Source organism: Streptomyces sp. NPDC032091 (assembly GCF_055580265.1).
Map to the genome: position 1 here is coordinate 54,458 of NZ_JBVILR010000010.1, position 114,387 is coordinate 168,844.

Consider the following 114,387-nt stretch of genomic DNA (forward strand, 5'->3'; position numbering starts at 1 on the left):
GGCCGGAGGGAGGCCGAGTGCGCGCAGGAGGCGGTCGCGGACGGCGGGGTGGTCCGGGTTGTCTTCGAGGTAGTCGGCGTTGAGGGCGGGGGGACGGAACCCGGCCAGGGCGTCGTGCCAGGACGGCAGGACGATGGCCAGGGTCAGCGCCTCCGCGACGGACTCGGCGAGGAGCGAGGCCCGGCCCTCCGAGTCGGTGTAGAGGACGGGGCGGGCGCCGTCGGGGGTGGCCGGGCCGCAGAGGTAGTGGGTGCCGCCCGTGTCGCTGCCGGCCACGGGCTCCACGGGCAGACCGTTGGGCAGGGCTATCGACTCACACGGGTCGATGCGGTCGAGGTCGAACGAGCCGTCGCAGACGAGGTGGTCGGCGACCTCGGGTTCGGCGGCGATCCTGCGGAGCAGGGCCTCGTCGGAGAGGGCGGCCGGATTGAGGGACCGGGCGGTCTCCGGGGTGAGGGGGTGGCCGGCGAGGACGTGGCGGATGGTGTCGAGGGGCAGCGGGCGCTCGTAGTAGTCCTCGAAGTGGTCCCGCACGGTCTCGGGGGAGCGGTCGGTGAGGAGGGCGAAGAGGCGGCGGGAGCCGTCCGGGTCCTCCTGACCGGCGGGGAAGTCGATGGCCGAGCCGGTGTGCCAGGCCGTGTCGCCGGTCTCCCGCCACAGGCAGGCGGTGACCCGCGGGGCGCCGATGCCCTCGTCGTGGAAGGCCGGCTCGTCCAGGAGCGGGCGCAGCGCGGCCGGCACCTCGTCGACGACACCGGGCCAGACCTGCTCGTCGTCCGAGGCGTACGGGCTCATCGGCGACTCGTGGTCGAAGCCGCGGACGAGCACGCCGGCCGGGGTGAACAGGACCGAGAAATCGTCCCCCGAGCCGTTGTCCATCAGGGCCGCCTCCTGCCCGCGGCCCCAGGCGGCGTCGAAGGAGTAGCGGCGGAACCGCGGGTCACCGCCGATCGCCGCGTCGAGCACGGCGAGCGCCCGCAGGTGGGTGCGGAGCACGGCCGGGTCGGGGAGGAGGGCGGCGGTGGTGTGCACGGTGTCCTTGGCTTCCTTGGCTTCCTTGGCTTCCATGGCGTCATGAAAGCAGGGGGCAGTGACACCGCCCGGCTACAGGCCCCTCACCGAGGCGACCGTGAAGGTGGTCGGGGTGCCCGTCGACGGGGTCATCGGGCCGTCCTTGTCGAACTGGGAGCGGACCACCAGGGTGCGGGTCGGGGTGTGGGCCAGGGTGGTGGGGATCTGGAGGGACGGGTCCGTGAGGGTGTGGAGCAGGCGGGCGTGGGTGCCGTCCGGGGTGAGCTGCCAGCGGCTGAGGGTGTTGCTGATGTTGTGGGCCGCCCGGAGCGTGCCGCCGGGGGAGAGGTCGAGGCCGTCGGCGGCCTTGAGGTCGCCGCCGGTGAGGGTGACCCGGCTGAGGGCGCCCGTGGCGAGGTCGACGCGGTGGAGCTCCCCGGCGGTCATGTCGACCGCGAGGAGGTAGCGGCCCGCTGCGTCGGAGGTGATGCCGTTGAGGGTGAACGTGCCGGGCGGGGGCGGGGTGACCTGCCCGCTCAGGTCGTAGGCCGCCGTCAGGGTGCCCGAGCCGGCCCGCAGCTCGGCGGGGGTCACGCGGTAGATCACCGCGCGGACGCTGTCCGTCAGGTAGGCGCTGCCGTCCGGGGTGATGGTCAGGTCGTTGATGAAGTGCGGGGTGGCGGGGTCCACCTCGAAGTGGGCCAGGCGGGTGCCGGTCGCGGTGTCGTAGACGGCGACGCCGACCGTGGAGTCGATGACCCACAGGCGGCCCCGGGCGTCGACGCGCAGGCCGTTGGCGGTGTGCCGGCCGTCGGTGCCGGAGGGCAGGAACACCTCGGCGGCGCGGGCTCCGGGACGGGCGCGGTAGACGGTGCCGTTCGCGTACGAGCCCACGTACACCGTGCCGGTACGGGCGTCGGCGGCTATCCCCTCGGGGTAGACCTTCGCGCCGGGCAGTGTGAACGCCGTGGACACGCGGGCCTGGCCCGGGGCGGCGGCGCCGGTGGTCAGGGCGGTGGTCAGGGCCAGGAGGGCGGCGGTGGGCAGGGCGTATGACAGCATGCGCATGAGTGTGTCCTTCCGAGTGAGTGGGTTCGTAGAGTAATTAGGGTTCTAATGCTTGGCAAGGGTCATAGGATGGCGCCCATGACCTCCATGCCCGCCCGGGAGCGCATCGGTGCGCACATCAAGCGCGCCGAGCAGGCCCTCCTCGCGGCGAAGACCACCGCCTGCAAGCCGGCCGCAGTAACGGTTCCGCAGTACGCGGCCCTGCTCTGGCTCGCCGAGAAGCCGGGCATCTCGGCCGCGGCCCTCGCCCGGCTCTGCGGGGTCACGCCGCCGACGATGAACACCGTGCTGAAGAACCTCCACGAGCGCGGGCTCGTGGAGCGGACGCCGCACGAGTGGCACCGCAACGTGCTGGAGACCCGGCTCACCGAGGAGGGGCGCGCCGCGCTGGAACGCGCGGACGAGGGCGCCGTCCGCGTCGAGAGGGCACTCGCCGACGCCCTCACCGCCGGGGAGCGCGACCAGCTCATCGCCCTGCTGGGGCGGTGCGCGGAGGTGCTCGACGCGCTGAAGTGAGCGCGTCGCCATCCGAAGTTCCCGCCACGTTTTTGCCGGGATTTGGAACGATCCGCAGAATTCGCTCATCAGGACTAACCAAGGGGATGTCCGCCGCGCTGCCCGTGCCCCGGCAGCCGAGACCGTTCGGAGCGAAGTTCGTGCACCAGTACCCTCAGCAGCCGTCCGACCCCGAGCCCGAGCAAGCCGGGGGCCGCGGGACGTCACGGCGCGCGTGGTGGATCGGCGCGGGCGTCGCCGGCGCGCTGCTCCTCGGAGGCGTGGGCTTCGCCGCGTACGAGAACGAGTGGTTCGACGGCAACGGCCAGGCCGTCAGCTTCGGGAAGAACCACACTCCCGCCGCCACCGGTACGGACGGCGGCCCCGCGAAGAAGGGCGCGAGCCCCTCCGCCTCGCCCACGCCCACCGGCGACCCGGACGTGCAGCTGCCCGCCGGCCCGCGGTCGGAGTTCAAGCAGACGACCAGGCTCGACGACGGCACGATCATCGCCAAGACCCGCCTCGCCGGCCCGAAGTCCGGCTTCGAGGGGGACGTGTGGGTCTGGGCCCCCAAGGAGTACGACGACCCGAAGTACGCCAAGAGCGCCTTCCCGGTCCTCATCGCCCTCCCGGGCGGCAACGGCTTCCCGGCCAACTACTGGTCCGACCGGAGCCTCGGCCTCCAGAAGGCCATCAGCGAGGGCGTCCAGGCCGGCACCAGCCTGCCCTTCGTCGTGATCATGCCGGTGCTCAACCCGGACAACAAGTACTACTACGACGGCTCCGACATACCCGGCCAGCCCAAGATGGGCACCTGGATCGCCGAGGACGTCCCGGACTTCGCCCGCGCCAACTTCCGCACCTACAAGTCCCGCGACGGCTGGGCCTTCATGGGCTCCTCCTCCGGCGCCTTCGTCGGCATGAAGACGCTCCTGCAGTACCCGGACCGCTTCAAGGCCGTGATAGCCAGCGGCGGCGAGATCGTCCCGGACTCCCCGCTGTGGAAGGGCCACCAGGCGGAGATGGACGCGAACAACCCCGAGAAGCTCGCCGACCGGCTGATCACGGCGGGCGGCCCGGACGTCTACATCAACTTCCAGATCGGGACCAAGGAGTCCGGCAAGGACCGGATGGCGAAGTTCGTCCAGCAGTACGGCAAGGGCCCCGTGAAGACGACCATCCGGGACATCCAGAACGGCGAGCACAACGGCTGGCACTACGTGCGCGGCATGAAGGAGGGCTCGCTGGAGTGGGTCAGCAAGGTGCTGAAGGGCCCGAAGCCCGAGGCCGGCTGACCGGCCCCGTTCCCGCCCCGGAGCCGCCGCACGAGGCATCCGTACAGGTGTCCGCCACGTGGCCCTCGCCACGTCGCCCCGGTCCCAGGCAACCCCTACGGTCGTTGAAACCTCTGTAGAAGCGATAAGGGGGACCTATCGGTCCGACCCGCGCCAACCGGGGCGCCGGAGAAGGAACGGGAACGAATCCGTGCAGCATGACCAGCAAGGCGACGACGGCGGCCCCACCACCGGGGCCGGCCGCCGCCCCGCCCTCCGCCCGCGGAAGCGCCGGCTCCTGATCGGCGGCGGCCTGGCCCTCGTCCTCGCCGCCGGGGGCGGCGCGGCGTACGAGGCCGGGCTCTTCTCCGACCTGGGGGACCCCGTCTCCTTCGGGAAGATCCAGGAGTCGGCGACCGCCGAGGACATCCGCCCGGGGGTGCTGATGCCCACCGGCCCCAAGTCCGACTTCGTGCGCACCAGCCGCCTCCCGGACGGCACGCAGATCGCGATGACCACCGTGACCGGCAAGAAGTCCGGTTTCACGGGTGACGTGTGGGTGTGGGTCCCCAAGGAGTACGACGAGCCGAGGTACGCCAAGAGCGGCTTCCCGGTCCTGATCTCGCTGCCCGGCGGTCGCGGCTACCCGAAGAACTACTGGGGCACCGGCCCCGGCCTCGGCCTTCAGCAGGCCGTGATCGACGGGGTCAAGAAGGGCACCAGCCTCCCCTTCATCCTGGTCATGCCGGTGATCAACGCCGACACCAAGCACCACTACGACGGCTCGGACATCCCCGGAGAGCCCAAGATGGGCACCTGGATGGCCGATGACATCCCGGATTTCACGAAGGCCAATTTCCGCACCTTCACCTCCCGCGACGGCTGGGCCTTCATGGGCTCCTCCTCGGGCGGGTTCGGCGCCTTCAAGGACGTGCTGAAGTTCCCCGACCGCTTCAAGGCGGTCATCGCCAGCGGCGTCGACTTCGTCCCCGACTCTCCGCTGTGGAGGGGGAACCGGCAGGCCATGGACGAGAACAACCCCGAGAAGCTCGCGGAGAAGCTGATCAGGGAGGGCGGCCCCGACGTGTACGTCAACTTCCAGATCGGCACCAAGGAGAGCGGCCGGGACCTCGCCGAGAAGTTCATGAAGGAGTACGGGAAGGGCCCCGTGCACACCCGGCTCCAGGTGATCCAGGATGGTGAGCACAACGGAAAATCGTACGTACGTGGCATGAGGGAGGGCTCCCTGGAGTGGATCAGCAAGGTGATGCAGGCACCGACCCCCGACCCCGGCGTGCGATGAGCCGGGTGGTGAAGGGGGCGACGGCGGCGGCCGCCGCCGCGGGGATCGTGGCGGCGTGCGCCGTCGTCCTCCTCGGCGCGTCCGGCGAGAAGCCCGTGCACCCCTTCCCCACCGTCGGCGTGCTCATGGCGAACGGCGAGCACTGGTGCACGGCGAGCGTGGTCGACAGCCCGCACGGCAACGTCGTCGCGACCGCCGCGCACTGCGTCGCCCCCGCCGGGGAGGGCGGCCGGCCGGGCGAGGTGGCGCACGACGGGCTCGCCATCGGCGAGCTCTCCTTCGCGCCCGCGTTCTCCGGCGAGGGCTCGGGCACCCAGCCCCTCGGGGTGTGGAAGGTCCGCTCGATCCACGTGGACGAGCGCTGGACGAAATGGGGCGACGAGACCGCCGACTTCGCCTTCCTCACCATCGAGCCGGACGGGGAGGGGCGCAGCCTCCAGCAGCGGGTCGGCCAGGGCGAGGCGCCCAAGCCGGACTGGACCTCGGGGTACGAGCGCGAGGTCACCGTCGTCGGCTACCCGGAATCCGACCACAACCCGCAGAACAAGCCGGTCTCCTGCACCACCCAGACCCGCCACGACACCGACGACCCCGACATGCTGTACATCAGCTGCGCGGGCTTCTGGACGGGCACCAGCGGCAGCCCCTGGATCGCCGACCGCGGCGGCACCGGCCAGCCGGGACGGCTCATCGGGGTGCTCAGCGGCGGGGACACCGACGTGGACTCCACGGCGGCCCTGTACGACGAGAAGGCCAAGGCCCTCTACGAGGCCGCCGCCCGGGGCTGAGCGGCAGCCGGCGGCCGGCCGGGCCCGGGCGCCCGCGGGGGCGGGCCCGCCGCTACTTCCGGCGTTCGGTGCTGACGATCACACCCACCGCCGCCACCACGATCGCGCCGCCGAGCACGATCGGCAGCGTCAGCGGCTCGTCCAGGATCAGCGCGCCCAGCGCGACGGCCACCACCGGATTGACGTACGCGTACGTGGCCACCAGCGACAGCGGGGCCGCCTGGAGCAGCCACGCGTACGCGGTGAACCCGACGACCGAACCGATCAGCACCAGGTAGCCCAGGGCCAGCCAGGAGGCGGTGGAGAAGGACCCGGGGTCCAGCCCGCGCTGCTCCCCGCGCGCCAGCCCGACCAGCACCTGGGCGACGCCGCCCCACAGCATCTGGTACGCGCTGCCCGTGAACGGGTTGCCCGGCAGCGGCAGCCGCCCCGCCGAGAAGGAGCCCAGCGACCAGGCGACCGAACCCGCCACGACGAGCAGGACGCCCGACAGCCGGACCTCCCCGCTGAGCCCCGGGCTGGTCAGCACCGCCAGCCCCGCGAGCCCCACCAGCACCCCGAGCAGGGTGCGCACGGGCGGCCGGTCCCCGCTGAGCGCCCGCAGCACCACCACCCACATCGGCACCGACGCCACCAGCAGCGCCGCCAGCCCGGACGGCACCGAGGTCTCGGCCAGCACCACCAGGCCGTTGCCGCCGAGCACCAGCAGGAGTCCGACCACCAGCGTCGAGCCGAGCTGCGCGCGGGTCACGCGCAGCGCGGCCGGCCCGTACCGCCAGGCGACGATGCCGGCCAGGATCAGTCCGGCGGTGAGGAAGCGGGCCCCCGCGGAGAGGAACGGCGGCATGGTCTGGACGACGATCCGGATGCCGAGGTAGGTCGAACCCCAGACGACGTACACGACACCGAGGGCGGTCCAGACGGCGCCGCCGGTCCCGCGGCGGGCGGTGCCGGCCTCCGCCGCCTTCGGCTCCGCCGGTATCGAGGTGCTCATGGCCGGATCCTACGGTCGGTGCCGCATGCACGCTTCTCGGTATCTCACCCCTTGAGCAGGGCGTTCACCTCGCCGTAGGGGAGGGAGCCGGCGAGGGAGGAGTAGGTGCCGCCGCCGAGGAGCTCCTCGGTCGCGCGGCGGGCGACGGCGTACGCGGCCTCCGCCACCCAGGACCCGAGGCTGACGCGCGCCACGCCGAGGGCGCCGAGCTCGGCGACGGAGGGGGCGTCGGGGCCGACGAGGACGTTGAGTGGGGCGTCGATGCCCTTGGCCAGCTCCGCGATCACGGCGGGGTCGGTGACCCCGGGCACGAAGACGCCGGTGGCGCCGGCGGCGAGGTAGGCGGAGGCGCGGGCGAGGGTCTCGTCGAGGCGGGTGGCGCTCTCGCCGAGGCCGAAGAGGTACGTGTCCACGCGGGCGTTGATGTACAGCGGGACCCCGGCGGCGTCGGCGGCGGCCCGCGCGGCGGCCAGGCGCTCCGCGTGCTCGGCGGGGGCGCGGGTGCCGTCCTCGATGTTGACGCCGACCGCGCCGGCGGCCAGGACGCCGGCGACGGTCTCCCCGACCCCGGCGGCGTCGGCGGCGAAGCCGCCCTCGATGTCGGCGGTGACGGGGACGGACACGGCGGAGGCCACGCGGGCGATCAGGTCCAGCGCCCGGTCCCGCGCGAGGGCGTCACCGTCGGGCGCCCCGAGCGACCAGGCGACGCCGGCACTGGTGGTGGCCACGGCCGGCGCACCGGCGGCCTCCACGATCCGGGCACTGGCGACGTCCCAGGCGTTGGCGAGGGCGAGGGGGGTGGCGGGGGTGTGCAGGGCGGTGAAGGCCGAGGCCTTCTCAAGTGCGTTGGTCATGGGGTCAGTTCAGCAGAACGGGGCGCCGGTGGCTGGCGGTTTTCCGCCGTGGGCGTGGGCGGGGAGGCCGAGCCCCGGGAGGCCCCCGCGCCGGGGGTCGAGCCCCCGGAGGCCCCCGCGCGGGGGACTCACGGGGCCAGGCCGGCCTTGGCGCCGGCTCCGCACAGGGGGATGACCGCCGTGCGGCCGTGCAGGGGGTCGGACGGGGCCCCGGGCCCCACCGCCGCCCAGCACGCCGCGGCGGTCGGTTCGACGAACAGGCCCCGCCGGGCCAGCTCCCGCTGGGCCTCGCGGACCCGTGCGTCCGGGACCGTCAGGATCGTGCCGCCCGACTTCCGGACCGCCGCCAGGATCTGGCGGGCCCGCGGGGGCGCCGGGATCGCGATGCCCTCGGCGACGGTCGGCCGCTGCTCCACCGGCTGCGCCTCCTCCGCCCCCGCCGCGAAGGCCGCCGCCAGCGGCGACACCGCCTCCGCCTGCACCCCGACCAGCACGGGCGCCCGTACCCCCCGACGGCCCAGCTCCGCCACGGCCAGCGCCGCGCCCAGCAGCAGCGTGCCGTTGCCGACGGGGACCACGAGCACCTCCGGGAGCCGGCCGCCGAGGGCCTCCCAGATCTCGTACACGTACGTCTTGGTGCCGTGCAGGAAGTAGGGGTTGAAGACGTGGCTCGCGTAGAAGACGCCCGGCTGGTCCGCGGCCGCCCGGGCGGCTTCCGCCGCGGTCTCGCGGCCGCCCGGCACGACCCGTACGGCCGCCCCGTGCGCCCGCATCTGACCGGTCTTCTTCTCCGAGGTGCCCTCGGGCACGAAAACTTCACAACTCAGCCCGGCCCGCGCGCAGTAGGCCGCCACGGAGGTCCCCGCGTTCCCGCTGCTGTCCGCGACCACCCGGTCCGGGCCGAGGCGCCGGGCCAGTTCCGCGAGCATCACCGCGCCCCGGTCCTTGAAGGACAGCGTCGGCATCAGGTAGTCGAGCTTGGCGTGAACACGATCCCCGAGCGGCAGCATCGGGGTGTGCCCCTCGGACAGGGTGACCGAGAACGCCCCCGGCAGCGGCAGTGCCGGCGCGTACCGCCACAGGGAGTGCGGGCCCGCCGCCGGCTCCAGCGCGATGGCCGGATCGGGCGCGAAGTCCAGGTCCCAGGGGCCGCCGCAGACCGGGCAGCACCAGGGCGCGGTCCGCACGTCCGCGCTCGTGCCGTCCTCGGGACAGAGATAACCGGGAAGTGCGTGCGTCATGTGCGGAGCACCTTTGCTCGTTCATGGCCGTCGTATGGCACGGATGTTACGCGTCCGTGGGGCTCTTGTGGGATGACGCACGGGTGGGCCAACCTTTTTGCGACGACGGCCCGTTGGGCGCGAGGGATTGTCATGCGCATGACGGAAACCCTTGGAATCCATGGCCCCGCACGCCCGCCGCCGCCGGCCCGCACCCCCACGCAGCGCACCGCCTACGAGGAGGACCCCTCACATGTCCGTGATGCGTCACACCCGCCGGAAGACCGCCGGCATCGCGACCGCCGTCGTGGCCCTCGCGCTCGGCGCGGCCGCCGCCCTGCCCGCCTCGGCCGCGTCCGCCGCCGGCGGCGGACCGCAGGGCGTCATCGAGAACGCAGGCGTCGCCGGCGCCGTCCCCGGCAGCTACATCGTCACCCTGAAGGACGCCGCGGCCCGCTCCACCGCCGACAGCGGCAAAGCCGTCGCCAAGCGCTACGGCGCGCGGATCGACCGGACCTACAGCGCCGCCCTCAACGGCTACTCCGTCGAGGTCTCCGAGGCGCAGGCGAAGAAGCTCGCGGCCGACCCGGCCGTCGCGTCGGTCGTGCAGAACCGCACCTTCACCGTCGACGCCACCCAGCCCAGCCCGCCGTCCTGGGGCCTGGACCGCATCGACCAGCGCGCGCTGCCCCTCGACCAGAGCTACACCTACCCGGACAAGGCGGGGGAGGGGGTGACGGCGTACATCATCGACACCGGCGTCCGCATCACCCACCAGGACCTGGGCGGCCGCGCCTCCTACGGCTACGACGCCATCGACAACGACAACACCGCCCAGGACGGTCACGGCCACGGCACCCACGTCGCCGGCACCGTCGCCGGCAACAGCCACGGCGTCGCCAAGAAGGCGAAGATCGTCGGCGTCCGCGTGCTCGACAACAACGGCTCCGGCACGACCGCCCAGGTGGTCGCGGGCATCGACTGGGTGACCCGCAACGCCGTCAAGCCCGCCGTGGCCAACATGTCGCTCGGCGGCGGGGCCGACTCGGCGCTCGACACCGCCGTGCGCAACTCCATCGCGTCCGGCATCACCTACGGCGTCGCGGCCGGCAACGAGTCAACCGACGCCTCCACCAAGTCCCCGGCGCGCGTCGCCGAGGCCATCACCGTCGGCGCGACCACCAACACCGACGCGAAGGCGAGCTACTCCAACTACGGCTCGGTCCTCGACATCTTCGCCCCGGGCTCCTCCATCACCTCCTCGTGGGGGACGGGCGACACCGCGACCAACACCATCTCCGGCACCTCGATGGCCACCCCCCACGTCGTGGGCGCGGCGGCCCTCTACCTCTCGCAGAACCCGTCGGCCACCCCCGCGCAGGTCCGTGACGGCCTGGTCGCGGCGGCCACCCCGAACGTGGTGACGGGCCCGGGCACCGGCTCGCCCAACCGCCTCCTGAACGTCGGCGCCGGCACCACCCCGCCGAGCGGCCCGCGCTTCGAGAACACCGCCGACTACGCGATCAACGACAACGCGACCGTCGAGTCCCCGATCACCGTCAGCGGCGTCTCCGGCAACGCCCCGGCCACGCTGGGCGTCTCCGTGGACATCAAGCACACCTACATCGGTGACCTGAAGGTCGACCTGGTCGCCCCCGACGGCACCCTCTACAACCTGCACAACCGCACCGGCGGCAGCGCGGACGACATCGTCAAGACCGTCACGGTCAACGCCTCCTCCGAGGTGGCCAACGGGGTCTGGAAGCTGCGCGTGAGCGACAACGCGGCCGCCGACACCGGCAAGATCGACTCCTGGGCGCTGCAGTTCTGACCCGTCGGGGCCGAAGGGGCGTGACACCGGGCGGGAACGCCCGGTGAAAGCGGGGGCGACCGATCACCGGGTCGCCCCCGCTGCGTACTATTTCGGGCAGCCGTTCGCGTGAGGTCGTACGCGCGCAGCCGCTTCGAGCCCCTCTGTGATGGAGCACCTCACGCTGTGAGCACCCCGCAACCTCCCCGCCCCGTCGGCCCCGGCCCCTCCTGGCCGCCGCAGCCGGGCTGGGGGCCGCCGCAGGGGCCGGCGGGACCGCCCGCGCTCAACGGGTTCGCCCTGGCCTCCCTGCTGGTGGGGCTGCTCTGCTTCCCGCCGCTCGGGGTGGTCTTCGGCCTGGTCGCGCTGGTGCAGATCCGGCGCAGGCGGGAGCGGGGCAGGGCGCTGGCGGTGGCCGGTCTGGCGGTCTCCGTGATGACGTCGGCGGTGATGCTCTACGGGGTGGCCGGCTACACCCGCCCGTTCCTGGAGCGCCTGGCCTCGCGGCCGGAACCGGAGCGGGTCGACGGCCAGCTGACCGACATGGGCCTGCTGCGGGCGGGCGACTGCTTCAACGTCCCCGGCGGGGACCTGCTCACCGAGACCCCCTTCACCTACCGGACCGACTGCGCGCAGGTGCACGACGCCGAGGTGACCTCCGCGTCGACGCTGGGCCCCGGCGCCTTCCCCGGCGCCTCGAAGCTCAAGGACACGGCCACGGACGCCTGCTGGAAGGCGCAGGACGCCTACGCGATGGACACGTGGGCCCTGCCCGACTACGCGGAGATGTACTACTTCGCCCCCACCCGGGAGGCCTGGCGGGCCGGTGACCGGCGGCTGGTGTGCGTGATCGGCACCTCGGGGCAGGAGCACAAGGGGAGCCTGCGCAAGGACGCGGGGATGCTGACGCCGGACCAGGTCTCCCTGCTGACCGCCCTGAACGCCGCGGACGCGGCGCTGGGCGGCGCCCCGGAGCGGGAGCCGGACGAGGCGCCGGCGGAGTACCGGGCGTGGGCGCGGGAGGTCGACGGGGCGCTGGCCGCGGAGGAGCGGATGCTCGGCGAGGCGGTCGCGGCGCATCCGGAGGCGGGGGCCCGGCTGAAGGAGCTGGCGGTGGCGCGCGGTGCGTGGCAGCGGGCGGCGCGGGCGGTCCGGCCGGCCGACTTCGAGCGGGCGCGGGAGGAGGCGGAGGGCGCGCTGACCACCGGTACGGAGAAGGCGCTGCGGGGTGCGTACGGACTGGCGACCCGGGTTCCGGAGTGGCTGGAGGGGCACTCCCCGGGGCCGGGGCGGGGGCCCTCCTCCGACACGGCCTGAAGGTCCTGGAGGTAACGCGCGGTAAGGGGTTTGAGTGACCAGGCTTCATCACATCGGGTGAAACTCTGGCCCGCACTTGCACAGCTCAACAGTGGGTTGCCAGGGTGTAGCTGTCTGTCAACCTGATGGGAGTGGCCCGTGACTTTCGGTGAGCAGCCGGCCTATCTTCGCGTCGCCGGGGATCTGCGGCGGAAGATCGTCGACGGGTCCCTGCCCCCGCACACCCGGCTCCCTTCGCAGGCCCGGATCCGCGAGGAGTACGGGGTCTCCGACACCGTCGCGCTGGAGGCGCGCAAGGTCCTCATGGCGGAGGGTCTGGTCGAGGGCCGTTCCGGGTCCGGTACGTACGTGCGCGAGCAGCCGGTCCCGCGCCGGGTCGCGCGTTCCGGCTACCGCACGGGCGGGGCGTCCACGCCGTTCCGGCAGGAGCAGGCGGAGTCGGGCGCGCACGGCACGTGGGAGTCCAGCAGCGAGCAGGCGGCGGCGCCGGCGGACATCGCGAAGCGGCTCGGCATCGAGCCGGGGGACCGGGTCATGCGCACCCGGTACGTCTTCCGCGACGCGGGCGAGGCGATGATGCTGTCCACCTCGTGGGAGCCGCTGTCCGTCACCGGCCGGACCCCGGTGATGCTGCCGGAGGAGGGGCCGCTGGGCGGCTCGGGAGTGGTCGACCGGATGGCCGCGATCGACGTGGTCGTGGACAACGTGGTCGAGGAGGTCGGCGCGCGGCCGGGCCTGGCGGAGGAGAACGTGGTGCTCGGCGGGGTGCCGGGGCACGTGGTGCTGGTGGTGACGCGGACGTACTACGCGTCGGGACGGGCCGTGGAGACGGCGGACGTGGTGGTCCCCGCGGACCGCTACCGGCTCTCGTACCACCTGCCGGTGCGCTGACCGGGCGTTCTCAGGCGCCGCCGGGGCTCGCAGAGCGGGCGCCGGCGGCGCTTTCGTACGCCTGGCCGGATGCGTACGCCCCCCAGGTATCTCTTCGTGAAAACCCGTATCCGCTCCGTGAAGGTCGGGCGTAAGCTCGGGCATATGCGCAATGCGGTTTCCTGGGCAGGAACATCGGCGGAGGGTGGAGCGCGATGAACGACAGCGGTGCCCTGCTTCCATGGCTGGTCATACGTCAGGACGACAACGGCAACCGCTACCGGGTGGGCCGGTACGCCACCCGGGCCGAGGCCCAGAAGGTCGTCGACGTCTTCGAGGACCGGGGGCACAAGCAGCTCTACTGGGTGGAGCGGATCGGGCAGGCGGACAGCAGCCCGGCCGCCCCGAGCAGGAACTGAAGGCCCGCTCCGGGCCTGGCATAGGCTCCGTCCATGACTGTACGCGTGGTCGTGGGCGGAGCCCTCTGTCGTGACGGGCGCCTGCTGGCCGCCCGGCGCAGCGCACCCCCGGAGCTCGCCGGCCGCTGGGAGCTCCCCGGCGGCAAGGCCGAACCCGGCGAGACCGTCCCCGAGGCGCTGGTGCGCGAGCTGCGCGAGGAGCTGGGCGTCGAGACCGAGGCGCTGGAGCGGATCCCCGGGGAGTGGCCGCTGAAGCCCGGCCTCGTCCTGCACGTGTGGACCGCCCGGCTGCTCTCCGGTGAGCCCGCCCCGCTGGAGGACCACGACGAGCTGCGCTGGCTCGCGCCGCACGAGCTGGACTCCGTCGACTGGCTCGACCAGGACCGGCCCTTCGTCGCCGAAGCGGGCCGCAGGCTCGGCCGACAGGGAGCGGACGGGGCGCACCGGGGCGCATGAGGCTCCCGTTCCGGGCCCTCCGCGCCACAGTGCGCCGGTGGGTGCAGGATCGGGTGGTACGGCGCCCCAAATATCGGGTATGTCGCTATTAGTCCCTATCTCGTCCCCCATTCGTCCCCGACGAACCTGACTGGGGTCGCTGGTGGCCCGGGAAGTGATCGGCGTGATCGACACAGACGGTGAATGTGCCGAGTGGGCCTTCCCCGCCGAGCCCGGTGCCGTCCGCACCGCCCGCCACGCCGTCCGCGGCACCCTCCGTTCCTGGGGCCTGGACGCCGTCGGCGATGTGACCGTCCTGCTGGTCAGTGAGCTGGTCACCAACTCCCTGCGCTACGCCTCCGGCCCCATCGGGGTCCGCCTGGAGCGGCGCAATCCCGCCGTTCCGGGCCTCGCCGGCGGACCGGCGCTCCTCGTGGAGGTCTCCGATCCGCTTCCGGATCCGCCCCGCGAACGGGTCGCCGACGCCGACGACGAGGGCGGCCGCGGGCTGCACCTCGTCGCCGTCTCCGCGCGCCGCTGGGGGACCCGCCACGGGAAGTCGGGGAAAACCGTGTGGTTCGAGTTGGCTCTTCCTGGTGAGTAACAAGGAGAAGGGCGGCAGGGGGTCTCCCGGAAGCGCCAGGGATGACCGCCGGGCGTGGCCGGAAAACAACGGGACCCTTTTGTGATCGTGAACGCCGTGCCGTACGGGGCCGTGGTGCTGAATACTTCGGTCATGGCCGGTCCGGTTGCGGTGAGCTGGAGGGGACGGTCGCGTGAGCGAGATACCTGCGCAGGCACATCAGACCCGAGTGTCCGGGGAGTCGTGGCACGACTCCTTGTGGCATACCAGTCCGCCTGGCTCGATATATGACTACATAAAGGTCGCGTCGTTCTCGATCGGCCCCGACGGGCTCGTCGACCAGTGGAGCCTGCGCGCCGAGGAGCTGTTCGGGCTCCCCGCGGCCCGCGCCGTGGGCCGCGATCCCGTGGACGCCTTCATGCCGCCCGAACTGCGCGACGGCGGCCACCGCAAGGTCGCCGAGATCCTCGACGGCAAGGAGTGGACCGGCCTGGTCCCCTTCCGCATCCCGGGTGGGGACGGCGCGCACGGCGTGGCCGAGATCTACGTGATGCCGACCCAGACCGGGACCGGGGAGCGGGCCGCGCTCTGCGTCGTCGTCGACGTCCGCGCGCTGCGCCGCATCGAATCCGACCTGGCCGCCTCGCAGGCCATATTCGGCCAATCTCCCTTCGGCTTCCTGCTCTTCGGCACCGACCTCACCGTGCAGCGCGCCAACCGCCGCTTCGCGACCGTGTTCGGCGGCGCCGTGGAGGAACACCGCGGCCGCACCGTCCACGACTACCTGCCCCCGCACGAGGCCGACCGGATGGCCGCCGCCCTGCGCCGGGTCCTGGAGACCGGTGAATCCGTCACCGACCTGAGGATCACCGGCTCCGCCCCCGGCAGCCGCGACAACCGGCACTGGTCCATCAACCTCTACCGCGTCCACGACGGCACCGGCCGCCCCATCGGCATCGCCGGCCTCGGCACCGACGTCACCCGCCGCCACCTCGCCGCCCGCGAGGCCGCCGGCGTCCGCCGCAACCTCGCCCTCCTCAACGAGGCCGGACACCGCATCGGCAGCTCCCTCGACCTGGAGACCACCGCCCGCGAACTCCTCGACGTCACCGTCCCCGGCTTCTGCGACCTGGCCGCCGTCGACCTCTACGAAGGGCTCCTGCTCGGCGACGACGACCGCCCCGCCCGCCCCCAGGGCCCCGGACTGCCCTGCCTGCCCGGGCAGGGAGCCCGGCGCGCCCCCTCCGCCCCCCTGCGGCGCGTGGCCTTCGCCTCCGCCGTGTCGGACACCCCCCTCCCGGGCCCCGGCGGACCGGCCTCCGTCGGCGAGACCCACCGCTACCCGGCCGCCTCCCCCGGCGCCGTCGCCCTGCGCACCGCCCGCACCCGGCTGATCGAGGGCGGCGGATCGGACGACCGCGTCCAGTCCACCCTCATCGTCCCGATGGTCGCCCACGACACGGTCGTCGGCCTCGCCCAGTTCTCCCGTACGAAGGGCAGCGAGCCCTTCGGCGAACGGGACCGGGCCGTCGCCGTCGAACTGGCCGCCCGCGCCGCCGTCTGCATCGACAACGCCCGTCTCTACCGCCGCGAACACGAAAGGGCCCTCATCCTCCAGCGCAGCCTGCTGCCCCCCGGCGACCCGGAGGCGGCCGGCCTGGACATCGCCTGCCGCTACCTGCCCGGCAACGCCGCCACCGAGGTCGGCGGCGACTGGTTCGACGTCATCGAACTGCCCGGACACCGCACCGCCCTGGTCGTCGGCGACGTCATGGGCCGCGGACTGCGCGCCGCCGTCGCCATGGGCGAACTGCGCACCGCCGTCCGCACCCTCGCCCTCCTCGACCTCGAACCGGCCGAGGTGCTCTCCGCCCTCGACGAGGTCGCCCGCGGCCTCGGCGCACCCGGCGGCGCCCAGCAGGCCTCCCGCTCGGCCCTGCACTCCCGCGACGCCGACCGCTCCGAGGTCTACCTCGCCACCTGCGTCTACGCCGTCTACGACCCGGTGACCCGGCGCTGCACCATCGCCAACGCCGGCCACATGCCGCCCGTCCTGGTCGAACCCGCCGAGGACGGCAGCGCGCCGCGGCCCGGACTGCTGCTGGAGATCCCGACCGGCATGCCGCTCGGCGTGGGTGGCGAACCCTTCGAGGAGGTCGAGGTCGAACTCCCCGAAGGAGCCCTGCTCGCCCTCTACACCGACGGACTCGTCGAATCCCGCGACCACCCCCTGGAGGAGGGGCTGCGCGGACTGCGCGGCGCCGTCGCGGACCCCTCCCGCCCCCTGGAGGAGGTCTGCGACCACGTCCTGAACACCCTGCACACCCGCCACGGCGAGGACGACATCGCCCTGCTGATGGCCCGAGTCCAGGGACTGCCCATCGACGCCGTCGGCGACTGGCAGCTGCCCCGCGAAGCCCGCTCGGTGGGCCGGGCCCGCGAACTGGCCCGGACCAAACTGCCCGCCTGGGGGCTGGAAGGCCTGCTCGACACCACCGAACTGCTCGTCAGCGAGCTCGTCACCAACGCCCTGCGCTACGGGGAGGGCGAGATCCGGCTCCGGCTGCTGCTCGACCGGACCCTGGTGTGCGAGGTCTGGGACGCCAACCTCGCCCAGCCCCGCCGGCGCCGCGCCCGGGACACCGACGAGGGAGGCCGGGGCCTCCAGCTGGTCGGCCTGCTCTCGGCCGGCTGGGGCACGCGCCGCACCCACCGGGGCAAGACGGTCTGGTTCGAACTCCCGCTCCCCATGCCCGGCGGCGCCCCGGGCGAGGCGGCCACCGAACTCTCGGCGGAGCAGCTGCTGAGCATGTACGGGTGAGGGGGCGGCGGCCGGGCCGCCCCCGCCCAAGGGGTCATCCCGCCAACCCCACCCCCGTCAGCACGGGTGTTGCCGCTATCAGGGTGTCGCCCGCCAAGGTCACCGCCGGGCCTGCCGCCGACTCGTGTTCCCAGAGGCGGCGGGGGCGGCCCGTGGGGACCTCCAGGCCCGTCACGAACGGCGGCGCCCCGCGTCCCAGGAGGCCCCGGCGGCCTCCGTGCGTGGAGCGGACGTACAGGACGCCCCGTCGGACGCCCAGCAGTTCGAGTACGCAGTCCGTGCCCTCGCGCCGGGTCAGCGGCTGCTGCCACCGGACCGCCCCGCTGCCCCCGTCCAGGGCGGACACCGTGTCCCAGCCCTGTTCCGGCCGGTACGCGGCCACGTACACCACCCCGTCCTCCACCAGCAGCCGGTCCGCCGCCGCGCCCGGCTCGAAGCGCCACAGTTCGTAGCCCCTGCGCCGGTCCAGCGCCCGCACCACGCCCCCGTCCAACACGTGCACGGTGCCCGCCGGCAGGTCGGGGGCCTCCCGTGCGCCGGCGCCGTGGCCGCGCGGCCACGACCACAGCGGGGCCCCGGTCGGCAGGTGCAGGGCGCTCAGCCGGTGGCCGTCGCCGAGGACGAGGCATTCGTCCGACAGCGTCACCGTGCGGGGGCTCGCCTCCGGTACCGGCTGCCGCCACACCCGCTCGCCGGTGTCCTTGCGCAGGGCGCTCAGCTCGCCGTCCCCCGCGAGCAGCAGCACACCCGGCGCGGGCGTCAGCCCGGCCGGCGCCCCCGGCAGGTCCCGCCACCAGCGCACCCGGCCGTCCGCCGGCTCCCGGGCCACCAGGCGCGCGCCCGGACCGCCGTCCGTCTCCACCACCACGCACACGGTGTCCGCGTCGGCCGCGCACCACACCCGTTCCGGCTCGGGGAGCGGACGCGCCGCCACGCCCTCGTCGGCGTACGCCGTCCAGCGCGTGGTCCCCGAGTCGGCCTCCGCGCACCCCACCTCGCAACCGGCCGTCCACACCACCCGCTGCCCGGCCGCGTACAGCGCGTCGGGGCGGGCGTCCTCGGCCCGCCAGCGTTCCGCCCGTGACCCGCCCGGCCCGGCGAGGAGGCCGCCGGCCCTGCCCGGCGCCGAGGTCACGGTGCGCGGCGGACGCGTGCCGGGGTCGGCGGCGGCCGAGTCCAGCCAGGGCGCGCCCGCCGCGCAGTCCCGGGCGATCCAGGCCAGTTCGCGGCCCCGCTCGGCCGGTTCGGCGAGTTCCCGCGCGGCGGCGGCCCGCTCCCGGGCGGTGGCCGGCTCCAGGACGGGGCGGGGGCCCTCGGCGTTCAGGTCCCGGGCGGCCTTCAGGGCGCCGCGGGCCGCCTCCACCTCCTCCGCCCGCTGCCCGGGCACCGCCACCAGCTCGGCCAGGGCCTCCTCGGCGCGGTCGAGGGCGTCGACCGCGCCGGCCCGGTCCCCGACGGCCAGGCGTTCGCCCGCCACCCGGCACAGCGCCCGCACCCGGGACCCGCCGACGGGGATCCGCGCGGCCAGGCGCAGCGCGGCGGGCAGGTCCTGCCGGGCGACGGCGGTGACGGCCTTGGACTCGGCGGCCGCGCGGACGGCCGCGCTCGGGATCCGGGCCAGCCAGTGCTCGGCCCGCGCCAGGTCGGTGGGGGCGCTGGCCAGGGCCGCCCGGGCCAGCACCGCCTCCTCCGCGGCGCTGCCCGGGAAGTGCCGCCGGGCCAGCCGTACTCCGCGCTCGGGGGCCACCGCCGCGAGCTCCTCCGCGACCTTGCGGAGCCGGCTCGCGCGGCGCGGTCCGAACACCGGGAACAGTGCCTGCTGGGCGTCGGTGAGGACCCGTTCGGTGCGCGCGGGGGCGTCCCGTGAGATGCGCCGGGCCAGGCCGGTCAGCAGTCCGGCCACCCGGGCGCCGTCGCCGCCGCCGTCGGCCCACGCCCAGCGTTCGGCGTCCGCGAGGAGGCGTCCCGCGAGCCCGGCGTCGAACCGTGCCGCCGCCTCCGCCGCGAGGGCGAGCCCTTCGACCCGGACGTCCCCGGCCCCGACGGGCAGCCCGCCCAACGCCTCCTCGGCCTCCGCGAGCAGCTCCCGCACGAACGCGACCGTGCCGTCACCGCCGAGCCGGCCCCCACCGTCCGGACCGCCCGGCTCCCGTCCGCCGCCCGGCTCCCCGGCCGGTGCGCGTTCGCCGTCCGGCTCCCCGTCCGGTGCCTGTCCGACGCCCGGATCTCCGCCCGGCCCCCGGCCCCCGCCCGGCCCTCCGCCCGCGGTGGTGTCCGGGCCCGGGTCCTCAGCCGGCGTCCCGGCCCCGGCCCCGGCCTCCAGCCGCCGTAGGGCGCGGGCCACCGCCTCCGCCGACTCCGGCCGGTCCGCCGGGGACTTCGCCAGCAGGGCGCCCAGCAGGGCCTCCAGCTCCGCCGGTACCGTCACCCCCGCCTCCCGCAGCGGTGGCGGCGGATCCTCGATGTGGCGGAGCATCAGGACGTACGGGCCCTCCGTCTGGCCGAACGGCGGCTCTCCGCCGAGCAGGGCGTACAGCACGCACCCCAGCGCGTACAGGTCGCACCGGGCGTCCACGTGTTCGCCCCGCCACTGCTCGGGCGCCATGTACGGCGGGGTGCCGAACATCCGGCCCGTGACCGTCCAGCCCGCCGTCGCGTCCGCGGAGTGCGCGATGCCGAAGTCGCAGATCTTCAGCCGGCCCCCGGGCAGCAGGAAGAGGTTCTGCGGCTTGAGGTCCCGGTGGACCACCGCCCGTTCGTGCGCGGCGGCCAGCGCCTCCGCCGTCTGCGCGGCCAGCTCCACGGCCCGCGCCACCGGGAGGCCGCCCCGCTCACGGGCCAGGACCGCGCCCAGGTCCTCCCCGGGCAGCAGCTCCATCACGATGAACAGCCGCCCCTCGTGCTGTCCCACGTCGTGCACCACGGTGATCCCGGGGTGCTGGAGCCGCGCCCCGATCGTGGCCTCCCGCCGGAAGCGGGCGATCAGCTCCGCGTCGGTCGCCGCCTCCAGCAGCACCTTCACCGCCACCGGCCGGTCCAGGGCCAGGTCGTGCCCCGCCCACACCTCGCCCATGCCGCCCGCACCGAGCCGGCGTTCCAGCCGGTACCGGTCCGCCAGCAGTTCCCCCACCCGCACCGCGAAGCCCCCTGACACCACGTCACCCGACGGTCGACGGTCGTCCAGGGGGCATTCTCCACCGTGAAGTGAACTACCGGGGGTCGGAAGGCGAACGGCGGCGGATCCGGTTGCCCAGCCACACCAGGGGGTCGTACTTGCGGTCCACCGCCCGTTCCTTCAGCGGGATCAGGGCGTTGTCGGTGATCCTGATGCCCTCCGGGCAGACCTCCGTACAGCATTTGGTGATGTTGCAGTAGCCCAGCCCGTGCTCCTCCTGGGCCGTGCGCTTGCGGTCCAGGCCCGCCTCCTCGGCCGCGTCCAGGGGGTGCATGTCCAGCTCGGCGACGCGCATCAGGAAGCGCGGACCGGCGAAGGCGGGCTTGTTCTCCTCGTGGTCGCGCACCACGTGGCAGGTGTCCTGACACAGGAAGCACTCGATGCACTTGCGGAACTCCTGCGAGCGTTCCACGTCCACCTGCCGCATCCGGTACTCGCCCGGCGCCAGCCCGGCCGGCGGCACGAACGCGGGCACCGACCGCGCCTTCTCGTAGTTGAACGACACGTCCGTCACCAGGTCCCGCACCACCGGGAAGGCCCGCAGCGGGGTGATCGTTACCGTCTCCGCCCGGTCGAAGACCGACATGCGGGTCATGCACATCAGCCGCGGCCGTCCGTTGATCTCCGCACTGCACGAGCCGCACTTGCCCGCCTTGCAGTTCCAGCGCACCGCCAGGTCCGGGGCCTGGGTGGCCTGGAGCCGGTGGACGATGTCCAGGACCACCTCGCCGTCGTGCACCTCGACGGTGAAGTCCCGCAGGTCCCCGCCCTCCGCGTCGCCCCGCCAGACCCGGAAGCGGGCGTCGTAGGTGGTCATCCGTAGAGCTCCTCTTCGGCGAGGTACTTGGCCAGCTCGTCCTTCTCGAACAGCGCCAGCAGGTCGGGGCGGATGGGGTCGGTCCGGACGTGTTCGAGGGCGATCCGGTCGGCCGCCGGATCGGCGGGGGCCGGGTCGACCGGGCGGCACAGCAGGTTCACCGGCCGCCACGCCCGCTCCATCGCCGGGCGGTCCTCGCGGGTGTGCCCGCCCCGGCTCTCGGTGCGTTCCAGGGCCGCGCGGGCCACGCACTCGCTGACCAGCAGCATGTTCCGCAGGTCCAGCGCCAGGTGCCAGCCCGGGTTGAACTGCCGGTGCCCCTCGACCCCGGCGCGGGCGGCGCGGACGCGCAGGGCGGCCAGCCGCTCCAGGGCCTCGGCCATCTCGGCCTCGCGGCGGATGATGCCGACCAGGTCGTTCATCGTCGTCTGGAGCTCCTGGTGGAGCGTGTACGGGTTCTCCGCGCCCTCGTCGGCGTGGAAGGGGGCCAGCGCCTCGGCGGCGGCCGCGTCGATCTGCTCCTGGGAGACGGCGGGACGCTCCCCGCCGCCGGCCGCGTGCTCCGCCGCGTGCAGTCCGGCCCGCCGGCCGAAGACCAGCAGGTCGGAGAGGGAGTTGCCGCCGAGCCGGTTCGAGCCGTGCATCCCGCCCGCGACCTCGCCGGCCGCGAACAGCCCCGGCACCCCGACGGTGGCGGCGGTGTCGGAGTCGACCGCGATGCCGCCCATCACGTAGTGGCAGGTCGGCCCGACCTCCATGGGCTCGGCGGTGATGTCCACGTCCGCCAGCTCCTTGAACTGGTGGTACATGGAGGGGAGCCGCCGTTTGATCTTCTCGGCGGGCATCCGCGTGGACACGTCCAGGAACACCCCGCCGTGCGGGGAGCCGCGGCCCGCCTTGACCTCGGCGTTGATGGCCCGGGCGACCTCGTCGCGGGGGAGCAGCTCGGGCGGGCGCCGGTTGTGGTCCGGGTCCTCGTACCAGCGGTCGCCCTCCTCCTCCGTCTCGGCGTACTTCTCCTTGAAGACGTCGGGGACGTAGTCGAACATGAACCGCTTGCCCTCGCTGTTGCGCAGCACCCCGCCGTCGCCGCGCACCGATTCCGTGACGAGGATGCCCTTCACGGACGGCGGCCAGACCATGCCGGTGGGGTGGAACTGCACGAACTCCATGTTGAGCAGGGGCGCTCCGGCGAGCAGGGCCAGCGCGTGGCCGTCGCCGGTGTACTCCCAGGAGTTGGAGGTGGTCTTGAAGGACTTGCCGATGCCGCCCGTGGCCAGTACCACCGCCGGGGCCTCCAGGACGAAGAAGCGGCCGGTCTCCCGCTCGTAGCAGAACGTGCCCGACACCCGGTCCCCGTCCTTGAGGACCCTCGTCACCGTGCACTCCTGGAACACCTTGAGCCGGGCCTCGTGGTCCCCGTGCTCCCGGAAGTCCTCCTGCTGGAGCTGGACGATCTTCTGCTGGAGGGTGCGGATCAGCTCCAGGCCGGTGCGGTCGCCGACGTGGGCGAGGCGCGGGTACTCGTGGCCGCCGAAGTTGCGCTGCGAGATCCTGCCGTCGGGGGTCCGGTCGAAGAGCGCGCCCCAGGTCTCCAGCTCCCACACCCGGTCGGGGGCCTCCTTGGCGTGCAGCTCGGCCATCCGCCACTGGTTGAGGAACTTCCCGCCGCGCATGGTGTCGCGGAAGTGGACCTGCCAGTTGTCGTGGGCGTTGGCGTTGCCCATGGAGGCGGCGATCCCGCCCTCCGCCATGACGGTGTGGGCCTTGCCGAAGAGGGACTTGCAGATCACCGCCGTACGGGCGCCCCGCTCCCGGGCCTCGATCGCGGCGCGCAGTCCGGCGCCGCCCGCACCGACCACGACCACGTCCCATTGCTGCCGGTCGACTTGGGTCATGTCAGAAGATCCTCGGGTCGGTGAAGGTGCCGGTGGCCAGCAGGTACACGTAGAAGTCGCACAGGGCCACACTGATCAGCGACGCCCACGCGAGCTGCATGTGGCGGGTGTTGAGCCGGCCCGTCCAGCTCCACAGGCGGTAGCGCACCGGGTGCCGGGAGAAGTGCTTCAGGCGGCCGCCCATGATGTGCCGGCAGGAGTGGCAGGACAGGGTGTACGCCCAGATCAGCGTGATGTTGACCAGGAACAGCAGGGTTCCGAGGCCCATGTGCCCCCACGCGTAGTGCCCGTCGCGGAAGGTCAGGACGGTGTCGTACGTGAGGATCCCCGCGACGGGGACGGCGGCGTAGAAGAAGTACCGGTGGGCGTTCTGGAGGATCAGCGGGAAACGGGTCTCGCCGGTGTACCCGGCGTGCGGTTCGGCGACCGCGCAGGCGGGCGGTGAGGCCCAGAAGCCGCGGTAGTAGGCCTTGCGGTAGTAGTAGCAGGTCAGCCGGAAGCCGAGGGGGAAGACCAGGATCAGCAGGGCGGGGGACAGGCCCCACCAGCTGCCGAACAGGTCGAGGTTGGGGCCGCCGCGCATCGTCGCGCAGTTCTCCGCCAGGCAGGGGGAGTAGAACGGCGAGACGTACGGGGCCGCGTAGTAGTGGGCGTTCGCGAACGCCCGCCAGGTCGAGTAGACGATGAAGGCGAGCAGCCCGGCCGCGGTGCCGGCGGGGGCGAGCCACCACCGGTCGGTCCGCAGGTGCCGGGCCGTGATGGCGGCCCGGGAGGGGGTGTGGACCCCGCCGGGCCGTTGCCGGGATGGTTCCGTGCCTGTGGCCAAGGAGAACTCCGGGTGGAGTGCGATGAGGGGTGGCCCAGGAGGCCCGGCCGCTCGCGCGGCCGGGCCAGATGGGGGTGTGCCGAGGGTGGCCGGTGCCGGGTCTCAGGGGGCGCGGCGGTCGCGGACGCCGAGGCCCTCGTCGTCGGTGTCCGTCCACTTGGACTGGTCGTACGGGGTGTCCGGGACGGAGACCATCCCGGACGGGCCGGCGGGCCTGGTGGCGGCGGCCGGCGACTGCCGGGCGACGTCCTGCTCCAGCCGTTCCACCGAGCGGACCAGATCGTTCAGGTTGCGACGTACGGCCGTCAGATCGTCTTGCAGGGACATGACGTGACCTCACTTCCGCGGGGGTGCGGTGGCAACGCTCACGGGCGCCTGCGAGTGTCGCGCCTCCCGTCCCCGGTTGTGAAGGGACGTGCAGCGATTCCGGGCGCGCAGGCGCAAACCGTGCGCCCCTCCCTGCCCCCATTTTCATCCCTCGAACGAGGGAACGCCCGTCCGGGCCGCAACCGGGATTGGTCCGCACGGGTGGGGTTCGCGGCGTGGCGCGGGTCCGGTCCGGAGGACCCGGCGGGCTGTCCATTTCAGTGGGTTTCGGCACCAGTGTGATCAGCTCCATATACCGCCGAACGTGATCAAGGCCCCCCTCTTTCACGGCTCCACGCCCCGCCCCGGAGGTACCACCCATGACGCAGAGAACGCGCAGGTCCTTGGCGCTCCTCACCTCGGGAGTCCTTGCACTGCCGCTCCTCGCGGGCTGCGGGGCGGGTGAGGACGACGGCGGGCCGGCCGCCGCCGGACCGGACATCGCGCTGACGGCGCGCGAGCAGGTCGCCGACGGCGGGGTGCTGCGCTGGGCGGTGGACTCCGTGCCGGAGACCCTCAACAGCTTCCAGGCCGACGCGGACGCCACCACCGGCCGGATCGCGGGGGCGGTCCTGCCCCAGCTGTTCACCCTGGACGCCAAGGGGCGGCCGGTGGCCAATCCGGACTACCTGGAGAAGGCCGAGGTCGTCGCGCGCGAGCCCAAGCAGGTCGTGGTGTACCGGCTGAACCAGAAGGCGGTGTGGAGCGACGGGCGGGAGATCGGCGCCCCCGACTTCGTGGCGCAGTGGCGGGCCCTGAACGGCAAGGACTCGGCGTACTGGACGGCCCGCAACGCCGGCTACGAGCGGATCGAGAAGATCGAGCGCGGCAAGAACGACCTGGAGGTCAAGGTCACCTTCGTGCGCCCGTACGCGGACTGGCGCTCCCTGTTCACCCCGCTCTACCCCAAGCAGGTCATGGGCACCCCGGAGGCCTTCAACGAGGGGGCCCGGGGCGCCCTCAAGGTCACGGCCGGCCCCTTCAACCTGGGGGCCGTCGACAAGAAGACCGGCACCGCGGCCCTGACCCGCAACCCCCGCTGGTGGGGCCGTCCCGCCAAGCTGGACAGCCTGGTGCTGACGGCGGTCGCCCGCGCCGCCCGCCCGGCCGCGCTGGCCGAGGGCAAGGTGGACCTGGCGGAGATCGACCGCGCGGGCGCCGACCGCATCGCCCTGGCCCACCGCGACGCCGGCCGCGTCGACGGCAGCCACGGCCCGGGCGCCTCCCTGACGCCGGCGCAGGCCACCCTCTCCTGGGCGCTGGCCCACGGCGCCGACGAGGCCAAGGCCAGGGAGGAGCAGGAGAGCCGGCAGAAGAACGCCGAGGCGGTGAAGAAGTACGCGGACGAGCAGTCGGCCCTGCGCGGTTTCGAGGTCCGCAAGTCGCTGGAGCCCTCGTACACCCAGCTGGCGATGAACGGGGCGTCCGGGCCGCTGGCCGACGAGCGGGTGCGCCGGGCGATCGCCCGGGCGCTGGACCGCAAGGAGCTCGCGGAGATCGTCCTCAAGCCGCTCGGCCTGCCGGCGAAGCCCGTCGGCAGCCACCTGGCCCTGGCCGGGCAGCAGGCGTACGCCGACAACAGCGACGCCCTCGGCGGCCAGGACACCCACGCGGCCCAGGCCCTGCTCGCGGACGCGGGCTGGCGCAGGGGCGGCAAGCTCACGGAGCCGGCCGCGAAGGCGGGCCCGGAGGGCGAGGGCGCGACGGACGACGGCAAGACCCCGGCGGGCGGTGCCGGGGCCCCGGCGGCCGCCAAGCCGGGGCCGGGGGACGGCACCGGCGACGACGGCCTCTACATCGTGGGCCAGGACGACGGCCGCAACGGCGCCGTGCGCAGGGACCGCCCGGACCGCCAGGGCCGGCCGGGAGCCCGCGCGGCCCTCGTCGCGGGCCCGCGGGCGCTCCAGCAGGGCCCGGCCCCCTTCGCGGGGGAGCCCGCCCTGGGCGTCACGGGCGAGCGGCCCTCCCCGGCGCTGGCCCCGGCCTCCCTGGCCGCCCAGCAGGAGGAGGTGCTGCTGGCGCAGGCGGGCGCCATCGAGGACGGCAAGCGCGCGGCGGCGGCCGCGGCGGCCAGGGCGGCGGCGAAGGCGGACGGCGAGGACGGGGGCGAGGACGCCAAGGAGCCCGCCCGGGCCACCCCGGCGCCGGCTCCGGCCCAGCAGACGGCCCCCCGGACCTCCGGCGCCATGCTCGCCAAGGACGGCAAGCAGCTCAACCTGCGCTTCGTCCTGCCGGCCGGCCCCGGCTCGGAGGCGCTGCGCGCGGTCGGGGAGCGGATCTCGCGGACGCTCCAGAAGATCGGCATCAGCACCCAGACGACCAAGGTCCCCGACGAGAGCTTCTTCAAGGACCACATCGCCTCGGGCCAGTACGACCTGGCCCTGTACTCCTGGCCCGCGACGGCCTTCCCGGCGACCGACGCCCGGCCGATCTTCGCCAAGCCGGAGCCGGCCGCCGACGGCTCGCTGCTCGTGGAGCAGAACTACACCCGGGTCGGTACCGACCACATCGACCAGCTCTTCGACCAGGCGGCCGGCGAGCTGGACGAGGCGAAGGCCCGCGACCTGATGCGCAAGGCGGACGCCCGGATCTGGGCCGCGGCCGGCTCCATCCCGCTCTACCAGCGGCCCGAGCTGGTGGCCGCCAAGCCGGGCCTGGCCAACGCGGGCGCCTTCGGCCTCGGGGCGCCCCGGTTCCAGGACATCGGCTGGAAGAAGCCCTCCGCCGCGAAGGGCGCGAAGGACGCGAAGGACGCCGGGAAGAGGTAGCGCGCAGGAGCGGTCCGGGCCGGAGCCGGCCCGGAAGGCGCCGCGGCGAAGAAGTGGTGAAAAAACGGGGCCTGTCGGGTTGACCGGCGGGTAGCAAGCTCAGAAGTGACTCAAGTTCCTTGCCCGCCGGATCCCCGGCGGGCAAGGTCGTGCCTACCCGTTGACCCGCATGAACACAGGCTCCATCCACGGCCGGGACCCCCCACCCACACCCCGGCCGTCCTCAGTCGCACAGCCCCTTGACAGACCCCCCGGCAGGCGGTTCCCCCCGATCGACGTACGATGGGGTAAGGCCGTGGCAGGTTTACCGCCCGGCAGAGGCTCGCGTGCCAGGCCGTACGCGACGCCATCCACGATCCCGGGAGAAGCGCCGAAGTGCCCACGCGCCACGACATCCGTAACGTCGCCATCGTCGCCCACGTCGACCATGGCAAGACGACCATCGTCGATGCCATGCTCAAGCAGGCCGGTGCCTTCGCCGCCCACCAGCAGCTCGACGACCGCATGATGGACTCGAACGACCTGGAGCGTGAGAAGGGCATCACGATCCTCGCCAAGAACACGGCGGTGAAGTACCACCCCAAGGACGGCGGGGCCCCGATCACGATCAACATCATCGACACCCCCGGCCACGCCGACTTCGGTGGCGAGGTCGAGCGCGGTCTGTCGATGGTGGACGCCGTCGTCCTGCTGGTGGACGCCTCCGAGGGTCCGCTGCCCCAGACCCGCTTCGTGCTGCGCAAGGCCCTCCAGCAGCGCAAGCCGGTCATCCTCTGCATCAACAAGACGGACCGCCCGGACTCCCGGATCGACGAGGTCGTCAACGAGACCTACGACCTGTTCCTGGACCTGGACGCCGACGAGGACCAGATCGAGTTCCCGATCGTCTACGCCTGCGGCCGTGACGGCGTCGCCTCGCTGACCAAGCCGGAGGACGGCACCGTCCCGGCGGACAGCGACAACCTGGAGCCGTTCTTCTCCACCATCCTGGAGCACGTCCCGGCCCCGACCTACGACGAAGAGGCCCCCCTCCAGGCCCACGTCACCAACCTCGACGCCGACAACTTCCTGGGCCGCATCGCGCTGCTCCGCGTCGAGCAGGGCGAGCTGCGCAAGGGCCAGACGGTCGCGTGGATCAAGCGTGACGGCACGATCTCCAACGTCCGCATCACCGAGCTGATGATGACCGAGGCGCTCACCCGCAAGCCCGCCGAGGTCGCCGGCCCCGGTGACATCTGCGCCGTCGCCGGTATCCCCGAGATCATGATCGGTGAGACCCTGGCCGACCCGGAGAACCCGATCGCGCTGCCGCTCATCACGGTGGACGAGCCGGCCATCTCCATGGTCATCGGCACCAACACCTCCCCGATGGTCGGCCGCGGCGGCTCCGGCAAGGGCGCGGACGCCAAGACCGCGGTCAAGGACCGCAAGGTCACCGCCCGCCAGGTCAAGGACCGCCTCGACCGCGAGCTGATCGGTAACGTCTCGCTGCGCGTCCTGGACACCGAGCGCCCGGACGCCTGGGAGGTGCAGGGCCGCGGTGAGCTGGCGCTGGCCATCCTGGTCGAGCAGATGCGCCGCGAGGGCTTCGAGCTGACCATCGGCAAGCCGCAGGTCGTCACCAAGGAGGTCGACGGCAAGACCTACGAGCCCGTCGAGCGCATGACGATCGACGTGCCCGAGGAGCACATGGGTGCCGTCACCCAGCTCATGGGCGTCCGCAAGGGCCGCATGGACAACATGTCGAACCACGGCTCCGGCTGGGTCCGCATGGAGTTCGTCGTCCCGTCCCGCGGCCTCATCGGCTTCCGTACGGAGTTCCTGACGCAGACCCGCGGCACCGGCATCGGCCACTCGATCCACGAGGGCCACGAGCCGTGGTTCGGCCAGCTGGTCACCCGTAACAACGGCTCCCTGGTCGCCGACCGCGCCGGTGCGGTCACCGCGTTCGCGATGACCAACCTCCAGGAGCGCGGCGTGCTGTTCACCGACCCCGGCACCGAGGTGTACGAGGGCATGATCGTCGGCGAGAACTCGCGCGCCGACGACATGGACGTGAACATCACCAAGGAGAAGAAGCTCACGAACATGCGCTCCTCCTCCGCCGACTCCTTCGAGGCGATCGTCCCGCCGCGCAAGCTCTCCCTGGAGCAGTCCCTGGAGTTCTGCCGCGACGACGAGTGCGTCGAGGTGACCCCGGAGGCCGTGCGCATCCGCAAGGTCGTCCTGGACCAGAAGGAGCGCTCGCGCACCGCTTCGCGCGCCAAGTCGGCCAAGTAGCAAGCGAGTAGGCTTCTGGCCGAAACGCGTACGTTCGGCGACGGCCCCTCCCCGCACCGGTTCGGTGCGGGGAGGGGCCGTCGCCGTTTGTCAAACGGATTGTGTCGCTCATGTGTCCGCATACCGACCGTGACGCTCCGGAAGATGAACTAACCGTCCGTTTCGCACGTGTCTGTCTCCTATCCGTTTGTCCGGATTTCGGGTTTTCGCCATGCGGTGATGTTGTGAAAACGAGACCACTTAAGTGTGGTTTACGGTCTGGGTGTCCCTGAGGATGGCTCCATTGAGCTCGGGTCAATGGGTCACACGCTGTGGGGAGCGTCGACTCACGAGCACACACGACGGGACCGGATTTCGCTGTCAGGGGTGTCAGCGGAGGACGGCCCATCATCATCGACAGTGACTCCTGAGGAGGCAATTACCCATGCGCGGAGCAACGAGCGCCAAGTGGGTCGTGGGTGCCGTCATCGTGGCGATGGCTGCCACGGCGTGCAGCAGTGGCGACAAGGACACCAAGAGCGACGGCGCCAAGGGCGGCACGTTCCGGATGGGCATCACCGAGCCCACCGCGATCGACCCCTTCAACTCGCAGGAGTCCGAGGGCGCGCTCATCACGCACAACCTCTTCACGGGTCTCTACAGCGCCACGGTCGACGGCAAGCTGAAGCCCGAGCTCGCGGAGTCGGTCCAGACCAGCGACGACGGCAAGACCTGGACCTTCAAGATCAAGCAGGGCACCAAGTTCTCGAACGGCGAGCCCGTCGACGCCGAGGCCTTCGTCCGCGGCTGGACCCGTGTGGTCGCCAAGGACTCCGCCTCCGACGTCGCCTACCCGTTCGCGGGCGTCAACGGCTACAAGGAGCTCAACGGCGGCAGCGCCACCACCTTCGCCGGTGTGACCGCTCCGGACGCCGGCACCCTGAAGGTCGAGCTCTCCGAGGCCGACTTCGAGTTCGACAAGAAGACCGTGCACCAGGCCTTCAGCCCGGTCCCGAAGGCCGCCGGCGCCGCCAGCAACAAGGCGTACAACGACGCGCCGATCGGCAACGGCCCCTTCAAGATGGAGGGTTCGTGGCAGCACAACAAGTCCATCACCCTCGTCCGTAACGACGACTACGGCTTCGAGAAGGCCAAGCTCGCCAAGGTCGAGATCTCGATCCTGAACGCGGCCAACGGCTCCACCCTGGAGTACCAGGGCTTCCAGTCGGGCCAGTTCGACTGGGCCCGTATGCCCACGCCGCAGCAGCCGGTCGCGAAGGCCAAGTACGCGCCGAAGAAGCAGTGGATCGAGGCCGACACCAGCGGTGTCAACTACCTGGTCGCCTTCAACCAGGTCGCCCCGCTGAACAACCCCGACGCGCGCAAGGCGATCTCCTACGCGATCGACCGCGAGGCCATCGCCAAGGGTGTCTTCCAGGGCATGCAGAAGCCCGCCACCTCCGTCCTGCCGCCGTCCTTCGCGGACACCTACCAGGACGGCGTCTGCTCCTCCTGCGTCAAGCAGGACAAGGAGAAGGCCAAGCAGTTCGCCGAGAAGGGCGGCCTGAAGCCGGGCACCGTCCTCGACTTCGGTTACAACACCGGCGCCGGCCACGAAGAGTGGGTCCAGGCCGTCGCGCAGCAGCTGAAGGACGTCCTCGGGCTCGACGTCAAGCTGAACGGCAAGCCGTTCAAGGAGGCCCTGGCGCAGCAGCAGGACAAGGGCACCGGCGGTCTGTGGCGCTCGGCGTGGGGCGCGGACTACCCGACCCCGGACAACTTCCTGTACCCGCTGCTCGACTCCGGTTCGATCAACGAGGACCCGGCGACGGGCAAGGCGGCCGGTGACAACCGCGGCCGTTACAACAACCCGAAGTTCGACGAGCTGATCACCAAGGCCCGTGGCACCAAGGACCCGGCGGCCCGCGCCGCGGTCTACAAGGAGGCCGAGAAGCTCGCGGTCGACGACGAGCAGGGTCTCATCCCGCTGTGGAAGCGCACCCAGTTCCGTCTCGCGGCCACGGACAAGTTCAACAACATCCAGCTGGACTTCTTCGAGGACCCGAACCTCGCTGAGATCTCGGCCAAGTAAGAGCCTCCTCATCAACAGGTAGGCGAAGGTCGTGGGGGCCCGGAGTCACACTTCGGTCCCCACGGCCTTCGCCCAGTCCCGGGCGCACCCCTCAGTCTCGTCGATCCGCGCCCGGATGCGGCCAATCTCCCGATCGGATGATGCCGCCAACCCCCACGCCCGGTATGTGAAGGAGGCATCGTGGGAAGATATGTGATCCGGCGGCTCGGACAGATGGTCGTCGTTCTCTTCGGTGCGACGGTTATTCTCTTCTGCTGTCTTTTCGTGCTCCCCGGCGACCCTGTGGGTTCGCTCGGTGGTGACAAGGCCCGTGACCCGGCCGTCGTCGAAGCGCTCCGCGAGCGCTACGGCCTCAACGACCCGCTGCCCGTGCAGTACGGGCACTTCGTCTCGAACCTCGCGCAGGGTGACCTCGGTGAGGACTACACCCAGCGCCGGCCGGTGACGGAGGTCCTCGGGCCGAAGCTGGCGAACACCGCCGAGCTCGCCCTGGCGGCCATCGTCCTGGACATCCTGATCGGCCTGCTGGCGGGTCTGATCGCCGCGCTGTTCAGATACTCGTTCTGGGACGTGCTGATCACGCTCTTGACCACCATGGCCGTCGGCTTCCCGTCCTTCGTGATCGGCATGGTGCTCCAGAAGGTCTTCGTGGTCCAGCTCGACTGGGTCCCGCTGATCTCCGACGGCACCATGAAGTCGCTGATCCTGCCCGCCTTCACGCTGGCGATCCTCGACGCCGCCCTCGTGGCGCGGCTCATGCGCGGCACCATGCTGGAGGTGCTGCGGGCCGACTACGTCAAGACGGCCGTCGCCAAGGGTCTGCCCCGGCGGACCGTGCTCATCAAGCACGTCATGCGCAACTCGATCATCCCGGTCGTCACGTACCTGGGTATCTCCTTCGGCTCGCTGCTCGGTGGCGCACTGATCACCGAGGCGATCTTCAACTGGGACGGCATCGGGCTCGCCCTGGTCCAGGCGGTCCAGCAGCAGAACAACCCGATCATCATCGGCGTGGTGAGCTTCGGCGTCGCCGTGTTCGTTCTGCTGAACCTCCTCGTCGACCTCTTGTACGCGGTCCTCGACCCGCGCATCCGTCTCGCCTGATTCAGGCAGCCCGTTCTAGGAGTTACCCATGACCGAGCTCACCAAGAGCACATCGGTGGCGGGGGACGCGACCGCACCGGCGCAGGGCGCGAACGCGGAGGCCGAACCGGCCGTCGCCCGCGTGACCCAGTGGGGCGAGATCCGCCACCGCTTCCTCGCCAACAAGCTGGCCGTCGTCGGCCTCGGCCTCGTCCTGCTGCTGTTCCTCACCGCGATCTTCGCTCCGCTGATCGCGCCGCAAGACCCGCTGGCCCAGGACCTGACCAACACCCTTCAGGACCCGGGCAACGGTCACCTGCTGGGCACCGACGCGCTCGGCCGCGACCAGTTCTCCCGCATCATCTACGGCACCCGCATCGCCGTGATCATCGGTCTCGCGTCGATCCTCCTGGCGTGCCTCATCGGCATCGTCATCGGCGCGCTGGCCGGCTACTTCGGCCGCGCCACCGACTCGGTGCTCATGCGCATCGCCGACGTCTTCTTCGCCTTCCCGCTGCTGATCGGCGCCATCGTCATCATCATCGTGATGGGCCGGGGCATCATGCCGGTGATCATCTCGCTGGCGATCTTCTCGTGGCCGACGGTCTCCCGCCTGCTGCGCAGCTCGATCCTGTCGGTCCGCGAGGCCGACTACGTGCTGGCCGCCCGCGCCCTCGGCGCGGACACCCGCCGGATCATCCTGCGGCACATCATCCCCAACTCCATCGCCGCCGTGATGGCCTACGCCGCGTTCAGCGTCGGCGGCGCCATCGTGGCCGAGGCCTCGCTGTCCTTCCTGGGCGTGGGCGTCAGCCCGGAGGTCCCGGAGTGGGGCAACATGCTCGCCGCCGCCAAGGACTTCATGGGGGTCAAGGACTTCCTGTGGACCTACCCCAGCATCGCGATCGTGCTGACGGTCCTTGGCTTCGTATTCGTCGGTGACGGGCTCCGCGACGCCCTCGACCCGAAGCTGCGCTAGAAGGGCGGCACCACCGAAATGACTGCTTCAAGCATCACCGCAGACGCGCCCCGCCAGAAGGGCGGGGACGCCGAGGTGCCCGTTCTCGAAGTGCGCGACCTGCACGTCGAGTTCGCGACCCGCGAAGGCATCGTCAAGGCCGTCAACGGCGTGAACTACAGCGTCTCCTCCGGCGAGACCCTGGCCGTGCTCGGCGAGTCCGGCTCGGGCAAGTCCGTGACCGCGCAGGCGATCATGGGCATCCTCGACTCGCCCCCCGGGCGGGTCGCCAAGGGCGAGATCCTCTTCCGCGGCGAGGACATCCTCAAGCTTCCGGAGAACGAGCGGCGCAAGCTGCGCGGTCCGAAGATGGCGATGATCTTCCAGGACGCGCTGTCCGCGCTGAACCCGGTGTTCTCCGTCGGCAACCAGCTGGGCGAGATGTTCCGCGTCCACCAGGGCATGTCGAAGAAGGACGCCAAGGCCAAGTCCATCGAGCTCATGGACCGGGTGAAGATCCCCGCGGCCAGGAGCCGCGTGGACGACTACCCGCACCAGTTCTCGGGCGGTATGCGCCAGCGCATCATGATCGCGATGGCGCTCGCCCTGGAGCCGGACCTGATCATCGCGGACGAGCCCACCACGGCGCTCGACGTGACGGTCCAGGCCCAGGTCATGGACCTGCTGGCGGACCTGCAGCGCGAGTACAACATGGGTCTGATCCTGATCACGCACGACCTCGGCGTCGTCGCCGACGTCGCGGACAAGATCGCCGTGATGTACGCGGGCCGCATCGTCGAGCAGGCTCCGGTCCACGAGCTGTACTCGCGCCCCGCGCACCCGTACACCCGTGGTCTGCTGGACTCGATCCCGCGCCTGGACCAGAAGGGCCAGGAGCTCTACGCGATCAAGGGTCTGCCGCCCAACCTGCTCAAGGCCCCGTCGGGCTGCGCCTTCAACCCGCGCTGCCCCAAGGCGCAGGACATCTGCCGCACCGACATGCCGGCCCTGCTCCAGGTGACCGAGCAGGACGGCACCGAGCTGGCCGGCCGCGCCAGCGCCTGCCACTTCCGCGAGGAGCAGCTCCATGGCTGAGTTCGACAAGAAGGATGACGCCGTGGACGCCACCCCCGGCATCAGTGAGGTCGAGGTCGTCGAGGCGGCGACCGAGACGGCGGCCGTGGCCGCCATCGAGGCGCCCGTCGAGCGCGGCGAGCCGATCCTGCAGGTGCGCAACCTGGTCAAGCACTTCCCGCTGACCCAGGGCATCCTGTTCAAGAAGCAGATCGGCGCCGTCCGCGCGGTCGACGGGATCTCCTTCGACCTGCACCAGGGCGAGACCCTCGGCATCGTCGGCGAGTCCGGCTGTGGCAAGTCCACCGTCGCCAAGCTGCTGATGCTGCTGGAGACGGCGACGTCCGGCGAGGTCTTCTACAAGGGCCAGGACATCACCAAGCTGTCGGGCAAGGCCCTCAAGGCCGTGCGCCGCAACATCCAGATGGTGTTCCAGGACCCGTACACCTCGCTGAACCCGCGCATGACGGTCGGCGACATCATCGGCGAGCCCTTCGAGATCCACCCCGAGGTGGCCCCGAAGGGTGACCGGCGGCGCAAGGTCCAGGAGCTCCTGGACGTGGTCGGCCTGAACCCGGAGTACATCAACCGCTACCCGCACCAGTTCTCCGGCGGCCAGCGCCAGCGCATCGGCATCGCCCGCGGCCTCGCGCTCCAGCCCGAGATCATCATCTGCGACGAGCCGGTCTCCGCGCTCGACGTGTCGGTGCAGGCGCAGGTCATCAACCTGATGGCGAAGCTGCAGGACGAGTTCAACCTCTCCTACATCTTCATCGCGCACGACCTCTCGATCGTCCGTCACATCTCGGACCGCGTGGGCGTGATGTACCTGGGCAAGATGGCGGAGATCGGCACCGACGCGCAGATCTACGACCACCCGACCCACCCGTACACCCAGGCGCTGCTCTCCGCGGTGCCGGTGCCGGACCCGGCGGCCCGCGAGGGCCGCGAGCGGATCATCCTGACCGGTGACGTCCCGTCGCCGGCCAACCCGCCGTCGGGCTGCCGCTTCCGCACCCGCTGCTGGAAGGCGCAGGACATCTGCTCCACCGAGGTGCCGCTGCTGGCCGTCCCGGAGCGCTTCCAGGGTGAGGACACCCTGGCCGCGCACGAGTCCGCGTGCCACTTCGCCGAGGAGAAGACGGTCCTGCCCGTCTGATCCCCCGCGCGCATCCCACCGGGCACGGCCGTTCGCGGCCGTGCCCGGTCGGCGTTCCCGGGGCCCGGCGGCGTACCCGTACCAGCTCGGTAACGTGACGGCTCAGGTATGTTCTAGGGGTCCGGGCGTCCCCGAGGATGGCCCCATCGAGCTCGCATCTCGGGTCAAGCGCTGTGGGGAGCGTCGGCTCACGAGCACATCGACAGTGACTCCTGAGGAGGCAATTTCCCATGCGTGGAGGAACGCGCGCCCAATGGGCCGTCGGCACCGTCGTGCTGGCGATGGCCATGACGGCCTGCGGCGGCGGGGACGACCCGGCGGCCGGCGGCCGGACGGGCGGCCACATCAGCGTACGGCTGAGCGAACCGCAGCACGGGCTGGTGGGCCAGAACACCGGCGAGTCCGAGGGCGCCGAGGTGCTCCACGCGCTCTTCACCGGCCTGGTCTCGTACGACGACAAGACCAGCGAGCCGAAGCTCGCCGTCGCCGAGTCCGTCGAGACGACGGACTCCAAGACCTGGACGATCAAGCTCAAGGACGGCTTCACCTTCCACAACGGCGAGAAGGTCGACGCGCAGTCGTTCGTCCGCGCCTGGAACTGGGGGGCCAACCAGGAGAACAACGCCGAGGGCATGGGCTTCTTCTCCAAGATCGAGGGCTCCGACGAGCTGGCGCCGGGCAAGGGCAGGACTCCCACGGCCAAGGAACTCAAGGGCCTCAAGATCGTCGACAGCAAGACCTTCGTCGTGACGCTGAAGGCGCCGTTCTCCCAGTTCAAGACCATGCTGGGCTACAACGCCTTCTACCCGCTCCCCAAGGCCTTCGAGGCGGACCCGCAGAAGTTCGGCGAGGCGCCGATCGGCAACGGCCCGTTCCAGATGGACGGCCGGTGGGAGCACAACAAGCAGATCAAGGTCAAGAAGTACGACAAGTACCCCAGCGACGGCCGGGCCAAGCTCGACGGCGTCACGTTCAAGATCTACGACAACCTGGACACCGCCTACGCCGACCTCCAGGCGGGCAAGCTCCAGATAGTCGACAAGCTGCCGGTCACCGCGCTGCCCACCGTCTCCCAGGAGTTCGGCGAACGCTACATCTACAAGCCGGAAGCCTCCATCGGCTACATCGGCCTCCCGCTGGAGGCCAACCCCGAGGCGTTCGGCAAGGCGGACGTCCGCAAGGCGATCTCCATGGCCATCGACCGGGACGCCATCGCCAAGAGCATCTTCAACGGCACCCGCAAGCCGGCCGACGACTTCATCAGCCCCATCGTGCCCGGCTACCGCAAGGGCGCCCTGGGCGAGGCCGGGATCTTCAACCCGGTCAAGGCCAGGGAGCTCTTCCAGCGCGCCGGCGGCATCCCCGGAAACCGGATGGACCTCGGCTACGACGCCGACAGCGACAACAAGGAGTGGATCGAGGCCGTCGCCGCCCAGCTGAAGACGAACCTCGGCATCGACGTCACCCCGAAGCCCTTCCCGAAGATCGGCGACATGCTGAACGAGCTGAAGGCCCAGAAGTTCGAGGGCGCCTTCCGCACGGGCTGGGCCATGGACTACCCGGCCGCCGAGGACTACCTGCGCCCGGTGTTCTCCAAGGAGGCCATCGCCAACGGCTCCAACTTCGGGCACTACAAGAGCGAGGAGTTCGAGGCGGCCCTCGCCGCGGCCGACCGCTCCACCGACCCGGCCGACAGCACGAAGCTCTACCAGAAGGCCGACGACATCGTCATCCGGGACCTCCCGTACATCCCGGTCTTCACGTACATGTCCGCCGCCGCCTACACCAAGGCCGTGACGCACGTCGAGGTCGACGCCCAGGGCCGCATGGACCTCGCCAACGTCCAGCTCACCTGAGGCACCGACCCGCCCCGCCGCCCGCCCCCGACCGCGCCCGCGCGGGCCGGGGGCGGCCCGGTTGCGGGCAAACCGGTTGCGGGCGGCCGCCGCGCCCGCCGAGAGTGGGCCGATGGCCACCGACACGCTGACCGTCCGCCCGGCCGGCCCCGGGGACGCCCGGGACATCTGCGCCCTGCTCAACGCCGTCGACCTCGTCGAGATCGGCCGGCCCGAAACCGACCTCGGCACCGTCGAGGCCGACCTCAACCACCCGGACGTCGACCTCGCCACCGACTCCTGGCTCGCCTTCGAGGGCGGCCGCCTCGTCGCCTACGCCCTCGTCTGGGCCGACTCCGGACCCGGCAGGATCGACGGCGACCACTACGTCCTGCCCGGCCACCACCGGGCCGCGCTGGCACTGCTGCACCGGATGGAGGAGCGGGCCCGCCGGATGGCCTCCGGCACCGGACCGGGCGCCCGCCTGCGCCTCCAGCTCAACGTCCGCCCCACCCTCGACCTCGCCCTCCTCACCGGCCGCGGCTACCGCAGCGTCCGCCGCCACCAGGTGATGACCCGCGCCCTCTCGCCCGCCGCCGACCTGCCGCCCGTCCCGCCCTGCGGGCCGGCCCTGCGCGACTGCGCCGCCGACGAGGCCGACCGGCGCCGTGCCCACGCTCTGGTCGAGGAGACCTTCGCCGCCCACTTCGGGCACGCCCACCGCACGTACGAGGCCTGGCTCGACCACATCGACGGCCGCCGCCTCGACTGGTCCCTGGTGTGGATCGCGAGCCTCCCCGGCCAGGGCGACGCGGCCGTCCTCTTCTCCCGCGACGACCGCACCAGCATGGGCTGGATCAGCCACATCGGCGTACGGAAGGAGGCCCGCGGCCGGGGCATCGGCTCCCACCTCCTGCGCCACGCCTTCGCCGTCTACGCCGCCCGCGGCCGCGACACCCTGGGCCTGGGCGTGGACACCCTCAACGAGACCGGGGCCCTCGCCCTGTACGAGGCGCACGGCATGGCCCTGCACTACGCGGTCGACACCTGGGAGCTCACGTTGCACCCCCAGGGGTGACAGGCGGGGGGCGCGAGGGTGCAAAAGGGCCAACCAGGAGTGAAAGCACCCCTCCATAAGGTGACATTGCCCCTAAGTGAGTCTTGGGACCCCTAGGAGGCAGTCCATGCGCGGAGCCACCCACGCCCAGTGGGCCGCATGTGCGGTGGCCGTCGCCCTCGCGGCGACGGCCTGCGGCGGCGGGAGCGACGGCGGCGGGGGCGGTGGCGGCGCGGCGGGGATCGTCAGCTCCTCCTGGGGTGACCCGCAGAACCCCCTGGAGCCGGCCAACACCAACGAGGTGCAGGGCGGCAAGGTCCTCGACATGCTCTTCCGCGGCCTCAAGCGCTACGACGCCAAGACCGGCGAGGCCCGCAACATGGTCGCCGAGAAGATCGAGACCACCGACAGCCAGAACTTCACCATCACCCTGAAGGACGGCTGGAAGTTCAGCAACGGCGAACCCGTCACCGCCCAGTCCTTCGTCGACGCCTGGAACTACGCGGCGGACGTGCGCAACAAGCAGAACAACGCCACCTTCTTCGCCAGCATCACCGGCTACGAGGACCTGCACCCCGCCTCCGGGGAACCCAAGGCGAAGGCCATGTCCGGACTGGTGGTCAAGGACCCCAAGACCTTCACCGTCGCCCTGAAGTCGAAGTTCTCCACCTGGCCCGAGACCCTCGGCTACCAGGCCTTCTCCCCGCTGCCCAAGGCCTTCTTCACCGACCACTCCGGCTGGCTGAACAAGCCCGTCGGCAACGGCCCGTACACGGTGGACTCCTACACCAAGGGCACCGGCATGAAGCTGCGCAAGTGGGACGACTACCCCGGCGAGGACAAGGCGCTGAACGGCGGCGTGGACCTCAAGGTCTACACCGACAACAACACCGCCTACACCGACCTGATCTCCGGCAACCTCGACCTCGTCGACGACGTCCCCGCCCAGCAGCTCAAGAACGTCAAGAACGACCTCGGCGACCGCTACATCAACCAGCCGGCCCTCATCATCCAGACCCTCACCTTCCCCCTGTACGACCCCCAGTGGGGCAAGGAGGGCATGGACAAGGTCCGCCGCGGCATCTCCATGGCGATCAACCGCGACGAGATCACCCAGCAGATCTTCCGCGAGACCCGCACCCCCGCCAAGGACTGGACCTCGCCCGCCCTCGGCGACAAGGGCGGCTTCGCGTCCACGCTCTGCGGCGACGCCTGCAAGTTCAACCCCGCCGAGGCCAAGAAGCTCATCCAGGAGGCCGGCGGCCTGCCCGGCGGCAAGATGACCCTCACCTCGAACGTGGACACCGGCTCCCACCGCGACTGGATGGACGCCGTCTGCAACAGCATCAACAACGCCCTCGGCGAAGGCCCCGTCTGCACCGTCAACCCCATCGGTACCTTCGCCGACTTCCGCAACCAGCAGAGCGCCTTCAAACTGACCGGCCCCTTCCGCTCCGGCTGGCAGGCCGACTACCCGCTCATCCAGAACTTCCTCCAGCCGCTCTACTACACCGGCGCCTCCTCCAACTACGGGAAGTTCAGCAGCCCGGAGTTCGACAAGGCCATCGACGACGCCAACCAGGAGAGCGACACCGCCAAGGCCATCGGCCGGTTCCAGGACGCCGAGAAGGTCCTCGCCGAACAGATGCCGTCCATCCCCCTCTGGTACCAGAACGGCAGCGCCGGCCACTCCGAGCGGATCTCCGACGTCGCCCTGAACCAGTTCAGCGTCCCCGTCTACAACGAGATCAAGGTCGGCTGACCCCCGCCGCCGCGCCCGACACCCTGGAGCATCCATGGGACGTTATGTGATCCGGCGGCTGCTCCAGATGATCCCCGTGTTCATCGGCAGCACCTTCCTGATCTTCTTCATGGTCTACGCGCTGGGCGACCCGGTGGCGGCCCTCTTCGGGGACAAGGCCCCCGATCCCGCCACCGTCGCCCGCATCCGCAAGGACCTCTACCTCGACCGCCCCCTGTGGGAGCAGTACATCCACTACATGGGGCAGATCTTCAAGGGCGACTTCGGCACGGCCTTCAACGGACAGAAGGTCACCGAGCTGATGGCCACCGCCTTCCCCGTCACCCTCCGCCTGACCTGCGTCGCGATCGCCATCGAGGTCCTCGTCGGCATCACCCTCGGCGTGATCAGCGGACTGCGCCGGGGCAAGGCGATCGACACCGGCCTGCTGGTCGCCACCCTCGTCGTCATCTCCGTGCCCGCCTTCGTCACCGGCTACGTGATCCAGTTCCTCTTCGGAGTGAAGTGGGGCTGGGTCCGGCCCACCGTCTCCTCCGACGCCCCCTTCGGCGAACTGATCCTGCCCGGCATCGTCCTCGCCCTGGTCTCCCTCGCGTACGTCACCCGGCTCTCGCGGACCTCCATCGCCGAGAACGTCAAGGCCGACTACGTCCGCACCGCCGTCGCCAAGGGCCTGCCGCGCCGCCGGGTCATCACCCGCCACCTGCTGCGCAACTCCCTCATCCCGGTCGTCACCTTCATCGGCACCGACATCGGGGCCCTGATGGGCGGCGCCATCATCACCGAGCGGATCTTCAACATCAAGGGCGTCGGCTACCAGCTCTACCAGGGCATCCTGCGCGGCAACTCACCCACCGTCGTGGGCTTCGTGACCATCCTCGTCATCGTCTTCCTCGTGGCGAACCTGCTCGTCGACCTGCTCTACGCGGTCCTGGACCCGAGGATCCGCTATGCCTGAACCCGAGCAGCAGCCGCCCTACGACCCGCTGCAGCCGGGCGCGGGCGAGGCCATCGCCCCGACCGGGCAGGGAGGTGCCATGGACCTCGCGCTGGAGGAGGCCGAAAGCCTGGACAAGCCCCTCGGGCCCGGCCCCGACGGCCCCGGCGAGCGGGTCCGCTCCCTGTGGTCCGATGCCTGGCACCAGCTGCGCCGCAACCCCGTCTTCGTCGTCTCCGCCCTGCTGATCCTCTTCCTGGTCGTCATCTCCCTGTGGCCCCAGCTCATCGCGAGCGGAGACCCGCTCCACTGCGAGCTGTCCAAGTCCCAGCAGGGCCCCGCCCCCGGACACCCCTTCGGCTACGACACCCAGGGCTGCGACGTCTACACCCGCACCGTCTACGGGGCCCGCGCCTCCATCACCGTCGGCATCTGCGCCACCCTGGGCGCCGCCCTCCTCGGATCCGCCCTCGGCGGGCTCGCCGGGTTCTTCGGTGGCTGGGGCGACGCCGTGCTCTCCCGCGTCGCGGACGTCTTCTTCGGGATCCCGGTCGTCCTCGGAGGGCTCGTGTTCCTCTCCGTGGTCACCAGCACCACCGTCTGGCCGGTCGTCGGCTTCATCGTGCTGCTCGGCTGGCCGCAGCTGGCCCGCATCGCCCGCGGCTCGGTGATCACCGCCAAACAGAACGACTACGTCCAGGCCGCCCGGGCCCTCGGCGCCGGCAACGCCCGCATGCTGCTGCGCCACGTCGCGCCCAACGCCGTCGCCCCGGTCATCGTCGTCGCCACCATCGCGCTGGGCACCTACATCTCCCTGGAGGCGACGCTGTCCTTCCTCGGCGTCGGCCTACGCCCGCCCACCGTGTCCTGGGGCATCGACATCTCCAACGCCGCCTCCCAGATCCGCAACGCCCCGCACATGCTGCTCTGGCCCGCGGGCGCGCTGAGCCTGACCGTGCTCGCGTTCATCATGCTCGGCGACGCGGTCCGCGACGCCCTCGACCCCAAGCTGCGCTGAGGAGTGAGCCGCCAGATGCTGCTCGAAGTCCGCGACCTGCACGTGGAGTTCACCACCCGGGACGGGGTCGCGAAGGCCGTCAACGGGGTGAACTACTCGGTGGACGAGGGGGAGACGCTCGCCGTCCTCGGCGAGTCGGGCTCCGGGAAGTCGGTGACGGCCCAGGCCGTGATGGGGATCCTCGACATGCCGCCCGGCCGGATCGCGGGCGGCGAGATCCTCTTCAAGGGCAAGGACCTGCTGAAGATGAAGGAAGAGGAGCGCAGGAGGATCCGCGGCGCCGAAATGGCGATGATCTTCCAGGACGCGCTGTCCTCCCTCAACCCCGTCCTCAGCGTCGGCGCCCAGCTCGGCGAGATGTACGAGGTCCACCGGGGCATGTCCCGCAAGGACTCCCGCGCCAAGGCCGTCGAGCTGATGGACCGGGTGAAGATCCCCGCCGCCCGGCAGCGCGTGGGAGACTACCCGCACCAGTTCTCCGGCGGCATGCGCCAGCGCATCATGATCGCCATGGCGCTGGCGCTGGAGCCCTCGCTGATCATCGCCGACGAACCCACGACCGCCCTCGACGTCACCGTCCAGGCCCAGGTCATGGACCTGCTCGCCGAGCTCCAGCGGGAACTCGACATGGGGCTGATCCTGATCACCCACGACCTCGGCGTCGTCGCCGACGTCGCCGACAAGATCGCCGTCATGTACGCGGGCCGGATCGTCGAGTCCGCCCCCGTCCACGCCGTCTACAAGTCGCCCGCCCACCCCTACACCCGGGGCCTGCTGGAGTCGATCCCGCGCCTGGACCAGAAGGGCCAGGAGCTGTACGCCATCAAGGGCCTGCCCCCGAACCTGCTGGCCATCCCGCCCGGCTGCGCCTTCAACCCGCGCTGCCCGATGGCCCGGCCCGTCTGCCGCACCGAGGTCCCTCCGCTCGCCGAGGTCGCCCCGGACCGGGCCAGCGCCTGCTTCTTCTGGAAGGAGTGCCTCGGTGGCTGAGCCCCTCCTGGAGGTCCGCGACCTCGTCAAGCACTACCCCCTCACCCAGGGCGTCCTCTTCAAGAGGCAGATCGGCGCGGTCAAGGCCGTCGACGGGGTCTCCTTCGCCCTCGCGGCCGGCGAGACCCTCGGCATCGTCGGCGAGTCCGGCTGCGGGAAGTCCACCGTCGCCAAGATGCTGGTCCACCTGGAACGCCCGACCGCCGGGTCGATCTCGTACAAGGGCGAGGACATCACCAAGCTGTCGGGCAAGGCCCTCAAGGCCGTCCGCCGCAACATCCAGATGGTGTTCCAGGACCCGTACACCTCGCTGAACCCGCGCATGACGGTCGGCGACATCATCGGCGAGCCGTACGAGATCCACCCCGAGGCGGCCCCGAAGGGCGACCGGCGGCGCAAGGTCCAGGAGCTCCTGGACGTGGTCGGCCTGAACCCCGAGTACATCAACCGCTACCCGCACCAGTTCTCCGGCGGCCAGCGCCAGCGCATCGGCATCGCCCGCGGCCTTGCGCTGCGGCCGGAGGTGATCGTCGCGGACGAGCCGGTCTCCGCCCTCGACGTCTCCGTCCAGGCCCAGGTGGTCAACCTCCTCGCCCGCCTCCAGGCCGACTTCGGCCTCTCCTACGTCTTCATCGCGCACGACCTCTCGATCGTCCGGCACATCTCCGACCGGGTCGGGGTCATGTACCTCGGCCGGATCGTGGAGACCGGCACGGACACCCAGATCTACGAACACCCCACCCACCCCTACACCCAGGCCCTGCTCTCCGCCGTCCCGGTGCCCGACCCCGACGCCCGCGCCCACCGGGACCGGATCCTGCTCTCCGGTGATGTGCCCTCCCCGGCCAACCCGCCCTCGGGCTGCCGCTTCCGCACCCGCTGCTGGAAGGCCGAATCCCGCTGCGCCACGGAGGTGCCGCCGCTGACCGTCCCACCGGTCTTCCCCTCGGGGCCCGCGGCCCACCCGTCGGCCTGCCACTTCGCCGCGGAACGGCAGGTGGTCCCCGCGCCCGGGGAACTGCCGCCCCCGCCGGCCCCGCTGAGGGGGGAGTAGGGCACGGCCGCAAGGCGCCGGGGGCCCCTCCCGGGACCGATCATTTCCGGCCACCCCGCATAGTCCGCCCACGGGGTGCCCCTCCGGGTCCAACCGACTTGCCGGGCGGGCGACTTGACCGATTCTGCCCCGAGTTCCGGTCCCGGCCGGCCGGGCCGGATACGGCCGTACGGGCCGCGGCGGCCGGATGGGCGGGCGCGCGGGCCGCCCGTCCGGCCTTTCCACGCCCCCCGGCGTGCGCGGGATGCGCCCCTCGTGCTGCCGGAATTCGACCGATCCGCTGGTACGGATAGTTATGATCCGTAGCGCACGGTGGGTATGAATCGCCGAGCACGAGTACGCGTACCGATGTCCGCTCGACGTGGAGGTGAAACGCCGTGGCGCTATCGATCTCGGCCGTGGTGCTGCTGGCGATCGTCGTCTTCCTTCTGGTCCGGAGGTCGGGACTGAAGGCGGGGCACGCGTTCGTCTGCGTCCTGCTCGGGTTCTACCTGGCGAGTTCGACGGTGGCTCCCACCCTCAGCCAGCTCACCTCCAACGTGGCGAACATGATCAGTGGCCTCAAGCTGTAGGTGCGGCTCGTAGGCTGACCCCATGAACGGTCTTCCCGCCCGTCGTCTGCTCCTCGTGCACGCGCACCCCGACGACGAGTCGATCAACAACGGCGTCACCATGGCCAAGTACGCGGCCGAAGGCGCCCACGTCGCGTTGGTGACCTGCACCCTCGGCGAGGAGGGCGAGGTCATCCCGCCCGAGCTGGCCCACCTCGCGCCGGACCGCGACGACACCCTCGGCGCCTTCCGGGTCGGCGAGCTCGCCGCCGCCATGAAGGAACTCGGGGTCGCCGACCACCGCTTCCTCGGCGGCGCCGGCCGCTTCCGGGACTCCGGGATGATGGGCGCCCCGCAGAACACCCGCCCCGGCGCCTTCTGGTCCACGGGTGTGGACGAGGCGGCCGACCACCTCGTCGCCGTCATCCGCGAGCTGCGCCCGCAGGTCCTCGTGACCTACGACCCGGACGGCGGCTACGGCCACCCCGACCACATCCAGGCCCACCGCGTCGCCATGCGCGGTGCCGAGCTGGCCGCGGACCCCGCCCACCGCCCCGAGCTGGGCGCCGCGCACGCCATCGCGAAGGTCTACTGGAACCGCGTCCCCCTCTCCGTCGTCGAGGAGGGCTTCGCGCGGCTGCGGGAGCTGGGCGCCGAACTGCCCTTCCCCGGCCTCGCCACCCCGGCCGACGTCCCCGGCGTCGTCCCCGACGAGCGGATCACCGCCGAGATCGGCGACGCGGAGGGCGAGCGGCGGCTGGCGGAGGCCAAGGCGGCCGCCATGCGGGCGCACGCCACCCAGATCGCCGTCGACGGCCCCTTCTTCGCGCTCTCCAACGACCTGGCCCAGCCGCTGTTCGCCCGCGAGTACTACGAGTTGGCCGTCGGCGCGTCCGGAGCCCCGGCCGGCGAGCGCGAGCGGGACCTCTTCGCGGGGGTGGAGGCGTGAGGACGGCGCCGACCGCCGGGCGGATCGCCGCCCTGCTGGGCCTGCTGGTGGCGGGCACGGCCACCGGCCTGGCCGGCTGGCTCGTGGTGGACCTGTGGTTCCCGGCCGGGCTGCTGCTCGCCGTACTGGCCCTCCTCGGGCTCTTCCTCGGTGCCCGGGTCGCCCTCGGCGGCGGGCTCGGCGTGGGCGTCGCGGCGGCCGGCTGGTTCCTCTCGTACGTCCTCCTCGGGGTCCCGCGCCCCGAAGGGGACTTCCTGCTCGGTTCCTCCGGAATGGGCATGTACGCATACCTTTTGGGGGGAAGTGCGATCGCTGTGATCTGCGCCACGATGCGCGGTCCGGTGGAACCGCCTGTTTCGGCCGTGGAACCGCGCGGCTGACGGGCCGCCGAACTCCCGCGACCTCCGATCGGGGACGGGTTGCGGGGGTTTGACGGGCCCTCGGGGCGAGGGCTCCGGAAAGCTAAGAGGAACCTTTCATTCCCCGGGGACGGTTGCGTGCGCGCGGCGGCCAGTATGGTGGACGGGCCGCCGAGCTGCCCGCGCACGGTTGCGGGCGGCGGAGCCAACCGGGAGAACCTGCCTTGAGTCGTGAAACTGACAGTTCGTCCCCCGGGCCCCAAGGGCACGGTGGAGCCGCCTACCCCTCGGGTACGCCGCCGTATGGAACCGGCCAGTCCGCGCCCACGTCCCTGCCGCCTCGGCCTGGCGCGGCGACCGCCCCGGAGGAGAATCCTGTGACGTCGAACCCGTCCACGCCCGACACCGACGGGCCGAAGACCGAGACCACCCTGACGACCCGGATCCGGATCAACATCCCGGGTTCCCGGCCGATCCCGCCGGTGGTCGTCCGCAAGCCGGTGAAGGACGCCTCGGGCGAGGCCCCCGCCGGTTCCGCCGAGGCCGAGCCGGCACCGCGCGGCCAGGCCCCGGCCGCCGCGCGCGCCGCCCTGCCCTCGCGGCCCGGCGCCCAGCCCTCCGCGCCCGCCCCGGCCCCGCAGGCCCCGGCGGCGCAGTCCGCGCCCGCCGCCGAAGCCCCGTCGGGCGGCGGCTGGTTCGCCCCGCGCAAGGCGGCCGCGCCCCCGCCGTCCGCCCCCGCGGCCCCGGCGCCCGCCGCCAGCTACGGCTCCTCCGCGCCCGGCGCGGGCGGTATGGGCGGCGGCCCCGGCAACGCCCCGGCCCAGGGCTTCGACGCCGGCCCGGGCAACGGCCCGCGCGGCGGCCACGGCAACCGGCCGGGCACCGCCCCGGGCACCGCCGCCCACAACGGCACCGGCCCCGGCACCGGCGCCGGCTTCGCACCCCCGGCCGCCCCCGCCCGCCCGCAGCCCCCCGCGCCCGCCCCCGGCACCGGGGCCGGCTTCGCGCCCGCCCCCGGCCCCGCCTTCGGCGGCCCCGGCGTGGGCTCGGACCAGGGGTACGCCGGATACGACGGCGGCCCGTCCACCGAGGCCTTCCCCGCCTTCACGGAGCCCGCCGGGCCCACCGGCGGGCCCGCGTTCGGCACCGTCCCGGTGGGGGTCGACGAGACCCCGCGCTGGCCCGGTCCCGAGGCCCCGGACACCGCCGCCCCGGGCTCCCGCCCCGGCCCGGCCGCCCCGCCGCCCGGCCCCCGGCCGCCCCTGCCGACGCCCGCGCCCGCCCCCGCCGGCAAGTCCGCCAAGCCGGGCAAGGCGGCCCCCGCCGGCAAGCCCGCCAAGAAGAAGGGCCGCTCCAAGCTGGTCCTGCTCGGCGGCGGCCTCGTCGGCCTCGTCGCCGTGGCCTACGGCGCCGGGCTGCTCATGAACCACTCCGACATCCCCAAGGGCACCCAGGTCCTCGGCGTCGACATCGGCGGCAGCCGCGACGACGCCGTGGCCAAGCTCCAGACGGCCTTCGGCAAGCGTTCCGCCACTCCGCTCCAGCTCACCGTCGGCGGCAAGTCCGTCGAGCTGAAGCCCGAGAAGGCCGGCCTGACCCTCGACAGCCAGACCACCGTCCGCAACGCCACCGGCAGCGACTACAACCCGGTCACCGTCATCGGCTCGCTGTTCGGCGTCGAGCGCACGGCCGCCGCCGTCATGCCGGTCGACGAGGAGAAGCTGAAGGGATCCCTCCAGGAGCTCGCCGGCACCGCCGGCACCGCCACGGAGGGCACCATCACCTTCGACACCGGCAAGCCCGTCGCGGTCCCCGGCAAGGCCGGCACCAGCCTGGACGTGGACAGTTCCGTCGACAAGGTCACCAAGGCCTTCCGCGAGCTCGTCGCCAACGGCAAGGCCGCCCCCGTCGAACTCCCCACCGTCAGCAAGGAACCGACCATCAGCCAGGCGGAACTGAACCGGGCGATGAAGGAGTTCGCGGAGCCGGCCATGTCCGCCCCGGTCACCGTCAAGGCGGGCACAAAGTCCCTGGCCTTCGGCGCCAAGTCCCTGCCGAAGATCCTCAGCATGGTCCCCGTCCAGGGCAAGCTCGTCGAGAAGTACGACCTGGAGGCCCTCAAGGCCACCTACGGCAACGCCTTCGACGGGGTGCTGGTCACCCGGGGCACCGGCGCGAAGACCCCCGTCACCCCGCAGGACGTCTCCGGCGCCCTCGGCAAGGGCCTCCTCGGCAAGACCCCGGCCGAGCGCGTCGTGACGATCGACACGAACGCCAACTGACGCCGCTCTCCCGCCGTCAGGAGCCCCTTCCCGGACCCCGGGAAGGGGCTCCACACGTCCCGGCACCCCGCCCGACCAGGGATGTCACCCCGCTCGCATGACATCTGTCATGCAGCTGTCACGACTGAAGACACTGCCGCGCGGACCCCCGTCCGCGAGAAGCTCGGTGCATGACGACGACGACCGCGACGCAGTCCGGAGCCCCCGGACCCGCACGCGGTGCCGGCAGCGGCACCGTGGTGAGCTTCCAGAACGTGACCAAGAACTACGGCCAGGTCAGGGCCGTCGACGGCCTCAGCCTCGAACTCCACCCGGGCGAGACCGTCGCGCTCCTCGGCCCCAACGGCGCGGGCAAGTCCTCCACCCTCGACCTGCTCCTGGGCCTGCGCCCCGCGGACTCCGGCACCGTCAGCCTCTTCGGCACCACCCCCCGCGAGGCCGTCACGGCCGGCCGGGTCGGCGCCATGCTCCAGAGCGGCGGCCTGATGGAGGAGGTGACCGTGCGCGAGCTCGTCACCCTCGGCTGCGCCCTGCACCCCCGCCCGTACCCGGTCGACGAGGTGCTCTCCCGCGCCGGCATCGAGGAGATCGCCGGACGGATGGTCAACAAGCTCTCCGGCGGCCAGGAGCAGCGCGTGCGCTTCGCCCTCGCCACCGCCGGGCACAACGACCTGATCATCCTGGACGAGCCGACCACCGGCATGGACGTCACCGCCCGCCAGGCCTTCTGGGCCACCATGCGGGAGCAGGCCGCCCAGGGCCGCACGGTCCTGTTCGCCACCCACTACCTGGAAGAGGCGGACGCCATCGCCGACCGGGTGCTGGTCCTCAACAAGGGCCGGCTGCTCGCCGACGGCACCGCCGCCGAGATCAAGGCCAAGGCCGGCGCCCGGAAGATCGCCTTCGACCTCGACGGCGAGATCGACGGGCAGATCCTGCGCGCCCTGCCCGGCCTGACCGCCTTCGAGGTCAACGGCACCACCGTGCGGCTCCAGTCGCGCGACGCCGACGCCACCGTCCACGCGGTGTACGCGCTCGGCCTCTACCCCCGCAACCTGGAGGTCGCGGGCCTGGGTCTGGAACAGGCCTTCATCGCCCTCACCGAGGCCGAGGAGGCCGACGCATCGTGAACACCGGAACGCTCAACCTGGTCAAGCTGGAGATCACCCGCGCGCTGCGGAACAAGAAGTACATCTTCTTCACGCTGCTCTACCCGGCCGCCCTCTTCCTGATGCTCGGCGGCACCCTCGACGGCACCACCAAGGTCATGGGCACCGAACTGACCATGCCCGCCTTCTACATGGTCGCCATGGCCTCCTTCGGCGCCCTCACCGCCGTCCTCGTCGGCAACGCCGAACGCATCGCCAAGGAGCGCGAGGCCGGCTGGGTGCGCCAGCTGCGCCTGACCGCGCTGCCCGGCCACGGCTACGTGCTCGGCAAGACCGCCAGCGCGGGCGTGCTGTCGCTGCCGGCCATCCTGGTGGTCTTCCTCGTCGCCGCCGTCGCCAAGGGCGTCCGCTTCGAGATCTGGCAGTGGCTCGCCCTCACCGGGTCCATCTGGGCCGGCAGCCTCGTCTTCGCCGCGCTGGGCGTGGCCATCGGCTACCTCGCCAGCGCGGACAACGTCCGCCCCCTGAGCATGCTCTTCTACTTCGGCCTGTCGATCCTCGGCGGCCTGTGGATGCCCACCGCCGCGTTCCCGCAGTGGCTCCAGGACATCTGCGAGTGGCTGCCGACCCACGCCTACGCGGGCCTCGGCCAGGCCATCGAGCTGGGCGGCGCCCCGCACGCCAAGGACGTGGCGATCCTCGCCGTGTACTTCGTACTGTTCACGGGTGCGGCCGCCTGGCTGTACCGCAAGGACTCACTGAAGGCGTAGGACCGTGGCGCTGACGCACGAGGACGGGGACGTCCAGCAGGCCGTCCGGGCACCCGAGAGCACCGTCCACAAGGCGGTCAAGAGCCTCTGGATCGCCATCTGGCTCTTCTACCTCGGCGCCCCGGTGATCGACCTGGTGCGCGGCGGGCACAGCGACGGCGCCCGGCTGCTCGGCGGGCTGGGCCTGCTGGGGTTCATCGCCTGGTACCTGGTGCTGGTGTTCCGGCCGGACCGGCAGAAGCCGGTCCGGCCGGTCCTGCTGTCGCTCGCCGTGCTCAGCGCCGAGGCCGCGGCGCTCTCGCTGGCCCTGGGCCGCGAGTGGCTCGTGCTCTTCGTCTACGTCTCCATCGCCTCCGGCGCCGCGCTGCCCGCGAAGGTCTCCCGCTACACGGTGCCCGCCGCGACGGCGCTCCTGACGGCGCTGGCCCTCACGGTCCCGGAGGGCGGCGACTACCTGTGGGGGCTGCTGATCCCGGCCCTGATGGGCGGGTTCGCCATGGTCGGGGTCCGCGCGATGATCCGGACCACCATAGAGCTCCGGCAGGCCCGGGCCACCGTGGCCCAGCTCGCGGCCAACGAGGAACGCCTGCGCATGGCCCGCGACCTGCACGACCTGCTGGGCCACTCGTTGTCGCTGATCACGCTCAAGAGCGAGCTCGCGGGCCGGATGCTGCCCGACCACCCCGACCGGGCCGCCCAGCAGGTGGCGGACATCGAGAAGGTGTCCCGGCAGGCGCTGGTCGACGTACGGGAGGCCGTGAGCGGCTACCGGCGGCCCACCCTGCCCGGCGAACTCGCCGGCGCCCGGACGGCGCTGGCGGCGGCCGGGGTCAAGGCCGACCTGCCCGCGGACTTCACCGACGAGGTCCCGGAGGAGCAGGAGTGCGCCCTGGCCTGGTCGCTGCGCGAGGCGGTGACCAACGTGGTCCGGCACAGCGGGGCCAAGCGCTGCACGGTCACCCTGACGCCCCGGCAGACGCTGGCCGGCCCGGTGCTGGAGCTGTCGGTCACCGACGACGGCGCGGGCGGCTCCGCGACCCCCGGCAACGGCCTGACCGGCCTGACGGAGCGTCTGGAAGCGGTCGGCGGCACGCTGTGGGCCGGCCCGGCGGGGAAGACCGGCTTCCGGCTGCTGGCGCGGGTCCCCCTAGGATCCCGGTCATGACGCACGCCTCCGAAGCCGCCCCGGCCCCCATCCGCATCCTCCTGGCGGAGGACCAGTCCATGGTGCGCGAGGCCCTCGCGGCGCTCCTGGGACTGGAGCCGGACATCGAGGTGCTGGCCCAGGTGGCACGGGGCGACGAGGTCCTCCCGGCGGCCCTGGCGCACGATGTGAACGTGGCGCTGCTGGACATCGAGATGCCGGGGATGACGGGGATCGAGGCGGCCGGGGCGCTGCGCCGCGCCCTCCCCGACCTCAAGATCGTCATCGTGACCACCTTCGGCCGCCCCGGCTACCTCCGCGGCGCGATGGAGGCCGGAGCCTCCGCGTTCCTGGTCAAGGACGCCCCGGCCGCGGAGCTCGCGGAGGCGGTCCGCAGGGTCCTCGCGGGCGAACGCGTCATCGACCCCGGTCTCGCGGCGGCCGCCCTCGCCGAGGGCGCGAACCCGCTCACCGAGCGGGAACGGGAGGTACTGCGCGCGGCGGAACACGGCGCGACCAACGCCGAACTGGCGGCGGCCCTCTCCCTGTCCCAGGGCACGGTCCGCAACTACCTCTCGACCGCCATCCAGAAGCTGGCGGCCCGCAACCGCGCCGAGGCGATCCGCACGGCCCGGGAAAAGGGCTGGCTCTGACCAGGGGATTTTGACCAGACTGCCCCGGTGTTCAGAAAACTGTGGGCGGCGACCGCCGCGTCGAACCTGTCGGACGGCGTGAGCCTGGCCGCGGCGCCCCTGCTGGCGGCCACCCTCACCCGTGATCCCACCCTGATCGCCGGGATCACCGTCGCCCAACGCGCCCCCTGGCTGGTCCTCGCCTTCGTCTCGGGAGCCCTCGCGGACCGCCTGGACCGCCGCAAGGTGGCGCAGAGCGCGAACTGGATCCGCGCGGCGGCCTTCGCCGCGCTCACGGCGGCCGTCCTCGCCGACACCCTGTCCATGCCGCTGCTGTACGTGGTGTTCTTCGCGATCGGCACCGCCGAGACCCTCTACGACAGCGTCTCGGCGGCCTGGGTGCCGATGCTGGTCGGCCCCGGGGAACTCACCCGCGCCAACAGCCGGCTGCAGACCACCTTCGTGGTCTGCAACGAGTTCGCGGGCCCGCCGATCGGCGGCTTCCTCTTCGCGGCCGCGGCCGCGGCGCCGTTCGCCCTGGGCGCGGCCGGCTACCTGGCCGCCGTGGCCCTGCTCGCCCTCATCCCCGCGGCGCGCCGGACGGACGACCCGGACGGCGGACCGCTGACGGTCGCGAACGTGCGCGAGGACATCGCCGTCGGCGCCCGCTGGTACTGGTCCTCACCCGTGCTGCGCGCCCTGAGCCTGGTCGCCGCCGTCGGCAACGCCGCCGCCGCGGCCGGCTACGGCCTGCTGGTCCTGCTCGCCCAGGACGAACTCGGCGTCTCCGACCAGGGGTACGGCGTGATGCTCGCCGCCGGCGCGGTCGGCGCCGTCCTCGGCGGGATGGCGGCGGGCCGGGTCGGCGGCTGGTTCAGGCCCGGCACCCTGCTCCTCGTGACCGGTCTGCTGTCGGCCGCCGCCACGGCGGGACTGGGCCTCGCCCTCAGCCCGGCGGTGACCGTCGCCCTGATGGCCCTGGACGGCTTCGTCGTCCTCGTCGTGTCCGTCCACATGGTGACCCTGCGCCAGCAGATCGTCCCGAACGAGCTCATGGGCCGGGTGACCTCCGTCTACCGGGTCGTCGCCGTGGGCTCCTTCGCCGTCGGCGGCGTCGCGGGCGGCGCGGTGGCCGGGGCCTTCGGGGTCCCGGCCTCCTTCTACGCGGGCGGGGCGGCCATCGCCGTCGTCTCCCTCCTCGTGCTGCCGGTCCTGAGCAACAGCCGGCTGACCGAGGTCAGACGGCAGGCCGAGGCCGCCGCGCGGACGGCCGAGGACGCCCCGGTCAGTTGAGCAGGGCGCGGGCCGAGGCGGCCTCCGCGCGGATGCGGGTCGCCGCCTGCGGGTCCACCGCGTCCATGACCACCGCGTACGCGTCCATCTCCGCCGCCCCCGCCTGGAAGGAACCCCGCTCCACCAGCAGCCGGGCCCGCTCGTAGCGCAGCGCCGCCGGATGCGAGGGCAGCAGCAGCGACAGGTCCAGCGACCACAGGGCGACCGCCGAGTGCTCCGGACGGGCCGACGCCCACACCCGGATGTTGCCCAGGACCCGCAGGACGATGTCCAGGGTGCGCGCCGGCGTCCGGGGCCCCCGGGCCAGCTCCGCCGGGCCCGCGCCCAGCGAGGCGCCGCCCGCGAAGGGGTCCACCACCACGCCCTCCTCCGGGTCCCCGAAGCCCACCGTGAAGTGCCCCGGCAGCCCCAGCCCGTACACCGGCGCCCCCGCCCGCCGGGCCACCTCCAGCCAGACCACCGACAGCAGGATCGGCAGGCCCCGCCGGCGCCGCAGCACCTCGTGCAGGAGCGAGGACTCCAGCCGGTCGTAGTCCTTCGGGGTGCCGTGGAAGCCCATCCGGCCGCCCAGCAGGTCCGTCACGGCCGCCGCCCAGGCCTTCGGCGAGCGCAGCCCGTACGGCAGCAACCCGGCCAGCCGGTCCAGTTCCATCTGCGCCCAGTCCATGGCCCGTTCGTCCAGCTCCGGGTCGGCCTCCGCCGCCAGCAGCAGGCACAGCAGCGCCAGGTCCGGCCGTTCGGAGCGGGCCTCCTGCGCGAACAGCTCCCGGGTGGCCGCGCTCATGCCCCGGCCCCGGCGCGGAAGTGGTGGTAGGCGTGGTGGACGGCGAAGCCCATGCCGTCGTACAGGGCCCGCGCGGCGGCGTTGTCCGTCTCCACCTGGAGCCAGGCCGCCGACGCGCCCTCCTCCAGCGCCCGCCGGGCCAGCGCCGTCATCACCGCCGTCGCCAGCCCCCGCCGGCGGTGCTCCGGATCGACGGTGACCGCGCCGAACCCGGCCCAGCGGCCGTCGACCACGCACCGCCCGACCGACCGGCCGCCGTCCAGCGAGGCGAACCACACCGACGGGCCCGCCACCAGCACCCGCCGGGCCAGGTCCGGGTCGCGAACCTTGCCGTAGCGGCCCAGCCATTCCTCGTCCGGCTCGCGGGTCAGCCGTACCCCGGAGACGTCCGCGTCCTGGTCCGCCACCGGGGCCAGGCCCCCGGTCCGGACCTCCGCCGAGACCTCGTTGACCCAGCCGCGCCGCTCCAGCTCCGCGCAGAGCACCTCCTGGGTGCCGGCCGCGCCCGTCGCGGCCTGCACGTAGGCGGGCAGGTCCCGCCGCGCGTACCAGGCCGTCACCCACGCGAGTGCTTCGTCCAGGGGTATGCCGGGGTCGCCGAGGGCCAGCACCGAGTTGGCCCGCCGGGTGAACCCGCCGGCCGCCCGCAGCGTCCAGCCGCCCAGCGGTTCGCTCTCCAGCGGCTGCCACGCCCGGGCCGTGACCCGCGCCAGCTCCTCGAAGGAGGCCGCCGGACCCCTGCGGCGGGCCGGCGCGGCCGGCACCACCTTGCCCGCGACCAGCGAGGATTCCGCGATGTGGACGGACACGCCGTCTTTGCGTGTGATCGTCAGCACACCCCCGGTCCAGGATGTGAGAACCCCGACCGCGTCGGTGAAGGCGGGGGAGCCGCCGACACCCTCCTGCACCCGTCGTACAGAGACCCGTCTGCCCACGTCAGCCGGGGTAATACGGATCTCCAGCAGCCCACCGGCAGTGATTTCCACAGCTCTGTCCGCCCCTCCTGTTCGGATCGTGCCCGGGAACGGAGATACTAGGTGCGGGCATCGACGACGCCGCGCTCCCGCGCGAATGGACAGCCCTACCGAGGAGGAACGAGAGCGTGACCTACGTCATCGCGGAGCCTTGTGTCGACGTCAAGGACAAGGCCTGTATCGAAGAGTGCCCCGTCGACTGCATCTACGAGGGCCAGCGGTCCTTGTACATCCACCCGGACGAGTGCGTCGACTGCGGTGCGTGTGAGCCGGTCTGCCCGGTCGAGGCCATCTTCTACGAGGATGACACCCCGGAGGAGTGGAAGGACTACTACAAGGCGAACGTCGAGTTCTTCGACGAGCTCGGCTCGCCCGGTGGTGCCTCCAAGCTCGGTCTGATCGAGCGCGACCACCCCTTTGTCGCCGCGCTGCCCGCCGGTATCAACGGCGAGCACTGACCGTTCACGGCAGACGCGCCCCTCGGTCCCGTACGGCACTGCTGCCGCGCGGGACCGAGCCGTTTTCCCGTACCTTTCCCGCCCCTGAGAGAGAGCAGAGCACCGTGGCCGCAGTTTCCGACCGTCTCCCCACGTTCCCCTGGGACAAGCTGGAGCCGTACAAGAAGACGGCGGCGGCGCACGAGGACGGCATCGTCGACCTGTCCGTCGGCACGCCCGTCGACCCGGTGCCGCAGCTGATCCAGGACGCCCTGATCGGCGCCGCCGACTCCCCGGGCTATCCCACCGTGTGGGGCACCCCCGCACTGCGCGACGCGATCACCGGCTGGCTGCGCGGCCGGCTCGGCGCGAGCGCCGCCGGACACCGCAACGTGCTGCCCGTCGTCGGCTCCAAGGAGCTCGTCGCCTGGCTGCCCACCCAGCTGGGCCTGGGCGCCGGGGACAAGGTGGCCTACCCCCGCCTCGCCTACCCCACGTACGAGGTGGGCGCGCGGCTGTGCGGCGCCGAGGCCGTCGTCTACGACGACCCGACGGAACTGGACCCGGCCGGCCTGAAGCTGCTCTGGCTCAACTCCCCGTCCAACCCCACCGGAAAGGTGCTGGGCAAGGAGGAGCTGATCCGGATCGTCGCCTGGGCCCGCGAGCACGGGATCCTGGTCTTCAGCGACGAGTGCTACCTGGAACTCGGCTGGGACGCCGAGCCGGTCTCCGTCCTGCACGAGGATGTCTGCGGCGGCTCCTACGAGGGCCTCGTCGCCGTCCACTCGCTCTCCAAGCGCTCCAACCTGGCCGGCTACCGGGCCGCCTTCATCGCCGGCGACGAGGACGTCCTCGCCGAACTGCTGGAGATCCGCAAGCACGGCGGCATGATGACCCCGGCCCCCGTCCAGGCCGCCGTCGTCGCCGCCCTCGGCGACGACGCGCACGTGGCCGAGCAGCGCGGCCGCTACGCCGCCCGCCGCGAGGCGCTGCGCACCGCCCTGGAGGCGCACGGCTTCCGCGTCGAGCACAGCGAGGCCAGCCTCTACCTCTGGGTGACCCGCGACGAGCCCTGCTGGGACACCGTGGCCCACCTCGCGTCCCTCGGCATCCTGGTGGCGCCGGGCGACTTCTACGGCGAGGCCGGCGCACGCTTCGTCCGCGTCGCCTTCACCGCCACCGACGAGCGGGTCGAGGCCGCCGTCAAGCGCCTCGGCTGACCCCGCCGGACGGCCGGACGGGCGCCGGACGCCCCGAGGGGCCGGGAGCTGCGCGCTCCCGGCCCCTCGGTGTCCGTGCGTGCGGCGGCTCAGCCGCCCAGCGGCAGGGAGCCCAGCGGCAGCGCGCCGACCGGCAGGTCGTGGCCCACCGGCAGCTGCTGCGCCACCGGCAGACCGCCCAGCATCTTGCCCGCGCCGCCCGCCACGTCCGAGGCGGGGGCGGCGGCCGGGACGGCCTTGGTTGCGGTGCCGGCGACCTCGGTGGCCGCGCCGGTGGCCGCCCCGGTGGCGGCGGTGGCGTCGGCGGTGTCCGGGGCGGCGAGCGTGCCCAGCTGCGGCACGGACTCCAGGCCCGCGGCGCTGGCCGCGCCGGCCGCACCGACCACGGGAGCGGTACCGGCTGCGAGGAGAAGCGCGGCGCGGGCGATCCGGCGGGTCAGGGGGAGGGACATGATGCTCCTAAGCGGTAGCGGCTGCGTACGCCGTGTACAACCGCTCCCGGGGGGCGCCGAGTTGCGGACCGGCCGGGTAAAGGATCGGTAACGCATCGTTTAATCGGCTTCCGTGACAAACCCATCGGACCGGCGCCCACCAGGGCTTCTGCCCGTCGACACCGCCGCGCGGGGGAGTACCCGGCCACCCCCTCCCGGGGGACGGGCCGCACGCGCGAACGATCACGTCCCGTCGGCAGGACGGCGCACGTCACAGCCGTGCGCCCCCGCCCGGCGGTCTCAGCCGGCGCCGCGCGCCAGGAAGATCCGGACCTGGTCCGCGACCGCCGCGTACGGGTCGGCGGCCGCGCCGCCCTTCGCACCGCCGGCCCCCTTGCGCCGCCACTCGCCCCGGTTCTCGCCCGCGACCCAGGAGGAACCGTCGTACGAGACCCGGGAGATGCCCAGCTCCTTGGACCGGGCGACCGCCCAGTGCGCCATCGCGCGGCCCCGACGGGCCTCGGCCGCCCCGCCCCCCTCCTTCAGCCACAGGTCCACCTCGGCCTCCGGAGTGGCCGGCGGCTGCGACGGCCCCGCCGCCGCCCCGCCGGAACCGGCCGACGGGAGCGCCCCGGCGCCCGCCGAGGGGCTCGCGCCGGCCTTCGGGGCGGTACCCGCCCCGGCCTTCGGGGTCGCACTCGCCGCCGGGGTCGCCTCGGCGCCCTTCGGACCGGCGTGCAGCACGGGCCGGCCGGCCCCCAGGGCCTCCTTGCCGAACGCCCGCCCCAGCTCCGTGCGCACCTTCTCCGGGTCGCCCTTCAGCGGCGCCGGCCCGACACAGGTCAGCGTGGCCGGAGCCTCGCCCTCGCCGAAGGCGGCCGTCACGACCGTCGCGTCCGGCTCGTGCTTCGCGTAGGCCTGCGGGAACCCGCTCAGCTGCACCCGCTGCGCCGCCACCGTCAGCGGCAGCCGGGTGTAGCCCTTGACCTCCACCAGCCGGTCGTAGAAGATCCCCGCCGAGTACACCGGGTCCATGATCTGCTCCGGGGTGCCCCAGCCCTGCGAGGGCCGCTGCTGGAACAGGCCCAGCGAATCCCGGTCCCCGTGGTCGAGGTTGCGCAGCCCCGACTCCTGCATCGCCGTCGCCAGGGCGATCGTCACCGCCCGGTCCGGCAGGCCCTTCGAGATCCCGACGGCGGCTATCGTCGCGGCGTTCGACGCCTGCTCGGGGCTCATCTCGTACGTCTGCACGGCCCCGTCGGACCCGGCGCCCGAGCCCTTCGCCGTCACCGTGCAGTGCGGGGCGCCGGCCCCGCCGTTGGAATAGTGGTGCACCAGCACGTATCCGATCACCGCGAGCAGGACGGCCAGGCCGACGGCCGCGCGGAGCGGCCCGCGGCGGCGGGGACGGGGGCGATCGGTCTCGGACACGCGGCCCACCGTACTTGAGGCCGATATGGCGTCCACCGACCGGACGCTGCCGGTACCCGCCCATCCCGGGGCGTTAGGGTCGGTTCATGTCCGAATCCGAGCTCGACCTCACCCTCGACGCCGCCGGGCTGACCGCCCGCCTCGTCGACATCCCCTCCGAGAGCGGCGACGAGAAGGTGCTCGCCGACCTCGTGGAAGACGCCCTGCGCCGCCTTCCGCACCTCACCGTCGACCGCCACGGCAACAACGTCGTCGCCCGTACGCACCTCGGCCGCGCCGAGCGGGTCGTACTCGCCGGCCACCTCGACACCGTGCCGATCGCCGGCAACGTCCCGTCCCGCCTGGACGAGAACGACGTCCTGTGGGGCTGCGGCACGACGGACATGAAGTCCGGGATCGCCGTACAGCTGCGGATCGCCGCCACCGTGCCCGAGCCCAACCGCGACCTCACCTTCGTCTTCTACGACCAGGAGGAGGTCGCCGCCGACCTCAACGGCCTCGGCAAGGTCGCCGCCGCCCACCCCGACTGGCTGGCGGGCGACTTCGCCGTCCTGCTGGAGCCCTCCAACGCCGAGGTCGAGGGCGGCTGCCAGGGCACCCTGCGCGTCCTGCTGCACACCCGCGGCGAGCGCGCCCACTCCGCGCGCAGCTGGATGGGCTCCAACGCCATCCACGCCGCGGGCCCGATCCTGGCGAAGCTGGCCGCCTACGAGCCCCGCAAGCCGGTCATCGACGGCCTGGAGTACCACGAGGGCCTCAACGCCGTCCGCATCGAGGGCGGCGTCGCCAACAACGTGATCCCCGACGCCTGCACGGTCACGGTCAACTTCCGTTACGCCCCCGACCGCGGCGAGGCCGACGCGCTCGCCCACGTCAAGGAGGTCTTCGCCGACTGCGGCGTCGACTCCTTCACCGTCGACGACTCCTCGCCCGGCGCCCTCCCCGGCCTCTCCCACCCGGCGGCCGCCGCGTTCATGGAGGCCGTCGGCGGACACGCCATGCCCAAATTCGGCTGGACGGACGTCTCCCGCTTCAGCGCCCTCGGCGTCCCCGCCGTCAACTACGGTCCGGGCGACGCGCTGCTCGCCCACAAGGTCGACGAGCGGGTCGAGACCAAGGCGATCCTGCACTGCGAGGAACGACTCCGTGCCTGGCTGACCTCCTGAATTCCCCCTCCCGTCACTTTTGTGCGCCTAACCTGATCCAACGATCAGCAGGAGGGAGCACATCATGGGCAACTCCGAAGGCAACGGGCCGCGGCGCCCCGAGGAGCAGCAGCTCGGACCGGTGCTGCGCAGGCGGGGTCAGGTCCAGGCGGGCAGCACGACGGACCAGCGGCTGCTGGACTCGGCCGGCCCCTCCGAGTGGGTGCACACCGACCCCTGGCGGGTCCTGCGCATCCAGTCGGAGTTCATCGAGGGCTTCGGCACGCTCGCCGAGCTGCCGCCCGCGATCAGCGTGTTCGGCTCGGCCCGCACCCCGGTGGGTTCCCCGGACTACGAGGCGGGCGTACGGATCGGCAGCGCCCTCGTCGAGGCCGGCTTCGCCGTCATCACCGGCGGCGGACCGGGCGCGATGGAGGCGGCCAACAAGGGCGCCCGCGACGCGAACGGGATCTCGGTCGGCCTCGGCATCGAGCTCCCCTTCGAGCAGGGGCTCAACCAGCACGTCGACCTCGGGCTGAACTTCCGGTACTTCTTCGTCCGCAAGACGATGTTCGTTAAGTACAGCCAGGGCTTCGTGGTGCTGCCCGGCGGGTTCGGCACCCTGGACGAGATGTTCGAGGCGCTGACCCTGGTCCAGACGCAGAAGATCACCCGGTTCCCGATCGTGCTCTTCGGCACCGAGTACTGGGGCGGTCTCGTCGACTGGCTGCGCAACACGGTCATCGCCCAGGGCAAGGCCTCCGAGAGGGACCTCTACCTCTTCCACCTCACGGACGACGTGGACGAGGCGATCGCCCTGGTCACGAAGGAAGTCGGCAAGTAACGGCCGCCCGCGGCGCGGGCCGGCTCAGGCCAGCCCGCGCCGGGCGACCGCCGGCGGCCGGTGCCCCTGGATCGAGCGGACCATGTCGAGGACCTGCCGGGTCTCCGCCACCTCGTGCACCCGGTAGACCTGGGCCCCGAGCCAGGCCGACACCGCCGTGGTCGCCAGGGTGCCCAGCAGCCGCTCCTTGACCGGCCTGTCCAGGGTCTCGCCGACGAAGTCCTTGTTGGACAGCGAGACCAGGACCGGCCAACCGGTTTCGGTCATCTCCGCCAGCCGGCGCGTGGCTTCCAGCGAATGCCGGGTGTTCTTCCCGAAGTCGTGACCCGGATCGATCATGATCGACTCCCGGGGCACGCCCAGGGCCTCGGCCCGCTCCGCGAGCCCGACCGTCACGCGCAGGATGTCCTCCATCACGTCCTCGTACGAGGTCCGGTGCGGCCGGGTGCGCGGCTCCACCCCGCCCGCGTGGGTGCAGACGATGCCCGCCCCGTGGCGCGCCGCCACCTCCGCCAGCTTCGGGTCCACCCCGCCCCAGGCGTCGTTCAGCAGGTCCGCCCCGGCCTCGCAGACGGCCTCGCCGACCTCGTGCCGCCAGGTGTCCACGCTGATCACCACGTCCGGGTGGCGGCGGCGCACCTCCGCCACGAAGCCGACCGTGCGCCGGGCCTCCTCCACCGCGTCCACGTGCTCGCCCGGACCCGCCTTGACCCCGCCGATGTCGATGATCGCCGCGCCCTCGGCCACGGCCTGCTCCACCCGGTCCAGCGCGGGCTGGTCGCGGAAGGTGGCGCCCTGGTCGTAGAACGAGTCGGGGGTCCGGTTCACGATGGCCATGATCACCGGCTCGTGCGTGTCGAACTCGCGCCTGCCCAGTCGCAGCATCCCGCTCTTTCCTCCTTCGGCGACCCTCGCGCCTCGTCTGCGACCTTAACCTGGTGGCCGGAGTCTCTCAGGGGAGTTGATCGTGTTCTGGTTCTTGCTGATCGCGCTGGTCGTGGTCGTGGCCGCGGTCACCCTCGCGGTCATCGGCGGAGGCGCCGAGGCCGTCCTGCCCGAGGCCGAACCCGACCGGGTGGCCGACGCCCTGCCCGAGACCCGTCCGGTGGTACGGGAGGACATCGACGCGCTGCGGCTGCCCCTCGCGCCGCGCGGCTACCGGATGGCCGAGGTGGACGACGTACTGGACCGGCTCGCGGCGGAGCTCGCCGAGCGGGACGCGCGGATCGCGGAGCTGACGGCGGCCCGCACCCCGGCGGCCGCACAGGCTCCGGCGGCGGCTCCGGCCCCCGCCGACCGGCCCGTCGACCTCACCAAGGACGAGCGGTGAGCGGCGCCGGTCCGCTGGCCGGCCCGGACGGCGCCCTGCGCTGCCCCTGGGGCCTGTCCACGGAGGACTACGTCGCCTACCACGACACCGAATGGGGCAAGCCGGTCCACGGCGACGACGCCCTGTACGAGCGGCTCTGCCTGGAGGCCTTCCAGTCGGGGCTGTCCTGGCTGACGATCCTGCGGCGGCGCGAAGGGTTCCGTAAGGCCTTCGGCGACTTCAGGATCGCGACGGTCGCCGGATTCGGCCCGGCCGACGCCGAGCGGCTCCTCGCGGACGAGGGGATCATCCGCAACCGTGCCAAGATCGAGGCCACCCTCGCCAACGCCAAGGTGCTGGCCGGCTGGGAGCCCGGCGAGCTGGACGCGCTGATCTGGTCCCACGCCCCGAAGAAGAAGGGCCGGGCCCCGAGGACCACCGCCGACGTGCCGGCGGTCACCCCCGAGTCCACGGCCCTGGCCAAGGCCCTCAAGAAGGCGGGCATCCGCTTCGTCGGGCCCACCACGGCCTACGCCCTGATGCAGGCGTGCGGCCTGGTCGACGACCACCTGGCGGGCTGCGTCTCCCGCGGGGCGTGAGCCCCCGGTGACCGGTCAGCGGCCGAGGTACCGCGGCGGCTGCTTGGCGAGGAAGGCCTGGACGGCGATGGAGTGGTCCTCGGAGGCGCCCGCACGGGTCTGGAGGACGTCCTCGCGCTCCAGGGCCTCGGAGAGGCTGTGGGAGGCCCCGTACGCGAGGGACTCCTTCAGGGCCGCGTAGGCCACCGTCGGGCCGGCGGCGAGGGCCCGGGCCACCGCCTCGGCCTCCGCGTGCAGCGAGTCCGCCGGGACGAGGCGGTTCACGATGCCCAGCTCGTACGCCTCCTGCGCCTTGATGGAGCGGGGGAACAGCAGCAGGTCGGAGGCCCGGGAGGCGCCGATCAGGCGGGGCAGGGTCCAGGAGACGCCGGAGTCGGCGGTCAGGGCCACACCCGCGAACGAGGTGTTGAAGGAGGCGGTGTCGGCGACCACGCGGAAGTCCGCCGCCAGCGCGAACCCGAAGCCCGCCCCGGCCGCGACGCCGTTGACCCCGGCCACCACGGGCTTGGGCATCTCGGTGAGGGCCCGGACGATCGGGTTGTAGTGCTCGGAGACGGTGCTCATGGTGAGCGTCGAGCCGCTCTCGCGGTCCGCCGCCAGGTTGCCGATGTGCTCCTTGAGGTCCTGGCCCACGCAGAACGCCCGGGTGCCGGAGGCGGTCAGCAGCACGGCCCGCACGGCCGGGTCCGCGGCCGCCGCCTGCACGGCGTCGCGCAGGGCGACCTTGGCCTCCGTGTTCATGGCGTTCATCGCGTCGGGCCGGTTGATCGTGACCTTCGCGAGTCCGTCGGTCACTTCGTAGAGCACGCTGTCGGCCATGGCGGGGGTCCCCCTTCGTCGCGGGTGTGGCTACCGGCCGGTACCGGCCGGTCCAAGGGTCAGCATGGCGGACGCGGCCACCGCCGGGCATGTGATGTGCGTCAAACGAAGCGGAGGCGCTTCCCCGGGGGCAGCGGCGAAGTATCGCAGGCGGATCCCCGAAATGAGTGGTTTTGGCCGAGCGCGTTGCCCAAGCGTTCCCCGCCGATGTTGGTCATCGGGTCCTGACATGCGGGATAATGGCTGGGAAGCAATGTGTTCGATGCCGGGTATTAGGCGCCTGAACGGGGCCGTCGGCTGACGATGAGCTGGTTTCAGGAAGGGGAACGAGCATGGCGGCCATGAAGCCGCGGACGGGCGACGGCCCGCTCGAGGTCACCAAGGAGGGGCGAGGCATCGTCATGCGCGTACCGCTCGAAGGCGGCGGTCGGCTTGTCGTCGAGCTGACGCCGGACGAGGCGGACGCCCTGGGTGACGCCCTGAAGAAGGTCGTCGGCTGACCCTCGACCCTTGAGATCTTCACACCGCCCCGCCGCTCACGCGGCGGGGCGGTGTCGTCTTGTGCGGACCGGCCGCACCGGACTACCGCCGGACGGCGCAGAGGAGTCCGTCGCCGACCGGCAGCAGCGCGGACTCCAGCGCGGGACTCTCCCGCACGGTGCGCAGCAGCTCCCGGACCCGCAGCACCTCCACCGGCTGCGCGGCGGAGTCGACCGTGCGCCCGTCCGCGAAGACCCCCTCGAAGCACACCAGCCCCCCGGGCCGCAGCAGGCGCAACGATTCCGCGAGGTAGTCCAGCGACTCGGTGGGGTCCCCGTCGCAGAACACGAGGTCGTACCCGCCGTCGGCGAGCCGCGGCAGCACGTCCAGGGCCCGCCCCGGAATGAACCGCGCCCGGTTCCCCGCGAAGCCGGCGGCGCGGAACGCCTGCCGGGCGAAGGCCTGCCGGTCCGGTTCCGGATCGACCGTGGTCAGTACCCCGTCCGGACGCATCCCGTGCAGCAGGTGGATGCCGGAGACCCCGGTCCCGGTGCCGATCTCGGCGACCGCCTTGGCGTCCGCCGTGGCGGCGAGCAGGCGCAGCGCGGCCCCGGTGCCGGGGGAGACGGAGCGCAGGCCCGCTTCCCTGGACCGGTCGCGGGCCCATCGCAGAGCGTCGTCCTCGGCGACAAACGCGTCGGCGAACGCCCAGCTCGTCTGCCGGTTGCCGGTAATGACCCTCTCCTGTCCCCATAGTTGGCGCAACGGTGACTGTATCCGCTGACGTCGGGAACCCGCAGATGGGACCGGGCGTTGGGAGGGTGAGAGGCGGGATAGAGGGGACGCCGGCGGGCAGATCGGCGGTGCGGAACCCGAGCCCCGGGCAAAGTTACTGCAAAAAGGCTTATCCAGAGCTGACGGGAGGGGTGGCTATGGTAGGGGCTCCACTGGACACCACCAGAGCCGACAGGGGAGGTGCGGCTGCGCCTGTGGATCGTGGAGGCGTACTGAGACGTCTCTTCTGGTCGGCGGGTGAGCCGAAATCCGTGACCTACACCGCTGACCGTTTCCACACCGCCCACACCGCGACCACCGCGACCTTTGCCGCCGATGCGGGCTCCCAGGCGTGGACCCCTCCCACCTGGGAGGAGATCGTCAGCACGCACAGCGCGCGGGTCTACCGCCTCGCCTACCGCCTGACGGGCAACCAGCACGACGCCGAGGACCTGACGCAGGAGGTCTTCGTCCGCGTCTTCCGCTCGCTGTCCACGTACACGCCCGGCACCTTCGAGGGCTGGCTGCACCGCATCACCACCAACCTGTTCCTGGACATGGTCCGCCGCAAGCAGCGGATCCGCTTCGACGCGCTCGCCGACGACGCCGCCGAGCGGCTGCCGAGCCGCGAGCCCTCCCCGCAGCAGGTGCTCCACGACACCCACTTCGACGCGGACGTGCAGCAGGCGCTGGACACCCTCGCGCCCGAGTTCCGTGCCGCCGTGGTGCTCTGCGACATCGAGGGCCTGTCCTACGAGGAGATCGCCGCCACCCTCGGCGTGAAGCTGGGAACCGTCCGCAGCCGCATCCACCGCGGCCGATCGCACCTGCGCAAGGCGCTCAAGCACCGTTCTCCCCAGGCCCGCGCGGAGCAGCGTGCCCTGGCGGGCGTGGCGGTGGGCGTCCCGGGCGCCGGGGGAGAGGGCGGACCGGAGTGAGCGGAGTCAGTCCGTCCCCCGCCGAACAGCACCTGGGCGACCGTCTCGCCGCGCTGGTGGACGGGGAGCTGGAGCACGACGCCCGCGAGCGGGTGCTGGCGCACCTGGCCACCTGCGCCAAGTGCAAGGCCGAGGCCGACGCGCAGCGCCGGCTGAAGACCCTGTTCGTGGAGAGCGCCCCGCCGCCGCTGTCCGCCGGACTGCTGGCCCGGCTGCAGGGGCTGCCGGGAGGGGGCCCCGAGGGCCCCGCCGGGCCGCCGGGCGGTCCCGGCGCGGGGCGCGCCCCCGCGCCCGGGGCCGACCCTTTCGCCGCCTTCGGTTACGCCGTGCCGCCCGCCCCGCGGGAAGGGTTCCGCATCCATGAGATGGGGCGTCCCAGACGCCGCCTCGCCTTCGTCGCGGCCGGAGCCGTCTCGCTGGCGGCGATCGCGCTGGGTGGTGCGCTTCCGATGGACGCGATCGAGCCCAACGCCCGGGGTGAGGCGCCGGCCTCGCGGCCGGGGCCGACGGTCCCCCTGACCGACGCCGCCGTCCGCGACCGGCTGCCGCTGCGGGACGGGATGCGTGGCCCGAGCCCGTCCGCCCCGCTGCCCTCGGCCGGCTCCCCGCCGCCGGTCACGGCCCAGCCTGTCTCCCTCACCCGCTGACCCCGGGAGCCGCTCCCGGCCGCGCCCCGGGCCAGCGCGGGGGCCCGGCACCTGATTGAATCTGCGGCACACGTGCCGCCCCGCGGCGCGCCAGGCCCGCGGGGGAGCGCAGATGTCCGACAGCCAGCAGAACGGTCCGGCTCCCGCCCGCTGGAGCCGGCCCGCCGCCCCGTCCGGCCACGAGGCTCCCTCGGCGGACGCCCCGGCCGTCCCCGCTCCCCGTGACCCGGGGGAAGAGCCGCAGAACCCCCCGGAGGCCGAGGCCCCCTCGGCGACCACGCCGGCCCCCGCGCCCGCCGCCGCCCCGGAGGGCGAGCCCGGCTCCGGGGCCGCCCCCGAACCCGCGGCCGAGTTCGCGGCGGACGGAGAGACCGGGGCCGGGCCGCGGTACGACCCCTGGGGCGCGCGGCCCCTCCAGGTGGCGGACGGCGAGGGCGCGCCGCGCCGGGGCGGGGTCCCGGGCTGGCAGCTGGCCGTCTTCGGAGTGGTGATCGCCCTCCTCGCCGGCGGCGTCGGCGGCTGGCTGGGCATCATCGCCGAGCGCCGCACGAGCACCCGCCTGGAGCTCCCCCAGGCCGCCGTCGACAACCGGGGCCGGGCTCCCGACAGCGTGGCCGGCATCGCGGCCACCGCCCTGCCCGGCGTCGTCACCCTGCACGTCAGCGGCGGCGAAGGCGGCGGCACGGGCACCGGATTCGTCCTGGACGAGCAGGGCCACATCCTCACCAACAACCACGCGTCGCCGATGCCAAGGACATAACGGTCACCTTCAGCACCGGGGACAGCGTCACCGCCGAGCTGGTCGGCCGCGACAGCGGCTACGACCTGGCCGTCGTGAAGGTCACCGGCGTCCGCGGCCTGCGCCCCCTGGCCCTCGGCAACTCCGAGAACGTCCGCGTCGGCGACCCCGTCGTGGCCATCGGCGCCCCCTTCGACCTCTCCAACACCGTCACCGCCGGCATCATCAGCGCCACCGGCCGCCCCATCACGGCGGGCGGCGACAAGGCCGGCGGCAGCGACATCAGCTACGTCGACGCCCTCCAGACCGACGCCCCCATCAACCCCGGCAACTCCGGCGGTCCGCTCCTCGACTCCCGCGCCCGCGTCATCGGCATCAACAGCGCCATCCGCGGGGCCGACAAGGGCGACGACGAAGGCGACCGCAACCGCCAGAGCGGCAGCATCGGCCTCGGCTTCGCCATCCCCGTCAACCAGGGCAAACGCGTCGCCGAGGAGCTCATCCGCACCGGCCACGCCACCCACCCCGTCATCGGGGTCACCTTGGACATGCAGTACACCGGCGACGGAGCCCGGGTCGACACCAAGGGCGAGGACGGCAAGCCCGCCGTGGTCGCCGACGGCCCCGGTGCCCGCGCCGGGATCCGCCCCGGCGACGTGATCACCAAGGTGGACGGGGTCCGCGTGCACGGCGGCGACGAGCTGATCATCAAGATCCGGGCCCACCGGCCCGGCGACCACCTCTCCCTGACCGTGCTGCGCGACGCCCGGGAACGCACCCTGGACGTGGTGCTCGGGTCCGCCAGCGGCTCCTGAGACCGGCATACGCGGGAGGAACGCGCGGCGACGCCCGGGTGAATCCGGCGAAGGGCCCGCACCGGCGTAGGGGCGGGCCGGGTTCGCCGGGTACCGTTGACCGGGCCCGATGTGGAGAGAGCCGAGGAGCGGCAAGGTGTTCAACGACATAGGCGCACTCGAACTGGTCACCATCGTGGTGCTCGCCATCCTCATCTTCGGGCCGGACAAGCTCCCGAAGGTGATCCAGGACGTCTCGGGCTTCATCCGCAAGATCCGCGCGTTCTCGGACAGCGCCAAGCAGGACATCCGCTCCGAACTGGGCCCCGAGTTCAAGGACTTCGAGTTCGAGGACCTGAATCCCAAGACCTTCATCCGCAAGCAGCTGACCGAGAACGAGGACCTCCAGGAGCTGCGCAGCAGCTTCGACCTCCGCAAGGAGCTGACCGAGGTCACCGACGCGGTCAACAGCCGCGGGACCGGCGAGGCGGCCCCCGCCTCCCCGGCGTCCGCCACGCCCGCCGCCGCCACCGGTCCCGACCTGCTGAAGAAGCCCGCAGCACCGGCCCAGGAACCGCGTACGCCCTTCGACGCCGACGCCACCTGAGCCCCAGCCTGCCCGGCGATCCGGGGACGGATGGCTATCCTCCATCTGTCCGGAGCCAGGACGCCCGAGGGTGGGGGTCCCCCCAGCGAAGCGAGGGGGAGGGCCGTTCCGGATCCCACGGAACGAGAGGCCGCCCATGGAGACGACGAGCACGAGCAGCAGCCGGGTGGGCACACAGCCCGCCGACGCCCCCGACGCCACCACTCCGCAGCCCGAGCCGCCCGAGCCGGCGGCGCGGTCCGGCGCCGGCCGGACCACCGACGCCACCGCGCCCGTCCCGGCGGCGCGCCGCGCCGCCGAGGGCTACCTGAGGGCCGAGTTCCCCTGGTACGGGCTGGACGGGGCCTTCACCGGCCCCCGCTGGCTCATGCAGGTCGGCACCGGCGCCGACGGCGCCGTGGAGCACGGCTCCACCGGGCACGGGGACGAGCCCTCGGTCCGGGGCGAGATCGCCACCGGCGAGAAGGAGCGGTTCGCGGTGGTGGTCACCGTCGCCAGCAACCCCCTGCGCCGCAGCGGGGACGGCACCGGCGTCCTGGAGGCCACCTCGGTCTCCTCGGCCGCCTGGCTGGCCGGCTCCGGGCTGCTGGCCTACAGCTGGCCGCCGCAGATGGACCACAGCCTGCGCGACGACTGGCTCGACCAGCAGACGGAAGCCGCGTGGGAGCTCGCCGACGACCTCACGGGGCCGGACTGGTCGACGCTGTCGCTGCCCGTGGACGGGGAGCCGACGCCGTTCCACTACCGCGAGTCCGAGTTCGGGTGGGTGCTGGCCGGCTCCACCGGGAGCGGGGTGCACCTGGGCGCGTACGGGCGGGGGATGAGCGCGTACGGGCTGGGCTTCTCGGCCATCGCCGACCTGGGGTCCTACGAATAGGCGACGGCCCCGGCGCAAAGGGGCACCACCGCCCGGTGGTGCCCCTTGCCCGTACCCCTGGAACTTGTCTTGCGCTAGAACTTGTTGCGCGGCGTGATGCCCAGGGACATGCCCGAGAGGCCGCGGGCGCGCCCGCCCAGCTTGCCGGCGATCGTGCGCAGGGCCGCGCCCGCCGGGGAGTCCGGGTCCGCCAGGACGACCGGCCGGCCGTTGTCGCCGCCCTCGCGCAGCCGCACGTCGATCGGGATCTGGCCCAGCACCGGCACCGTGGCGCCCGTGGTCTTCGTCAGACCGTCCGCGACCTTCTGGCCGCCGCCGGTGCCGAAGACGTCCACCATCTCGTCGCAGTGCGGGCACGGCAGGCCCGACATGTTCTCGACGACGCCCACGATCTTCTGGTGCGTCTGCACCGCGATCGAACCGGCCCGCTCCGCGACCTCGGCCGCCGCCTGCTGCGGGGTGGTGACGACCAGGATCTCGGCGTTCGGGACGAGCTGGGCCACCGAGATGGCGATGTCGCCCGTGCCCGGCGGGAGGTCCAGCAGCAGCACGTCCAGGTCGCCCCAGAACACGTCGGCCAGGAACTGCTGGAGCGCGCGGTGCAGCATCGGGCCGCGCCACACCACCGGGGCGTTGCCCGGGGTGAACATGCCGATGGAGATGACCTTCACGCCGTTCGCGGACGGCGGCATGATCATGTTCTCGACCTGGGTGGGCTTGCCCTCCACACCCAGCATCCGCGGCACGCTGTGGCCGTAGATGTCCGCGTCGACCACGCCGACCTTCAGGCCGTCGGCCGCCATCGCCGCCGCCAGGTTCACGGTGACGGAGGACTTGCCGACGCCGCCCTTGCCGGAGGCCACCGCGTAGACGCGGGTCAGCGAGCCCGGCTTCGCGAAGGGCACCTCGCGCTCGGCGGTGCCGCCGCGCAGGGTGGTCGCGAGCTCCTTGCGCTGCTCGTCGCTCATCACGTCCAGGGTGACGGACACGGAGGTGACGCCCGCGACCTTCGCGACGGCGTCGGTGACGTTCTTGGTGATGGTCTCGCGCATGGGGCAGCCCGACACCGTCAGGTAGACCGTGACGGCGACCGCGCCGCCGTCGCCGATCTCCACCGATTTGACCATGCCGAGTTCGGTGATCGGCCGGTGGATCTCGGGGTCGTTGACCGTCGCCAGCGCGTCCAGGATCGCGTCCTGCTCCGGCACGGCGGCGGAGGGTGTCTCGGTAGCCATGCCCCCGATGGTACGGCTCGGTAGCAGGGCTCCGGTAAGCCGATCAGCGGTCGCCTTCGTCACTTTCACCGGGGAACAGCCGCCGCTCGTCCATCTCCTTGATCAGGTCCTGGAACTCCGAGCGGATCCAGTCGCGCGTGGCGACCTCGCCCAGACCCATCCGCAGCGCCGCGATCTCCCGGGTCAGGTACTCGGTGTCCGCGATCGACCGCTCGTTCTGCTTGCGGTCCTGCTCGTGGGTGACCCGGTCCCGGTCGTCCTGCCGGTTCTGCGCGAGCAGGATCAGCGGGGCCGCGTACGAGGCCTGGAGGGACAGCATCAGCGTCAGGAAGATGAAGGGGTACTGGTCGAAGCGCAGGTGGTCCGGGGCGAAGACGTTCCACAGCACCCACACCACGATGACCAGGGTCATCCAGACGATGAACCGGCCCGTGCCCAGGAACCGGGCGACCCGCTCCGACAGCCGCCCGAAGGCCTCCGGGTCGTACTCGGGCAGCAGCTTGCGCCGGTCCTGGCGCGGCTGGTCCAGCCGCACCCGCGAGCGCGTCAGCGCGCTGGCCCCCGACGGCGCGCCGGCGCGCGCCCGTTCGGAGGAACGTTCCGCCGCCCGTTCGCCACGCAGCCGCGCCGCCTCCTCCAGCCGCTCCGAGAGCCCCTCGCGGGTCTGCTCGCGGCGCCTCTGCCGACGCTCGCGCGCCGCGTCGCCCCGTCCGCGTTCAGTGGCCACGTACGGCCTCCTCGGAATGGAAGTCCGTCTCCCGCCAGTCGTCGGGCAGCAGGTGGTCCAGGACGTCGTCGACCGTCACCGCGCCCAGCAGCGAGCCGCTCTCGTCGACCACGGGCGCCGCGACCATGTTGTACGCGGCCAGGTAGCTCGTCACGACGGGCAGCGAGGCGTCCGGCGGCAGCGGCGGCAGGTCCGTGTCCACGATCGAGCTGACCAGCGTGAACGGGGGGTCCCGCAGCAGCCGCTGGAAGTGCACCGTCCCCAGGTACTTGCCCGTCGGCGTCTCGTCCGGCGGCCGGCACACGTACACCTGCGCCGCCAGCGCCGGCGACAGGTCCGACTGGCGTACGCGGGCCAGCGCGTCGGCGACCGTCGCGTCCGGCCGCAGCACGATCGGCTCCGTGGTCATCAGACCGCCGGCGGTGTTCTCCTCGTACGACAGCAGACGCCGCACGTCGGCCGCGTCGTCCGGCTGCATCAGCGTCAGCAGCCGTTCCTTGTCGTCCTCGGGCAGCTCGGAGAGCAGGTCGGCCGCGTCGTCCGGGTCCATCGCCTCCAGGACGTCGGCGGCGCGCTCCTCCTTCAGCTTGCCGAGGATCTCCACCTGCTCGTCCTCGGGCAGCTCCTCCAGGACGTCCGCGAGCCGGTCGTCGTCGAGGGCGTTGGCCACCTCGGCGCGCCGCTTCGGCGTCAGGTGGTGCAGCACGTTCGCCACGTCCGCCGGGCGCATCTGCTCGAAGGTGGCGACCAGGTTCTCCGCGCCCTGGCCCTCCTCCTCCAGCGAGAAGCCGGTCACCGCCGACCACTCCACCGTCAGGGTCTCGCCGCGGCGGCGCAGCGCGCCCCCCTTGCCCTTGCGGACGAAGATCCGGTCGATCTCCCAGTCACGGCGGGCCGGCAACTGCTGGATGGCCACGTCGAGAACGGTGACCTCCTCGGAGCTGGCCACCAGCGTCACCCGGCGGTCCAGCAGCTCGCCGATGATCAGCCGCTCGGTCGGACGCTGTTCGAAACGCCGCATGTTGACGACACCGGTGGTGATGACCTGCCCGGACTCCACGCCCGTCACCCGGGTCATCGGAAGGAAGATGCGGCGCCGGCTGACCACCTCGACCACCAGGCCCAGCAGCCGGGGCGGACGGCCGCCGACGCGCAGCATCGCCACCAGGTCGCGGACCCGGCCCACCTGGTCGCCGTTGGGGTCGAAGACGGGCACGCCCGAGAGGTGCGAGACGAAGATCCGCGGGGCGCCTGCACCCATCCGAGCGCCTCCTAGAGCGTCGATCACCAGTCCTGCCGTGCCTCAGGCTAGCCCCTGCCGGGGGAAAGCGTCCTGGTGGGGCGGTCCGGCCGGGGGTCCGGCGGGGCCCGTCGCGGGGGCGGGTACGCTGCCTGCTGCTCCCCCGGGACACCGGCCGGGAGCCGCCCCCGGCCGACCCAGCGACGAGAGGCACCCGACGTGACCGCCTACCCCTCCGCCGTTCGGCTGCGCCGGGCCGCCGTCATCGGTGCCCTGTGCGCGGGCATCGCCGTCACCCAGGCGGGCTGCGCGGAGAAGACGGACCCCGACAAGGGCACGAACGGGGTCGGCAAGCAGACCCCGGAGAAGATCGAGAGCCAGGCGAAGGCCGCGGCCGCCGCCGCCGGCTCGGTCCACCTCTCCGGGACCCTGGTCAGCGGCGGCAAGTCCTACACCCTCGACCTGCGGCTCAAGGGCGACGGCGGCTCCGGCCAGGTCAAGTCGCAGGCCGACACCTTCCAGGTGCTGCGCGTCGGCGAGCAGCTGTACCTGAAGGCCAGCGCCGCGTTCTGGGGGAAGTCGGACTCGGCCGGCAAGCTCGGCGACAAATACGTGAAGGTCCCCGAGAGCGACCCCACGTACAAGCAGTTCCGCGGGTTCACCGACATGCACGTCCTGCTCGACGGGCTCCTCGGCCTCCAGGGCAAGCTCACCAAGGGCGGCTACACCACCGTCGGCCACACCCGGGCGGTGCCGGTCTCCGCCGACGCGGGCAAGGGCGGCAAGCTGACGGTCTCCCTGGAGGGCACCCCGTACCCGCTGCTGATGGAGCGCGCGGGCGGCGCGGGCCGGGTGGAGCTGACCGAGTGGGGCAAGGCCTTCCCGCTGGAGGCGCCGGCCCAGGACCAGACCGTGGACTACGGCTCCCAGCTGCCGACCACCAAGGACGGAGCGGGGACGGGCACGGGCGCCTCCCCGGCCCCGTCGAAGAGCGCGGGCACCGGCGGCTCCGCCGGCTCCGGAGGTACGGGCGGCTCCACGGGTACGGGCCGCTCCGCAGGCACGGGCGGCTCCGGCGGCAGCTCCTCCGGCCAGGGCTCGAACCCGACCGGCGGCTGAGCGCCGGGCCGCCTCCCGCGGCTCCCTCCGCTACTTCCTCTTCCGCTTCAGCAGCAGCTTCGGCAGCCCCGCCGGGATCGGCCGGCGCGTCGTCGCGGGGGAGCCCAGCGGCGCCGCGGCCAGCGAGCCCTCGGGCAGCCGGTCGGCCACCGCCACCGGCTCCAGCCGCAGCAGCCGGCACTCCCGGGCCCAGCGCTCCGTCATCGCCTCCGAGTCGGGCGCGTTCAGCCGCTTGCCCTTGAGCTCGGCGACGGCGGCCTCCCACGGCCCGGAGCCGGGCGCGAGCTCCCGTACCGCCGCGGTCCAGGCCACGAGCCGGCCGCCCTTGTCCTTGCTGCGTACGGTCACCTCGGCGGCCGCGCCGTCCGCGAGCCCCGGGAACGGCTGCTCGCCGGGTCCGTCGCCGAGCACGTGCGCGGCGCCGTCCACCCAGGCGTGCCACAGGGCCCGGTCGGCGCCCGCACCGCGGACCCAGATCAGGCCGGACTTCTTGGAGGCCTCCTCGACGAGGGCCAGGTCGAGTGCGCTGAGAGTCATGCGCACAGCGTAGGGCGTGCGCTGCCCAGCGCTACCGTTGGCTGCTACAGCCAGCCGTTGCGCCGCAGCGCCCGGTGGATGGCGAAGCAGCTGCCGACGATCGCGGCCATCACCATCGGATAGCCGTAGCGCCAGTGCAGCTCCGGCATGTGGTCGAAGTTCATGCCGTACACCCCGCAGATCATCGTGGGGACGGCGATGATCGCCGCCCAGGAGGTGATCTTGCGCATGTCCTCGTTCTGGGCGACGGAGGCCTGCGCCAGGTTCGCCTGGAGGATGGAGTTCAGCAGCTCGTCGAAACCGATGACCTGCTCGTGCACCCGGGCGAGGTGGTCGGCGACGTCACGGAAGTACTTCTGGATGTCCGGGTCCACCAGCCGCATGGGCCGCTCGCTCAGCAGCTCCATCGGCCGCAGCAGCGGCGAGACCGCCCGCTTGAACTCCAGCACCTCCCGCTTCAGCTGGTAGATGCGGCCCGCGTCGCCGCCCCGGGCGACACCCTTGGCCGGAGCGGCGAAGACCGCGCTCTCCACCTCGTCGATGTCGTCCTGCACGGCCGCCGCGACGGCGATGTACCCGTCCACCACGTGGTCGGCGATCGAGTGCAGCACCGCCGACGGGCCCCGGGTCAGGAGCTGGGGGTCGTCCTGGAGGCGGTGGCGCAGCGTCCGCAGCGAACCCTGGCCGCCGTGCCGGACCGTGATCACGAAGTCCGGGCCGGTGAAGCACATCACCTCGCCGGTCTCCACCACCTCGCTGGTGGCGGTCAGTTCGGCGTGCTCCACGTAGTGGATCGTCTTGAAGACCGTGAAGAGGGTCTCGTCGTAGCGCTCCAGCTTCGGCCGCTGGTGGGCGTGGACCGCGTCCTCCACGGCGAGGGGGTGCAGACCGAACGTGGCGGCGATCCCCGCGAACTCCGCCTCGGTGGGCTCGTGCAGGCCGATCCAGGCGAACCCGCCGTCCTCCCGGACCCGCCGCAGCGCCTCACGCGGCGTCAGGCAGTCGCCCTGCGCCCGCCGGCCGTCGCGGTAGACGGCGCAGTCGACGACCGCGCTGCTCGCGGAGGGGTCGCGGGTGGTGTCGTAGCCGGGCTGTACGGGCGTGGACTTGCGCAGTGACGGACGGACGGCGGCACGGAGGTAGGGCAGCATCGACATGGCAGGCTCCTTCTCGCGCACGGCTGCGGACCGCACGGGTGGGAGGCCCTCCGGCAGCGGGCGGACAGGCCCGGGCGGACGGAGGGAAACAGGACGGAGGACAAAGTTCTGCCGTCGCTCTTCTGCTGATCAGAAGATCAAAGGGGGCTGGAGCCGCCCTGGAAAGTGGCCGAAGAGCGATTGGTACTGCACGATCGACTTCGATCCATCGCAGCCCCACCTCCTCCGGCCGGTCCCCCGTGGGGGACGTCCTGTCGCCGGAGCCCTGAATCATGCTTCTGCACGCGGCCCCGACCGGCTGTCAACACTATCAGCCGACAGATGGTCAAACGGCTGTCTTTACCCGGCGGATAGGAGTTCTATGCTCGCTCCATGGCAGAAATTCCGGCCCTCGTCGAAGCCCGGCTGCGCAGCGCGTTCGGCGAACCCGACGCCCGCGCCGCCGTCACCTTCCTGGGCACCGACCGCATCGAGGTCCTCCGCTTCGCCGAGGGCGACCTCGTCCGGTACGCGACCCTCGGCATGTCCGCACACCCCATGACCGACCCGACCGCCGTGGTCGCCGACCCGGTGCGCGGCCCGCGCGCCGAGCTGCTGCTGACCGTACGGGCGGGGCTCGCGCCCACCGACAAGGTGCTGCGGCCCCTCGCGGTGCTGGCGGCCTCCCCGATGGTCGAGGGTCTGGTCGTGGCCCCCGGCGCCTCCCTCGACGTCGGCGAACCCCTGTGGGACGGGGCGCCGTTCACCTCGGTCCTCGTCGCCGAGCCGGGCGGACTCGTCGAGGACCTCGACCTGGACGAGCCGATGGACCCCGTCCGCTTCCTCCCCCTGCTCCCCATGACGGCGAACGAGGCCGCCTGGAAGCGGGTGCACGGCGCGGCCGCCCTCCAGGAGCGCTGGCTCGCGCGCGGGACCGATCTGCGGGACCCTCTGCGTACGGCCGTCGCACTGGACTGAGCGCGGGGCCCGCCGGGCGCGGGTGCCATCCGGACGGGTGATCGCGTCTTGACGGGGCGCCGGGCGGGGAGGAGCGTGCTTCCTATGAGGGGCGAACCGAGTTGCCCGAAGTGTGGTGGCCGGGTGCGCGCGCCCGGTCTTTTCTCCGACTCCTGGCAGTGCGCCGTGCACGGCCCCGTCCACCCGCTCCAGCCCGTCATCCCGCCCAGCGTGGAGGGCCTGGGCGTGGTGGCGAACCGGTCGAAGGTGCCGGTGTGGATGCCGTGGCCGCTGCCGGTGGGATGGCTGTTCACGGGGGTAGGCTCCGCCGGCGACGACCGCACCGGCGGCCGGGCCACCGTCGTGGCCTGCACCGGCCCCGGCCCGCTCGGCGGCCTGGGCGAGCTGCTGCTGGTCGCCGAGGAGCTCGGCGTGGGCCTCGGCGCCCGCTTCGCGGGCATCGACGGCCCCGACCCCGGCCCGGGCCTCGACGTCTCGGGCCCTCCGCACGCCAAGGTCGTCACCGACGGCCGCCCGACACCGCTGTGGCACGTCAAGGGTGCCCCGGAGGACCGCGCCGTGTTCGCGGGCGAGGCCCGCGGCCTGTGGCTGTGGGCCATCGTCTGGCCGGAACAGTCGGGCCTCCTCATGTACGACGAACTCGTCCTGGCCGACCTCCGCGACGCGGGCGCGGAGGTGGAACTGGTCCCGTGCGGTGCGCTGAGCCCGCGGATCCTGGGGCCGTAGGGGGCGGGGCGGGGTTGGGGCGCTGGGCGGGGTCGGGGGTGGGCGGGGTCCCCTTGAGCGGTCTCAGGGAGGGGTTGGGGCTTTCCCGTCAGTCTCATCGTCCTTCCGTGTCGGGCCGGCCTGTCAAGGGCGCTCCTTCGTCGCGTCGCTGCGCGATGGCCTTCGGCCACGCGGCCGGGTCAGGGACCAGGCGAGGTCGTCGGGGGTCGCCTGACCGGGCATCCGGGCAGACCTCAAGGTGCAAGCGGGGACGACCTACGCGTCAGATCGCTACGCGCTCCTCCCGGCTTAGCGTCCGCCGCCCGTCTGGGGTCGCTGCCCGCACGAAAGGACGATGAGATCGTCATCCGGGGCCGCCCGGCGCCCCAGATCGCTACGCGCTCCTCGCGTCTCAGCGTCAGGCGGCCGTCTTGGCTTTCTGACCGCACCAGACGACGGGTGGCAGGGCATCCCAGCCCACGACCACCCCTGGACGCCGAGAAACGAGGAGCGCGTAGCGATCTGGGGCGCGGGGCGGCCCCGGATGACGATCCCATCGTCCTTGGCTGCGGGCAGCGACCCCAGACGGATGGCAGACGCTAAGCAAAGAGGAGCGCGTAGCGATCTGACGCGTAGGTCGTCCCCGATTGCCCTCACGACGGGGCCGGATGCCCAGCGAGGCGGCCCCCGACGACCTCGCCTGCTCCCTGACACGGCCGGATGTCTCATGAACATCCGTTCCGTTTCTTTGGGGGTTTCCCGGCAGTCTTCGTTTTTCCGTGGCGGGACGGTCTGTCAAGGGTGGCCGAAGGCCATCGCGAAGCGACGCGACGAAGGAGCGCCCTTGACAGGCCGGCCCGACACGGAAGGACGATGAGACTGACGGGAAAGCCCCAACCCTTCTCTGAGACCGCCCCGCTCGGGTCCCGCCCACCCCTGACCCCGCCCGCCGCCCCACCCCCCCGCCCCCCCGCCCACGGCCCCGCCGGGGTTGGGGCGCGGGTATCCTGGAGTGTCCCCCTCGTCCGTCTGCACCCTGGAGTCCGGCTGTGCGCATCGATCTGCACGCCCACTCCACGGCTTCCGACGGTACCGACACCCCCGCCGAGCTGGTGCGCAACGCCGCCGCGGCCGGGCTGGACGTGGTCGCGCTGACCGACCACGACACCGTCGGGGGATACGCCGAGGCCGTCGCGGCCCTGCCGCAGGGCCTCACGCTGGTCACCGGGGCCGAGTTGTCCTGCCGGCTCGACGGGGTGGGGCTGCACATGCTCGCCTACCTCTTCGACCCGCAGGAGCCCGAGCTCGCCGCCGAGCGGGAGCTCGTGCGGGACGACCGCACGCCCCGCGCCCAGGCCATGGTCGGCAAGCTCCGGGAGCTCGGCGTCGGCGTGACCTGGGAGCAGGTGGCCCGGATCGCCGGGAACGGCTCCGTGGGGCGCCCGCACATCGCGACCGCCATGGTCGAGCTGGGCGTCGTCCCCACCGTCTCCGACGCGTTCACCGCGGAGTGGCTCGCCGATGGGGGCCGCGCCTACGCCGAGAAGCACGAGCTGGACCCCTTCGACGCCATCCGCCTGGTCAAGGCGGCCGGCGGGGTCACCGTCTTCGCGCACCCGGCAGCCGTCAAGCGCGGCACGTGCGTGCCCGAGGAGGCGATAGCCGCCCTCGCGGCCGCGGGCCTGGACGGCATCGAGGTGGACCACATGGACCACGACGCCGACACCCGCGCGCGCCTGCGCGGCCTGGCCGGGGACCTCGGTCTGCTGACCACCGGTTCCAGCGACTACCACGGCAGCCGCAAGACCTGCCGTCTCGGGGAGTACACCACCGACCCCGAGATCTACGGCGAGATCACGCGCCGGGCCACGGGGGCGTTCCCCGTGCCGGGCGCCGGCGGAGACGCCCGCGCCTGAGCGCCGCCGCCGCTGCTGCCGCTGCTGACGCATGCGGTCGCCGGGCCCCCGCGCGTCCGTCCCCTCGCCCTTTTTCGTGACACCCCTCTATGCAAGGCATCACTGTGTTCGATTTCGCTGTCTTCGGATCCCTTTTTCTCACGCTTTTTGTGATTATGGACCCGCCGGGCATCACCCCGATCTTCCTCGCGCTGACCTCCGGCCGCCCGGCCAAGGTGCAGCGCCGTATGGCCTGGCAGGCCGTCTGCGTCGCCTTCGGTGTGATCGCCACCTTCGGCATCTGCGGCCAGCAGATCCTCGACTACCTGCACGTCTCCGTCCCGGCGCTGATGATCGCCGGTGGTCTGCTGCTCCTGCTGATCGCGCTCGACCTGCTCACCGGCAAGACCGACGAGCCCAAGCAGACCAAGGACGTCAACGTCGCCCTCGTCCCGCTGGGCATGCCGCTGCTGGCCGGTCCCGGTGCGATCGTCTCCGTCATCCTGGCCGTGCAGAAGGCCGACGGGTTCGGCGGGCAGCTCTCCGTGTGGACGGCGATCGCCGCGATGCACGTGGTGCTGTGGCTGACGATGCGGTACTCCCTCGTCATCATCCGGATCATCAAGGACGGCGGCGTCGTCCTGGTCACCCGCCTCGCCGGCATGATGCTCTCGGCCATCGCCGTCCAGCAGATCATCAACGGCGTCCTCCAGGTCGTCCACGGCGCCTGAACCGCCCCGGGCCGCCCCCGGGTCGCCCCGCACATACGAACGCCCCCGTACCGGATCGGTACGGGGGCGTTTCGGAAGCATCAGGAGGACGCACTCTCGGCCGGTCGGATCAGGATGCGCTGGCCGATGGCGGCCGCCTGCTGCACGATCCGGTTGACGGAGGCCGCGTCCACGACGGTGCTGTCCACGGCGGTTCCGTCGACGTCGTCCAGGCGCAGAATCTCGAAGCGCACGGCTTCTCCCTTCGTCGGTGTTCTCCTTGCACAGGGGTCAACCAGGAGCGCTCCAGAAACATTCCCTACGCTAAGGAAATTTTTTCCTTAGCTAACTACTGCGTGGTCAAGGATCGCCAGAAGGTGGCTAGAGAACCCGCTGTGAGCTGCGGGCTCTCCGCGTTGGGGGAGTGTTCGGCACCTTCGATCACGACCCGTGAGGCGCCGAGGCGGACGGCCATCTCGTCCATGAGGGGGACCGGCCAGGCGTAGTCGACCACCCCGGACAGCACCAGCTTCGGCAGCGGCACCTCCGCCAGCTCCGCCACCCGGTCCGGCTCCGAGACGAGGACCCGGCCGGTGGTGATCAGCTGCTCGGGGACGGTGGCCAGCCAGCGTGCGCGCAGGAACGTGGCCAGCTCGGGGGAGTCGGGGACGGCGTCCGCCGGGTCCTGGGCCCGCATCGCCTCCCAGATGGCCGGCATGTCCTCGCGCATCGCCTCCAGAGCCGCCACCAGCAGCTTCGTGCGGGCCTGCTGCTCCTCCGCGATCGCGGCGGGGCCGCTGCTCATCAGGGTGAGGGAGGCGAAGGGGGAGGCGTCGCGGAGCACCGCCGCGCGGGAGATCAGCCCGCCGAGGGAGTGGCCCACCAGGTGGAGGGGGCCGGAAGCACCCAGTGCCCCGGCCTGGGCCAGGAGGTCCAGGGCCAGCTCGTGGAGCTCGTACGCGGACTCCTCGCGCGGGCCGGGGCTCTCGTACTGCCCGCGCCCGTCGACGGCGACCACCCGGAAACCGGCGGCGGCCAGGGGCTCCAGCAGGGCGATGAAGTCCTCCTTGCTGCCCGTGAACCCGGGGACCAGCAGGGCGGTACCGAGCACCGGCTCGCCCGCCTCGTGGACGGCGAACTCGCCGCGGGAGGTGTCCAGGCGGTACGCGCGGGCGGCGGGGGGCAGGGTGAGGCGCGGCGGCTTGCTCATGGCCCGAGGTTACCGGCCCGTAGACCGCGGCCGGGCGCGGGTACGAGGACGGCCCCGGCCCCCCGATACGGGGGGCCGGGGCCGTTCGCCTCAGCGGCGGTGCCTAGCGGAAGCGGCGCGTCGTGCGGGCCGGCTCGGTCGGCGGGGCGATCTGGAACTGCGGCTCGGAGTCCGGGGTGGTCACCTTGCGGGTCCGGCGGCGGGGCGCGACGGGCGCCTCGTCGATGACCACGGCCGGGATCGGGGTCGGGGCGGCCTTGCGGGTCGGGACCCGGCGCGGCCGGACCGGAGCCGAAGCGTCCGCGACCGGAGCGGCGGCCGCGGGGGCCTCCACCGGGGCCTCCGCGACGGCGGCGGCCTTACGGGTCCGGGTGCGCTTGGGCTTCGCCGGCGCCTCCTCGGCGACGGCCGGGGCCTCGGCCACGGGGGCCTCCACCACGACGGCCTCCGCGAACGGCACCTCGACGGCCGGAGCCGCCGCCTTGCGGGTCCGGCTGCGACGCGGCTTGACCACCGTCGCCTCCTCGGCCACGACCGGAACCGCAGCCTCGACGACCGGGGCCACGACCGCGGCCGGAGCCTCGACGACGGCGGCCTCGGCCACCGGCGCCTCGGCCTCGTTCACCGCGGCGACGGCCGCGGCCGTCAGCCGGGTGCGGCGGCGGCGCGGGCGGCGCGCTTCCTCACCCGCCGGGGCCTCGGCGGCCGGGGACGCCGGAGCGGCCACGGTCTCGGCCTCGGCGCCCAGGTCCGTACCGCCACGGGTGCGGCGGCGCTGGCGCGGGGTCCGGGCGGGACGCTCCTCGGCCACCGGGGCCGCGCCGCGGCCGCCACGGCCACCGCGCCCGCCGGTCTCGCCCAGGTCCTCCAGCTCCTCGGCCTTCAGGCCGGCCCGCGTGCGCTCGGCGCGCGGCAGGATGCCCTTGGTGCCGGCCGGGATGCCCAGCTCCTCGTAGAGGTGCGGGGAGGTGGAGTACGTCTCGACCGGGTCGTGGAAGTCCAGCTCCAGCGCCTTGTTGATCAGCTGCCAGCGCGGGATGTCGTCCCAGTCGACCAGGGTGACGGCGGTGCCCTTGTTGCCCGCGCGGCCGGTGCGGCCCACGCGGTGCAGGAAGGTCTTCTCGTCCTCGGGCGTCTGGTAGTTGATGACGTGGGTCACGCCCTCGACGTCGATGCCGCGCGCGGCGACGTCGGTGCACACCAGCACGTCGACCTTGCCGTTGCGGAACGCGCGCAGCGCCTGCTCGCGGGCGCCCTGGCCCAGGTCGCCGTGGACGGCGCCGGAGGCGAAGCCGCGCCGCTCCAGCTGCTCGGCGATGTCGGCGGCCGTGCGCTTGGTACGGCAGAAGATCATCGCCAGCCCGCGGCCGTCGGCCTGGAGGATGCGGGAGACGAGCTCCGGCTTGTCCATGTTGTGCGCGCGGAAGACGTGCTGCTTGATGTTGGCGACGGTCGCGCCCTCGCCGTCCTCGGAGACGGCGCGGATGTGCGTCGGCTGCGACATGTAGCGGCGGGCCAGACCGATGACCGCGCCCGGCATGGTCGCCGAGAACAGCATCGTCTGCCGCTTGGCCGGCAGCAGGTTCATGATCTTCTCGACGTCGGGCAGGAAGCCCAGGTCGAGCATCTCGTCGGCCTCGTCGAGGACGAGGGCCTTGACGCGGGACAGGTCGAGCTTCTTCTGCCCGGCCAGGTCCAGCAGGCGGCCCGGGGTGCCGACGATCACGTCGACGCCCTTCTGGAGCGCCTCGACCTGGGGCTCGTACGCGCGGCCGCCGTATATGGCGAGGACGCGGACGTTGCGGACCTTGCCCGCGGTCAGCAGGTCGTTGGTGACCTGGGTGCACAGCTCGCGGGTCGGAACCACCACGAGGGCCTGCGGGGCGTCGGTCAGCTGCTCGGGCGTGGCCCGGCCGGCCTCGACGTCCGCGGGGACGACGACCCGCTCCAGCAGCGGAAGGCCGAAACCGAGCGTCTTGCCGGTTCCGGTCTTGGCCTGGCCGATGACGTCCGTGCCGGAAAGGGCGACGGGGAGGGTCATCTCCTGGATCGGGAAGGGGGACACGATGCCGACGGCCTCAAGGGCTTCGGCGGTCTCGGGGAAGATCCCGAGTTCTCGGAACGTAGTCAGGGTGCTGCCTCTTCTGTGAGACGCGGCGCGAGGCGGCGAGGGGGGTCCTACCGTGCCGGGCTTGCGGTACTGCGCCCGCCCGGGGTGGGGCGGGTCGTACGAAGCTGCGCGGGACCACTGCCATCGCTCAGGCGCTCATGCCGCTGAGGGGGCCCCTCGTGGAGGCGGTACGCATGGGCGTACTCCCCGCGCCGAGGGCGGTCGGGTGGAGCCGATCGGGCCACCGACCGGGCATCCTCATTCGGATGGCCCGCCGAGTATCCGGCAGGCGCATTACCACTGTACCCCGGAATCGCGCAGGTGTGTCGGGTGAATTCACCAGGTAGGCGTGTTTACCCGGACCGGGACCACGTAGGAGTGGTGACTTGTCCCGCCTTTCGGCGGGCTATTGTGCGGAGCATGTCGACCGTTGAAAACGCATCTCCCGCCGACGACGACGCCCAGGCCGGGGCGCAGGGCATCGCCGACCAGGACTGGGCGACCGCCTCCGCCTCCCCGCAGTACCGGGCCGCCGTCGTGGACCTCCTCGGCGCGCTGGCGTACGGAGAGCTCGCGGCCTTCGAGCGCCTCGCGGAGGACGCGAAGCTCGCGCCCACCCTGGGGGACAAGGCCGAACTGGCGAAGATGGCCTCCGCCGAGTTCCAGCACTTCGAGCGGCTGCGCGACCGGCTCGCGGCGATCGACGCCGAGCCCACCGCCGCGATGGAGCCGTTCGCCAAGGGCGTCGACGACTTCCACCGCCAGACCGCGCCCTCGGACTGGCTGGAAGGCCTGGTCAAGGCGTACGTCGGCGACTCGATCGCCAGCGACTTCTACCGCGAGGTCGCCACCCACCTCGACACGGACACCCGCGCCCTGGTCGTCGGCGTCCTCGACGACACGGGCCACGGCGGCTTCGCCGTGGAGAAGGTCCGCGCCGCGATCGAGGCCGACCCGCGCGTGGGCGGCCGGCTCGCGCTGTGGGCGCGCCGCCTGATGGGCGAGGCCCTCTCGCAGGCCCAGCGGGTGGTGGCCGAGCGCGACGCGCTGTCCACCATGCTGGTCGGCGGTGTGGACGGGATGGCGGCCGGCTTCGACCTGGCGGCCGTCGGCGAGATGTTCACCCGGATCACCAAGGCGCACACCAAGCGCATGGCCGCCCTCGGCCTCGCGGCCTAGTCCTCTAGGGGTCCTGCGGCCGCCGCCCTCCCTCAGCTCCGCGACGGGAGCGAAAACGGAGGGCGGCGCGGGCCCCGGCCGCCACCGGCGGCCGGGCGCAGCAGCAGGGACAGGACCACGGCCGACACCCCGAGCCCGCCCAGCAGCGTGGCGAAGAGGGTGTTGTGTCCCGGCCCCAGCGACATGTGCGTGAGGTAGGCCCCGAACAGGGCCCCGCTCACCCCGCTGACCAGCACCGTTCTGGTGGAGGGCAGCCGCTTGGCGAGTACGCGCACGGCCACGCCCGCGAGGGCGAGGCCCAGCAGACCGGAGCCGAGGGCCTCCATCAGCATCATCTGGTCACTCCCCTGCGTCAGGGCAAACCGGGTCACTGCGGTCCTACCCGAAGCGGAAGAAACGGAAACGGCCCGGCGGAGGTGTCCGCCGGGCCGTTCCAGTCGTACTCCAGTGCCTCAGAGCGCTCCGAAACCGACCTTGCGCTGCGCCGGCTCACCGAGGTCGACGTACGCCAGACGGTCGGACGGCACCAGGACCTTGCGGCCCTTGATGTCGGTCAGGCTCAGCAGCGGCGCGGCGCCGGTCAGGGCGTCGGCGATGATGCCCTCCAGCTCCTCGGCGCTCAGGCCGCTCTCCAGCACGATCTCCCGGGGTGCGTGCTGCACGCCGATCTTGACCTCCACGGCTTTGTCCCTCCGACGGTCCGGTTTCGCGCGATCAGCCGCGCCGTACGCGGTCCACATTAGCCCGGTGAGGGGACACGGTCGGCTCGCGGCGGACACGCTCGCAGCGAACAGCCGCCGGTCAGGCCTCCGTGCCGTGCAGCGGGAAACCGGCGATGCCGCGCCAGGCGAGCGAGGTCAGCAGCCCCACCGCCGTGTCACGGGCGACCGGGCTCTCGCTCGACAGCCAGTACCGGGCCACGACCTGCGAGACCCCGCCCAGGCCCACGGCCAGCAGCATCGACTCGTCCTTCGACAGGCCGGTGTCCTCGGCGATCACGTCCGAGATGGCCTCCGCGCACTGGAGCGACACGCGGTCGACCCGCTCGCGCACCGCCGGCTCGTTGGTCAGGTCCGACTCGAACACCAGCCGGAACGCGCCACCCTCGTCCTCGACGTACGCGAAGTAGGCGTCCATCGTCGCCGCCACGCGCAGCTTGTTGTCGCTGGTGGACTCCAGCGCTCCGCGCACCGCCTGCAGCAGGTTCTCGCAGTGCTGGTCCAGCAGGGCCAGGTACAGGTCGAGCTTGCCGGGGAAGTGCTGGTACAGCACCGGCTTGCTGACGCCCGCCCGCTCGGCGATGTCGTCCATGGCCGCAGCGTGGTAACCCTGTGCGACGAACACCTCCTGGGCGGCGCCCAGCAGCTGGTTGCGCCGGGCACGGCGCGGCAGTCGCGTACCCCGCGGACGCGCTGCCTCGGTCTGCTCGATGGCTGTCACGCCGCCTCCCACTTTCTCTAAGAACACAGTGCGCTCTGCGCCGCGCCGCCATCGTACTTTTCGGTAACCGAATCTGGTGGGTTCAAGCCTGGTTTTCTCGCTGTGCGGACGCCTGGACACACCCCGGACATGCTGGTCAGCGCCTGGCAGATGCTGTCAGCGGTATTCCTCCTCGTCCAGGGGTACCACCCGGGCCTGTTCGGCGGCGTCCGCCTCCGGGGCCTCGCCCCGGTACCCGCCGGTGAGCGGGTCGTCCTCCTGCGGCTGGACGTCGGTGAGCTGCTCGGCGGCGTCCGCCTCCGGAGCCTCGGCGTCGAGCGGGTCCGCGAACCGGTCCCGGAAGGTGTCCGGTTCCGCAGGGTCGACAGTCATTCCACTCCCCTCCCTTTCGTTCGTCCTCTTAAGAGCCTAGGAGGATCGGGAGCCCGCCGCCAGGCGGTCCTGTGACCGCGAACACAAGGGAACGCAGGGGGGCGAGCGTGATCGTCTCGTAACATTGGCGCCATGTCTTCGACCGAGCTGCCGGGCGTGAGGTCCACCGCCGAACCGACCTCCCAGGTGGGAGCCGTCCGAGTGGCCGACGGAGAGGGGCTGCGCACCGTCACGCTGCCGGGCCTGGAGATGAACGTACGTTTCCGGCCGCCGCGGCGGGAGGGCCTGCCGCCCGCGCTGTTCGTCCACGGGCTCGGCGGCTCCTCGCAGAACTGGTCGGCGCTGATGGAACAGCTGGCCGACTCCGTCGACGGCGAGGCGGTCGACCTGCCCGGCTTCGGCTGGTCCGCGCCGCCCGCCGACCGGGACTACTCGGTCACGGCGCTGGCCCGTGCCGTCATCCGTCACCTCGACGCCGCCGGACGCGGCCCCGTGCACCTGTTCGGCAACTCCCTGGGCGGCGCCGTCTCCACCCGCGTCGCCGCGGTCCGCCCCGACCTCGTGCGCACCCTGACGCTGGTCTCGCCCGCGCTGCCCGAGCTGCGCGTGCAGGGCTCGGCCGTGCCCACCGCCCTGCTGGCGCTGCCCGGCGTGCCCGCGCTCTTCGTGCGCCTCACCCGGCACCTGACGGCGGAACAGCGCACCAGAGGGGTGACGGACCTCTGTTACGGAGACCCCTCACGGGTGACACCGGAAGGCTTCGCCCACGCCGTCGAGGAGATGGAGCGGCGCATGGCGCTGCCCTACTTCTGGGAGGCGATGAGCCGTTCCTCGCGCGGGATCGTCGACGCGTACACCCTCGGCGGGCAACACGGGCTGTGGCGCCAGGCGCAGCGCGTGCTCGCGCCGACCCTGCTGGTCTACGGTGGCCGGGACCAACTGGTCTCGTACCGTATGGCGCGCAAGGCCGCCGCGGCCTTCCGGGGTTCGCGGCTGCTGAGCCTGCCCGAGGCCGGGCACGTGGCGATGATGGAGTACCCCGAGGTGGTGGCCGCCGCCTTCCGGGAGCTGCTGCGCGACGCCGCCACCGGGGAGACCGACCGAGATACCGCAGACGGCAAGGGCTGAGGACGTGGGACGACATAGTCGCAAGGCCCCCGCACCCGAGCGTCCGCAGCCGGCGCCCGCGCCGGCGCCGTACGGGACCGGCCCGGACGGACTGTACGAGCCGGAGCCCTACGCGGCCGAGCCGTACGAGCCCGAGCCCTACCGGCCCGACCCGTACGCCGCCGACCCGCACGCCCGGTCCGCCGACCCCACGGTCGTCCACCAGGGCTACGCCCCGCCCGAGGCCCGCCCCGGCGGGCACCCCGAGCAGCGCGAGGACGGCGGCGCCTGGGGCGCGGACCCCTCACGCACCACCCTGTACGGCGACTGGCGCGGGGCCCCCCGCGCCGCGGCGTCCGTAGCCCCTCCGGCCCAGGGCGCCGACACCCCGGCCGCCGACACCCCGGCCGCCGGGTCCCTCCGCACCACCGGGAAGCCCCCGGCCCCCGCGCCCGACCCCCTCACCTCGACCGGCTCGCACCGCCGCGTCCCCGGCCCCCGCACGCCCGCGGCCCCCGACGCCGGCCCGAACGCGAGGGGCCGCGGCACGCGGGTCCGCATCTGCGCCGGCGTCGCCGCCCTGGCCGTCACCGCCGCACTCGCCGTCTTCGTCGCCGGCCAGGTCACCACCGAGGGCGACCCGGCCGCCGCCGGCGCCCGCGCCGCCGGGGACGACCCCCAGCGGGCCGGGGGCGGCAAGGCCGCCTCCCGTTCCGACGGCCGCCCCACCCCCGCCTCCCCGCCGCCCGCGCAGCCGGCGACGTACGAACAGCGGATGGCGCAGCAGCTGCCCATCGACGCCAGACTCACCGGCACGGGCGCCTTCGACACCGTCCCCGGCGTCGCCAAGGCGCCGGGCAAGGGCAAGATCGTGCGCTACCGGGTCGATGTGGAGCAGGGCCTCGGCATGGACCCGCAGCTCTTCGCCGAGGCGGTCCAGCGCACCCTCAACGACCCGCGCAGCTGGGGCCACGGCGGTGCGATGACCTTCGAGCGGGTAGCGGACGGCAAGGCCGACTTCGTCGTCACCCTGGCCAGCCCCGGCACCACCGGGGCGTGGTGCGCCAAGTCCGACCTGGACACCACGATCGACAACGTCTCCTGCGACTCCGCCAGCACCGAGCGGGTGATGATCAACGCCTTCCGGTGGGGCCAGGGGTCGGTGACCTACGGCGCCGACCAGATGTTCGCCTACCGGCAGATGCTCATCAACCACGAGGTCGGCCACCGGCTGGGACACGGGCACGAGAGCTGCCGCACACCGGGCTCCCTCGCGCCGATCATGCAGCAGCAGACGAAATCCCTCGACATCGACAACATTCACTGTCTTCCCAACCCCTGGGTATATCCCGGGAATTGACCGCACGGTGCGGGGGAGTGGCCGGTTCTTTCGTTGACAAGCCGTCCGATGATCGGTAATTGTTCTCCGCATGTCGCACCGCCACACCTCCCCCGCGAGCGCCGCCATAGAGCTGGCGCTCCTCGGTGTGGCCGCGCACAGCGTGGCCGACATCTCCTGTCGCTGACGCCGGCCTGAGCGCGCGACCCCCTTTCCTGGTTCCGCCGCGCCCGGGCCCTTGTGCCCGCAGGCGCGGCTTCCCCTTTGTCCCGGCGCTTCCCGCTGCCGGTCATCCTCCGGTGCTGCCCCTCGCGTGGCCTTTCCACACCCGCCTTCACGCCGAGAGGTCTCTCCGCCATGTCCCGTCAGTCCCACCCATCGCGCCGCGTCGCCGCGCTCGCCGTCAGCCTCGTACTGGCCGGGGGCGCCGCCGCGTGCGGGCCCAAGGACGCGGCGGACGGCTCCGGCGGCCAGTCCTCCGGCAAGCCCGGAGCCGCCGGCGCCCCGCAGAAGGGCGGCACCCTCACCGTCCTCAACGCCGAACCGCAGAACGACTTCGACCCGGCCCGCCTCTACACCTCGGGCGGCGGAAACGTTCCCTCGCTGGTCTTCCGCACGCTGACCACCCGCAACCGCGAGGACGGCCCGGCCGGCGCCAAGGTCGTCCCCGACCTGGCCACCGACCTCGGCAAGCCCAACGCCGACGCCACCGAGTGGACGTACACCCTCAAGGAGGGCCTCACGTACGAGGACGGCAGCCCGATCACCACCGCCGACATCAAGTACGGCATCGAGCGCTCTTTCGCCGCCGAACTCTCCGGCGGCGCCCCCTACCTGCGCGACTGGCTCGTCGGCGGGGAGACCTACGAGGGCCCCTACAAGGACGGCGGAAAGGGCCTCGACTCCATCGTGGTCCCCGACGCCAGGACCATCGTCTTCAAACTCCGCAAGCCCGAGGGCGAGTTCCCCTTCCTCGCCACCCAGACCCAGTTCGCCCCCGTCCCCAAGGCCAAGGACACCGGCGTCAAGTACGAGGAGCACCCCCTCTCCTCCGGCCCCTACAAGGTCGTCAAGAACACCGGCGACGGCGAGACCCTGCTGCTGGAGCGCAACGAACACTGGGACCCGAAGACCGACGAGGAGCGCAAGGCCTACCCGGACCGCATCGACGTCCGCTCCGGCCTCGACGCGGCCGTCATCAACCAGCGGCTGTCCACCAGCTCCGGCCCCGACGCCGCCGCCGTCACCACCGACACCAACCTCGGCCCCGCCGAACTCGCCCAGATCGGCGACAACAAGGAGCTCGCCTCCCGCGTCGGCACCGGCCACTTCGGCTACGTCAACTACCTGGCCTTCAACCCGAAGGTGGCCCCCTTCGACAATCCGAAGGTGCGCCAGGCCATCTCCTACGCGATCAACCGCACCAGTGTGGTCAACGCCGCCGGCGGCTCCGCCCTCGCCGAACCGGCCACCACCTTCCTCCCCGAGCGCGAGGCCTTCGGCTACACCGCCTACGACCACTTCCCGGCGGGGAAGACCGGCGACCCGGCCAAGGCCAAGGAGCTCCTGAAGGAGGCGGGCTTCCCCGACGGCCTGACCGTCACCCTCACCCACTCCAACGCCCAGAACCGCCAGACCGGCCCCGAGATCGCCACCGCCGTCCAGCAGGCCCTCGCCGCCGCGGGCATCACCGTCAAGCTCGAAGGCCTGGAGAACAACGCCTTCAACGAGCGCCGCTGGGACGCCAAGAACACCCCCGGCTTCTTCCTCTCCCGCTGGGGCGCCGACTGGCCCTCCGGCGGCCCCTTCCTCGCGCCGATCTACGACGGCCGCCAGATCGTCACCAACGGCTCCAACTACAACCACGCCCAGCTCAACGACCCGGCCGTGAACACCGAGATCGACGAGATCGCCAAGCTCACCGACCTCGCCGCCGCCGGCAAGCGCTGGGGCGCCCTCGACAAGAAGATCGGCGAGCAGGCCCTCGCCGTCCCCCTCTTCCACCCGGTCTACAAGCGGCTCGTCGGCAAGGACGTCAAGAACGTCGTCATCAGCGACTGGACCGGCGTCCTCGACATCTCGCAGGTCGCCGTCAAGTGAGCACGTTCCTCGACCGGCCGGCGCCCGCGGCCGGGGCCCCCGCCCCGGCCGCGCGCGCCGGCCGCCGGGTCCGGCGGTGGCTGCGCGGGCGTCCGTCCGCCCTCGCGGCCACCGCCGTCCTGGCCCTCCTCGTCCTCCTCGCCCTCGCCGCACCCCTGATCGCCCACCTCAGCGGCCAGGACCCGAACGCCTACCACGACGACCTCGTCGACTCGGCCCGCGGCGGCGTCCCCCTCGGCTCCTTCGGCGGGATCTCCGCCGACCACTGGCTCGGCGTCGAACCCGGCACCGGCCGCGATCTGTTCACCCGCCTCCTGTACGGGGCACAGGTCTCCCTCCTCGTCGCCCTCGGCGCCACCGCCGTCCAGGTGTCCCTCGGCGTCACCGCCGGACTCACCGCGGCCCTCGGCAACCGCCACCTCGGGCGCCTCATCGGCGGGGCCACCGACGTGATGATCGCCCTGCCCCTGCTGGTCCTCGCCGTCGCCCTGACCGCCGTCGTCCCGCCCGGCTTCCCGCGCCCGCTGCTGCTGGTCCTCGTCATCGGCGTCCTCGACTGGGGCGGCACCGCCCGCCTGGTCCGCGCCCAGACCCTCTCGCTGCGCGGCCTGGACTTCGTGGAGGCCGCCCGGCTGTCCGGCTGGGGCCGGGTGCGGATCGCCCGCCGGGAACTCCTGCCGTCGCTGGCCGCCCCCGTCATCACCCTGGCCGCCCTCAAGGTCCCGACCAACATGGTGATCGAAGCCTCCCTCTCCTTCCTCGGGGTCGGCGTCAAACCGCCCACCCCGTCCTGGGGGCAGATGCTCTCCAGTGCCCAGACCTGGTTCCGCGCCGACCCCGCCTACGTGCTGCTGCCCGCCGGCCTGCTCTTCGTCACCGTGCTGGCCTTCACCGTCCTCGGCGACGCCGTCCGTACGGCCCTCGACCCGCGCGAGGGCTCGCGCCTGCGCGTCGGCACCGGAAAGGAGCGCACGGCGTGACCTCCTTCGTGCTCAGACGGCTCGGCGGGGCCCTGCTGGTCCTGCTCGCCCTGTCCGCCGTCGTCTACGCCCTCTTCTACATCGCCCCGGGCGACCCCGCCCGCCTGGCCTGCGGGGAGCGCTGCGACCCGCAGCAGATCGCCCAGGTCCGCGCCCAGCTCGGGCTGAACGACTCCACCGTCACCCAGTACCTGCACTTCCTCCAGGGGCTGGTGGCCGGCCGCGACTACTCCGGCGGCGCCGGACTCGTCCTGCACTGCGACGCCCCCTGCCTCGGCTTCTCGTACCAGAACGACCGCCAGGTCACCGAGCTCCTCCTGGACCGGCTGCCCGCCACCTTCTCGCTGGCACTGGGCGCCCTCGTGATCTGGCTCGTCGTCGGCGTCGGCACCGGGGTCCTCTCGGCCGTCCGCCGGGGCGGCGTCACCGAACGCCTGCTGACCGTGCTGACCCTCGCCGCCACCGGCACCCCCGTCTTCATCCTCGGGCTGCTGCTCCTCATGGCCGTCTGCGCCCAGCTCCGGTGGCTGCCGTTCCCGACGTACGTGCCGTTCGGCGAGGACCCCGAGCAGTGGGCCTGGAACCTGCTGCTTCCCTGGGTCACCCTCGGCGTGTTCGAGAGCGCCAAGTACGCCCGCCTCACCCGCAGCTCCACCCTGGAGACCCTCGCCGAGGACCACATCCGCACCTTCCGCGCCTACGGGGTGGGGGAGCGCAGGATCGTCACCCGGCACGCGGTGCGCGGTGCCGTCGCCCCCGTGATCGCCCTCAGCGCCGTGGACTTCGGCACGATGATCGGCGGCGCGGTGCTCACCGAGTCCCTCTTCGGCATCCCCGGCCTCGGCAAGACCCTCATCGACGGCGTACGGGTCGTCGACCTGCCCGTCGTCGTGGGCGTCGTCCTCGCCATCGGCACGGCCGTCGTCCTCGCCGGAGCCGTCGCCGACCTCCTCTACGCCCTCGCCGACCGAAGGGTGGTCCTGACATGACCGAGCACCTGGTGGACGTCACCGACCTCACGGTCGACTTCCCCGTCGGCGGCCCCGCCCCGTACGCGCGCGCCGTCGACGGGCTCTCCTTCACCCTGGAGCCCGGCCGGGCCCTGGGCATCGTCGGCGAGTCCGGCAGCGGCAAGTCCACCGTGGCCGCCGCCCTCCTGGGACTGCACCGCGGCACGGGCGCCCGCCTGACCGGCACCGTCCGGGTCGGCGGCACCGACGTGGCCACCGCCGGCCCGGCCGCCCTGCGCGCCCTGCGGGGCGGGACCGCGGCCATGGTCTTCCAGGACCCGCTCAGCTCCCTGGACCCGTACCACGCCATCGGCGACCAGATCGCCGAGGTGTACCGCGTGCACACCACCGCCACCCGCCGGGCCGCCCGCGCCCGCGCCGTCGAGGTCCTCGACCGGGTCGGCATCCCGGACGCCGCCCGCCGCGCCCGCTCCCGGCCCCACGAGTTCAGCGGCGGCATGCGCCAGCGCGCCCTCATCGCCATGGCCCTCGCCTGCGCACCCCGCCTGCTCATCGCCGACGAACCGACCACCGCCCTCGACGTCACCGTCCAGGCCCAGATCCTCGACCTGCTCCACGGCCTCCGCCGGGAACACGGCCTGGGCCTGCTCCTCGTCACCCACGACGTGGGCGTGGCGGCGGAGAGCGTGGACGACCTGCTGGTGATGAAGGACGGCCGGGTGGTGGAACGGGGACCGGTCGGGGAGGTCCTGACCGCCCCCCGGGCCCCGTACACCCGAGCCCTGCTGGCGGCGGTGCCGCGCCTCGACGCGCCGTACGACCGGCCGGCCGGCGCGGCGCGCACGTCCGGCGCCGCCGAGCCGGATCCGGGCGACGGCGACGCCCCGGCGGTCGAAGCCGTGGCCCTCTACAAGGAGTTCGGCCGCGGCAGGCGCAGGCTGACGGCCGTGGAGGACGTCTCCCTCACCGTGCGCCCCGGCGAAACCCTCGGCATCGTCGGCGAGAGCGGCAGCGGCAAGAGCACCCTCGGCCGCATCCTCGTCGGCCTCCTGCCCCCCACCAGCGGCGAGCTCCGCCACCACGGCGCCCGGACCACCGGCGTCGCCCCCGGTGCCCAGATGGTCTTCCAGGACCCCGTCGCCTCCCTCAACCCCCGCCGCAGCATCGGCGAGTCCATCGCCGACCCGCTCCGCGCGGCCGGGGAACGCGACGGGACCGCGGTCAGGGCCCGCGTCGAGGAACTCCTCACCCGGGTCGGCCTGGAGCCCTCCCACTACGACCGCTACCCGCACGAGTTCAGCGGCGGCCAGCGCCAGCGCGTCGGCATCGCCCGCGCCCTGGCCCCCCGGCCCCGGCTGATCGTCTGCGACGAACCCGTCTCCGCCCTGGACGTCACCACCCAGGCCCAGGTCGCCGCCCTGCTGGCCGAGCTCCAGCGGGAACTGGGCATCGCCCTGGTCTTCATCGCCCACGACCTGGCGGTGGTCCGGCAGGTCAGCGACCGGGTCGCCGTCATGCGGGCCGGCCGGATCGTGGAGGAGGGCCCCGTCGACGAGGTCTACGGCCGGCCCGCGCACCCCTACACCCGCCGGCTCCTCGACGCCGTGCCCGCGCTGGACCCGCAGCTCGCCGCCCGCCGCCGTTCGGCCCGCCAGGAGGTGTACGCGTAGCCGCCGCGGCCCGCCATTTCCTAGCGCGCTCGAACGCGAACCGTACGGGAAAGTTACGACTCTTCACCCCTTCCGGTGGCGCGACGGACAACCGTCCGTCGTGCCACCGGTGTATCCGCTTGAGTTCTCCCGCGGCGGGTCACCGGACCTACGGCGGCCGCCAGGAACGGGAGAACGGGGGTGCCACTCGTGCGGATCGGACTGCTCACCGAAGGTGGTTATCCGTATGCGGCGGGAGAGGCGGGGCTCTGGTGCGACCGGCTCGTGCGCGGACTCCCGCAGCACGAGTTCGAGCTCTACGCGCTGAGCCGCAGCGCCGCACAGGAGGAGCGCGGCCGGGTCCCGCTCCCGCGGCACGTCACACGCGTGCGCACCGCCCCGCTGTGGGCCCCCGCCGACGACGGCCGGACCCACTCGCGGCGCGAGCGGCGGCGCTTCGCCGACTGCTTCCGGGAACTGGTGCGCGGCGTCTGCGGCGGCAGCGGGGCCCCGGCCGGCCCGGAATCGGCGGAGGCCTTCGCGGCCGGGCTGTACGGGCTCGCCGAACTCGCCCGGACCCAGGGCGGGATGTACGCGGCCCTGCGCTCGGAGACCGCGGTACGGGTCCTGGAGGCCGGCTGCCGGGCCCCGGGCGCGGGCCGGGGCGTACGGGCGGCGCGGGTCCCCGACCTGCTGGAGTTCGCCGACGAACTGGAGCGGCTGCTGCGGCCGCTGTCCCTCGACTGGTACGGGGAGCCCGGACTCGGCGCCGTCGACGTCTGCCACGCCGCCGCCGGGGGGGTGGCGGCCCTCCCCGGGCTGTTGGCCAAACGCTTCTGCGGGGTCCCGCTGCTGGTCACCGAGTACGGGGTGCAGCTGCGCGCCCACTACCTGGACCAGGTCCCCGGCACCCCTGCGGCGCCCGGCGGCGCGGTGGGCGCCCCCCGGCTCGCCGTCCGGGCGCTCCTCGCGGCCTTCCACGTCCGGCTGGCCGGGGAGATCTACGCCCGCGCCGACCTGCTGACCCCCGGCAACGCCCACGCCCGCCGCTGGCAGGAGCGGTGCGGTGCGCCGCGCGAGCGGCTGCGGACCGTGTACCCCGGGATGGAGGCGGACCGATTCGCCGCCGTCGGGGAGGACCCCGGGTGCGGGGACCCGGAGACCCTGGTGTGGGTCGGGCGGGTGGAGCCGGCCAAGGACCTGATCGGCCTGCTGCACGCCTTCGCGGAGGTCCGCCGGGCCGCGCCGCGGACCCGGCTGCGGATCTTCGCGACGGCCGCCGCGCCCGGCTACCTCGCCGACTGCCGCTCGCTGGCCGCACAGCTCTTCCCCGACGAGGCCGCCGACGCGCGGACGGTCGGGGAGAACCCCGTCGGCTTCGAGGAGATCGGCGGCCCGGAGGCGCCCTCGCCGGCCGACGCGTACGCCGCCGGGCGGATCGTGCTGCTGTCCTCGGTGATCGAGGGCTTCCCCATCACCCTCGCCGAGGCGATGCTGTGCGGCCGGGCCACCGTGTCGACGGACGTCGGGGCCGTCTGCGAGGTCATCGGCGGCACCGGGCTCGTGGTCCCCCCGCGCAACCCTCGCGCCCTGGCCGACGCCTGCCTGGCCCTGCTGGGTGACCCCGAACGGGCCCAGCGGCTGGGGGCGGCGGCGCGGGCGCGGGCGCTGGAGCTGTTCACGGTCGAGCAGAACGTGGAGGCCTTCCGGGAGAGCTACCTGCGCCTTTTGGCCCGGGGTTCCTCGCGGGCGGAGGGGGAGGTCCCCTTCGCCCGGCCGGCGGAGGCGCGGGTGCCGGGGCACTGGAGCACGCCGACCTGGACCGCCGCCGAGCCGGCCGGGGCCGACCGTGCCGCCGCCGAGGAGGCGGCGGTATGACGACGTCGGACATCGGGGGCGCGGCGCCGCTGCCCGGGGCCCTGCCTCTGGGCCCCCACGCCTCGCACTCCCCCGGGCCCCGCGCGGGGGGACCCCCGGGCGGGATCGGAGCGCGGCGGGGCGGGGATCCCGTCAAGGCGTTGCTGCACCGGCACCGGGAGCTCTGCGAACGGGCCGTCGACGCGCTGGAGGTCGCCGCCGGGCTGGAGGCGTGCGGGATCACCGACCGGACCGCCGCGCGGTTCCGGCACCGGGACGTGTTCTCGCTCGCCGAGGAGCTGTACGCACGGACCCCCCGCGGCGAGGAGCCCGCCGAACGGCCCGCTCCCGCCCCGGCCGCGGCCCGGGCGGGGATGCGGCGGTTCGGCTGCGCCCTGCTGCCCGGCGCCCTCGCGTGCGCGGCGGTCGCCGCCGGGGTCCCCGGGGCGGGGGTGCTCGGGGGGCTGCTCGCCGCCGCCGCGCTGGTGTGGCCCGGGCGGGCCGCCGCCGGGCGCTTCCCCGCCGCCGCCCACCTGCTCGCCGCGGCCGTCGCCGGCTGGGCCGCCCACCGGGACGGGCCCGCGCTCGGCGCGGCCCTCGCCCTGGCCGTCGCCCCCGGCCACCTCACCGCCGCGCTCTACGCCGCCCGGGCCCGGCGCCGGCTCGCCGGGAGCCGGGCGCTGGACGAGTTCGCCGCCGGGGCCCGGCCCCTGCTGGCCGGAGCGCTCCTGCTGTCCACCGCGGCCGCCACGGGGGCCGCCGCGCTCGCCGGAGCCGACCGGGCGACGGCCGTACCCCTCGCGGTGCTGCTGTTCCTGGCCCGGCTCCTCCTGCGCCACGGCGCCCACCGCGCACCGGTGGCCGCCGCCCTGGCGCTCGCCCTGGTCCCCGCCCCGACCGCGGTGTACGCGGCCGTCGCGGCACTCCTCGTACACGCCTTCCTCGCGCTGTCCCGTGCCTCCGCACACGCGCGTCCCTGAGCGCCGTACCCCCTGAACAACGACAACTCACCAAGGAGAAAAGGATGACCGGCCAGCCAACCAACCGAGGGGCCGCGCGATGAGGGTGCTGCTGATCGGAGCCAACGGTTACCTCGGCCGCTACGTCGCGGACCGGCTGCTCGCCGACCCCGCCGTCCAGCTCACCGCGCTGGGCCGGGGCGACGACGCCGACGTCCGTTTCGACCTCGCCACGGGCAGTCCCGGCGCCCTCACCCGGTTCCTGGACGCCGTCCACCCCGGCGTCGTCATCAACTGCGCGGGCGCCACCCGCGGCGGAGCCCGCGAACTGACCCGCCACAACACCGTCGCCGTCGCCACCATCTGCGAGTCCCTGCGCCGCAGCGGCTGCGGGGCACGGCTCGTCCAGCTCGGCTGCGCCGCCGAGTACGGGCCCAGCCAGCCCGGCTCGTCCACGGCCGAGGACGCCGTCCCGAGACCCGGAGGGCCGTACGGGGTCAGCAAGCTCGCCGCCACCGAGCTGGTGCTCGGCTCCGGACTGGACGCCGTCGTCCTGCGGGTGTTCTCGCCCGTCGGCCCCGGCACCCCGGCCGGGTCCCCGCTCGGCCGGCTCGCCGAGGCCATGCGGCGCGCCATGCAGTCCGGGGACGGGGAGCTCAAGCTCAGCGGGCTCGGCGTGCAGCGCGACTTCGTCGACGTACGGGACGTGGCCCGGGCCGTGCACGCCGCCTCCCTGTCCGCCGCCCAGGGCGTCGTCAACATCGGCACCGGCCGCGCGGTCCGGCTGCGCGACGCGGCGGCCGTCCTCGCCCGGGTCGCCGGGTACGGCGGCGCCCTCAACGAGCTCGACGTCCCGCACGGCGGACCGCACAACACCCCGCAGCACGGCCACCCCGGCCGCCCGCAGGGCCTCGCCGGCATCGGCTCCCCCCGCTCGGAGGCCACCGCCGAACAGCTCGCGACCGCGGCCCCGCAGCCGTTCCCGTACCCCGACGGCTGCGGCGCCTGGCAGCAGGCCGACGTCCGCACCGCCCGGGACCGGCTCGGCTGGCGGCCCCGGATCAACCTGGAGGAGTCCCTCGCGGACATCTGGATGGAGGCGGCGTGCCGCATCTGACCACCCCGCCCGGGGCCACGGCGGCCGCCGCGACCGAGTCCGGCCGCCTCGGCCTGGGCATCCCCGGCTACGCGCACCCGCTGCTCGCCCCGGTGGAGTGGGCCGAGCTGACCCGCCCCGGCACCCCACTGCACTGGGCCGTGCTCAACGTCTCCGGCGGCCCCGGCGGCCGCCCCGACCCGCACTGCACCGAGGCGGCCGCGAAGCTCCGCGGCGCGGGCGGGACGGTCCTGGGCCACCTCGCCCTGCGGGGCGGCGCCCGCCCGTTCGGGGAGCTGGTCTCCGACGCCCACCGCTTCCGGGACTGGTACGGCGTCGGCGGCTTCTACCTGGCCGACGCCCCCGCCGGCCGCTCCGGGCTCGCCGGGGTCCGCCGGCTCACCGACGCCCTGCGCGGGCTCGGGCACGAGCTGCGGATCGTGCTCGGACACGGCACGCACCCCTGCGAGGGCTACCTGGAGGCCGCCGACCAGCTGGTCACCTTCTCCGGGGCCTGGGCCGACTACCGCTGGTCGCAGGTGGCGGAGTGGACGGCCGACCACCCGCCGGAGCGGTTCTGCCACCTGGTCCACGGGGTGCCCCGCACCCACCTGGACGAAGCGGTCCGCATCGCCCGCTGGCAGGGGGCCGGAACCATCTGGTTCACCGACCGGCGCGCGACCCCCGACCGGGACCCCTGGGAGTCGATGCCCGCCTACTGGGACGAATTCGTCTCACGTATCGGACCGGGTGTCTCGGAATGAAGAAGGGCGTGGCAGTGTTACGGGAAGAACCACCGTTCAGACTTACCCATCTACGGAGTCCCCGTGTCGCTGCCACCCCTGGTCGAGCCAGCTGCTGAGCTCACCGTTGACGAGGTCCGTCGGTACTCCCGCCACCTGATCATCCCGGACGTCGGGATGGACGGCCAGAAGCGCCTGAAGAACGCCAAGGTGCTGGCCGTGGGCGCGGGCGGCCTCGGCTCGCCCGCCCTCATGTACCTGGCCGCGGCCGGCGTCGGCACCCTGGGCATCGTGGAGTTCGACGAGGTCGACGAGTCCAACCTGCAGCGCCAGATCATCCACAGCCAGTCGGACATCGGCCGCTCCAAGGCGGAGTCCGCCCGTGACAGCGTGCTGGGCATCAACCCGTACGTCAACGTGGTCCTTCACGAAGAGCGGCTCGAAGCCGAGAACGTGATGGAGATCTTCAGCCAGTACGACCTCATCGTCGACGGCACGGACAACTTCGCCACGCGCTACCTGGTCAACGACGCCTGCGTGCTGCTGAACAAGCCGTACGTGTGGGGTTCGATCTACCGCTTCGACGGCCAGGCCTCCGTCTTCTGGTCCGAGCACGGTCCCTGCTACCGCTGCCTCTACCCGGAGCCCCCGCCGCCGGGCATGGTCCCGAGCTGCGCCGAGGGCGGCGTCCTCGGCGTGCTCTGCGCGTCGATCGGCTCCATCCAGGTCACCGAGGCGATCAAGGTCCTCACCGGGGTCGGCGAGCCGCTCGTCGGCCGTCTGATGATCTACGACGCCCTGGAGATGCAGTACCGCCAGGTCAAGGTCCGCAAGGACCCCGACTGCGCGGTCTGCGGTCCGAACGCGACCGTCACCGAGCTCATCGACTACGAAGCCTTCTGCGGCGTCGTCTCGGAGGAGGCCCAGGAGGCCGCCGCCGGCTCGACGATCACTCCCAAGCAGCTCAAGGAGTGGATCGACGAGGGCGAGAACATCGAGATCATCGACGTCCGCGAGAAGAACGAGTACGAGATCGTCTCGATCCCCGGCGCGAAGCTGATCCCCAAGGGCGAGTTCCTGATGGGCACCGCCCTCCAGGACCTCCCGCAGGACAAGCGGATCGTCTTGCACTGCAAGACGGGTGTCCGCAGTGCGGAAGTCCTCGCGGTGCTGAAGAACGCGGGCTTCGCGGACGCCGTCCACGTCGGCGGCGGCGTGATCGGCTGGGTCCACCAGATCGAGCCCGAGAAGCCGGTCTACTAGACCTGCCCCGGAGGGGTCGTACCGCTCGGCGGTACGACCCCTCCGTCGTTCCCCGTCCCGGGAGTGCACACGGTGTTCGCGCCCGGCACCTTCCCGTCCAGCAGGTAGGCGTTCACCGCCCGCTGCACGCACGCGTCCCCGCTGTTGTACGCGCCGTGCCCCTGCCCCTTGAACGTGAGCTCCACGCCCACGCCCTTGCCCAGCCGCTCCACCATCTTCCGCGCGCCCTCGTACGGGGTCGCCGGGTCGCCGGTGTTGCCGACCACCAGGATCGGGGCCGAGCCGGGGGCGGAGACGTCCGGCGTCTGCCAGGAACCGGCCACCGGCCAGCCCGTGCAGCTCATCAGCGCCCAGCCCAGGAAGTCCCCGAAGACCGGGGAGGCCTTGCGGAACTCCGGCAGCTTCGCCTTGGTGTCCTCCAGGCTGTACCGGTCCTTGGAGTCGGCACAGTTGATGGCCGTGTTGGCGGCGCCGATGTTGCTGTAACGGCCCTGCTGGTCCCGGCCGTTGAGGGCGTCGGACAGTGCCATCAGCAGCTGCCCCTGACCGCCCTCGGCCTCGTCCAGGCCCTGCTCCAGCAGCGGCCACAGCTCCTTCGAGTAGAGGGCCTGGGCGATGCCGTTCGTCGCCATCGTCTCGGTGAGCATCCGGTCGCCGATGCCGGGGATCGGCTTGGCCGCCAGCTGCTTCTGCAGCGTGACGATGTTGTCCTCGATCTCCTTGGCGGTGGTGCCCTGGAGCCTGCACTGCTCGCCCCGGTCCACGCAGTCCTGCGCCCAGTTGCCCAGGGCCAGCTGGAAGCCCTTCGCCTGGCCGAGCGCGCCCTGCTCGGAGTCCTTCGTCGGGTCCACGACCGCGTCGAAGACGGCCCGGCCGACGTTCTTCGGGAACAGGTGGGCGTAGACGCCGCCGAGCTCGGTGCCGTAGGAGATGCCGAAGTAGTTCAGCTTCGGGTCGCCGAGGGCCTGGCGGATGCGGTCGAGGTCCCGGGCGGCGTTCTCGGTGCCCACGTACGGCAGCACCTTGCCGGACCTGGCCCGGCAGGCCTGCTGGTAGGTGCGCAGGCCGTCGGTGAAGGCCTTCTCCTGCTCGGGGGTGGCGGGGGAGGAGTCCTGGGCGTAGTACGCGTCCAGCTGCTTGTCGTTCTCGCACAGCACGGGGGCGCTGCGGCCGACGCCGCGCGGGTCGAAGCTCACCAGGTCGTAGCGGGTGCGCAGGGCGGCGTAGTCCTTCGCGGCGCCGGGCAGGGTGGTGATGCCGGAGCCGCCGGGGCCGCCGAAGTTGAACACCAGCGAGCCGAGCCGCTCCTTCGGCTTCGTGGCCTTCGCCCGGATCAGGGCGATGGGGATGGTCTCCCCCTCGGGCTTGGCGTAGTCGAGCGGCACGTCGAGGGTGGCGCACTGCCAGTCCGGGGGCGGCGCCTGTCCCCCGCCCTCGGCGGCGTCGGGGGCCGCGCACTCCCCCCACACGAGGGGTTTGGTGTCCGCGGCCGCTCCGGCCGGGGCCTGCTTCCCACCGCCGCTGCCGGCGGAACAGGCGCTGGTGGTGAGCAGCGCGGCGGCGAGGGCGGTGGCGGCGGTGGTCCGCAGGACGATCGTCGGCATACCCCCATCGTGTGCGCCCGCCCCGCCCTCCGCCCGCTGACGGTCCACCCGGGTGACCCGACGCCCCTCCCGGAGCTAGATCGCTTCCTTGCGCGTCAGGTAGTTGAACGACACCCACCCCGGCAGCACCGGCAACCAGAACGTCATCAACCGGAACAACAGCACCGCGGAGATCGCCACCTCCTTCTCCAGCCCCGCCGCGATCAGCCCGAGGGTCAGCGTCGTCTCCACCGCTCCGATGCCGCCGGGCGTGGGCGCCGCCGAGCCCAGCGCGTTGCCCGCCAGGAAGACCACCGCGATGCTCGCGTAGCTCAGCGTCTCCCCGCCCCCGAAGGCACGGATCGACGCGTCCAGGCACATCACGAAGCAGCCGGTCAGCAGCAGCATCCCGCCGATGCCCGTCATCAGCTTCTGCGGCCGCTGGAGCACGTCCAGCATGCGCGGCACCACACCGGCGAACAGCGCCCGTACCCGCGTGACCACGAACTTCCGCAGGAACGGCACCGCCGTGACGACCAGCACCAGCACCGCCACCGTCAGCAGACCCGCGATGACCGTCCTCGACGGGGTCATCTCCGGGGTCTTCTCGGTCCCCGTCAGGTAGCCGAACGACAACAGCAGCAGGATGTGGCTCGCCAGCCCGAACAGCTGCGAGGCGCCGACGCTGGCCACCGCCAGCCCCGGCCGCACCCCGGCCCGCTGGAGGAACCGCGTGTTCAGCGCGACGCCGCCGACCGCCGCCGGGGCCACCAGCTTCACGAAGGACCCCGCCACCTGCGCGACGACGGTCCGCAGGAACGACACCCGCTCGGGCACGAAGCCCAGGAGGCTCATCGCCGCCGCCACGTACGTCAGCGCCGAGAAGGCCAGCGCGGCGCCCACCCAGCCCCACTGCGCCTGGCCGACGATCGTCGCGAAGTCCACGTGCGCCAGCTGTGTGAGCAGGAAGTACGCACCGAAGGCACCGGCGATGAACGACACCAGCGTCCGCGGCCGGATCCGTTCCAGCCGGGCCGGCTCCACCGGGGCCTGCGGGCGGATCAGCAGCACCTGCTTGCGGATCAGGCTCAGCAGGTCCTCCTCCCGGGCCCCTTCCAGCGCGTCGTCCAGCGCCTTCTTCTCCGCCTTGCGCTCCGCCGCCGCCGAGGTCCCCGAGGTCCCGGCCGTGCCCGCGGCCTCCTCGCGGGCCGCCTTCGCCGCCCGCGAGGACTCCAGTACGGCCTCCCGCTGCCGGTCGGCCCGCTCCCGGGCCAGCCTGCGCAGCGTCGCCCGCGTGGAGCGGCTCAGCGCGATCGGCTGGAGCAGCGGCAGGCAGTCCGCGACCGTGTCCGGGCCCAGCACCGACACCGCCGACGCCACCGACCGCTCCGCGCCGACCCGCAGGCCCAGCGTGGTCAGCAACTGCGCGACGTCCATCCGCAGCACCAGGTCACCGGCCGCGATCTCACCGCCCCGCAGGTCGGTCAGGACGACCTTGCCGGAACGATCCACCACCAGTGCGTCCCCCGTGAGCCGGCGGTGCGCGATCCGGCGCGACTGGAGGGCCCGTACCTGCTCCCACGCGTTGCGGCTCAGCTCGTCGGTGATCTCCTCGTCGGACAGGGCGTCGAGGGTGCGCCCGCCCAGGTGCTCGTAGACCAGCATCACGGCGTCCGGGCCCAGCTCGGACGTGGCGATCAGCTTCGGCGCGTTCGCCCCGGCCGCGATCGCCGCGTACGCGAGGAGGGCCTCCTGCTCCAGGGCCTGGCGCAGCGACTGGATGCTGCGCCGGGTGGTGATCCCGCGCAGGGTCAGCCGCCGCCAGACCCGGTAGAAGAACCCCTGCGCCTGCTGCTCGCGGTCCACGACGGTGACGTCCAGCGGCGGGCCGTCCTCCAGGGTGACGTGGTAGCGCCTGCCGCGGTCCCCGGTCTCGGCGGTGTCCCCGTCGGGGGCCTCCGCGCGCATCGCGCTGACCGGCTGGAAGCCGACGCGGCGCAGCCCGGCGAGGAGGTGCTGCCCGGTGGGACGGACGTTGGGCGAGCCGACCGCGTACAGGGTCCCGTACGCCACGCTCCAGCCGATCAGCACGGTCAGGATGATCGAGAAGGGGGTGGTGTACCCGCCGACCAGCATCGCGAAGGCGTCCAGCAGCAGCACCACCCACAGCGCGACCCGCCAGCGCGGCCGCCGCGTCATCCCGACGGCCGTCATGTACGCGATCACCGGGGCGAGGTAGCCGTGCACCGGGTCGGTGAGCGCCCCGTCACCGGCGGAGCGGGTCAACGCCTCCTGGATGGTGTCGGCGGCCCCCTGGGAGACCCACAGGTCGGTGGCGAGGGTGACCCCGTGCGCGAGGACGGCGGCCAGGACCCCGTCGGCGATGCGCAGCCCGTCGCGTTTGATCAGCCGCTCGATGGCGAAGGCGACGGGGACGAGGAGCACCGCGATGCTCGACACCAGACCCGCCACCTTGATCAGCAGGTCGGGCGCCTGGCCGGTGCCCTTGCTGATGTCGGCCTCCAGGCCCACCGTCGTGCCGTGCGCGAAGGCGGCGATGCCGAGGACGACGGCGATGCCGAGGAGGCCGACGAGCAGGCGTACGAGGTCGGACGGGCGGTGCACACGGGCGGCGAGCAGCGGCTCGTCCACCTCGACGCGGTCGGCCGCGGTCGGGGTGTGGCCGGGCGGGTCGTCGGGGTGCGGGTCGTGCGGGCGCGGCCCCGCGGCGGGCGGGTCGCCGGCGGGGTGCGCGTGCGCGTCCCCTTCGGGGTCGCCGCCGCGGCTCCCGGCGGGCTCCGCACGGCGTGCGGCATCCCCGTCGGGCGCGTCCTTGTCCGGGCGGGCGTCCCCGCCCGTTCCCGCACCGTCCGGAGGGCTCACACCCCGCTCCTTCGCCGTCACTTCCGTCTCTTCTTGATCACGTATCACCAGTCACCGCCCGGAAGATGGTGGCACGGACCGGCCGCCCAGCGGGGCATCAGGGTGCGCGCCGGTATGGAACCGAAGCTTCCGACGCGCCGCCCGAGGCATCCGGCACCATGGGCCCAATGAGCGGAGAGCTGCCCGCGTACGCGGAGCGGGTACTGGAGGTGGCCGAGCGGATTCCGCCCGGCCGGGTGATGACGTACGGCGACGTCGCCGAGTGGCTCGGCGAGGGCGGACCCCGCCAAGTCGGCCGCGTCATGGCCCTGTACGGGGGAGCCGTGCCCTGGTGGCGGGTGGTGCGCGCGGACGGCGTACCCCTGCCCGGGCACGAGCGGCGCGCGCTGGAGCACTACCGGACCGAGGGCACCCCGCTGCGCGAGACCCCCTCCGGCGAGCCCCGGCTGGCCATGCGGCGGGCACGCTGGGACGGGCGCGGGGAGGGGCCCGGAGGCGACGAGGCTCACACCTGACAGCTTCGGCCATCCGGATGGCGGACGTGCGGCCGAAGGCCCGTACGGGGGACGGGCCGCGGGCCCCGCGGGCCGGCGTCCGGGCCCACCGGGAGGGACTGCGGCGGCCCCGCCGGTTGCCGTAGCGTTGCCTCTTCGGCTCCGGCGCCCGCGCCGTCCGCCCCGCTGACAGCACCCGCAGACCCACCAGGACCGGCACCCCACGTGATCACCTCTTCTCCCGGCCGCACGGAGCGGCGTACGCGTACGCCCGACGCGTACCGCCTGGTGCGCACCGGCCCGCGGCAGGTGGCCCCCCCTGTTCTGGACGCGGCCCAGCGGGCGGTGGTTGATCACACCGGCGGACCGCTGCTCGTCCTGGCCGGCCCCGGCACCGGCAAGACCACCACCCTCGTGGAGGCGGCCGCCGCCCGCGTCGAGGCCGGCACGGACCCGGCCCGCATCCTGGTCCTCACCTTCAGCCGGAAGGCCGCCGTCGAACTGCGCGACCGCGCCGCCCTGCGGCTCGGCGGCGCCCGCGCCCCGCAGGCCACCACCTTCCACTCCTTCTGCTACGGCCTGGTCCGCGCCCACCAGGACCACGAGCTGTTCGCGGACCCGCTGCGCCTGCTGTCCGGTCCGGAGCAGGACGTGATGGTCCGCACCCTCCTGGAGGGCCAGCGCCGGCTGCGCTCGATCCGCTGGCCGGAGGACCTGCGGGCCGCGCTGACCACCCGCGGGTTCGCGGACGAGGTGCGCGCCGTCCTGGCCCGCGCCCGTGAGCTGGGCCTGGGCCCCACCGCCCTCGCCACCTTCGCCGACCGCATCGGCCGCCCCGACTGGAAGGCGGCCGCCGCCTTCCTCTCCGAGTACCTCGACGTCCTGGACCTCCAGGGCTCCCTGGACTACGCCGAGCTGGTCCACCGCGCCGTCCTCCTCGCGGAGGAGACCCCGTCGCTGTCCTCCTCCTACGACGTGATCTACGTGGACGAGTACCAGGACACGGACGCCTCGCAGCTGCGGCTGCTGCGCGCGCTGAACGGCCCGGCGGGGACCCTGGTCGCCTTCGGCGACCCCGACCAGTCGATCTACGCCTTCCGGGGCGCCGACATCAACAACGTCCTCGACTTCGAGACGTCCTTCCCCGGCGCGCGGGTCCGCGCCCTCACCGTCGGCCGCCGCTCGGGCGCGAACCTGCTGGCCGCGACCCGCCTCCTGACCACCCGCATGCCGGTCCCGCGCCTGCCCGCCGCCGCCGTGCGGGCCCACCGCGACCTGACGCCCACCCGCGAGGGCGGCGGCGTGGAGGTGTACACGTACCCCACCGCCGGGGCCGAACTCGACAACATCGCCGACGTCCTGCGCCGGGCCCACCTGGAGGACGGCGTCCCCTGGGGGGACATGGCCGTCCTGGTGCGCTCCGGCGGCCGCACCCTCCCGGCGATGCGCCGCGCCCTGATCGCGGCGGGCGTCCCGGCGGAGACGGACGCCACGACGACCCCCCTGCGCCACGAACCGTCCCTCGCCCCCCTCCTGACGGCCCTCCGCATCACGGCGACGGCCGCGGCGGCGCCGACCGCCCCCGGGACGGCCGCTGCGCCGACCGCCCCCGGCCCGGACGCGGAGGTGCCGACGGCCACCGGCGCCGAGGCGCACGAGTCCGCGGCCGCCGGAGGCGAAGGGTGGGTCGGGGTCGAGGGCGCCGTCGAGCTGCTCACCTCCCCGCTCGGCGGGATGGACGCCGCCGACCTGCGCCGCCTCGGGCGGGCCCTGCGGGACGAGGAGCGGGCCGCCGGGGTCGCCGTCCCCGCGCCCTCCGACGTCCTGCTGGCCCGCGCCCTCGCCGAGCCCGAACGCCTCACCGCGCACGACCCCGCGTACGCCCGGGGCGCCCAGCGCCTCGGCCTGCTCCTGCGCAAGGCCCGCGAGCTCCTCCAGGGCGGCGGCACCGCCGAAGAGGCCCTCTGGACCCTCTGGGACGGCACCCCCTGGCCGCAGCGCCTCGAACGCCAGGCCCGCCGCGGCGGCACCGCCGGCCGCAACGCCGACCGCGACCTCGACGCCGTCTGCGCCCTCTTCGACAACGCCGCCCGCGCCGAGGAACGCACCGGCGGCCGCGGCGCGCTCAACTTCCTGGAGCAGCTGGAGGCCGAGGACATCGCCGCCGACACCCTCGCCGGCAGGACCGTCCGCTCCGACGCCGTACGCCTCATGACCGCCCACCGCTCCAAGGGCCTGGAGTGGGGCCTGGTCGTCGTCGCCGGGGTCCAGGAAGGGCTCTGGCCCGACCTGCGCCGCCGCGGCTCCCTCCTGGAGGCCGACCGCATCGGCGGCGACGGCCTCGCCGAACCCCTCACCCCCGGCGCCCTCCTCGCCGAGGAGCGCCGGCTGTTCTACGTCGCCGCCACCCGCGCCCGCCACCGCCTCGTCGTCACCGCCGTCAAGGCCCCCGCCGAGGACGGCGACCAGCCCTCCCGCTTCCTCACCGAACTCGGCGTCACCCCCAAGGACGTCACCGGCCGCCCCCGCCGCCCCCTCGCCGTCCCCGCGCTCGTCGCCGAGCTGCGCGCCACCACCGTCGACCCCGACGCCTCGCCCGCCCTGCGCGACGCCGCCGCCCGGCGCCTGGCCCGGCTCGCCGCGCTCACCGACGACGAGGACCGCCCCCTGGTCCCCGCCGCGCACCCGCAGCGCTGGTGGGGCCTGTACGAGCCCACCGCCTCCACCGTCCCCCTCCGGGACCGGGACCGGCCCGTCACCCTCTCCGGCAGCGCCCTGGACCAGCTCGCCAACACCTGCTCCCTCCAGTGGTTCCTGGGCCGCGAGGTCAAGGCCGACGCCCCCTCCACCGCCGCCCAGGGTTTCGGCAACGTCGTCCACGTGCTCGCCGACGAGGTCGCCTCCGGCCGCACCCCCGCCGACCTCGCCGTCCTCATGGAGCGCCTGGACTCCGTCTGGGACGCCCTCGCCTTCGACGCCCCCTGGAAGTCCCGCCAGGAGAAGGACAACGCCCGCGCCGCCCTGGAACGCTTCCTGCGCTGGCACACCACCGACCGCGGCGGCCGCACCGCCGTCGCCACCGAGCACGACTTCGACGTCACCCTCGACGCCGGCGAGTACGCCGTCCGCATCCGCGGCTCCATGGACCGCGTCGAGGCCGACCCGCAGGGCCGCGCGTACGTCGTCGACTTCAAGACGGGCAAGGGCGCCCCCACCCGCGACGAGGTCGCCCGCCACCCCCAGCTCGCCGTCTACCAGCTCGCCGTCCGCGAGGGGGCCGTCGACGAGGTCTTCGACGGCCGCCGCCCCGAACCCGGCGGCGCCGAACTCGTCCAGTTGCGCCAGGGGGCCGCCAAGCGCGACGGCGGCGACGAGGTCCCGAAGATCCAGGCGCAGGAGGCGCTGTCCCCCGGCGGCTCGGGCGCGTGGGTCGGCGACCTGCTGGCCACCGCCGCCGGCCGCGTCCTGGACGAACGCTTCGCACCCGCCACCGGCGAACACTGCAAGCGCTGCTCCTTCCGCAGCTCCTGCAGCGCCCTCCCCGAGGGCCGCCAGACCGTGGAATGAGACGCCGGCCGGGAGTGTCGGCGCGGGCGGCTAGCCTTTTGAGGTGACCGCGTACGTGTCCGGGCGCGACCCCGTCCTCGACGATCCCGAGCAGCTCAAGGAGCTCCTCGGGATCCCCTTCACGCCCGAACAGCTGGCCTGCGTCACCGCCCCGCCCGCCCCCCAGGTCATCGTCGCGGGCGCCGGCTCCGGCAAGACGACCGTGATGGCCGCCCGCGTCGTCTGGCTCGTGGGCACCGGGGCCGTGGCCCCCGAACAGGTCCTCGGCCTCACCTTCACCAACAAGGCCGCCGGAGAGCTGGCCGAACGCGTACGCAAAGCCCTCGCACGGGCCGGCATCACCGACCCGGACCCTTCCCCCGCCGGGTCCGACGCGGCGGCCGGCGGCGAGCCCCGCATCTCCACCTACCACGCCTTCGCCGGCCAGCTCCTCAAGGACCACGGCCTGCGCATCGGCCTGGAGCCCAGCGCCCGCCTCCTCGCCGACGCCACCCGCTTCCAGCTGGCCGCGAAGGTGCTCCGCGAGGCCCCCGGCCCCTACCCCTCCCTCACCAAGTCCGTCCCCGACCTGGTCAGCGACCTCCTCGCGCTCGACGCGGAACTCTCCGAGCACCTGGTCGAGCCGGCGCGGCTGCGCGCGTACGACACGGAACTCCTCGGCGTCCTCGCGGACACCAGGCTCACCAACGACGACCTGCGCAAGGCCCCCGAGGCCGTCCGCGGCCGCCTGGAGCTGCTGGAGCTCGTCGTCCGCTACCGCGAGGCCAAGCGCTCCCGCGACCTGTTCGACTTCGGCGACCAGATAGCCCTCTCCGCGCGGCTCGCCACCACCCGCCCGGAGGTCGGCGCGCTGCTGCGCGAGGAGTTCCGCGTGGTCCTCCTCGACGAGTACCAGGACACCTCCGTCGCCCAGCGGCTGCTGCTGTCCGGCCTCTTCGGCGGGGGCAGCGGGCACGCCGTGACCGCCGTCGGCGACCCCTGCCAGGCCATCTACGGCTGGCGCGGCGCGTCCGTCGCCAACCTGGACGACTTCCCGGAGCACTTCCCGCACGCCGACGGCACCCCGGCCACCCGCCTGTCCCTCAGCGAGAACCGGCGCAGCGGCGGCCGCCTGCTGGACCTCGCCAACGGGCTCGCCGCCCCGCTGCGCGCCCTGCACGAGGGCGTCGAGGCGCTGCGCCCCGCCCCGGGCGCCGAGCGCGACGGCCTGGTCCGCTGCGCCCTGCTGCCCACGCACGCCGAGGAGCTGGAGTGGCTCGGCGACTCCGTGGCGCACCTGGTGCGCACGGGCCGGGAACCGGGCGAGATCGCGGTCCTGTGCCGCTCGGCCGCCGACTTCGCGAGCATCCAGGCGGTGCTGGTCGCCCGGGACGTCCCGGTCGAGGTCGTGGGCCTGTCCGGGCTCCTCCACCTCCCCGAGGTCGCCGACCTGGTCTCGGTCTGCGAGGTGCTCCAGGACCCCGGCGCCAACGCCGCCCTGGTCCGCCTGCTGATCGGGCCGCGCTGGCGGATCGGCGCCCGCGACCTCGCGCTGCTCGGGCGCCTCGCCCGGCAGCTCGTGGCCCGCCCCGGAGCCTCCGACGGCCCCGACGGGCGCCTCGCCGCCGCGGTCGAGGGCGTCGACCCGGCCGAGGTCGTCTCCCTGGCCGACGCCCTGGAGACCTTCCTGGACGGCACGGCCGCCGAGGGCCTCCCGTTCTCCCCGGCCGCCCGGGTCCGCTTCGCCCACCTCGCCCAGGAGCTCCGCGACCTGCGCCGCTCCCTCTCCGACCCGCTGATGGACGTCCTGCACCGCGTCCTGTCCACGACGGGCCTGGACGTGGAACTCTCCGCCTCCCCGCACGCCCTCGCGGCCCGCCGCCGCGAGACCCTCTCGAACTTCCTGGACATCGCGGCCGGCTTCGCCGCGCTCGACGGCGAGGCCGGCCTGCAGGCCTTCCTGGCCTTCCTGCGCACGGCCGCCCAGTACGAGAAGGGCCTGGACCACGCCCTCCCCGGCGGCGAGAACACGGTCAAGGTCCTGACCGCCCACAAGTCGAAGGGCCTGGAGTGGGACGTGGTGGTCGTCCCCGACCTGTGCGCGGGCTCCTTCCCGAAGGAGAAGGCCCCGGAGTCCTGGACCTCGTACCCCAAGGTCCTCCCGTACGCCCTGCGCGGTGACTCCGCGACCCTCCCCGCCGACCCGGCGTGGACCTCGGCGGGCCTGAAGGCGTTCAAGGCGGCCCTGAAGTCCCACAAGGAGACGGAGGAGCTCCGCCTGGGCTACGTGACCTTCACCCGCCCCCGCTCCCTGCTGCTGGCCTCGGGCCACTGGTGGGGCCCCACCCAGAAGCGCCGCCGCGGGCCGTCCGCGTTCCTGACGGCGCTCCACGACCACTGCGCGGCCGGCTACGGCGAGGTCGAGGCCTGGGCGGACGAACCGGCCCCCGACGCCGAGAACCCGGCGCTGGCGGAGGCCGCCGGGGAGCACTCCTGGCCCCTGCCCCTGGACCCGGACTCCCTGGCCCTGCGCCGCGACGCGGCGGCCCTGGTCGAAGCCCACCTGGCGACGCCGCCCCCCCAGCCGCCCGACCCCTACCTCTGGCCCCCCACCTGCGAGGAGCCGTCCTACGAGGAGGCCCCGCCGGGCGTGCCGGACGACCTGTGGGCCGGCGAAGCGCTACCCGCAGCCCCGCGGCCCGGTCCCCCGTCCGACGCCGCCGCCGAGGACGACCTGTGGGCCGAGACCTTCTCCGTCGGCGTGTCCGACGCCGCCGCCGGCGTGGACGACCTGTGGGCCGGCGAAGCCCTCCTGGCCCGGCCCCGGCCGGGGGGCACCGCTCCCGGGCCGGACGACCCGGCGGCGGGTGAAGCCGTGCCCGAGGACCCGTGGGCCGGGACCCCGGCCGAGCCGTCCGGCGGCTCCGGCGTGCCCGGCGAGGCGGACGGCTCGGCCGGCCGGGGCCTGCCGGCCCCGCGGGCGGCCGATGGCCCGGGGGCCGGCGGAGCCGTGCCCGTCGGGGCCCGGGGCGGAGCCCCGGTTTCGGGAAGGGGCGGGGTGGGGGAGCACTCCATCCGACCCGAGCCCGCCGGCACCACCGCGGCCACGGCCGAGGACGGCGCGGACCTCTGGGCCGGCGAACCCGTGCCCACCGCAGCGCGACCCAGGCCCGACGGCGCCGCGCAGCCGTACCCGTACGCCGCCGAGCCGGACGGTCCCGCGCAGCCGGGCCCGTACGCCGTCGGGCGCTCCCCGCGCACCCCCCAGCCCCCCGCAGGCGGCCGGCTCACCCCCGAAGAGGCCCGGACCATCGCCTCCTGGGACCGGGACCTCGACGCCCTGGAGGGCGAGCTGCTCCGCGCCCGCGCCGCCGTGCGCGACGTCGAGCTGCCCGGCTCCCTCTCCGCGAGCCAGCTCCTGCGCCTCGCCGCCGACGAGCAGGCCTTCGTCCGCGACCTCGCCCGCCCCATGCCCAAGCCCCCCCAGCCCGCCGCCCGCCTGGGCACCCGCTTCCACGCCTGGGTCGAGTCCCGCTTTGACGCCCTGCCCCTGCCCCACCTCGACGTCCTCGACCCCGCCGTCGACCTCCCCGGCACCGACCAGGAGATCGCCGACGCCGCCGACCTCGAATCCCTCAAGGCCGCCTTCGAGCGCAGCGAGTACGCCGAGCGCACCCCGTACCGGATGGAGGCGCCCGTCCAGCTCACCCTCGCCGGCCGCGTCATCCGCGGCCGGATCGACGCCGTCTACCAGAACCCCGACGGCTCGTACGAGGTCGTCGACTGGAAGACCGGCCGTACCACCGAGGCCGACCCCCTCCAGCTCGCTGTCTACCGCCTGGCCTGGGCGGAAGCCACCGGCACCCCCCTCGACCGGGTCGCCGCCGCCTTCCTCCACGTCCGCAGCGGCCTCGTCATCCGCCCCCGGGACCTGCCCGGCCGGGAGCGCCTTGAGCGGATCCTCCAAGGCAAAACGGGCACGGACGGCGCCCACGAGGCGGACGGCTAGGCTCGTGGCCATGAGCGAAACCCCGGACAACGTCGTCCGCACGTACATCGGCACCCACCGCACGGCCTTCCTCGACGACCTCGCCGAGTGGCTGCGCATCCCCTCCGTGTCGGCCCAGCCCGAACACGCGGACGACGTACGCCGCAGCGCCGAATGGCTCGCCGCGAAGCTCAAGGAGACCGGCTTCCCGGTCGCCGAGGTCTGGGAGACCGCCGCGGGCGCCGGCGCGCCCGCCGTCTTCGCCCACTGGCCGGCCGCCGACCCGGCCGCCCCCACCGTCCTGGTCTACGGCCACCACGACGTCCAGCCCGCCGCCCTCGCCGACGGCTGGCACACGGAGCCCTTCGAGCCCGTCGTCAAGGACGGCCGGATGTACGCGCGCGGCGCGGCCGACGACAAGGGGCAGGTCTTCTTCCACACCCTCGGTGTGCGTGCCCACCTCGCCGCCACCGGCGCCGAGGCCCCCGCGGTGCACCTCAAGCTGCTCATCGAGGGCGAGGAGGAGTCCGGCTCCCCGAACTTCCGCGCGCTCGTCGAGGCCCGCGCCGCCGAGCTCGCCGCCGACGTCGTGGTCGTCTCCGACACCGGCATGTGGTCCGAGACCACCCCGACCGTCTGCACCGGCATGCGCGGCGTCGCCGACTGCGAGATCGACTTCCACGGCCCCGACCAGGACATCCACTCGGGCGCCTTCGGCGGTGCCGTGCCCAACCCGGCCACCGCCGCCGCCCGCCTCGTCGCGGCCCTGCACGACGAGGACGGGCGGGTCACGATCCCCGGCTTCTACGACGGCATCGCCGAGCTCACCGACGCCGAACGCCGGCTGATCTCCGAGCTGCCCTTCGACGAGGCCGAGTGGCTGCGCACCGCCAAGTCCCACGCCGCCTCCGGCGAGGCCGGCTACTCCACCCTGGAGCGCGTCTGGGCCCGTCCGACCGCCGAGGTCAACGGCATCGGCGGCGGCTACCAGGGCCCCGGCGGCAAGACCATCGTCCCCGCCTCCGCGCACCTGAAGCTGTCGTTCCGGCTGGTCTCGGGACAGGACCCGTACGAGGTCGAGGCCGCCGTACGGGACTGGGTCGCGGCCCGGATCCCCGCCGGGATCCGCCACTCCATCACCTTCGGCGCGCCCACCCGCCCCTGCCTGACCCCGTTGGACCACCCGGCGCTCCAGTCCGTCGTGCGCGCCATGGGCCGGGCCTTCGGGCAGCAGGTCCGCTTCACCCGCGAGGGCGGCTCGGGCCCGGCGGCCGACCTCCAGGACGTCCTGGGCGCGCCCGTCCTGTTCCTCGGGATCTCCGTTCCGTCCGACGGCTGGCACTCCCCGAACGAGAAGGTCGAGCTGGACCTGCTCCTCAAGGGCGTCGAGACCGCCGCCCACCTGTGGGGCGACCTCGCCGAGAACTGGGTCCCGCCCACGCCCGTCGCGGCCGCCGCCACCGTCTGACCGCACACACCCACGTCCGTACGCCTGCCTTGTCCCATCCACCGGGGGAGTTGGAAGTACCTGTGAGCACGCACACCGAGCGCCCACTGTCGCTCACCGCGTCCAGCGACATAGACCGCGCCGCGCACCACCGCCTCGACGAGGCCTGGCTGGCCGCCGCCTGGAGCCACCCGACGACCCGCGTCTTCGTCGTCTCGGGCGGCCAGGTGCTGATCGACGACACCCCCGACGGCGGCACCGGCATCGTGATGACCGCCGCCTTCGAGGCGCCGGCCACCGAGACCCACCGCTACTTCCTGGGCACCGACGAGGACGGCGTACGGTACTTCGCGCTGCAGAAGGACTCGCTGCCCGGCCGCATGGACCAGTCGGCCCGCCCCGCCGGGCTCCGCGAGGCCGGGCTGCTGCTGTCCCCGCGCGACGCCGGGCTGATGGTGCAC

101 protein-coding genes (2 of these 101 only partly in view) are annotated in these 114,387 nt (G+C 73.1%); 70 read left to right on the plus strand and 31 right to left on the minus strand.

The genetic code is table 11. The annotated features are described in order from the left end of the window. Positions 1-1,068, minus strand: partial view of a hypothetical protein gene (locus ACZ5NJ_RS18135; RefSeq protein ID WP_468766024.1) — the 5' portion only. 129 nt of this gene lie to the left of the window's left edge; the window shows 1,068 of its 1,197 coding nt (coding positions 1-1,068); the start codon lies at positions 1,066-1,068; its stop codon lies off the left edge, out of view. A 36-nt stretch (positions 1,069-1,104) separates the two neighbouring features. Further along, positions 1,105-2,079, minus strand: a complete 975-nt coding sequence (locus tag ACZ5NJ_RS18140; protein ID WP_468766025.1) for an SMP-30/gluconolactonase/LRE family protein — start codon at positions 2,077-2,079, stop codon at positions 1,105-1,107. Between the two features lie 78 nt (positions 2,080-2,157). Between ACZ5NJ_RS18140 and ACZ5NJ_RS18145 the strand changes: the two genes are divergently transcribed. From ACZ5NJ_RS18145 to ACZ5NJ_RS18160, 4 genes are all read left to right on the plus strand, one after another. Next, positions 2,158-2,595 (plus strand): MarR family winged helix-turn-helix transcriptional regulator, encoded by a 438-nt coding sequence (locus ACZ5NJ_RS18145; protein WP_468766027.1) that lies wholly within the window; start codon positions 2,158-2,160, stop codon positions 2,593-2,595. Between the two features lie 140 nt (positions 2,596-2,735). After that, positions 2,736-3,869: an alpha/beta hydrolase gene (locus ACZ5NJ_RS18150; protein ID WP_468766029.1), complete on the plus strand. Its 1,134-nt coding sequence runs from the start codon at positions 2,736-2,738 to the stop codon at positions 3,867-3,869. Positions 3,870-4,059: 190 nt separating this feature from the next. Continuing rightward, entirely contained in the window at positions 4,060-5,151 is a 1,092-nt protein-coding gene (locus tag ACZ5NJ_RS18155) for an alpha/beta hydrolase (protein ID WP_468766030.1), read from the plus strand. After that, on the plus strand, positions 5,148-5,939 hold the full coding sequence (locus tag ACZ5NJ_RS18160) for a trypsin-like serine peptidase (RefSeq protein ID WP_468766031.1): 792 nt from the start codon (positions 5,148-5,150) through the stop codon (positions 5,937-5,939). Before ACZ5NJ_RS18155 ends, ACZ5NJ_RS18160 begins: the two co-directional genes overlap by 4 nt. A gap of 52 nt (positions 5,940-5,991) precedes the next feature. On the opposite strand, the gene ACZ5NJ_RS18165 is transcribed toward ACZ5NJ_RS18160, so the two are convergent. The 3 genes from ACZ5NJ_RS18165 to ACZ5NJ_RS18175 form a co-directional block, all read right to left on the minus strand. Continuing rightward, positions 5,992-6,933: an EamA family transporter gene (locus ACZ5NJ_RS18165; RefSeq protein ID WP_468766032.1), complete on the minus strand. Its 942-nt coding sequence runs from the start codon at positions 6,931-6,933 to the stop codon at positions 5,992-5,994. A 44-nt stretch (positions 6,934-6,977) separates the two neighbouring features. Next, complete coding sequence (locus ACZ5NJ_RS18170; protein WP_468766033.1) at positions 6,978-7,787, minus strand: isocitrate lyase/PEP mutase family protein; 810 nt, start codon at positions 7,785-7,787, stop codon at positions 6,978-6,980. 128 nt (positions 7,788-7,915) lie between these two features. After that, positions 7,916-9,028: a pyridoxal-phosphate dependent enzyme gene (locus ACZ5NJ_RS18175; protein WP_468766034.1), complete on the minus strand. Its 1,113-nt coding sequence runs from the start codon at positions 9,026-9,028 to the stop codon at positions 7,916-7,918. 232 nt (positions 9,029-9,260) lie between these two features. On the opposite strand from ACZ5NJ_RS18175, the gene ACZ5NJ_RS18180 reads away from it, so the two are divergent. From ACZ5NJ_RS18180 to ACZ5NJ_RS18210, 7 genes are all read left to right on the plus strand, one after another. Then, complete coding sequence (locus ACZ5NJ_RS18180) at positions 9,261-10,838, plus strand: S8 family peptidase (RefSeq protein WP_468766035.1); 1,578 nt, start codon at positions 9,261-9,263, stop codon at positions 10,836-10,838. A gap of 165 nt (positions 10,839-11,003) precedes the next feature. Next, positions 11,004-12,134, plus strand: a complete 1,131-nt coding sequence (locus tag ACZ5NJ_RS18185; protein ID WP_468766036.1) for a DUF4190 domain-containing protein — start codon at positions 11,004-11,006, stop codon at positions 12,132-12,134. 138 nt (positions 12,135-12,272) lie between these two features. Further along, the gene (locus ACZ5NJ_RS18190) at positions 12,273-13,025 is read left to right on the plus strand and encodes a GntR family transcriptional regulator (protein ID WP_468766037.1); all 753 of its coding nucleotides are present in this window, start codon (positions 12,273-12,275) and stop codon (positions 13,023-13,025) included. A 194-nt stretch (positions 13,026-13,219) separates the two neighbouring features. Further along, on the plus strand, positions 13,220-13,423 hold the full coding sequence (locus ACZ5NJ_RS18195) for an SPOR domain-containing protein (protein ID WP_395512080.1): 204 nt from the start codon (positions 13,220-13,222) through the stop codon (positions 13,421-13,423). A gap of 33 nt (positions 13,424-13,456) precedes the next feature. Next, positions 13,457-13,879 carry a (deoxy)nucleoside triphosphate pyrophosphohydrolase gene (locus ACZ5NJ_RS18200; protein ID WP_468766038.1) on the plus strand — a complete coding sequence of 141 codons (423 nt, stop codon included), beginning with the start codon at positions 13,457-13,459 and terminating at the stop codon, positions 13,877-13,879. Positions 13,880-14,033: 154 nt separating this feature from the next. Next, a complete protein-coding gene (locus tag ACZ5NJ_RS18205; protein ID WP_468766199.1) occupies positions 14,034-14,462 on the plus strand; it encodes an ATP-binding protein in 429 nt (142 codons plus the stop codon). A 181-nt stretch (positions 14,463-14,643) separates the two neighbouring features. Further along, positions 14,644-17,262, plus strand: a complete 2,619-nt coding sequence (locus ACZ5NJ_RS18210) for a SpoIIE family protein phosphatase (RefSeq protein WP_468766200.1) — start codon at positions 14,644-14,646, stop codon at positions 17,260-17,262. 34 nt (positions 17,263-17,296) lie between these two features. Here ACZ5NJ_RS18210 and ACZ5NJ_RS18215 read toward each other — a convergent pair whose 3' ends face one another. The 5 genes from ACZ5NJ_RS18215 to ACZ5NJ_RS18235 all read right to left on the minus strand — a co-directional run bounded on the left by ACZ5NJ_RS18215 (position 17,297) and on the right by ACZ5NJ_RS18235 (position 24,305). Continuing rightward, a complete protein-coding gene (locus ACZ5NJ_RS18215; RefSeq protein ID WP_468766039.1) occupies positions 17,297-20,419 on the minus strand; it encodes a protein kinase domain-containing protein in 3,123 nt (1,040 codons plus the stop codon). A gap of 52 nt (positions 20,420-20,471) precedes the next feature. Further along, positions 20,472-21,254, minus strand: coding sequence for a succinate dehydrogenase/fumarate reductase iron-sulfur subunit (locus ACZ5NJ_RS18220; RefSeq protein WP_468766040.1), 783 nt, complete (start codon positions 21,252-21,254; stop codon positions 20,472-20,474). After that, on the minus strand, positions 21,251-23,152 hold the full coding sequence (locus ACZ5NJ_RS18225) for a fumarate reductase/succinate dehydrogenase flavoprotein subunit (protein WP_468766041.1): 1,902 nt from the start codon (positions 23,150-23,152) through the stop codon (positions 21,251-21,253). The genes ACZ5NJ_RS18220 and ACZ5NJ_RS18225 overlap by 4 nt, the downstream gene beginning before the upstream one ends. 1 nt (position 23,153) lies before the next feature. After that, a complete protein-coding gene (locus ACZ5NJ_RS18230; RefSeq protein ID WP_468766042.1) occupies positions 23,154-23,978 on the minus strand; it encodes a hypothetical protein in 825 nt (274 codons plus the stop codon). A 102-nt stretch (positions 23,979-24,080) separates the two neighbouring features. After that, positions 24,081-24,305: a hypothetical protein gene (locus ACZ5NJ_RS18235; protein WP_468766044.1), complete on the minus strand. Its 225-nt coding sequence runs from the start codon at positions 24,303-24,305 to the stop codon at positions 24,081-24,083. Between the two features lie 359 nt (positions 24,306-24,664). On the opposite strand from ACZ5NJ_RS18235, the gene ACZ5NJ_RS18240 reads away from it, so the two are divergent. From ACZ5NJ_RS18240 to ACZ5NJ_RS18350, 23 genes are all read left to right on the plus strand, one after another. After that, positions 24,665-27,112 carry an ABC transporter family substrate-binding protein gene (locus ACZ5NJ_RS18240; protein ID WP_468766045.1) on the plus strand — a complete coding sequence of 816 codons (2,448 nt, stop codon included), beginning with the start codon at positions 24,665-24,667 and terminating at the stop codon, positions 27,110-27,112. A 375-nt stretch (positions 27,113-27,487) separates the two neighbouring features. Further along, the gene (typA, locus tag ACZ5NJ_RS18245; protein WP_468766046.1) at positions 27,488-29,392 is read left to right on the plus strand and encodes a translational GTPase TypA; all 1,905 of its coding nucleotides are present in this window, start codon (positions 27,488-27,490) and stop codon (positions 29,390-29,392) included. Positions 29,393-29,816: 424 nt separating this feature from the next. After that, a complete protein-coding gene (locus tag ACZ5NJ_RS18250; protein ID WP_468766048.1) occupies positions 29,817-31,463 on the plus strand; it encodes a peptide ABC transporter substrate-binding protein in 1,647 nt (548 codons plus the stop codon). Between the two features lie 180 nt (positions 31,464-31,643). Continuing rightward, the gene (locus tag ACZ5NJ_RS18255) at positions 31,644-32,567 is read left to right on the plus strand and encodes an ABC transporter permease (RefSeq protein WP_468766049.1); all 924 of its coding nucleotides are present in this window, start codon (positions 31,644-31,646) and stop codon (positions 32,565-32,567) included. Between the two features lie 28 nt (positions 32,568-32,595). Beyond that, positions 32,596-33,525, plus strand: coding sequence for an ABC transporter permease (locus ACZ5NJ_RS18260; protein ID WP_468766050.1), 930 nt, complete (start codon positions 32,596-32,598; stop codon positions 33,523-33,525). Between the two features lie 18 nt (positions 33,526-33,543). After that, entirely contained in the window at positions 33,544-34,599 is a 1,056-nt protein-coding gene (locus tag ACZ5NJ_RS18265; RefSeq protein WP_468766051.1) for an ABC transporter ATP-binding protein, read from the plus strand. After that, positions 34,592-35,737, plus strand: coding sequence for an ABC transporter ATP-binding protein (locus tag ACZ5NJ_RS18270; RefSeq protein WP_468766052.1), 1,146 nt, complete (start codon positions 34,592-34,594; stop codon positions 35,735-35,737). Before ACZ5NJ_RS18265 ends, ACZ5NJ_RS18270 begins: the two co-directional genes overlap by 8 nt. Before the next feature lie 230 nt (positions 35,738-35,967). Continuing rightward, positions 35,968-37,593: a peptide ABC transporter substrate-binding protein gene (locus ACZ5NJ_RS18275; RefSeq protein WP_468766053.1), complete on the plus strand. Its 1,626-nt coding sequence runs from the start codon at positions 35,968-35,970 to the stop codon at positions 37,591-37,593. Positions 37,594-37,705: 112 nt separating this feature from the next. Further along, on the plus strand, positions 37,706-38,650 hold the full coding sequence (locus ACZ5NJ_RS18280; protein WP_468766054.1) for a GNAT family N-acetyltransferase: 945 nt from the start codon (positions 37,706-37,708) through the stop codon (positions 38,648-38,650). A gap of 106 nt (positions 38,651-38,756) precedes the next feature. Further along, positions 38,757-40,391, plus strand: a complete 1,635-nt coding sequence (locus ACZ5NJ_RS18285) for a peptide ABC transporter substrate-binding protein (RefSeq protein ID WP_468766056.1) — start codon at positions 38,757-38,759, stop codon at positions 40,389-40,391. A gap of 34 nt (positions 40,392-40,425) precedes the next feature. Continuing rightward, positions 40,426-41,349 (plus strand): ABC transporter permease, encoded by a 924-nt coding sequence (locus ACZ5NJ_RS18290; protein WP_468766057.1) that lies wholly within the window; start codon positions 40,426-40,428, stop codon positions 41,347-41,349. Continuing rightward, positions 41,342-42,346 carry an ABC transporter permease gene (locus ACZ5NJ_RS18295; RefSeq protein ID WP_468766058.1) on the plus strand — a complete coding sequence of 335 codons (1,005 nt, stop codon included), beginning with the start codon at positions 41,342-41,344 and terminating at the stop codon, positions 42,344-42,346. The genes ACZ5NJ_RS18290 and ACZ5NJ_RS18295 overlap by 8 nt, the downstream gene beginning before the upstream one ends. Before the next feature lie 15 nt (positions 42,347-42,361). Next, the gene (locus ACZ5NJ_RS18300; RefSeq protein WP_468766060.1) at positions 42,362-43,336 is read left to right on the plus strand and encodes an ABC transporter ATP-binding protein; all 975 of its coding nucleotides are present in this window, start codon (positions 42,362-42,364) and stop codon (positions 43,334-43,336) included. Further along, positions 43,329-44,390: an ABC transporter ATP-binding protein gene (locus ACZ5NJ_RS18305; protein WP_468766061.1), complete on the plus strand. Its 1,062-nt coding sequence runs from the start codon at positions 43,329-43,331 to the stop codon at positions 44,388-44,390. Before ACZ5NJ_RS18300 ends, ACZ5NJ_RS18305 begins: the two co-directional genes overlap by 8 nt. Before the next feature lie 377 nt (positions 44,391-44,767). After that, positions 44,768-44,962, plus strand: a complete 195-nt coding sequence (locus tag ACZ5NJ_RS18310) for a hypothetical protein (RefSeq protein WP_042809907.1) — start codon at positions 44,768-44,770, stop codon at positions 44,960-44,962. 22 nt (positions 44,963-44,984) lie between these two features. Further along, positions 44,985-45,890 carry an N-acetyl-1-D-myo-inositol-2-amino-2-deoxy-alpha-D-glucopyranoside deacetylase gene (gene mshB / locus ACZ5NJ_RS18315; RefSeq protein WP_468766062.1) on the plus strand — a complete coding sequence of 302 codons (906 nt, stop codon included), beginning with the start codon at positions 44,985-44,987 and terminating at the stop codon, positions 45,888-45,890. Then, positions 45,887-46,270, plus strand: coding sequence for a DUF6113 family protein (locus tag ACZ5NJ_RS18320; protein WP_468766063.1), 384 nt, complete (start codon positions 45,887-45,889; stop codon positions 46,268-46,270). Before mshB ends, ACZ5NJ_RS18320 begins: the two co-directional genes overlap by 4 nt. 356 nt (positions 46,271-46,626) lie before the next feature. Continuing rightward, positions 46,627-48,531 (plus strand): peptidoglycan binding domain-containing protein, encoded by a 1,905-nt coding sequence (locus ACZ5NJ_RS18325; protein WP_468766064.1) that lies wholly within the window; start codon positions 46,627-46,629, stop codon positions 48,529-48,531. A gap of 170 nt (positions 48,532-48,701) precedes the next feature. Next, positions 48,702-49,661, plus strand: coding sequence for an ABC transporter ATP-binding protein (locus tag ACZ5NJ_RS18330; protein WP_468766065.1), 960 nt, complete (start codon positions 48,702-48,704; stop codon positions 49,659-49,661). Beyond that, the gene (locus ACZ5NJ_RS18335; protein ID WP_468766201.1) at positions 49,655-50,410 is read left to right on the plus strand and encodes an ABC transporter permease; all 756 of its coding nucleotides are present in this window, start codon (positions 49,655-49,657) and stop codon (positions 50,408-50,410) included. Before ACZ5NJ_RS18330 ends, ACZ5NJ_RS18335 begins: the two co-directional genes overlap by 7 nt. A 10-nt stretch (positions 50,411-50,420) precedes the next feature. Beyond that, positions 50,421-51,575: a sensor histidine kinase gene (locus ACZ5NJ_RS18340; RefSeq protein ID WP_468766202.1), complete on the plus strand. Its 1,155-nt coding sequence runs from the start codon at positions 50,421-50,423 to the stop codon at positions 51,573-51,575. Further along, positions 51,572-52,207 carry a response regulator gene (locus tag ACZ5NJ_RS18345; RefSeq protein ID WP_468766066.1) on the plus strand — a complete coding sequence of 212 codons (636 nt, stop codon included), beginning with the start codon at positions 51,572-51,574 and terminating at the stop codon, positions 52,205-52,207. Before ACZ5NJ_RS18340 ends, ACZ5NJ_RS18345 begins: the two co-directional genes overlap by 4 nt. A gap of 27 nt (positions 52,208-52,234) precedes the next feature. Further along, entirely contained in the window at positions 52,235-53,479 is a 1,245-nt protein-coding gene (locus tag ACZ5NJ_RS18350) for an MFS transporter (RefSeq protein WP_468766067.1), read from the plus strand. Here ACZ5NJ_RS18350 and ACZ5NJ_RS18355 read toward each other — a convergent pair. Together ACZ5NJ_RS18355 and ACZ5NJ_RS18360 are read right to left on the minus strand one after the other, a co-directional pair. Beyond that, positions 53,472-54,263: a transglutaminase-like domain-containing protein gene (locus ACZ5NJ_RS18355; RefSeq protein ID WP_468766068.1), complete on the minus strand. Its 792-nt coding sequence runs from the start codon at positions 54,261-54,263 to the stop codon at positions 53,472-53,474. The two genes, ACZ5NJ_RS18350 and ACZ5NJ_RS18355, sit on opposite strands and share 8 nt — an antisense overlap. Beyond that, on the minus strand, positions 54,260-55,249 hold the full coding sequence (locus tag ACZ5NJ_RS18360) for a GNAT family N-acetyltransferase (RefSeq protein WP_468766069.1): 990 nt from the start codon (positions 55,247-55,249) through the stop codon (positions 54,260-54,262). Before ACZ5NJ_RS18360 ends, ACZ5NJ_RS18355 begins: the two co-directional genes overlap by 4 nt. Before the next feature lie 116 nt (positions 55,250-55,365). Here ACZ5NJ_RS18360 and fdxA point away from each other — a divergent pair, with 116 nt between their 5' ends. Further along, positions 55,366-55,695 carry a ferredoxin gene (gene fdxA, locus ACZ5NJ_RS18365; RefSeq protein ID WP_030011906.1) on the plus strand — a complete coding sequence of 110 codons (330 nt, stop codon included), beginning with the start codon at positions 55,366-55,368 and terminating at the stop codon, positions 55,693-55,695. A gap of 104 nt (positions 55,696-55,799) precedes the next feature. Further along, entirely contained in the window at positions 55,800-56,894 is a 1,095-nt protein-coding gene (dapC, locus tag ACZ5NJ_RS18370) for a succinyldiaminopimelate transaminase (protein WP_468766071.1), read from the plus strand. An 89-nt stretch (positions 56,895-56,983) separates the two neighbouring features. On the opposite strand, the gene ACZ5NJ_RS18375 is transcribed toward dapC, so the two are convergent. Then, positions 56,984-57,346 (minus strand): ATP-binding protein, encoded by a 363-nt coding sequence (locus tag ACZ5NJ_RS18375; protein ID WP_468766072.1) that lies wholly within the window; start codon positions 57,344-57,346, stop codon positions 56,984-56,986. 279 nt (positions 57,347-57,625) lie between these two features. Further along, positions 57,626-58,756: a hypothetical protein gene (locus ACZ5NJ_RS18380; RefSeq protein WP_468766073.1), complete on the minus strand. Its 1,131-nt coding sequence runs from the start codon at positions 58,754-58,756 to the stop codon at positions 57,626-57,628. Between the two features lie 86 nt (positions 58,757-58,842). Between ACZ5NJ_RS18380 and dapE the strand changes: the two genes are divergently transcribed. Together dapE and ACZ5NJ_RS18390 are read left to right on the plus strand one after the other, a co-directional pair. Continuing rightward, entirely contained in the window at positions 58,843-59,922 is a 1,080-nt protein-coding gene (dapE, locus tag ACZ5NJ_RS18385) for a succinyl-diaminopimelate desuccinylase (RefSeq protein WP_468766074.1), read from the plus strand. A gap of 64 nt (positions 59,923-59,986) precedes the next feature. After that, positions 59,987-60,745, plus strand: a complete 759-nt coding sequence (locus ACZ5NJ_RS18390) for an LOG family protein (RefSeq protein ID WP_468766075.1) — start codon at positions 59,987-59,989, stop codon at positions 60,743-60,745. 24 nt (positions 60,746-60,769) lie between these two features. On the opposite strand, the gene folP is transcribed toward ACZ5NJ_RS18390, so the two are convergent. Further along, the gene (gene folP / locus ACZ5NJ_RS18395) at positions 60,770-61,630 is read right to left on the minus strand and encodes a dihydropteroate synthase (protein WP_468766076.1); all 861 of its coding nucleotides are present in this window, start codon (positions 61,628-61,630) and stop codon (positions 60,770-60,772) included. A gap of 76 nt (positions 61,631-61,706) precedes the next feature. On the opposite strand from folP, the gene ACZ5NJ_RS18400 reads away from it, so the two are divergent. Both ACZ5NJ_RS18400 and ACZ5NJ_RS18405 read left to right on the plus strand, forming a co-directional pair. Next, complete coding sequence (locus tag ACZ5NJ_RS18400; RefSeq protein WP_468766077.1) at positions 61,707-62,075, plus strand: DivIVA domain-containing protein; 369 nt, start codon at positions 61,707-61,709, stop codon at positions 62,073-62,075. Beyond that, positions 62,072-62,653: a DNA-3-methyladenine glycosylase I gene (locus tag ACZ5NJ_RS18405; protein WP_468766078.1), complete on the plus strand. Its 582-nt coding sequence runs from the start codon at positions 62,072-62,074 to the stop codon at positions 62,651-62,653. Before ACZ5NJ_RS18400 ends, ACZ5NJ_RS18405 begins: the two co-directional genes overlap by 4 nt. A 15-nt stretch (positions 62,654-62,668) precedes the next feature. Here the strand turns inward: ACZ5NJ_RS18405 and chcB are convergent, their stop codons facing one another. Beyond that, positions 62,669-63,472 carry a 2-cyclohexenylcarbonyl CoA isomerase gene (gene chcB / locus ACZ5NJ_RS18410; protein WP_468766079.1) on the minus strand — a complete coding sequence of 268 codons (804 nt, stop codon included), beginning with the start codon at positions 63,470-63,472 and terminating at the stop codon, positions 62,669-62,671. A gap of 332 nt (positions 63,473-63,804) precedes the next feature. Between chcB and ACZ5NJ_RS18415 the strand changes: the two genes are divergently transcribed. Next, complete coding sequence (locus ACZ5NJ_RS18415) at positions 63,805-63,972, plus strand: DUF3117 domain-containing protein (RefSeq protein ID WP_003966491.1); 168 nt, start codon at positions 63,805-63,807, stop codon at positions 63,970-63,972. 82 nt (positions 63,973-64,054) lie between these two features. Here the strand turns inward: ACZ5NJ_RS18415 and ACZ5NJ_RS18420 are convergent, their stop codons facing one another. Further along, a complete protein-coding gene (locus ACZ5NJ_RS18420; protein ID WP_468766080.1) occupies positions 64,055-64,717 on the minus strand; it encodes an O-methyltransferase in 663 nt (220 codons plus the stop codon). A 167-nt stretch (positions 64,718-64,884) separates the two neighbouring features. On the opposite strand from ACZ5NJ_RS18420, the gene sigE reads away from it, so the two are divergent. From sigE to ACZ5NJ_RS18450, 6 genes are all read left to right on the plus strand, one after another. Further along, positions 64,885-65,664: an RNA polymerase sigma factor SigE gene (gene sigE / locus ACZ5NJ_RS18425; protein WP_468766081.1), complete on the plus strand. Its 780-nt coding sequence runs from the start codon at positions 64,885-64,887 to the stop codon at positions 65,662-65,664. Further along, positions 65,661-66,311, plus strand: coding sequence for a zf-HC2 domain-containing protein (locus tag ACZ5NJ_RS18430; protein ID WP_468766082.1), 651 nt, complete (start codon positions 65,661-65,663; stop codon positions 66,309-66,311). Before sigE ends, ACZ5NJ_RS18430 begins: the two co-directional genes overlap by 4 nt. A 112-nt stretch (positions 66,312-66,423) precedes the next feature. Then, the gene (locus ACZ5NJ_RS18435) at positions 66,424-67,071 is read left to right on the plus strand and encodes a hypothetical protein (protein ID WP_468766083.1); all 648 of its coding nucleotides are present in this window, start codon (positions 66,424-66,426) and stop codon (positions 67,069-67,071) included. A 38-nt stretch (positions 67,072-67,109) separates the two neighbouring features. After that, complete coding sequence (locus tag ACZ5NJ_RS18440; RefSeq protein ID WP_468766203.1) at positions 67,110-67,865, plus strand: S1C family serine protease; 756 nt, start codon at positions 67,110-67,112, stop codon at positions 67,863-67,865. Positions 67,866-68,001: 136 nt separating this feature from the next. Next, a complete protein-coding gene (locus ACZ5NJ_RS18445; RefSeq protein WP_468766084.1) occupies positions 68,002-68,451 on the plus strand; it encodes a sec-independent translocase in 450 nt (149 codons plus the stop codon). A 136-nt stretch (positions 68,452-68,587) separates the two neighbouring features. After that, positions 68,588-69,328 (plus strand): hypothetical protein, encoded by a 741-nt coding sequence (locus tag ACZ5NJ_RS18450; protein WP_468766085.1) that lies wholly within the window; start codon positions 68,588-68,590, stop codon positions 69,326-69,328. Positions 69,329-69,402: 74 nt separating this feature from the next. Here the strand turns inward: ACZ5NJ_RS18450 and ACZ5NJ_RS18455 are convergent, their stop codons facing one another. From ACZ5NJ_RS18455 to ACZ5NJ_RS18465, 3 genes are all read right to left on the minus strand, one after another. Next, entirely contained in the window at positions 69,403-70,563 is a 1,161-nt protein-coding gene (locus ACZ5NJ_RS18455) for an Mrp/NBP35 family ATP-binding protein (RefSeq protein WP_468766086.1), read from the minus strand. Between the two features lie 43 nt (positions 70,564-70,606). After that, on the minus strand, positions 70,607-71,185 hold the full coding sequence (locus ACZ5NJ_RS18460; RefSeq protein ID WP_468766204.1) for a DUF1003 domain-containing protein: 579 nt from the start codon (positions 71,183-71,185) through the stop codon (positions 70,607-70,609). 94 nt (positions 71,186-71,279) lie between these two features. Then, complete coding sequence (locus ACZ5NJ_RS18465; protein ID WP_468766087.1) at positions 71,280-72,551, minus strand: magnesium transporter MgtE N-terminal domain-containing protein; 1,272 nt, start codon at positions 72,549-72,551, stop codon at positions 71,280-71,282. Positions 72,552-72,749: 198 nt separating this feature from the next. Between ACZ5NJ_RS18465 and ACZ5NJ_RS18470 the strand changes: the two genes are divergently transcribed. Then, positions 72,750-73,649, plus strand: coding sequence for a hypothetical protein (locus ACZ5NJ_RS18470; RefSeq protein WP_468766088.1), 900 nt, complete (start codon positions 72,750-72,752; stop codon positions 73,647-73,649). A 30-nt stretch (positions 73,650-73,679) separates the two neighbouring features. Here the strand turns inward: ACZ5NJ_RS18470 and ACZ5NJ_RS18475 are convergent, their stop codons facing one another. Next, positions 73,680-74,186 carry a hypothetical protein gene (locus tag ACZ5NJ_RS18475; protein WP_468766089.1) on the minus strand — a complete coding sequence of 169 codons (507 nt, stop codon included), beginning with the start codon at positions 74,184-74,186 and terminating at the stop codon, positions 73,680-73,682. Positions 74,187-74,230: 44 nt separating this feature from the next. Continuing rightward, positions 74,231-75,343, minus strand: coding sequence for a magnesium and cobalt transport protein CorA (locus tag ACZ5NJ_RS18480; protein WP_468766090.1), 1,113 nt, complete (start codon positions 75,341-75,343; stop codon positions 74,231-74,233). 372 nt (positions 75,344-75,715) lie between these two features. On the opposite strand from ACZ5NJ_RS18480, the gene ACZ5NJ_RS18485 reads away from it, so the two are divergent. From ACZ5NJ_RS18485 to ACZ5NJ_RS18500, 4 genes are all read left to right on the plus strand, one after another. After that, on the plus strand, positions 75,716-76,300 hold the full coding sequence (locus tag ACZ5NJ_RS18485) for a suppressor of fused domain protein (protein WP_468766091.1): 585 nt from the start codon (positions 75,716-75,718) through the stop codon (positions 76,298-76,300). 84 nt (positions 76,301-76,384) lie between these two features. Next, positions 76,385-77,026: a DUF6758 family protein gene (locus ACZ5NJ_RS18490; protein ID WP_365154270.1), complete on the plus strand. Its 642-nt coding sequence runs from the start codon at positions 76,385-76,387 to the stop codon at positions 77,024-77,026. 1,028 nt (positions 77,027-78,054) lie between these two features. Then, positions 78,055-78,921: a PHP domain-containing protein gene (locus tag ACZ5NJ_RS18495; protein ID WP_468766092.1), complete on the plus strand. Its 867-nt coding sequence runs from the start codon at positions 78,055-78,057 to the stop codon at positions 78,919-78,921. Between the two features lie 104 nt (positions 78,922-79,025). After that, positions 79,026-79,631, plus strand: coding sequence for a MarC family protein (locus ACZ5NJ_RS18500; RefSeq protein ID WP_079429653.1), 606 nt, complete (start codon positions 79,026-79,028; stop codon positions 79,629-79,631). Between the two features lie 80 nt (positions 79,632-79,711). Here ACZ5NJ_RS18500 and ACZ5NJ_RS18505 read toward each other — a convergent pair whose 3' ends face one another. The 3 genes from ACZ5NJ_RS18505 to ACZ5NJ_RS18515 all read right to left on the minus strand — a co-directional run bounded on the left by ACZ5NJ_RS18505 (position 79,712) and on the right by ACZ5NJ_RS18515 (position 82,885). Further along, positions 79,712-79,864 (minus strand): hypothetical protein, encoded by a 153-nt coding sequence (locus ACZ5NJ_RS18505; RefSeq protein WP_007266367.1) that lies wholly within the window; start codon positions 79,862-79,864, stop codon positions 79,712-79,714. 95 nt (positions 79,865-79,959) lie between these two features. Further along, positions 79,960-80,820, minus strand: coding sequence for an alpha/beta fold hydrolase (locus ACZ5NJ_RS18510; RefSeq protein ID WP_468766093.1), 861 nt, complete (start codon positions 80,818-80,820; stop codon positions 79,960-79,962). A gap of 103 nt (positions 80,821-80,923) precedes the next feature. Next, on the minus strand, positions 80,924-82,885 hold the full coding sequence (locus tag ACZ5NJ_RS18515) for a DEAD/DEAH box helicase (protein WP_468766094.1): 1,962 nt from the start codon (positions 82,883-82,885) through the stop codon (positions 80,924-80,926). A gap of 465 nt (positions 82,886-83,350) precedes the next feature. Here ACZ5NJ_RS18515 and ACZ5NJ_RS18520 point away from each other — a divergent pair, with 465 nt between their 5' ends. Continuing rightward, the gene (locus ACZ5NJ_RS18520; protein WP_468766095.1) at positions 83,351-84,109 is read left to right on the plus strand and encodes a ferritin-like fold-containing protein; all 759 of its coding nucleotides are present in this window, start codon (positions 83,351-83,353) and stop codon (positions 84,107-84,109) included. Positions 84,110-84,141: 32 nt separating this feature from the next. Here ACZ5NJ_RS18520 and ACZ5NJ_RS18525 read toward each other — a convergent pair whose 3' ends face one another. The 4 genes from ACZ5NJ_RS18525 to ACZ5NJ_RS18540 form a co-directional block, all read right to left on the minus strand. Next, on the minus strand, positions 84,142-84,444 hold the full coding sequence (locus ACZ5NJ_RS18525; protein ID WP_468766096.1) for a hypothetical protein: 303 nt from the start codon (positions 84,442-84,444) through the stop codon (positions 84,142-84,144). Positions 84,445-84,561: 117 nt separating this feature from the next. Continuing rightward, positions 84,562-84,789 (minus strand): DUF3107 domain-containing protein, encoded by a 228-nt coding sequence (locus tag ACZ5NJ_RS18530; protein WP_468766097.1) that lies wholly within the window; start codon positions 84,787-84,789, stop codon positions 84,562-84,564. Positions 84,790-84,910: 121 nt separating this feature from the next. Beyond that, positions 84,911-85,549, minus strand: coding sequence for a TetR/AcrR family transcriptional regulator (locus ACZ5NJ_RS18535; RefSeq protein WP_007266374.1), 639 nt, complete (start codon positions 85,547-85,549; stop codon positions 84,911-84,913). Positions 85,550-85,705: 156 nt separating this feature from the next. Continuing rightward, positions 85,706-85,921 (minus strand): hypothetical protein, encoded by a 216-nt coding sequence (locus ACZ5NJ_RS18540; RefSeq protein ID WP_468766098.1) that lies wholly within the window; start codon positions 85,919-85,921, stop codon positions 85,706-85,708. Between the two features lie 132 nt (positions 85,922-86,053). Here ACZ5NJ_RS18540 and ACZ5NJ_RS18545 point away from each other — a divergent pair, with 132 nt between their 5' ends. The 12 genes from ACZ5NJ_RS18545 to moeZ all read left to right on the plus strand — a co-directional run bounded on the left by ACZ5NJ_RS18545 (position 86,054) and on the right by moeZ (position 99,985). After that, positions 86,054-87,049: an alpha/beta fold hydrolase gene (locus ACZ5NJ_RS18545; RefSeq protein WP_468766099.1), complete on the plus strand. Its 996-nt coding sequence runs from the start codon at positions 86,054-86,056 to the stop codon at positions 87,047-87,049. A 4-nt stretch (positions 87,050-87,053) separates the two neighbouring features. Further along, on the plus strand, positions 87,054-88,388 hold the full coding sequence (locus ACZ5NJ_RS18550; protein WP_468766100.1) for a DUF3152 domain-containing protein: 1,335 nt from the start codon (positions 87,054-87,056) through the stop codon (positions 88,386-88,388). Positions 88,389-88,458: 70 nt separating this feature from the next. Beyond that, positions 88,459-88,554 carry an Ms4533A family Cys-rich leader peptide gene (locus tag ACZ5NJ_RS18555; protein ID WP_468766101.1) on the plus strand — a complete coding sequence of 32 codons (96 nt, stop codon included), beginning with the start codon at positions 88,459-88,461 and terminating at the stop codon, positions 88,552-88,554. 170 nt (positions 88,555-88,724) lie between these two features. Then, entirely contained in the window at positions 88,725-90,467 is a 1,743-nt protein-coding gene (locus ACZ5NJ_RS18560) for an ABC transporter substrate-binding protein (protein ID WP_468766102.1), read from the plus strand. Further along, entirely contained in the window at positions 90,464-91,447 is a 984-nt protein-coding gene (locus ACZ5NJ_RS18565) for an ABC transporter permease (RefSeq protein ID WP_468766104.1), read from the plus strand. Before ACZ5NJ_RS18560 ends, ACZ5NJ_RS18565 begins: the two co-directional genes overlap by 4 nt. After that, positions 91,444-92,436 (plus strand): ABC transporter permease, encoded by a 993-nt coding sequence (locus ACZ5NJ_RS18570; protein WP_468766105.1) that lies wholly within the window; start codon positions 91,444-91,446, stop codon positions 92,434-92,436. The genes ACZ5NJ_RS18565 and ACZ5NJ_RS18570 overlap by 4 nt, the downstream gene beginning before the upstream one ends. Further along, positions 92,433-94,088: a dipeptide ABC transporter ATP-binding protein gene (locus ACZ5NJ_RS18575; protein WP_468766106.1), complete on the plus strand. Its 1,656-nt coding sequence runs from the start codon at positions 92,433-92,435 to the stop codon at positions 94,086-94,088. The genes ACZ5NJ_RS18570 and ACZ5NJ_RS18575 overlap by 4 nt, the downstream gene beginning before the upstream one ends. Positions 94,089-94,277: 189 nt before the next feature. After that, positions 94,278-95,945, plus strand: coding sequence for a DUF3492 domain-containing protein (locus ACZ5NJ_RS18580; RefSeq protein ID WP_468766107.1), 1,668 nt, complete (start codon positions 94,278-94,280; stop codon positions 95,943-95,945). Further along, positions 95,942-96,904, plus strand: a complete 963-nt coding sequence (locus ACZ5NJ_RS18585; RefSeq protein ID WP_468766108.1) for a hypothetical protein — start codon at positions 95,942-95,944, stop codon at positions 96,902-96,904. Before ACZ5NJ_RS18580 ends, ACZ5NJ_RS18585 begins: the two co-directional genes overlap by 4 nt. A gap of 79 nt (positions 96,905-96,983) precedes the next feature. Next, positions 96,984-98,000 (plus strand): NAD-dependent epimerase/dehydratase, encoded by a 1,017-nt coding sequence (locus tag ACZ5NJ_RS18590; protein WP_395508830.1) that lies wholly within the window; start codon positions 96,984-96,986, stop codon positions 97,998-98,000. Continuing rightward, positions 97,988-98,743: a spherulation-specific family 4 protein gene (locus ACZ5NJ_RS18595; RefSeq protein ID WP_468766109.1), complete on the plus strand. Its 756-nt coding sequence runs from the start codon at positions 97,988-97,990 to the stop codon at positions 98,741-98,743. The genes ACZ5NJ_RS18590 and ACZ5NJ_RS18595 overlap by 13 nt, the downstream gene beginning before the upstream one ends. 63 nt (positions 98,744-98,806) lie before the next feature. After that, positions 98,807-99,985 carry an adenylyltransferase/sulfurtransferase MoeZ gene (gene moeZ / locus ACZ5NJ_RS18600; RefSeq protein WP_045950911.1) on the plus strand — a complete coding sequence of 393 codons (1,179 nt, stop codon included), beginning with the start codon at positions 98,807-98,809 and terminating at the stop codon, positions 99,983-99,985. Here moeZ and ACZ5NJ_RS18605 read toward each other — a convergent pair. Further along, positions 99,982-101,589 (minus strand): alpha/beta hydrolase, encoded by a 1,608-nt coding sequence (locus ACZ5NJ_RS18605; protein WP_468766111.1) that lies wholly within the window; start codon positions 101,587-101,589, stop codon positions 99,982-99,984. The genes moeZ and ACZ5NJ_RS18605 overlap by 4 nt on opposite strands. A 75-nt stretch (positions 101,590-101,664) precedes the next feature. Further along, a complete protein-coding gene (locus ACZ5NJ_RS18610; RefSeq protein ID WP_468766112.1) occupies positions 101,665-104,499 on the minus strand; it encodes a lysylphosphatidylglycerol synthase transmembrane domain-containing protein in 2,835 nt (944 codons plus the stop codon). A 17-nt stretch (positions 104,500-104,516) separates the two neighbouring features. Between ACZ5NJ_RS18610 and ACZ5NJ_RS18615 the strand changes: the two genes are divergently transcribed. The 5 genes from ACZ5NJ_RS18615 to nudC form a co-directional block, all read left to right on the plus strand. Continuing rightward, positions 104,517-104,966, plus strand: coding sequence for an MGMT family protein (locus tag ACZ5NJ_RS18615; protein WP_468766113.1), 450 nt, complete (start codon positions 104,517-104,519; stop codon positions 104,964-104,966). A 204-nt stretch (positions 104,967-105,170) separates the two neighbouring features. Next, positions 105,171-108,512, plus strand: coding sequence for an ATP-dependent helicase (locus ACZ5NJ_RS18620; RefSeq protein ID WP_468766114.1), 3,342 nt, complete (start codon positions 105,171-105,173; stop codon positions 108,510-108,512). Positions 108,513-108,555: 43 nt separating this feature from the next. Further along, positions 108,556-112,500, plus strand: a complete 3,945-nt coding sequence (locus ACZ5NJ_RS18625; protein WP_468766115.1) for a UvrD-helicase domain-containing protein — start codon at positions 108,556-108,558, stop codon at positions 112,498-112,500. 10 nt (positions 112,501-112,510) lie between these two features. Next, entirely contained in the window at positions 112,511-113,947 is a 1,437-nt protein-coding gene (locus ACZ5NJ_RS18630; RefSeq protein WP_468766116.1) for a dipeptidase, read from the plus strand. Between the two features lie 50 nt (positions 113,948-113,997). Further along, positions 113,998-114,387, plus strand: partial view of an NAD(+) diphosphatase gene (gene nudC / locus ACZ5NJ_RS18635; RefSeq protein ID WP_468766117.1) — the 5' portion only. 552 nt of this gene lie beyond the right edge of the window; only the first 390 of its 942 coding nucleotides appear in the window; it begins with the start codon at positions 113,998-114,000; its stop codon lies off the right edge, out of view.

Coding starts and splice junctions, on each gene's coding strand:
- ACZ5NJ_RS18280 (WP_468766054.1), top strand. CDS start 37,706: ATGGCCACCGACACGCTGACCGTCCGCCCGGCCGGCCCCGGGGACGCC.
- ACZ5NJ_RS18480 (WP_468766090.1), bottom strand. CDS start 75,343: ATGTCGATGCTGCCCTACCTCCGTGCCGCCGTCCGTCCGTCACTGCGC.
- ACZ5NJ_RS18630 (WP_468766116.1), top strand. CDS start 112,511: ATGAGCGAAACCCCGGACAACGTCGTCCGCACGTACATCGGCACCCAC.
- ACZ5NJ_RS18520 (WP_468766095.1), top strand. CDS start 83,351: ATGTCGACCGTTGAAAACGCATCTCCCGCCGACGACGACGCCCAGGCC.
- ACZ5NJ_RS18585 (WP_468766108.1), top strand. CDS start 95,942: ATGACGACGTCGGACATCGGGGGCGCGGCGCCGCTGCCCGGGGCCCTG.
- ACZ5NJ_RS18450 (WP_468766085.1), top strand. CDS start 68,588: ATGGAGACGACGAGCACGAGCAGCAGCCGGGTGGGCACACAGCCCGCC.
- ACZ5NJ_RS18295 (WP_468766058.1), top strand. CDS start 41,342: ATGCCTGAACCCGAGCAGCAGCCGCCCTACGACCCGCTGCAGCCGGGC.
- ACZ5NJ_RS18545 (WP_468766099.1), top strand. CDS start 86,054: ATGTCTTCGACCGAGCTGCCGGGCGTGAGGTCCACCGCCGAACCGACC.
- ACZ5NJ_RS18490 (WP_365154270.1), top strand. CDS start 76,385: ATGAGGGGCGAACCGAGTTGCCCGAAGTGTGGTGGCCGGGTGCGCGCG.
- ACZ5NJ_RS18355 (WP_468766068.1), bottom strand. CDS start 54,263: ATGAGCGCGGCCACCCGGGAGCTGTTCGCGCAGGAGGCCCGCTCCGAA.
- ACZ5NJ_RS18145 (WP_468766027.1), top strand. CDS start 2,158: ATGACCTCCATGCCCGCCCGGGAGCGCATCGGTGCGCACATCAAGCGC.
- ACZ5NJ_RS18160 (WP_468766031.1), top strand. CDS start 5,148: ATGAGCCGGGTGGTGAAGGGGGCGACGGCGGCGGCCGCCGCCGCGGGG.
- ACZ5NJ_RS18415 (WP_003966491.1), top strand. CDS start 63,805: ATGGCGGCCATGAAGCCGCGGACGGGCGACGGCCCGCTCGAGGTCACC.
- ACZ5NJ_RS18200 (WP_468766038.1), top strand. CDS start 13,457: ATGACTGTACGCGTGGTCGTGGGCGGAGCCCTCTGTCGTGACGGGCGC.
- ACZ5NJ_RS18140 (WP_468766025.1), bottom strand. CDS start 2,079: ATGCGCATGCTGTCATACGCCCTGCCCACCGCCGCCCTCCTGGCCCTG.
- ACZ5NJ_RS18275 (WP_468766053.1), top strand. CDS start 35,968: ATGCGTGGAGGAACGCGCGCCCAATGGGCCGTCGGCACCGTCGTGCTG.
- ACZ5NJ_RS18285 (WP_468766056.1), top strand. CDS start 38,757: ATGCGCGGAGCCACCCACGCCCAGTGGGCCGCATGTGCGGTGGCCGTC.
- folP (WP_468766076.1), bottom strand. CDS start 61,630: ATGCTGCGACTGGGCAGGCGCGAGTTCGACACGCACGAGCCGGTGATC.
- ACZ5NJ_RS18235 (WP_468766044.1), bottom strand. CDS start 24,305: ATGTCCCTGCAAGACGATCTGACGGCCGTACGTCGCAACCTGAACGAT.
- ACZ5NJ_RS18290 (WP_468766057.1), top strand. CDS start 40,426: ATGGGACGTTATGTGATCCGGCGGCTGCTCCAGATGATCCCCGTGTTC.
- ACZ5NJ_RS18510 (WP_468766093.1), bottom strand. CDS start 80,820: ATGAGCAAGCCGCCGCGCCTCACCCTGCCCCCCGCCGCCCGCGCGTAC.
- ACZ5NJ_RS18195 (WP_395512080.1), top strand. CDS start 13,220: ATGAACGACAGCGGTGCCCTGCTTCCATGGCTGGTCATACGTCAGGAC.
- ACZ5NJ_RS18270 (WP_468766052.1), top strand. CDS start 34,592: ATGGCTGAGTTCGACAAGAAGGATGACGCCGTGGACGCCACCCCCGGC.
- ACZ5NJ_RS18345 (WP_468766066.1), top strand. CDS start 51,572: ATGACGCACGCCTCCGAAGCCGCCCCGGCCCCCATCCGCATCCTCCTG.
- ACZ5NJ_RS18375 (WP_468766072.1), bottom strand. CDS start 57,346: ATGTCCCTCCCCCTGACCCGCCGGATCGCCCGCGCCGCGCTTCTCCTC.
- ACZ5NJ_RS18575 (WP_468766106.1), top strand. CDS start 92,433: ATGACCGAGCACCTGGTGGACGTCACCGACCTCACGGTCGACTTCCCC.
- ACZ5NJ_RS18225 (WP_468766041.1), bottom strand. CDS start 23,152: ATGACCCAAGTCGACCGGCAGCAATGGGACGTGGTCGTGGTCGGTGCG.
- ACZ5NJ_RS18260 (WP_468766050.1), top strand. CDS start 32,596: ATGACCGAGCTCACCAAGAGCACATCGGTGGCGGGGGACGCGACCGCA.
- ACZ5NJ_RS18240 (WP_468766045.1), top strand. CDS start 24,665: ATGACGCAGAGAACGCGCAGGTCCTTGGCGCTCCTCACCTCGGGAGTC.
- ACZ5NJ_RS18465 (WP_468766087.1), bottom strand. CDS start 72,551: ATGGGTGCAGGCGCCCCGCGGATCTTCGTCTCGCACCTCTCGGGCGTG.
- chcB (WP_468766079.1), bottom strand. CDS start 63,472: ATGGCCGACAGCGTGCTCTACGAAGTGACCGACGGACTCGCGAAGGTC.
- ACZ5NJ_RS18220 (WP_468766040.1), bottom strand. CDS start 21,254: ATGACCACCTACGACGCCCGCTTCCGGGTCTGGCGGGGCGACGCGGAG.
- ACZ5NJ_RS18525 (WP_468766096.1), bottom strand. CDS start 84,444: ATGATGCTGATGGAGGCCCTCGGCTCCGGTCTGCTGGGCCTCGCCCTC.
- ACZ5NJ_RS18475 (WP_468766089.1), bottom strand. CDS start 74,186: ATGACTCTCAGCGCACTCGACCTGGCCCTCGTCGAGGAGGCCTCCAAG.
- ACZ5NJ_RS18615 (WP_468766113.1), top strand. CDS start 104,517: ATGGTGGCACGGACCGGCCGCCCAGCGGGGCATCAGGGTGCGCGCCGG.
- ACZ5NJ_RS18435 (WP_468766083.1), top strand. CDS start 66,424: ATGTCCGACAGCCAGCAGAACGGTCCGGCTCCCGCCCGCTGGAGCCGG.
- ACZ5NJ_RS18560 (WP_468766102.1), top strand. CDS start 88,725: ATGTCCCGTCAGTCCCACCCATCGCGCCGCGTCGCCGCGCTCGCCGTC.
- ACZ5NJ_RS18250 (WP_468766048.1), top strand. CDS start 29,817: ATGCGCGGAGCAACGAGCGCCAAGTGGGTCGTGGGTGCCGTCATCGTG.
- ACZ5NJ_RS18300 (WP_468766060.1), top strand. CDS start 42,362: ATGCTGCTCGAAGTCCGCGACCTGCACGTGGAGTTCACCACCCGGGAC.
- ACZ5NJ_RS18605 (WP_468766111.1), bottom strand. CDS start 101,589: ATGCCGACGATCGTCCTGCGGACCACCGCCGCCACCGCCCTCGCCGCC.
- ACZ5NJ_RS18170 (WP_468766033.1), bottom strand. CDS start 7,787: ATGACCAACGCACTTGAGAAGGCCTCGGCCTTCACCGCCCTGCACACC.
- dapE (WP_468766074.1), top strand. CDS start 58,843: ATGTCCGAATCCGAGCTCGACCTCACCCTCGACGCCGCCGGGCTGACC.
- sigE (WP_468766081.1), top strand. CDS start 64,885: ATGGTAGGGGCTCCACTGGACACCACCAGAGCCGACAGGGGAGGTGCG.
- ACZ5NJ_RS18180 (WP_468766035.1), top strand. CDS start 9,261: ATGTCCGTGATGCGTCACACCCGCCGGAAGACCGCCGGCATCGCGACC.
- mshB (WP_468766062.1), top strand. CDS start 44,985: ATGAACGGTCTTCCCGCCCGTCGTCTGCTCCTCGTGCACGCGCACCCC.
- ACZ5NJ_RS18455 (WP_468766086.1), bottom strand. CDS start 70,563: ATGGCTACCGAGACACCCTCCGCCGCCGTGCCGGAGCAGGACGCGATC.
- ACZ5NJ_RS18265 (WP_468766051.1), top strand. CDS start 33,544: ATGACTGCTTCAAGCATCACCGCAGACGCGCCCCGCCAGAAGGGCGGG.
- ACZ5NJ_RS18540 (WP_468766098.1), bottom strand. CDS start 85,921: ATGACTGTCGACCCTGCGGAACCGGACACCTTCCGGGACCGGTTCGCG.
- ACZ5NJ_RS18390 (WP_468766075.1), top strand. CDS start 59,987: ATGGGCAACTCCGAAGGCAACGGGCCGCGGCGCCCCGAGGAGCAGCAG.
- ACZ5NJ_RS18485 (WP_468766091.1), top strand. CDS start 75,716: ATGGCAGAAATTCCGGCCCTCGTCGAAGCCCGGCTGCGCAGCGCGTTC.
- ACZ5NJ_RS18165 (WP_468766032.1), bottom strand. CDS start 6,933: ATGAGCACCTCGATACCGGCGGAGCCGAAGGCGGCGGAGGCCGGCACC.
- ACZ5NJ_RS18330 (WP_468766065.1), top strand. CDS start 48,702: ATGACGACGACGACCGCGACGCAGTCCGGAGCCCCCGGACCCGCACGC.
- ACZ5NJ_RS18175 (WP_468766034.1), bottom strand. CDS start 9,028: ATGACGCACGCACTTCCCGGTTATCTCTGTCCCGAGGACGGCACGAGC.
- ACZ5NJ_RS18590 (WP_395508830.1), top strand. CDS start 96,984: ATGAGGGTGCTGCTGATCGGAGCCAACGGTTACCTCGGCCGCTACGTC.
- ACZ5NJ_RS18555 (WP_468766101.1), top strand. CDS start 88,459: ATGTCGCACCGCCACACCTCCCCCGCGAGCGCCGCCATAGAGCTGGCG.